This window comes from Micromonospora sp. NPDC005161 (assembly GCF_053599855.1).
In genome coordinates this window covers 1-88896 of the sequence record NZ_JBSFYQ010000033.1, presented here as the reverse complement: position 1 = coordinate 88896, position 88896 = coordinate 1, and the positions used below count along the sequence as shown (strand labels likewise).

79 protein-coding genes and 8 pseudogenes are annotated in these 88896 nt (G+C 68.0%); 42 read left to right on the top strand and 45 right to left on the bottom strand.

Annotation, left to right across the window (positions count from 1 at the left end):
• Positions 1-235 precede the first annotated feature (235 nt).
• Together ACWD5O_RS26970 and ACWD5O_RS26965 are read left to right on the top strand one after the other, a co-directional pair.
• Positions 236-1114: an IS5 family transposase gene (locus tag ACWD5O_RS26970; protein ID WP_450086945.1), complete on the top strand. Its 879-nt coding sequence runs from the start codon at positions 236-238 to the stop codon at positions 1112-1114.
• A gap of 8 nt (positions 1115-1122) precedes the next feature.
• On the top strand, positions 1123-1389 hold the full coding sequence (locus tag ACWD5O_RS26965) for a transposase (protein WP_450086943.1): 267 nt from the start codon (positions 1123-1125) through the stop codon (positions 1387-1389).
• 270 nt (positions 1390-1659) lie between these two features.
• On the opposite strand, the gene ACWD5O_RS26960 is transcribed toward ACWD5O_RS26965, so the two are convergent.
• On the bottom strand, positions 1660-1818 hold the full coding sequence (locus ACWD5O_RS26960) for a hypothetical protein (protein WP_387328065.1): 159 nt from the start codon (positions 1816-1818) through the stop codon (positions 1660-1662).
• Positions 1819-1980: 162 nt separating this feature from the next.
• Here ACWD5O_RS26960 and ACWD5O_RS26955 point away from each other — a divergent pair, with 162 nt between their 5' ends.
• Positions 1981-2490, top strand: coding sequence for a pyridoxamine 5'-phosphate oxidase family protein (locus ACWD5O_RS26955; RefSeq protein ID WP_387328068.1), 510 nt, complete (start codon positions 1981-1983; stop codon positions 2488-2490).
• 24 nt (positions 2491-2514) lie between these two features.
• Here the strand turns inward: ACWD5O_RS26955 and ACWD5O_RS26950 are convergent.
• From ACWD5O_RS26950 to ACWD5O_RS26935, 4 genes and pseudogenes are all read right to left on the bottom strand, one after another.
• A protein-coding gene (locus tag ACWD5O_RS26950; RefSeq protein ID WP_387328395.1) for an IS5 family transposase occupies positions 2515-3380 on the bottom strand; the annotation gives its coding sequence in 2 pieces (ribosomal slippage) (positions 2515-3047 and positions 3047-3380; 867 coding nt in all).
• A gap of 691 nt (positions 3381-4071) precedes the next feature.
• Positions 4072-5877 carry a hypothetical protein gene (locus ACWD5O_RS26945; RefSeq protein ID WP_450086942.1) on the bottom strand — a complete coding sequence of 602 codons (1806 nt, stop codon included), beginning with the start codon at positions 5875-5877 and terminating at the stop codon, positions 4072-4074.
• 91 nt (positions 5878-5968) lie between these two features.
• Positions 5969-9124, bottom strand: coding sequence for a KAP family P-loop NTPase fold protein (locus ACWD5O_RS26940; protein ID WP_450086941.1), 3156 nt, complete (start codon positions 9122-9124; stop codon positions 5969-5971).
• Positions 9125-9514: 390 nt separating this feature from the next.
• Positions 9515-9880 (bottom strand): annotated as a pseudogene (locus tag ACWD5O_RS26935) (ADP-ribosylation/crystallin J1); the annotation flags it as partial.
• A 169-nt stretch (positions 9881-10049) separates the two neighbouring features.
• Between ACWD5O_RS26935 and ACWD5O_RS26930 the strand changes: the two are divergent.
• Positions 10050-11495, top strand: a complete 1446-nt coding sequence (locus ACWD5O_RS26930) for a YobI family P-loop NTPase (RefSeq protein WP_450086940.1) — start codon at positions 10050-10052, stop codon at positions 11493-11495.
• Here ACWD5O_RS26930 and ACWD5O_RS26925 read toward each other — a convergent pair.
• A complete protein-coding gene (locus ACWD5O_RS26925) occupies positions 11450-12769 on the bottom strand; it encodes an IS701 family transposase (protein ID WP_450086939.1) in 1320 nt (439 codons plus the stop codon). The genes ACWD5O_RS26930 and ACWD5O_RS26925 overlap by 46 nt on opposite strands.
• Positions 12770-12813: 44 nt before the next feature.
• On the opposite strand from ACWD5O_RS26925, the gene ACWD5O_RS26920 reads away from it, so the two are divergent.
• Positions 12814-15165, top strand: a complete 2352-nt coding sequence (locus tag ACWD5O_RS26920) for a hypothetical protein (protein WP_450086938.1) — start codon at positions 12814-12816, stop codon at positions 15163-15165.
• Between the two features lie 208 nt (positions 15166-15373).
• On the opposite strand, the gene ACWD5O_RS26915 is transcribed toward ACWD5O_RS26920, so the two are convergent.
• On the bottom strand, positions 15374-15823 hold the full coding sequence (locus ACWD5O_RS26915) for a hypothetical protein (RefSeq protein WP_450086937.1): 450 nt from the start codon (positions 15821-15823) through the stop codon (positions 15374-15376).
• A 390-nt stretch (positions 15824-16213) separates the two neighbouring features.
• Here ACWD5O_RS26915 and ACWD5O_RS26910 point away from each other — a divergent pair, with 390 nt between their 5' ends.
• On the top strand, positions 16214-16468 hold the full coding sequence (locus tag ACWD5O_RS26910; protein ID WP_387328081.1) for a hypothetical protein: 255 nt from the start codon (positions 16214-16216) through the stop codon (positions 16466-16468).
• Between the two features lie 917 nt (positions 16469-17385).
• On the opposite strand, the gene ACWD5O_RS26905 is transcribed toward ACWD5O_RS26910, so the two are convergent.
• From ACWD5O_RS26905 to ACWD5O_RS26850, 12 genes are all read right to left on the bottom strand, one after another.
• Complete coding sequence (locus tag ACWD5O_RS26905; RefSeq protein WP_450086936.1) at positions 17386-17766, bottom strand: DUF202 domain-containing protein; 381 nt, start codon at positions 17764-17766, stop codon at positions 17386-17388.
• Positions 17767-17908: 142 nt separating this feature from the next.
• Positions 17909-18307: a YidH family protein gene (locus ACWD5O_RS26900; RefSeq protein ID WP_387328086.1), complete on the bottom strand. Its 399-nt coding sequence runs from the start codon at positions 18305-18307 to the stop codon at positions 17909-17911.
• Positions 18301-18807, bottom strand: a complete 507-nt coding sequence (locus ACWD5O_RS26895) for a TSUP family transporter (protein ID WP_450086935.1) — start codon at positions 18805-18807, stop codon at positions 18301-18303. Before ACWD5O_RS26895 ends, ACWD5O_RS26900 begins: the two co-directional genes overlap by 7 nt.
• Positions 18804-20015, bottom strand: coding sequence for an ISAs1 family transposase (locus ACWD5O_RS26890; protein ID WP_450086934.1), 1212 nt, complete (start codon positions 20013-20015; stop codon positions 18804-18806). The genes ACWD5O_RS26895 and ACWD5O_RS26890 overlap by 4 nt, the downstream gene beginning before the upstream one ends.
• Positions 20016-20499: 484 nt before the next feature.
• Positions 20500-21384 (bottom strand): 2-hydroxy-3-oxopropionate reductase, encoded by an 885-nt coding sequence (locus ACWD5O_RS26885; protein ID WP_387328089.1) that lies wholly within the window; start codon positions 21382-21384, stop codon positions 20500-20502.
• Between the two features lie 17 nt (positions 21385-21401).
• Positions 21402-22160: an SDR family oxidoreductase gene (locus ACWD5O_RS26880; RefSeq protein WP_387328091.1), complete on the bottom strand. Its 759-nt coding sequence runs from the start codon at positions 22158-22160 to the stop codon at positions 21402-21404.
• Positions 22157-22963, bottom strand: coding sequence for an acyl-CoA dehydrogenase family protein (locus tag ACWD5O_RS26875; RefSeq protein ID WP_387328094.1), 807 nt, complete (start codon positions 22961-22963; stop codon positions 22157-22159). Before ACWD5O_RS26875 ends, ACWD5O_RS26880 begins: the two co-directional genes overlap by 4 nt.
• Complete coding sequence (locus ACWD5O_RS26870; protein ID WP_387328096.1) at positions 22954-24222, bottom strand: CaiB/BaiF CoA transferase family protein; 1269 nt, start codon at positions 24220-24222, stop codon at positions 22954-22956. Before ACWD5O_RS26870 ends, ACWD5O_RS26875 begins: the two co-directional genes overlap by 10 nt.
• Complete coding sequence (locus tag ACWD5O_RS26865) at positions 24222-25334, bottom strand: acyl-CoA dehydrogenase family protein (RefSeq protein WP_450086933.1); 1113 nt, start codon at positions 25332-25334, stop codon at positions 24222-24224. Before ACWD5O_RS26865 ends, ACWD5O_RS26870 begins: the two co-directional genes overlap by 1 nt.
• Positions 25335-25643: 309 nt before the next feature.
• Complete coding sequence (locus ACWD5O_RS26860; protein WP_450086932.1) at positions 25644-28046, bottom strand: transketolase-like TK C-terminal-containing protein; 2403 nt, start codon at positions 28044-28046, stop codon at positions 25644-25646.
• 48 nt (positions 28047-28094) lie between these two features.
• Positions 28095-29261 carry an aminotransferase class V-fold PLP-dependent enzyme gene (locus ACWD5O_RS26855; protein WP_387328105.1) on the bottom strand — a complete coding sequence of 389 codons (1167 nt, stop codon included), beginning with the start codon at positions 29259-29261 and terminating at the stop codon, positions 28095-28097.
• The gene (locus ACWD5O_RS26850; protein WP_387328108.1) at positions 29258-29998 is read right to left on the bottom strand and encodes an IclR family transcriptional regulator; all 741 of its coding nucleotides are present in this window, start codon (positions 29996-29998) and stop codon (positions 29258-29260) included. Before ACWD5O_RS26850 ends, ACWD5O_RS26855 begins: the two co-directional genes overlap by 4 nt.
• A gap of 184 nt (positions 29999-30182) precedes the next feature.
• Here ACWD5O_RS26850 and ACWD5O_RS26845 point away from each other — a divergent pair, with 184 nt between their 5' ends.
• From ACWD5O_RS26845 to ACWD5O_RS26790, 12 genes are all read left to right on the top strand, one after another.
• Positions 30183-32246: a CocE/NonD family hydrolase gene (locus ACWD5O_RS26845; RefSeq protein WP_450086931.1), complete on the top strand. Its 2064-nt coding sequence runs from the start codon at positions 30183-30185 to the stop codon at positions 32244-32246.
• Positions 32247-32402: 156 nt separating this feature from the next.
• Positions 32403-34025, top strand: coding sequence for an ABC transporter substrate-binding protein (locus ACWD5O_RS26840; protein WP_450086930.1), 1623 nt, complete (start codon positions 32403-32405; stop codon positions 34023-34025).
• Positions 34026-34055: 30 nt separating this feature from the next.
• Complete coding sequence (locus tag ACWD5O_RS26835; protein WP_387328117.1) at positions 34056-35015, top strand: ABC transporter permease; 960 nt, start codon at positions 34056-34058, stop codon at positions 35013-35015.
• A 1-nt stretch (position 35016) separates the two neighbouring features.
• The gene (locus ACWD5O_RS26830) at positions 35017-35919 is read left to right on the top strand and encodes an ABC transporter permease (RefSeq protein WP_387328120.1); all 903 of its coding nucleotides are present in this window, start codon (positions 35017-35019) and stop codon (positions 35917-35919) included.
• Positions 35909-36964 (top strand): ABC transporter ATP-binding protein, encoded by a 1056-nt coding sequence (locus ACWD5O_RS26825; protein ID WP_450086929.1) that lies wholly within the window; start codon positions 35909-35911, stop codon positions 36962-36964. The genes ACWD5O_RS26830 and ACWD5O_RS26825 overlap by 11 nt, the downstream gene beginning before the upstream one ends.
• Complete coding sequence (locus ACWD5O_RS26820; protein ID WP_387328126.1) at positions 36961-37983, top strand: ABC transporter ATP-binding protein; 1023 nt, start codon at positions 36961-36963, stop codon at positions 37981-37983. Before ACWD5O_RS26825 ends, ACWD5O_RS26820 begins: the two co-directional genes overlap by 4 nt.
• Positions 37984-38050: 67 nt before the next feature.
• Positions 38051-39148, top strand: a complete 1098-nt coding sequence (locus ACWD5O_RS26815; RefSeq protein WP_387328129.1) for a mandelate racemase/muconate lactonizing enzyme family protein — start codon at positions 38051-38053, stop codon at positions 39146-39148.
• A 72-nt stretch (positions 39149-39220) separates the two neighbouring features.
• Positions 39221-39847, top strand: coding sequence for a thiamine pyrophosphate-binding protein (locus tag ACWD5O_RS26810; protein ID WP_387328131.1), 627 nt, complete (start codon positions 39221-39223; stop codon positions 39845-39847).
• Positions 39848-39868: 21 nt separating this feature from the next.
• On the top strand, positions 39869-40489 hold the full coding sequence (locus tag ACWD5O_RS26805) for a thiamine pyrophosphate-dependent enzyme (RefSeq protein ID WP_450086928.1): 621 nt from the start codon (positions 39869-39871) through the stop codon (positions 40487-40489).
• Positions 40486-41415, top strand: a complete 930-nt coding sequence (locus tag ACWD5O_RS26800) for a dihydrodipicolinate synthase family protein (protein ID WP_450086927.1) — start codon at positions 40486-40488, stop codon at positions 41413-41415. The genes ACWD5O_RS26805 and ACWD5O_RS26800 overlap by 4 nt, the downstream gene beginning before the upstream one ends.
• A gap of 80 nt (positions 41416-41495) precedes the next feature.
• Entirely contained in the window at positions 41496-42317 is an 822-nt protein-coding gene (locus ACWD5O_RS26795) for an NAD-dependent epimerase/dehydratase family protein (RefSeq protein WP_387328140.1), read from the top strand.
• A gap of 467 nt (positions 42318-42784) precedes the next feature.
• Positions 42785-44293 (top strand): CoA-acylating methylmalonate-semialdehyde dehydrogenase, encoded by a 1509-nt coding sequence (locus tag ACWD5O_RS26790; RefSeq protein WP_450086926.1) that lies wholly within the window; start codon positions 42785-42787, stop codon positions 44291-44293.
• A gap of 860 nt (positions 44294-45153) precedes the next feature.
• On the opposite strand, the gene ACWD5O_RS26785 is transcribed toward ACWD5O_RS26790, so the two are convergent.
• The 11 genes from ACWD5O_RS26785 to ACWD5O_RS26735 form a co-directional block, all read right to left on the bottom strand.
• The gene (locus ACWD5O_RS26785; protein WP_450086925.1) at positions 45154-45813 is read right to left on the bottom strand and encodes a hypothetical protein; all 660 of its coding nucleotides are present in this window, start codon (positions 45811-45813) and stop codon (positions 45154-45156) included.
• 197 nt (positions 45814-46010) lie between these two features.
• Positions 46011-46379, bottom strand: a complete 369-nt coding sequence (locus tag ACWD5O_RS26780; protein ID WP_450086924.1) for a hypothetical protein — start codon at positions 46377-46379, stop codon at positions 46011-46013.
• 62 nt (positions 46380-46441) lie between these two features.
• Positions 46442-47449, bottom strand: a complete 1008-nt coding sequence (locus ACWD5O_RS26775; protein WP_450086923.1) for an IS3 family transposase — start codon at positions 47447-47449, stop codon at positions 46442-46444.
• A complete protein-coding gene (locus tag ACWD5O_RS26770) occupies positions 47446-47889 on the bottom strand; it encodes a hypothetical protein (protein ID WP_450086922.1) in 444 nt (147 codons plus the stop codon). The genes ACWD5O_RS26775 and ACWD5O_RS26770 overlap by 4 nt, the downstream gene beginning before the upstream one ends.
• A gap of 332 nt (positions 47890-48221) precedes the next feature.
• Positions 48222-48944 (bottom strand): maleylpyruvate isomerase family mycothiol-dependent enzyme, encoded by a 723-nt coding sequence (locus ACWD5O_RS26765; protein WP_450086921.1) that lies wholly within the window; start codon positions 48942-48944, stop codon positions 48222-48224.
• Entirely contained in the window at positions 48944-49780 is an 837-nt protein-coding gene (locus ACWD5O_RS26760) for a fumarylacetoacetate hydrolase family protein (protein ID WP_450086920.1), read from the bottom strand. The genes ACWD5O_RS26765 and ACWD5O_RS26760 overlap by 1 nt, the downstream gene beginning before the upstream one ends.
• The gene (locus ACWD5O_RS26755; protein WP_450086919.1) at positions 49777-50925 is read right to left on the bottom strand and encodes a cupin domain-containing protein; all 1149 of its coding nucleotides are present in this window, start codon (positions 50923-50925) and stop codon (positions 49777-49779) included. Before ACWD5O_RS26755 ends, ACWD5O_RS26760 begins: the two co-directional genes overlap by 4 nt.
• A 109-nt stretch (positions 50926-51034) precedes the next feature.
• The gene (locus ACWD5O_RS26750) at positions 51035-52297 is read right to left on the bottom strand and encodes a flavin-dependent oxidoreductase (protein WP_450086918.1); all 1263 of its coding nucleotides are present in this window, start codon (positions 52295-52297) and stop codon (positions 51035-51037) included.
• Positions 52294-53100, bottom strand: coding sequence for a fumarylacetoacetate hydrolase family protein (locus ACWD5O_RS26745; RefSeq protein ID WP_450086917.1), 807 nt, complete (start codon positions 53098-53100; stop codon positions 52294-52296). The genes ACWD5O_RS26750 and ACWD5O_RS26745 overlap by 4 nt, the downstream gene beginning before the upstream one ends.
• 57 nt (positions 53101-53157) lie before the next feature.
• The gene (locus ACWD5O_RS26740; RefSeq protein ID WP_450086916.1) at positions 53158-53832 is read right to left on the bottom strand and encodes a cysteine hydrolase family protein; all 675 of its coding nucleotides are present in this window, start codon (positions 53830-53832) and stop codon (positions 53158-53160) included.
• Positions 53829-54812, bottom strand: coding sequence for an ABC transporter substrate-binding protein (locus ACWD5O_RS26735; protein ID WP_450086915.1), 984 nt, complete (start codon positions 54810-54812; stop codon positions 53829-53831). The genes ACWD5O_RS26740 and ACWD5O_RS26735 overlap by 4 nt, the downstream gene beginning before the upstream one ends.
• A 120-nt stretch (positions 54813-54932) precedes the next feature.
• Between ACWD5O_RS26735 and ACWD5O_RS26730 the strand changes: the two genes are divergently transcribed.
• The 4 genes from ACWD5O_RS26730 (at position 54933) to ACWD5O_RS26715 (ending at position 58379) form a co-directional block, all read left to right on the top strand.
• Positions 54933-55703, top strand: a complete 771-nt coding sequence (locus tag ACWD5O_RS26730) for an IclR family transcriptional regulator (RefSeq protein ID WP_450086914.1) — start codon at positions 54933-54935, stop codon at positions 55701-55703.
• 236 nt (positions 55704-55939) lie between these two features.
• Positions 55940-56737 carry an ABC transporter permease gene (locus ACWD5O_RS26725; protein WP_450086913.1) on the top strand — a complete coding sequence of 266 codons (798 nt, stop codon included), beginning with the start codon at positions 55940-55942 and terminating at the stop codon, positions 56735-56737.
• Complete coding sequence (locus tag ACWD5O_RS26720; protein WP_450086912.1) at positions 56734-57516, top strand: ABC transporter permease; 783 nt, start codon at positions 56734-56736, stop codon at positions 57514-57516. The genes ACWD5O_RS26725 and ACWD5O_RS26720 overlap by 4 nt, the downstream gene beginning before the upstream one ends.
• Before the next feature lie 44 nt (positions 57517-57560).
• Positions 57561-58379, top strand: a complete 819-nt coding sequence (locus ACWD5O_RS26715; RefSeq protein ID WP_450086911.1) for an ABC transporter ATP-binding protein — start codon at positions 57561-57563, stop codon at positions 58377-58379.
• Between the two features lie 446 nt (positions 58380-58825).
• Here ACWD5O_RS26715 and ACWD5O_RS26710 read toward each other — a convergent pair.
• Positions 58826-59404, bottom strand: a pseudogene (locus ACWD5O_RS26710) (transposase); the annotation flags it as partial.
• Between the two features lie 178 nt (positions 59405-59582).
• Positions 59583-59819 (bottom strand): GntR family transcriptional regulator, encoded by a 237-nt coding sequence (locus ACWD5O_RS26705; RefSeq protein ID WP_450086910.1) that lies wholly within the window; start codon positions 59817-59819, stop codon positions 59583-59585.
• A gap of 134 nt (positions 59820-59953) precedes the next feature.
• Between ACWD5O_RS26705 and ACWD5O_RS26700 the strand changes: the two genes are divergently transcribed.
• The 4 genes from ACWD5O_RS26700 (at position 59954) to ACWD5O_RS26685 (ending at position 62591) form a co-directional block, all read left to right on the top strand.
• A complete protein-coding gene (locus ACWD5O_RS26700) occupies positions 59954-60184 on the top strand; it encodes a hypothetical protein (protein WP_450086909.1) in 231 nt (76 codons plus the stop codon).
• A gap of 11 nt (positions 60185-60195) precedes the next feature.
• Entirely contained in the window at positions 60196-60375 is a 180-nt protein-coding gene (locus ACWD5O_RS26695) for a hypothetical protein (RefSeq protein WP_450086908.1), read from the top strand.
• Positions 60376-60580: 205 nt separating this feature from the next.
• On the top strand, positions 60581-61336 hold the full coding sequence (locus ACWD5O_RS26690) for a hypothetical protein (protein WP_450086907.1): 756 nt from the start codon (positions 60581-60583) through the stop codon (positions 61334-61336).
• On the top strand, positions 61323-62591 hold the full coding sequence (locus tag ACWD5O_RS26685; protein ID WP_450086906.1) for an XRE family transcriptional regulator: 1269 nt from the start codon (positions 61323-61325) through the stop codon (positions 62589-62591). Before ACWD5O_RS26690 ends, ACWD5O_RS26685 begins: the two co-directional genes overlap by 14 nt.
• Here ACWD5O_RS26685 and ACWD5O_RS26680 read toward each other — a convergent pair.
• Entirely contained in the window at positions 62577-62987 is a 411-nt protein-coding gene (locus ACWD5O_RS26680; protein WP_450086905.1) for an ATP-binding protein, read from the bottom strand. The two genes, ACWD5O_RS26685 and ACWD5O_RS26680, sit on opposite strands and share 15 nt — an antisense overlap.
• Positions 62988-63566: 579 nt before the next feature.
• Positions 63567-63747: pseudogene (locus tag ACWD5O_RS26675) on the bottom strand (IS110 family transposase); the annotation flags it as partial.
• Between the two features lie 131 nt (positions 63748-63878).
• On the opposite strand from ACWD5O_RS26675, the pseudogene ACWD5O_RS26670 reads away from it, so the two are divergent.
• Positions 63879-64343, top strand: a pseudogene (locus ACWD5O_RS26670) (transposase); the annotation flags it as partial.
• A 429-nt stretch (positions 64344-64772) separates the two neighbouring features.
• Here ACWD5O_RS26670 and ACWD5O_RS26665 read toward each other — a convergent pair.
• The 6 genes from ACWD5O_RS26665 to ACWD5O_RS26640 all read right to left on the bottom strand — a co-directional run bounded on the left by ACWD5O_RS26665 (position 64773) and on the right by ACWD5O_RS26640 (position 70004).
• On the bottom strand, positions 64773-65150 hold the full coding sequence (locus ACWD5O_RS26665; protein WP_450086904.1) for a hypothetical protein: 378 nt from the start codon (positions 65148-65150) through the stop codon (positions 64773-64775).
• Positions 65151-65539: 389 nt separating this feature from the next.
• Entirely contained in the window at positions 65540-66277 is a 738-nt protein-coding gene (locus tag ACWD5O_RS26660) for an SDR family NAD(P)-dependent oxidoreductase (RefSeq protein ID WP_450086903.1), read from the bottom strand.
• Positions 66274-67437 (bottom strand): CaiB/BaiF CoA transferase family protein, encoded by a 1164-nt coding sequence (locus ACWD5O_RS26655; RefSeq protein WP_450086902.1) that lies wholly within the window; start codon positions 67435-67437, stop codon positions 66274-66276. Before ACWD5O_RS26655 ends, ACWD5O_RS26660 begins: the two co-directional genes overlap by 4 nt.
• Positions 67430-67897, bottom strand: a complete 468-nt coding sequence (locus tag ACWD5O_RS26650; RefSeq protein ID WP_450086901.1) for a Zn-ribbon domain-containing OB-fold protein — start codon at positions 67895-67897, stop codon at positions 67430-67432. The genes ACWD5O_RS26655 and ACWD5O_RS26650 overlap by 8 nt, the downstream gene beginning before the upstream one ends.
• Before the next feature lie 20 nt (positions 67898-67917).
• The gene (locus ACWD5O_RS26645) at positions 67918-69099 is read right to left on the bottom strand and encodes a thiolase C-terminal domain-containing protein (RefSeq protein ID WP_450086900.1); all 1182 of its coding nucleotides are present in this window, start codon (positions 69097-69099) and stop codon (positions 67918-67920) included.
• A complete protein-coding gene (locus ACWD5O_RS26640) occupies positions 69096-70004 on the bottom strand; it encodes a hypothetical protein (protein WP_450086899.1) in 909 nt (302 codons plus the stop codon). Before ACWD5O_RS26640 ends, ACWD5O_RS26645 begins: the two co-directional genes overlap by 4 nt.
• 219 nt (positions 70005-70223) lie before the next feature.
• Between ACWD5O_RS26640 and ACWD5O_RS26635 the strand changes: the two genes are divergently transcribed.
• The 5 genes from ACWD5O_RS26635 (at position 70224) to ACWD5O_RS26615 (ending at position 75619) form a co-directional block, all read left to right on the top strand.
• Complete coding sequence (locus ACWD5O_RS26635; protein WP_450086898.1) at positions 70224-70823, top strand: TetR family transcriptional regulator; 600 nt, start codon at positions 70224-70226, stop codon at positions 70821-70823.
• Positions 70824-70941: 118 nt separating this feature from the next.
• Complete coding sequence (locus tag ACWD5O_RS26630) at positions 70942-72156, top strand: ABC transporter substrate-binding protein (RefSeq protein WP_450086897.1); 1215 nt, start codon at positions 70942-70944, stop codon at positions 72154-72156.
• 56 nt (positions 72157-72212) lie between these two features.
• A complete protein-coding gene (locus ACWD5O_RS26625; protein ID WP_450086896.1) occupies positions 72213-73076 on the top strand; it encodes a branched-chain amino acid ABC transporter permease in 864 nt (287 codons plus the stop codon).
• Between the two features lies 1 nt (position 73077).
• Entirely contained in the window at positions 73078-74034 is a 957-nt protein-coding gene (locus tag ACWD5O_RS26620; RefSeq protein ID WP_450086895.1) for a branched-chain amino acid ABC transporter permease, read from the top strand.
• Positions 74027-75619 (top strand): ATP-binding cassette domain-containing protein, encoded by a 1593-nt coding sequence (locus ACWD5O_RS26615; protein WP_450086894.1) that lies wholly within the window; start codon positions 74027-74029, stop codon positions 75617-75619. Before ACWD5O_RS26620 ends, ACWD5O_RS26615 begins: the two co-directional genes overlap by 8 nt.
• Here ACWD5O_RS26615 and ACWD5O_RS26610 read toward each other — a convergent pair.
• Positions 75607-76467 carry a MaoC/PaaZ C-terminal domain-containing protein gene (locus tag ACWD5O_RS26610; RefSeq protein ID WP_450086893.1) on the bottom strand — a complete coding sequence of 287 codons (861 nt, stop codon included), beginning with the start codon at positions 76465-76467 and terminating at the stop codon, positions 75607-75609. The two genes, ACWD5O_RS26615 and ACWD5O_RS26610, sit on opposite strands and share 13 nt — an antisense overlap.
• A 172-nt stretch (positions 76468-76639) precedes the next feature.
• On the opposite strand from ACWD5O_RS26610, the gene ACWD5O_RS26605 reads away from it, so the two are divergent.
• From ACWD5O_RS26605 to ACWD5O_RS26585, 5 genes are read left to right on the top strand one after another with little or no spacing between them, the layout of a single operon-like run.
• Positions 76640-76831, top strand: a complete 192-nt coding sequence (locus ACWD5O_RS26605) for a hypothetical protein (RefSeq protein ID WP_450086892.1) — start codon at positions 76640-76642, stop codon at positions 76829-76831.
• 1 nt (position 76832) lies between these two features.
• Complete coding sequence (locus ACWD5O_RS26600; RefSeq protein ID WP_450086891.1) at positions 76833-78191, top strand: phenylacetate--CoA ligase family protein; 1359 nt, start codon at positions 76833-76835, stop codon at positions 78189-78191.
• A gap of 2 nt (positions 78192-78193) precedes the next feature.
• Positions 78194-79078 carry an LLM class flavin-dependent oxidoreductase gene (locus ACWD5O_RS26595; RefSeq protein ID WP_450086890.1) on the top strand — a complete coding sequence of 295 codons (885 nt, stop codon included), beginning with the start codon at positions 78194-78196 and terminating at the stop codon, positions 79076-79078.
• Positions 79075-80169, top strand: a complete 1095-nt coding sequence (locus tag ACWD5O_RS26590) for a phosphotransferase family protein (protein ID WP_450086889.1) — start codon at positions 79075-79077, stop codon at positions 80167-80169. The genes ACWD5O_RS26595 and ACWD5O_RS26590 overlap by 4 nt, the downstream gene beginning before the upstream one ends.
• Positions 80169-81401, top strand: a complete 1233-nt coding sequence (locus ACWD5O_RS26585; RefSeq protein WP_450086888.1) for an acyl-CoA dehydrogenase family protein — start codon at positions 80169-80171, stop codon at positions 81399-81401. The genes ACWD5O_RS26590 and ACWD5O_RS26585 overlap by 1 nt, the downstream gene beginning before the upstream one ends.
• 167 nt (positions 81402-81568) lie before the next feature.
• Here the strand turns inward: ACWD5O_RS26585 and ACWD5O_RS26580 are convergent.
• Together ACWD5O_RS26580 and ACWD5O_RS26575 are read right to left on the bottom strand one after the other, a co-directional pair.
• A pseudogene (locus ACWD5O_RS26580) lies at positions 81569-81739 on the bottom strand (IS5/IS1182 family transposase); the annotation flags it as partial.
• Between the two features lie 106 nt (positions 81740-81845).
• Positions 81846-82955, bottom strand: a complete 1110-nt coding sequence (locus ACWD5O_RS26575; RefSeq protein WP_450086887.1) for an HNH endonuclease — start codon at positions 82953-82955, stop codon at positions 81846-81848.
• Between the two features lie 319 nt (positions 82956-83274).
• On the opposite strand from ACWD5O_RS26575, the pseudogene ACWD5O_RS26570 reads away from it, so the two are divergent.
• From ACWD5O_RS26570 to ACWD5O_RS26550, 5 genes and pseudogenes are all read left to right on the top strand, one after another.
• A pseudogene (locus ACWD5O_RS26570) lies at positions 83275-83716 on the top strand (transposase); the annotation flags it as partial.
• 463 nt (positions 83717-84179) lie between these two features.
• Positions 84180-85619 (top strand): group II intron reverse transcriptase/maturase, encoded by a 1440-nt coding sequence (gene ltrA, locus ACWD5O_RS26565; protein ID WP_450086886.1) that lies wholly within the window; start codon positions 84180-84182, stop codon positions 85617-85619.
• 270 nt (positions 85620-85889) lie between these two features.
• Positions 85890-86114 (top strand): annotated as a pseudogene (locus tag ACWD5O_RS26560) (transposase); the annotation flags it as partial.
• Between the two features lie 38 nt (positions 86115-86152).
• A pseudogene (locus ACWD5O_RS26555) lies at positions 86153-86328 on the top strand (IS256 family transposase); the annotation flags it as partial.
• A gap of 143 nt (positions 86329-86471) precedes the next feature.
• The gene (locus tag ACWD5O_RS26550; RefSeq protein WP_450086885.1) at positions 86472-87503 is read left to right on the top strand and encodes an MBL fold metallo-hydrolase; all 1032 of its coding nucleotides are present in this window, start codon (positions 86472-86474) and stop codon (positions 87501-87503) included.
• 119 nt (positions 87504-87622) lie between these two features.
• On the opposite strand, the gene ACWD5O_RS26545 is transcribed toward ACWD5O_RS26550, so the two are convergent.
• Positions 87623-87853, bottom strand: a complete 231-nt coding sequence (locus tag ACWD5O_RS26545; protein WP_450086944.1) for a MarR family transcriptional regulator — start codon at positions 87851-87853, stop codon at positions 87623-87625.
• A 228-nt stretch (positions 87854-88081) separates the two neighbouring features.
• Positions 88082-88540: a winged helix-turn-helix domain-containing protein gene (locus tag ACWD5O_RS26540; protein ID WP_450086884.1), complete on the bottom strand. Its 459-nt coding sequence runs from the start codon at positions 88538-88540 to the stop codon at positions 88082-88084.
• Positions 88541-88896: the final 356 nt, after the last annotated feature.

Here is an 88896-nt window from a genome sequence, read left to right as displayed (position 1 = left end):
CGTCGACGCCGCCACCAAGCCCGCGCCAAGGCCAGCCACTACACCCGACAAGCCCTCATCGAGCCATGATCACGATCCCCGGCTGGAGTACTAGGCCGTGTTTCATAGGCGGGTTGGTCGGCCGGCCTGGTCGAGGCCGCTGGTGTGTCGGTGATCGATAGACAGTGAGGTCTCCGGTAGATGGTTCATCGACCAAGACGACCATCAGCACGGAGACCTCGTGGCCACCATAGCGGTGACGAGGCGGTTCGACCTGACCGACGCGCAATGGGCGGCGCTGCAGCCGCTGCTGCCGAAGGGTAAGAAGCCAGGACGGCCGCCGAAGTGGAGTAAACGGCAGCTCATCGACGGCATCCGGTGGCGGGCGCGGGTGGGCTCACCCTGGCGGGACGTGCCGGAATGCTACGGACCCTGGCAGACGGTCTACGGGCTTTTCCGGCGTTGGCAACGCGCGGGCGTCTGGCAGCGGATCGTCACCGGGTTGCAGGCCCGCGCCGACGCTGTCGGCCTGATCACCTGGGACATCAGTGTCGATTCCACGATCAGTCGGGCGCATCAGCACGCCGCCGGCGCCCGCACCCAACCTGATCTGCAGAAGGAACCACCGGGCGGAGTTGAAGACGAGCCGGCCGACCACGCCCTGGGCCGCTCGCGGGGTGGCTGGACCACCAAGCTGCACCTGGGCTGCGAGCAGGGCCAGAAACCCCTCGCGATGCTGCTAACCGCGGGTCAGTGCGGCGACAGTCCCCAGTTCACCCGGGTCCTGGCCCGCATCCGGGTCCCGAGGCCCGACGGTGGCCGTCCCCGCACTCGACCCGATCGAGTCCTCGCCGACAAGGCATACAGCTCGCGGGCCAACCGGGAGCACCTGCGTGAGCGCGGCATCCAGGCCACCATCCCGATCAAGGCCGACCAGGCCGCCAGCCGGCGCAAGAAGGGGTCGAAGGGCGGCCGACCGCCGACCTTCGACCCGAAGATCTACCAGCAGCGTCACGCGGTCGAGTGCGGCATCAACCGGCTCAAACGCCACCGAGCCGTGGCCACCCGGTACGACAAACTCGCCGTGCGCTACCAGGCCACACTCCACGTCGTCGCAATCAACGAGTGGCTCTAACCAGAGCTATGAAACACGGCCTAGAGGCCTCCAGCGGCGAGCGCCGCCGCCACCGGCTCAACCCCACCGGCAACCGGCAACTCAACACCGCCCTGCACACCATCGCGCTCGTCCAAGCCCGCGACCCTGGCCCTGGCCGCGTCTACTACCAGCGCAAACTCAGCGAAGGGAAGACACCCGCCGCAGCCCGCCGCGCGCTCAAACGACGCCTCACCAACGTCCTCTACCGGCACCTCATCAACGATCAACTCAAACGCGCCGCCAGCACGGGTTGACACACAAAGGCGCTCTTGAGCCTCTCCCCGCTCTGGCGGCGCCCGGGACTGCGCAGGCCAAATGAGAACCACACGACCAACGTGGGCAGCCGATGTGAGAGCGACGGCCCGGGCGCCTCGACCAAAGCCTGGCCGGACCGCGGTCGTAGGTCAATGAAACAAGTAGCCGATGTGCGGTCACAAGGCGCGGGGTGCGCGAGCGTGCTTCCAATCGGCCGATGCGGCTGCGGGAGTCAGCGCTGGTGCCAGCCAAGGCACTGGGCTGGAAGCTCACGATCCGTCGGCGGTCGGCGGTCGGCGGTCGGCGGTCGGCGGTCGGCGGTCGGCGGCGCGGAGCCGGGCCGGTTCGGGGGAGCAGGTCGGGAGCAGCCGGGTGCCCTGAACGGCCTTGAACTGCATCCAATAGCGCACAACGACGCTCAACTGCACCTGCCCCCACCTGCGGCTTCTCGTTTCTGCAGGTCAGAGTGGGTGCGGCGTCCTGTTTCACACGGAGTGCTCAACGACTTTGACTAGGGCGTGTCCTGCCGATCTTGGTGGCCGCTGGGCACACCGTATGGGTAGGGTGCTCGCCATGATCGAGGACGCCGCATGCCGTTGACGAATCCGTGGCTGACCGAGCCCACGCCGGCGAAGCGGCTCGATCGTGAACGGCTTGAAGAGCGCATTCTCAACCTGCTGTCGTCGCAGAACATGTGCGTGCTCGCGACCACGGGTTCGGACGGGCCGTTGGCCACCCCGGTGCGGTACTACCCGCTCGGCTTCGCGGTGCTCTTCACCGCCGCGCCGCGTTCGCCGAAGATGCGCAACATCGCTACCGATCCGCGCGTGTCCGTCGGGATCTTCGCACCGCTGCTCGGGTTGGCCAGCAGCCGCGGGGCTCAGCTGTTCGGAGCTGCCAGGGCGCTTGATCCGGGGCATCCGGACCGTGCGCACTATTGGGAAGCGTTCCGATGGGAGAACGAGCACGCCGAGCGGGGGCGATCGCTGTCCGAGCCGCCCGAGGACACCCTGGTGGTCGTTGAGGCGGAGCGGATTGTCTATACCGAGCACTGGCTGCGACGTGAAGGGTTCGCGCCCCGCCAGTTCTGGCGTCGCTGAAGGTACCTCTTCCTGCCAATCAGATCATGCAAGCCAAATGACGGCGGCGATGAGGACGAGGCTGGCCTGGTAGAGGGATGCCCGTTTGGCGTAGCGGGTCGCCAGGTCACGCCACTGCTTGAGCCGGTTGAAGCAGCGCTCCACGACGTTGCGCTTGCGGTAGATCGCCTTGTCGAAGGCCGGTGGTCTGCCGCCGGCGCTGCCCTTGGCGGCCCGGCGGGCGACCTGGTCGGACCGTTCTGGGATGACGTGCCTGATCCCGCGTTGGCGCAGAGCGCGGCGGGTCGAGTCGTGCGCATAGCCCTTGTCGGCGATCAGCACCTCAGGACGCTTGCGGGGCCGGCCGGGTCCGGGCTCGTTGACGCGGATCGCGTCGAGCAGCGCGAGGAGTTGGGGGTTGTCGCCGGCCTGGCCCGGGGTGAGCAGGATCGACAGCGGCCGTCCGCGTCCGTCAACGGCGAGGTGGATCTTCGTGCTCAACCCACCTCGAGACCGGCCGATGGACTCGCCATCTTGCGCACCAGGCGTCGCCGGACTTGATGGAGAGCCCCCTTTTTGCGGGCGCCAGCGGAATGCTGGTGCGCCCGCACGATCGACGAGTCGATACTGATCGTCCACTGCACCGGTGTGCCGTCGTCATGGACCTGCGCCGCGGTGAGGATCCGATCCCAGGTGCCGTCGGCCGTCCAACGGCGCAGTCGTTCGTGGCAGGTCTTCCACGGCCCGAAGCGTTCCGGCAGGTCACGCCACGGCGCACCCGTGCGCAGCTTCCACAAGATCCCGTTGATGACCTGCCGGTGATCTCGCCACCGCCCCCGCGCACCGCCCGGCTCTGGCAGCAGCGGCGCGATCACCGCCCACGCCTCATCGGTCAGTTCACCACGACGCACCACCAGCACATCGTCAACGACCAACCACTACAAGATCGGCAGGACACGCCCTAGGCGGCACCTGCTGTCTATCTGGCCTGGTGGGGGAGTGTGAGCAGGCCAGGGCGGCAACGACTGGGTGCGGCGGCTGGGCCTTACATTGGGAGCAGATTGGGTGCAGACCAGCGAAGTGGTCACCCGCTCGAAGAGCTCATCCGGCCGTACCGCAGTCAAACCGCTGACCAGCACGCAACGATGCCCGCCTCGGACCGTTTGACCTCCCAGGGATACCCGAAGTGGTCACCTGTCGCTGCTCCCAACACGGCTAGCGCCGCCCGACATCTCCGGCCGTCAAACTTCGCTGCGGCACCCGAGACGGGCATGGACAAACGCCGTTCCGGCTGAGCTCCACGGATCGCGCCGGCCTGCCATTATCTGGGACGCTGGTCCCATAGGCAAAGCCCTGACCAGGCGCTTTTGTCTGGAGACCTCTTCGGCAGTCCCGAAGGCGTCAGCACGAGTGGCTTACGCCTCAGAAGCAGGCGACGTCCGCATTTGACGAGAAGAGTGCGCGTGATCATGAAGGTCTCATTGGTATGTCCGGATGCCCGAGCGTCGAAAGGCGCCGCCCGCCTCTAGCGAGGGGCGACGCGCAGCTGACACGCCAGCTCAACGTGGTGGAGGCTCATCGTTGCTTCGCGTGAGAAGTTCACTAGGAGGGACGTTGCGCTTCTCTCAGGCTGCAGTCAGTAGTACCAAATTGCTCAAGCGGCGACCGGCCGAGAATCAAGGCATGCAGGTTGACATCGTCCAAGTGACCGGCGGCGACCCGCCGTTCGAGATCCATGACGTGCTCGTCGCCCGGCGAGCACTCCACCGCCCTGCCGATCGCCGCGCGGGCCAGTACGTGCGCGCCGTCGTGCAACAGTTCCTGCGCGACGAGTGCCCAGAGCGCGGAGTCCAACCGCGGCGGCAGCTTGACAGGATTACGCCGCTGCAGGTCTTCGTATCGCTGTTCGGCGAGTTCGCACAGGTCGTCGAGGGACCAGGGCGGCGTGCGGCCGAGCAGAACCCCGACGGTGAACGCGTACATGCCCGGACGTGCAAGTTCCGTGAGCGCCGCAGCGATCACCTTCTCGGGCTCGGGACGGTGCAGGTGAGCTGCCATCACCCGGTGCCAGAGCAGGTAGACGGCCAGCATGGGCTCGCGCGCCGCAGGAGCGCGGTGCGTGACCAGGAGTTGCTCGATGCGCTCGAGCGCCGGACGCATATCGACCCTGAGCTGCTCCTCACGCCCGGCTAGGACCTCCATGATGCAGCCGAAGAACTCGCTGGCCCTGGTGGCCGCAGTCATCTTTGTCATCGCCTCGGGATTGCCGAGGTAGAGCTCCGGAACCAGTCTGACCTGGATGACGTTGGGTAGGTGATCACGCCACTGATATTCGCGGTAAAGGTGGGTCGACCCGCGTTGTACAAAGGTCCGGACTACGTGCCGAGCGAGCCGGTTGAGACCCTCGTGCGTGAGGATCAGCCCGATCCCGGGCAGATCGATGGTGTGCGCCCCACCGACCTGTAGCCAGGCCTCCTTACGGAGTTCCCTGAGTTCGTGAACGCTCTTGGAGCGGGTGTTGTAGGCCTGGGTCGCAAGCAGTGGTAGGGCGGGCCCGGTCACGGGCCAGGTCACTCCGACAGCTTCCTCGCGGAAGTAGGAGGGACGCACGTGACTAAGGATGAAGGTTTTGTACCGGGCAGTGATACCGGCCTTCTCCGCCTCGAGGATCGCTGACCGGACCTGCTCGGCATGTTCCTCGCTCAGCTCCTTGAGAACCGGGTCGAGGATCCGCTTTTTCTCGTGCGGGTAACGGTCCCACCCCGTGTCGGGAGCGGACGTGCCCGCCGAAAGCGATTCCAACGCCGCTACGTAGTCGGTGTAGGCGAGCGTGGGGTCTTCCGCGACCCGCTCGCTGGCCGTGACGATGCGACGCATCGCTCTCATGGCCCGCTCGTACGCGTCGTGGTTGAGCGCGAGGAGGCTCGTCATGAAGGCGAGTAGGTCCTCGACGTCTGCGGGGCGCAACATCAGACGAGGAGTGAACGTGCGGGGCAGGATGTCCGCAGGTACAAGCCGCCGGGTTGATTCTCCCGGTGTCTTGATGAGGCGGTCAGCCTTCTCCCGAATCGGGGTGAACGTGGCGTTCACGGCGAATGAGAGCACGACGGCGAGGTCGTCGGCGATCTCATCCCCACCGGTGGAAATCATGAAGTCATCGGTGCCGTCAGGGAGGACGGCTTCCAGGCGTTCGATGAACCGGAGCAGGACGGTGTTCACTGGTCCCATGCAGGTGGCCAAGGTCAGGCTGCCCACCGGCATGCCGAACGGCCCGACCCTGGAGAAATCCGCGTTGGTGTAGAGGGTTCGTTGATGCTCCGTCTCGTTCAGCGCGACGTCGCCGAAGTACATCCCCGTGACAACTTGAAGCACGCCAAATGATCGCATGACATCGACCGAGAGCGTCACACGCTCAGCGGACGGTGTTGACAACCTCGAACGGTGAAGGGCGACCGCAGCCTGGTTAGCCGTTCGACTCCTTCGGTCAGCCGAGGGACCATTAGGGCGCGGGGTCCCACATGTCCAGGATCGCCTGCTCGTGTTGCCGGTACCCAGCCTCGCTCAGCCAGTCTTGCAACGCCGCCGCCGCAAGATCGCCGGGCCCGGAGCGGTACTGGTAGACCTTGGAGTACTGACTACGGGAGGCAGTGCCTCGCCGCGGGTAGGTGCTGAGGTCGACGACCGCGGGGAGTCCTTCGTCGGTTGTCAGCGACAGGTGCAGGAGCGCGGTTTCGGGTAGGGGCGACTGGTCGTCGAGCTGCGTCCACAGCGCTTTCGCCGTCTGCGCGCACCGGACGAGCGTGTCAGTGAGCTCGAACAGGCCGTGCAGGGTGAACGCTGCAGGCAGGGGCACGCCGCGGGCCCGCGCCTCCGCGGGTCGGTGCTGCTTGTCGAGTTCGGCGAGGTGGAATCCGATGCCGACGGTCAGCAACAGCGACTGCTGGTTCGGGCTCTGCGCGGCGTGGCCCGTGATGAGCTGGGCGCCGGCCCTGACGGGGAATGCCTGACGCATGCCCAGCGTGCCGGGCGTAGCGGCCCGGGCACCGGACTGAGCGGTGGTGTAGTGGCGACCATCAGCCTCGCTGATGGCCCAGGGTTCGGCGGCTATGCCCCAGTCGGAGTGGCGCGCCCGGAGCCAGCCGCTGATGGGTGCGCTTCGCATCGCGGCGATCAGGATCTCTTCACGTGTCCCGGCCGAGGGACCCCATCCGCTGTGAAGGCGTGCAGGAATTCCGTCGCCTGCGGGCAGCAGCACGGCGACTTGCAGCGTGAGGTCGAGCGGTTCGCCTTGATCGTTCATCAACGACGGACGGTGGTTGGTGAAGGGGTGGCGTTGCTCCTCGGGCGGGTTCGGCAGCAGTCTTCCCGGTTCTGTGGTGCCAACGTCGAGTGCCTCGATGAGGGTGCCGGCGGCGAACCGGCGCCGGTTTGCCCATGACACGTCGGCGCGGTCGAGAGCGCCGGGCCGAGTGCCCGCCGCGGCGCTGTCCAGGTGCGCCCGTCCGGCAGAGACACGGTGGCGTCCTATACGTCCCAGGAACGCCGTGGCATCGAACCCACTGATGCGGGTGTGAGTGCCGGTGGACGTGAATGCGACCTCGATGTCGACCAGTCGGGCCGCGAGATCCGCGATCGGCAGACCACCGTTGACGGCGGTGGTGATCCGCCGGTCGACGTCCGCGTCGCCGAAGGCCGACTCCAGCCGGGAGACGTACAGGCTCACCGGCTCGATGGGGGCGGTGTCGCCAAGACGCGTGTGCTCCTGGACCCGTATCCACGCCGCTTCGTACGTGGCCCGAACGACGTCCGCAAGCCAGGACGAGCCGGGAGGTTGTGCGGCGAGACGCGCGATAGTGGCGTCGGCCGGCTCCGGGACCGCCATCCGGATCGCCTTTAACAAGTACGGCAGCAGACCAGGATCGCCCAATGCGGTGGCGGGCAGCGGCCCGCCGTCGGCCCGTTGCAGCAGCGCCGCAAGCCAGACGGTCGCTTCCTCGTCAGGACCGAACCCGCCCGCCGCGGGATTGCGAAGGTGGTCGAACTGTTCGAGCACGTACGGGATCACCGCGGCGGCCTCGTTGCCGGACAGCTCCGCGGACAACGACGCGGCCCGGCGGAGCGTCCGGCCCGCCCGGGCGCGCGCATGAACGTCGGTGAGGTCAGGCCGCAACGCCAGGGTGAGGTCCTCGGCCGCCATGCCATGTCGCCCCTCTGCCAAATCTCCGATGGCCCGGACGAGGCTATCGTCGCTGATCTCGCCAGTGATGGGTGTCAGGGCGAAGTACCGTTCGGTGTAGTCGCGGTCGCTGATCCGCCGCTGCCCGCGCCGCCGGTGCTCGGCCACCATCGATCTCAGCGGGTCTGTTGCCAGACGCGGGAAGAGCCGTCGCAGGGCCTCCGCGACCCGCCCCGTGTGCGGCGCCGGGACGTCGAGTCTGGCCAGCGCCGCCTCGTCGAATTCGGTGCGGAGGTCGGCGAGGTCGGTGGTGTCGACGAGGGCGCCGCGGTGCATGGCGATGGCCTGGTACAGGCGCGGATAGGTGATTCGCAGGAATGTCAGGGTGATGAAATCAACGACGTCGACCTCAGCAGCGCCGACCAGTGGCAGGTAGATGTCGACCTGGGCGAGCAGCCGCGCCACGCTGCGCGGCTCGGTCAGGACCCTCAGCAGCAGCGCCTCACGCTCTTCGACCATGCGGCGCTGGGCGTCCTCGCTCAGCGACGCGGACGCCCGGCCGAGCGCACCAGCGCAGCCGGCGTTGAACAGCGACTCGGCGTGCTCCAGGCGGACCGGCGGCTGCTCGAGGCGTATCGTGACGATCTTCTCCAGGAACGCGACGGCCCGGGCGCCGTGCTTGTCGGCGATCGGGGTCGTAGACAGCACGTCGAGGATGGTTTCTTGGTCGTACGCGAGGACATAGTGCACGTGCGGCAGCCGGCCCAGCACCCGCACCGCCCGGAAAACGGCCAGGAGTTGCTCGGGCTGCAGCCGGTCGACGTCGTCGATGACAACCAGCGTCGGACGGGCCAGCGCGCGTAGCGCGTCGCTGACCTGGTTTGCCTGTTCCGCGAGGGTCGTTCCCTGGTCGTTAAGCCGCTGTACAGCCTCGGCGGCCATCGCGGTCGCGGCGCCGCCGACCACCGGCACCATCGACAGCGCTGGCGTGGCCAGGGCACCGTACCTGGAAAGGTGTCGCCGGACCCGGTCGCCGGCGGTGGTCTTCTCCGGCACGGCGGCGCGGATCGCGCCGAGCAGCTCGGTGACGACCGCGTCGGGACCGGACAACGCCCACGGGTTGATCCACGTGACGCCCCACCGGTCAGGGTTGAGTCCCGCCTCGATCATCAGGATGGTGCTGGTCTTACCGCTGCCCCACGGGCCGACCAGCCCGACCACGGTGCTGCTCGGCCGGGAGCCGATCTGGTCAAGCAGGGCGACCGCGCGTGCCACGAACGGGCCGCGCCCGAACAGGTCCTCGTTCGGCTCGTCGATCGGGTCATCGACCCACCAGTTGCCGTCGGGCAAGCCAGACACCGCCATTCGCCAGCCATCTCCACAGCGCGGCCAGCGTACCGAACCGACGCTCCCACAACTCATTCGGCGCAAGATCAAGATCACATGCCCTGATCTGCCGTGAGGTGCGCGGTCGATCATGCCCGCCGATGTCCGCTAATCCTCGAAGTTGAACTCGAAGGTGCCCGCCTCGATGCGGTCGATGAGCTGGCTGACATCGTCGGCCTGCCGGATCACGCTTTCCCAGCCACTGCTTGTGATGTCGGCCAGTAGCACCGGTGCAGGTCGCTGCGCAGGTCGAGCACAAGCTTTCACGTGAGCCGTCACCGCCGATGATCGCGATGCCAAGATGCTCATCGGTGGCTTCGTCCCATGCGTCATGCAGCTCGAGCATCTCGCGTGGCGAGTTGAGCCAAACGTAGGCTCCCGCCGGAACCACGACTCACCTTGGAGGTAGGTTCGCCAAGCGGCTGGCAGAGACCGACCCAGGGCCTTGTCGGCGTTGGTGAACTCCTGGTCGTTCACTGGGCCGCGGTACTCGGCTTCCTCGATGATCGCGCCGACGATGTGGGCGTTGAGGTCGGCAAGCTCCTCGGCGGGGATCCAGTACTCCAGAACGTCGCGGCCACCGGCCTGGTGAACCTCGTAACGGCCCAGGTACGACCGCTCGACGTCGAACCGGGTTACGTAGCCGACACCCTCGGCGGGGACGTTCCACTCGCGGGCGATCTTCGTGGCGTACCAGTGGTCGAGGACGGGGTAGAAGATCGGCTGGTCCGCCAGGCGTGGTGGCCAAGCCCGCCACCCCAATGCCGCCACGAGGTCAAGTTCGGCCTGCCCGGTGGGCCGCCACAGGGTGATTGTGTCGGAGTTGTCGACGGTTTGCTCCTCGACAATCGTGGTTGCGGGTGGTCGTGGCGAGCCACGCGTCCAACATTCTGGTGATCGGCCCCGAGCGTTGCCGTGGCCCGGCCGGCTCGGCCATCCGAAAAGGCGTGCGCGAGCGGTCCCCGCATGCGCTCATCTGCCGCGAACAAAGTCGGACCACGTTCGTAAGATCTCGCCTATGTCGCGAGTAAGCCCGGCCCGGCGGTCCACATCACAGCTCGACGTGCCGGTCCTTCGGGGTCTCGGACCCACGTACGAAGAGAACCTGCATGGGCGGCACGCAGCGGTCCTCCTCAAAGTCCTGACCGACGGGTCCGTGAGCGCCGCGACGAACATCGCGCTCGCAGGGCACTACGGCAGCGGAAAGAGCAGTGTCATCCGCGGCGTCCAGGCGGGTCTGGACAAGCAGAAGATCAACTGGGTCAATCTGTCGCTGTCAAGCCTGGGCATCGACGACACGAAGCGGGCGCGCATCCAGCAGGACGGGACGCTCCCGCCACTGACGAACCTTATCCAGAAGGAGATCGTCAAGCAGCTGCTCTACCGGAAGGCGCCCGCGGACATGCCGGGCTCGAGGTACTTCCGCATCGACTCATTCAGGCCCGGCCCGGCTGCGATATGGGGCGCCGCAGTCGCGGTTGGGTTCTTCGTGATCGCGGTCCTGCTCGGGCTGGTGAGTCGCGTGGAGAAGATGGGGCCCCAGGACCTGGTCACCAGTCATGACTGGGTGCCGTGGATCATCGTCGCTGGGTTCGGCGTGTTCCTGGGCGTGATCTGGTTCCTGGGTTCGCGTGCTCTGCAGAGCCGGGTGCGGGTGGAGAGCGTCTCCGCGGGCGGAGCGGCCGTCACGCTCAGCGCGAAGGAGAACTCATACTTCGATGAGTACCTCGACGAAATCGTCTACTTCTTCCAGAAGACGAAGACCCAGGTCGCGATCTTTGAGGACCTGGACCGGTTCAGGGACCCTCACATCTTCGAGACGCTACGCGAGCTGAACACCGTCTTGAACAACTCCGAGCAGATCAAGTCGCGGCCGGTTCGGTTCGTGTATGCGGTCCGCGACAGCATCTTCGAGCAACTTAACGTCGATGCCGCCCCGGACGGCGACGCGGACGCCGATACCGATACTGCAGCGCTTCGTGCGTCAGCTCTGGAAACCGCCCCGTCGGCGAACAGGACGAAGTTCTTCGACTTGGTCGTCCCGATGGTTCCGTTCATCACGCACCGTTCGGCGCGGGACCTGTTGGCGGCGGAGTTCGCCGAATCTGATGAGCAACCTTCGACTGCGCTCGTGAACCTCGTCGGCGCGTATCTGACCGACATGCGTCTGATTCGCAACATTCGGAATGAGTTCGAGATCTACCGTGCCTCGGTCCTGGGAGAGAAGGGCCTTAAGGGCCTCACCGCGGACCGACTGTTCGCGATGATGGTTTATAAGAACCTCCATCTGGAGGACTTCGAGGCCATCCGGCTTGGAACAAGCAAGATCGACGAGGCCCACCGGGCCTTCCGCGACATGGTCAAGTATCAGACGGGCCACCAGGCAGCGGTCAGCAAGGGGGCGCTAGTACTCCAACGTCACTTGGCTGACCGGCTGCCTGTGCGTTCGAGTCTTCGCTGGTAGTGGGATCGGCGGGCTCGGGCTTGGGATGTTCGTCGCCAGGTTGACCAGTGCAGGGTGTGAGCTGGGGGTAGGGGTAAGGCCAGGACGAAGGCGTTGAGGAGTCGGCGGATCTCGGCGACGGTCAACGCGATGATGTCCGGGTCGGAGTCGGGCTGCTCGGCGCAGGTGGCGGCGAGGATGGTCAGGACGGCCAGGGCGAGCATGGCCAGGGTGATGAAGCGGTGCCAGCCGGACCAGCCGCGGACCTGGTAGTGGTCCAAGCCGACCTGGCCTTTGCCGGTCTGGAACAGCTCCTCGATGCTCCAGCGGGACCCGGCCACTCGCACGAGGGTGTGCAGCGGCACCGGTTTCGGTGACCAGCAGAGGTAGTAGGCCAGCTCGCTGGTGGTGCAGTTGCGGCGGATGAGCAGCCACCGGTGCTCACCGCGACTGGTGGCGGTGGTGATCCAAGCCCACAGGTAGTCGCGGGGTCCCTTCGCCCCGGGCCCGCAGCTGTGCCGCTGCCACTCGGCGGTGGGTATCCGGTCGGCGAGGTCGTCGACGCGGATGAGGGTGCGGCCGTCGTTGACGGTGACGCGCCGGTCGCAGCCGACCGCGAGGACATAGCCGACACCGCGGTGCTCCAGCTCAGCGCGTAGGCCCGGGTCGGCGCCATAGACCTCGTCACCGGTCGCCCACCCGACGGGGACACCGCCATCCAGCGCGGCGGCGATCATCTGCCGGGCCAGGGTCGGTTTCGTGGCGAAGGCGACCTCGTCCGGGACGCCGGCGCCGGCGCGGCGGTCGGGCCGCTGGCACCAGGTCGTCTCCGGCAGGTAGAGCCGACGGTCGATCAACGCCCGACCGTGCGGTGAGACGTAGGCCAGGAACACTCCGACCTGGCTGTTCTCGACACGGCCGGCGGTGCCGGTGTACTGCCGCTGCACCCCCACCGAACCCAGGCCCTTCTTCAGGAACCCGGTCTCGTCGGTGATCAGCACACCGTCGGGATGGCCCAGCTGCTCGATCAACCATGCGCGAATATCATCGCGGACGGCGTCGGCATCCCACACCGTCGTCCGCAGCAGCCGCTGCATCGCCTGCGGATCGGCATGACCAGCCCGATCGGCAAGCGACCAGCACGTCTTACGCTCCACGCTCGACAGCAGCCCCTCAACAAACGCTGCCATGCTCCGGCGCGGCTCGGCACGGGCGAACCGGCCAGCGACACGCGCCACCGCCTCGTCGAGGATGACCCGCCACCCGGCAGCGTCTACGCTGTGGCCCACGGCCATCGCACGATCTTCGGTTGTCCTCACAAACCATCGATGATCACGCGGTGGCCGTCCTCATGCCCGCGCCACGCCCAACGCCGAAGCCAAGTGACGTTGGAGTACTAGACCGGGTCGCGTCGAGCGCTCTGTGGGACAAGCACGCGAAGGCCGCCGGCGAGCGGCTCCAGAAAGTGCTGCCCATTGTCCACCGGGCGACGCGGCGTGGTGGCCAGCCGGTCCTTCAGTACCAGTCGGAAAACTACGCGCTCTCGGACCTTACGTCCGGCGACTTCTGGAGCTCGTTGCACGAGACTCGCAAAGAGGTGCACCTGATCCAACCTGGATACGGTGGCGTTACTCTGTCGTTCGATGACGTGATTGCGCTGGTCGGGGATGAGGTGGCTGCGTTGGATGACGCCATCGAAGCCGATGTCGCACGTCTCCAGCGCGCCTCCCGGGCCGCGCTAGAGACCAAGGACTTCGTCGCGAAAGCCGCGATGGCGCAGCTCATGGCCAGGACGGACCTGGTCATGCCCACCGACAGCGGCGTCGAACGCAGCCTGGATGCCATCGTTGCCGACCTCGTGTCGCCCTTGGCCCACGACCTCCTCGCCAAGGGTTACATCGACGAAAACTTCACGCTGTACTGCTCGGACTACCATGGCATCGCCATCAGCGTCAGCGCGATGAACTTCATCCTCCACTGCGTCCAGGCCGACCGCGCAGACCACCGGTTCCGGTTCGACGAGGCTGTCTCCATCGACGCAGTTGAGAAGGAGATGGGCGCCCGCTTCCTCGACGGCGAGAGCGTCTTCAACGTCGAGGTCTTCGACCACTACCTGCCCACGCGCCCAGAGCGGCTCGACAAGGCACTCGACAAGCTCGTCATTCGCGGCGCGGCCGACTCATCTTTCATCGATGCGTACCTTCTGGACGGCGCGTCCAGGGAACTCTTCGTAGGCCAACTGGCTCCTCGCTGGAAGGGTGCGTTCGTCCATCTGGCCGAGAGAGCCCCGATCGACCTCGCGGCGGCCGTCGCGCTCGTCGATGCCGCTGTCCGGAGCGCTGGTCGAGACGTCGACTACGAGTCCTCGCACCGGGTCGCAGGGTTCCTCTCGGAGCACTACGCCCAGATGCAAGCGTTTGTCGGGGCCGTGGAGACGTCGAAGGCCGCTGACGTGGCGGTCGTGGTTCGGCGTCTCGGCGCCCAGGTCAGCGACCTCGCGGTGCTGGGGGACGCACAGCGCAAGGCGGTCATCGGGGCTCGCCTGTACCCGGTCACGAGGGCGAACCTTTCCACGGCGCTCGGTGAAAACACCCCGCTGGCCCTTGACGTGGTGAAGGCAACCAACGCGACTGTCTACGAGCACATCCTCGACCACCTGGACAGCTACCTCCATGCCCGGGAGGAGGACGAGGTGACCGTCGATGCCTCGGAGGAGTTCGTCGCGGTGCTGAATGACGTTGCGGGTGCTGCCGAATCCGCGGTGCTGCCGGTTGCGAAAGGCGCTTCGGAGTCGTGCAAAGTGGCCGACCTGGACGAACTCGACGATACGGCATGGACCGCCGTGGTGTCGGCGAAACGGTTCGCGCCGACCGTTCGGAATGTGAGCCAGTTCGTAGCAAAGTTCAGCGTCAACGAGGAACTGGTGAAGACCCTGAACAGCCTCGACCTCACGGAGGTTGAGGAGGTAGAGGAGGAGCCCAGGTACGACCTCGGGTATGCGCTGGCTCATGCCGAGGACCTGGACCCGGCAGCGAGGGTCCGGCTGGTGAAGCAGCTCGAGCTCCCCGACGGGTTGAATCCCGACCGCCTGACCGACGCGGGGCTCAAGCTGCTCCCGGCGCTGCTGGCCGCCGAACTGGTGCCCGATGCTGCCGAGACATATGCGCGCGTAAGCGGTATCCCGTTCGCGGTCCGCGAGGAGTACTTTGCGGTGTCGAGAAACCTGGCGTCTTACGTGTGCGAGCTACCGCTATCGAGCGACGACCTGCCCAAGGTGATGCGGAGTCGACGTGTGGCACCGGCCGTCAAGCGGGCGATCGCCGATGACGCGGAGTACGTACACGGCCGGTTGTCCAGGCAGGGCGCCATCGCGATCTGCGAGTGGGCGGCTAAGGGCAATACCGTCTCGGTGGAGCTGCTGGTCAAGCTCAGCGAAGCCGGAGCGCCCGCCGAGCACATCCTGAGTCTGCTGGAACCCCACCTCCCTGATATTGAGCTACCCGTGTTGGACCGGATTCTTCTGGCGCTGGGCGACGAGTACGAACCGCTCACCAGGGTTGGTCACCACCGTCCGAAGCTGAAGGAACGGGACGGGACCGAAGAGCTGCTCAATGAACTAAAGCGCCGCAATCGGGTCAGTTCGTTTAGCCAAGCGTTGTTCGGCGGCGTCCGGGTCAACATGCGTCACTGACAGCTCGCAATGGTTCCGCAACCCGCCCACCTGGAGTGATTGTTAGGAACCATCAGTCATGCAGGATGGATTTCCACCATCGCGCTGCGCACAACACCATACCCGATCATGACGGGGTATTCCGATCTGGCGCCGACCGGGCCTCGCGATGCGCGATAGGCGCTGGGTTAGGTCGAGCGCGCGGCCGTGGGATCGGGGTGGCGGTGCCTCAGTCCCAGAAGTTGAACAGCAGTTCGCCGAGGGTGGTTGGCTTCCAGTAGAGGATTTGGTGGTGCTCGTCGGGGCCGAGAGCGCTCAGGTCGAGCTGTGCCAGTGGGGCCTGTAGCTGGTCGACGGTGAGGACCTGGACGTCGGTCAGGTTGGTGATGGCGGCGGCGAGGTCAGGGTGGTCGACGAACGTGGTGGTGACGTCGCCGTTGGCGTGGGGTCGGGCGAAGGCGATGAACGGCAGGGTGGTGTGTCGTAGCACCGCGATGTGGTGCTGGGCGTCGGCGATATCGACCGTGTGGAAGTTCGGCGTGACGCCGGCGGGAGTGACGCCGGTGACGGTGGCGTCAATAGCGCGGGCGGCGTGGTGACAGACAGGGGTGAATTCGCCCAGGTCCGCCTGCCGGCCAAGGCTTGGGTTGAAGCCGGTGGCTCCGGGCGGCAGCTTCATGGTCGGGCTCCTTGGTCGTCGCGGTCGGTGCAGGCTATCCGACGCTGTCGTGGTGGTTATGGTTCGCGGACCTTGAACCGGGTGATGGGCTTGGTGGTCGTGCGCGGCACTTCCGCTAGGAGTTGGTTGCCGTCGTGGACGGGGAAGGTGGTGTCGGCGTCTTCGACGGTGAGGGTTCGACCGGTCGTGGCTGATGCGAAGGATTCTGGCCGGCGATGACGAGGGCGCCGCGGCTGCTGACGCGTCGTTCGAAGCGTTGTGGTTCGGGGTGCCGGGGTGGGTGGGGGTCGGGCGGGGTGGCGTCGCGGATGCGGGCCTGCTCTTGGGGGGTGAGCGGGTTGGGCAGGCTGCGCAGCAGGGACCGGTCGGCCTCGAGGAGGGGCAGGACGCGTGGTCGAGGTGGATGGTGACGCGTCGGCTGGCGAGGTGATAGCCGATGGGATGTTGCCGGCCGGCGAGGCTGACCAGTCCGATGGCGTTGACGAGCCAGTCGAACTCGACGGGGCCTCTCGGCTTGAGCTGGCCGGCGATGATCGGGGGCGGTCCGGCGGGACAGCCGCAGTCGGCGAGGAGTTGACGCAGGTGGGTGAGGGCGTCGCAGAGTTGCATCACTTGACCGATCTGGCCCGGCTGTATCAGTTGTAAGCCGACGTCGAGTTCCTCGATATCGGCGAGACCCGCAAGACTCGCCACCCGGCTTCGCCGGCTGAGGATCGTCGGGCCCGAGCGGCGATGATCCGACCCCGGGGGAGCAGCTCGGGAGCGTCCGGGATCAGCCAGCTTGAACTAGGACTGGTCACGGCGATTGCGGTAACCACGGCAGCACATGGCGGACAGCCTGCGGCCCGGGCATCGGTGACGACGCCGAGCGGCAGCCGGTTCCGGGACCCGGATCGGGGAGCAGGATGGGGGCAACAGGGTGTCCTGAACGGAGGTGAACCGCGCCCAACGGCACCGAACGGTGCTCAACTGCATCCGCGCCTACCTGCGGATTCATGTTTCAGCAGGTCAGAGTCGTTGCAGCGTCCTGTTTCACACAGCAGTGCTCAACGGCGTTGAACGGACTTCAACTGCTGTCTATGTCGCCTGGTGGGGGAGTGCAAGGAGGTCAGGGTGGTAACGACCGGGTCTGGTGGCTGGGCCTTGCGTTGGCAGCAGATTGGGTGCAGGCCGGCGAAGTGGTCACCGCAGCGAAGTGCTCACCCGACCGTGTCCCGGCCAGGTCACTGAGCTGCAACGATGCTTCGTTCCGGAGCGCTTGACCTCCCAGTGGAGGTCGAAGTGGTCAGGTGTCGCTGCTCCCAGGATGGCTGGTGTCCGCCGGGGTCACGGGCCGCCTAACGTCGCAGCGAGAGACGCGCCACACATCGATATTGATCGCGCTGTCCCGCCATGCCGAAGTCGTTTCCGGTCCCGCCCTCTGAGACTCGGATCCCACCCCGCAACGTCATGACCAGCTCCTGCGTGGTGACCTTTTCGGCGGATCCGAAGGAGTCAGGCGCGCTGCTGGGCAGGTGACAGGGCCGGGGTATCCGGCTGGTGGGGGTCACTCACGCGTGGGTTTAGGATGCGCGAGCCAGCACGGCCGTCGCTGCGGCGAGACCGATGAGGCACGTGAACGCGGCGATGACGCCCATCCAGCCGGGCCGCGGCGTGACGGCCCTCGGCCTCGAAGCCACCGGGGTGCAAAACAGTGGCGGGATGCTCCCTGAGATGGCGATCACAAACGCGCACAGCGACGGCGCGGTCACGGTTGGATAGGCCCAGCCTCCGAGCAGGGGGGTGAGCAGGCGCGCGCCGACGGCGGCGGCTACCAGGAACGCCGCCGCTGTGCGCCGCCAGGCGAGCATGGTCCGCTCGAGCTGTAGGCCACCGTCGCCGTCCGCGGAACTCGACGTGTCGTGTCGACCTGCTGGCCGCCTGGTCGCCGATGAACCTGTCACGTCCCGTCCACGGATCCTGATGGTGGGTCTTCGGCGAAGCGGTGGGCCTGCGGACCATCCGGCCTGTCCACATCCCGAATGCACAATCGTGAACGGGTACAGCCTGGGCCCGGGGCTGCCCAGCGGCGTGCCGCAGGGCAGATCACCGCACGAGACCGATCAGGATCAGCCCACCCGCCGCGACCAGGCCCAGCCCGAGCGGCACCGCCAGCGCGGGTGGCGGCAGGCTCCGACCGAGCCGCATGGCCGCCTCCGTGCGTAGCCAGCCGATCCACGCCTGGACCGGCGCCGCCGCACCGAGCACGATCAGGACGATGGCGGCTGCCCGGCGTAGCCCGGGGGCGATGGGTAGGGTCAGCGCCTCCAGCGCGATACCGGCCGCGAAGAGCGCCAGCGAGGTACGGATCCAGGCCAGGAAGGTCCGCTCGTTCGCGAGACTGAACCGGGGATCGGGGTCGACGCCCTGGTTGAAGACCCAGCCGGGCCAGCGGCGTGGTCGGTTCGCTGGCTTGGGGCTGCCGTTGTTCGTTTCGATTACCACAGGGCTGTCACTCCTTCTCCGGCGACGATCACGCTGCCGATCATCGCCAGAGTCACGCTGCCGATCATCGCCAGAGTGATGACCCACCGGCGAGCCTGCTCCTCTGGCAGCCAGCGGGACAGGACCTGGCCGCCGGCGATGCCGATCGCCATCGCCGAGACGCAGGACAGCAGCAGTGGTCCGGAAAGCTGTGGCGTGGCTTTGGCAGCCAGCGAGAGCACGTTGGTGGCCAGGCCGACGAGCCGCACAGTCGGCACGAAGGTGCGCTGTTTGCAGTTGGTGTTCAACGCGTAGACCGCGAGTGGTGGGCTGCCCGTGCCCGCTGTTGTGTGGAAAAAGCCGGAGGTGAAGCCAGACAACAGCGGCCCGCCACGGCGGTGCAGGAACGACAGCGGGTTGCCGTGGGCGACCCAGGCGACGGAGGCCGCGGTGATCGAGCCAACGCCGATGAGCAGCAATGGGCCGGGCAGGGACGTCACTACCCAGGCGCCCAGGGTCATTGCGTTCTGGGGTTGCTGCTGGTCACGGCGGTGATGAGGTCGTGTGGGCGGCGGTTGGCGCGTCGGGTGGCGCGGGCGATGTTGGTCTCGCCAGCGGTGTGGTGGTAGCCGATCGCGGTGTTACGCAGGGTGGCCAGGACGGCGGGTCCGGTGCCGGTCCGGGCTTGATGCAGGTCTTCACGGAACGTCACATCTCGGACGTGATGCACACGATTTTCGATGAGCCACTCGCGGCGGATCCAGTCGGTTAGGTCGGTCGGGTGGGCGTCGGCGACGGGTAGCGAGATGGTGAGGTAGGCGGTTTCGCGGCTGGTCTTGCCAGCGATGGTGCGGGTGCGGGTGATCCGGACGGCTTGCCGGGCGTGGGGGAACCGGATGCCGCCGGGGGTGTTCACGGTGAGGGCTTTGACGGTGCGGGTCTCGCGGCGGCCGTGGCCGCGGTCGCGGGTTTGGTGGCCGACCGGGACTTGCGCCCAGGGCAGGGTCGTGAGTTGGGCGTGCAGGGTCGGTTGGTTGCCCTTTACCGGAATGAGCAGGTTACCGCCGCGCTGGGCGATCTCGGTGGCGTGACCGGTCTGGGTGTGCAGTGCGTCCGCGACGAACAGCAGTCCTTCCAGGCTGCCCAGCACCCGTTCGACCGCGTCCAGCAGCGGGCCGAAGGCCGGGATCTCGTTGGACTTCGCCGCGACGGTGACCTGCGCGAGGACGATGCCGGTGTCGGTGTCCAGCGCGGACAGCAGATGCATCTGCCTGCCGTCGGCGCGGCGGGCGCCCCGCAGTGTCTTGCCGTCGATTGCGACCACCCGCCGGTGCCGCGGCCGCCGGGGGGTGTCCGGTCGTGCCCGGGTGAGCAGCCAGCCGGCGAGGGTCGTCGCGAGAAGGTCGGCGTCGAGGCGGATCAGCAGCCGCCACATCGTGGTCGTGGCCGGGACGCCCCGGCCGAACCCGAGTCGGGCACGGGCGGTCTCGTCGAGGTCGTACAGCCAATCCACGATCGCGGTGAACGACGACGCGCCGGCCAACACGCCGCACACCGCGACCGTCAGGAGCCCAGCGAGGGGGTAGCGGATCCCGCGCGGCGAGCGGGGATCCGGGACTGCCGACAAGGCGTGCAGCAGCCCTGCTGTCTCACCATCGGTGACTGCGGGTGGTGGCGCATCAGGACTACCGGTGACCGCGGACAGTACCGGAATCGGGCATGATGACATCGGCGGGTGAGGTTCCTCGGGTGTCGTGAAGCGTGAAGAACTCCATGATCACCGACGTGATCTCACCCGCTCCACAAAGGCTGCTCACCCCTTGAACTCCCAGCTCAGGGCACCCGTCGACCGACTACGCAATAGCCCTGCCCAGGCGCCGAGTGGAATGGCAACGATGCGGCGATCTGATGCCTTTCACCTCCCGGTGAAGGTCGAAGTGGTCAAGTTATCGCTTCTCGCCGAACGGGCCGCGCCCGTTGCCGGTCGAGCACCCGGTCCGGCCGGAATCATCACTGCTGAATCGATGTCTGGCTCTGCGGCCAGCCGCGCAGGTGTCGGTAGGCGTCCCGAGATCTGAGACTCCGATCCCATGGGCACCGTGTTGACCAGGAGTTCCTGCTCAGTAACCACTTCGGCGGGTCCGAAGGGGTGACCCGCAAGGGGACGGGTGGGCCCTTGGAGCGTGATCTGGTCGCCAGCACGACCAAGATCGTCAGACGTGTCGACCGTTCAGCCGCTCCAGCTGCATGAGCAGCGCGGAGTGGTCGTCGTCTGCGTGACCTTGGGCCTTGAGCGACGCCATGAGCTGTGCGACCACGGCCCCGATCGGGATCACCACGCCTGCCTCGCGGGCAGCCGAGGTGACGATGCCCAGATCCTTGTGGTGCAACTGCACTCGGAAACCGGGCTGGAACGATCGCGTCAGCATCGCCTCGCCCTTCTGGTCCAGCACGGCACTGCCGGCCAGGCCCCCACCCAGGACGGTCATCGCCTTCTTGGTGTCAACGCCGTAGGCCTCCAGGAAGATGATGGCCTCGGCCAGCAACTCGAGGTGCCCGGCGACGATGAGTTGGTTGGCCGCCTTCACGGTTTGACCGGAGCCGGGCGGGCCGACGTGGACGATGGTCTTGCCCACCGCCTGGAATACCGGCTGAGCCGCCTCGACATCTGCAGGTTCGCCGCCGACCATGATGGACAGCGTTGCGTTGACCGCTCCGGCCTGGCCTCCGGACACCGGCGCGTCGAGCAGCCTCAGGCCCCTGGGCTTCGCCTGGTGCCACAGTTCCTTGCTGACGTCAGGGCGGATGCTGCTGAAGTCGATGACGAGCGTTCCCGGCCGGGCGGTGTCGAAGACGCCGCCCGTGCCGGCCAGCACCTCCCGTACGTCCGGCGAGTCGGGCACCATGACACACACGACGTCGGCGTCCGCGACGGCTTCCTCGATGCTGTTCGCGGCCCGGCCGCCAGCTTCCACGAGACGACGGGTCTTTGCCGGACTCCGGTTGTGACCGATGACATCGAATCCGACCCGGACGAGATGCCCAGCCATCGGCGCGCCCATGATGCCGAGTCCAATGAACGCTAGTCTTGTTGCCATTCAGGTTCCTCCTCGGGCTACCCGTGCTTTGCGCGGTGCATCGCGACGCCCAGTGACCTGCCGCCGTCGACCGTGAGCACCGCGCCGGTCACGTAAGCGGCCCGCTCGCTGAGTAGGAACGCGGCAGATTCGGCGATGTCGTCGACGTCGGCGAACCTGCCGAGCGGGATGAGGTCCAGCATCGCGGCCTGCGCGAACTCGTCGGACAGGATGTTGGCGGTGGCCTCCGACGTCGGGACGAAGCCGGGCGCCAGTGCGTTCACGCGGATCCCGTGTGGTCCCCACTCACGGGCCACGGATTTGGTGAACGCGAGCATCGCCGCCTTCGCCGCTGCGGAGTGTGCCACGGCAGGGGCACCCGTCCACGCATAGGTGGCGATGATGTTCAAGATCGCGCCGGGCCGCCCTTCGGCAATCAGCCGCCGGGCCAGCGCCTGAGACAGGAAGAACGTCCCGTACAGGGAGATCTCCACGACCGCTCGGAAGCCGTTCGGCGACAGGTCGACGGTGGGGCAGGCGAAGTTGCCGGCCGCGTTGTTGACCACGCCGTCGACTGCGGGCAGCTGGTCGATCAGCGCCGCGACGGCGTCGGCGTCGCGCACGTCGAGAGCCGCGCTTCGGCAGTTCACGCCCTCCTCACGCAGGCGCCGCTCCGCCTCGGCCAGCCGCTCCTCGCCGCGCGCGACCAGGACCAGCTCGTGTCCGTCGCGGCCGAGGCGGCGGGCGATGCCGAAACCGATGCCCGTGCTGCCACCGGTGATGACGAAGGTGCTCACGAGCGTGCCTCGATCCACGCGTCCGCCCACAGGTGGATCGCACGCGCCCGCCGTGAGTACCGCTGGAGCGGGAACTCCAGGGTGTAGCCGATCGCCCCGACCACCTGGTGGCACTCGGCCACCGCAGCGCAGGCGGCCGGTCCCGCGTATGCCAGGGCGTCCAGGTCGGGTGATCCCTCGGCCAGCAGCAGCAGGCCGTCGGCGCAGAGGGCGGCGTCGGCGAGCCGTTGCTGGACGCTGGCCAGCCCGGCCAGCGTCCCGCCGAACGCCTGCCGGGTCGTCGTGTGCTCCAGCGCGAGCCGCAGGGCCTCGGCGGTGAGACCGGCGAGGTACCCGACGGTCGCGGTCACCCAAGCGGCTTCTCGCCTGCCCGCCTCGGCGGCGTCCATCAACTCACCGTCGTTGATTTGGGCGCGGGCTGCGGCGATGCTGTCCCCGTACGGGACACGCTCAACTGCGGCGACCGTCGCCACCCGGAGGCCGTCTCCGCCGGGCACGATCGCGCGGTCGCCGGGCTCGGCGTAGCGGGTCATCCCTGACACGAAAGGGCTTCCGCCGAGCAGGGCGTCGAGTTCGTGCAGCGCCGCCGGGCCGCGGCCTAGCTCCACCGCAGCCGGACCGAGGAATGGCAGGGCCTGCGGATCGTCGGCCAGGTCGAACCAACCGGCGCTGGCTAGATGCTTTCGCAGCGCCGGTAGCTGGTCGTCTTCAGTGCTGCCGGGCCGCCACGGGCCGGGGGAGCAGTGGTCGGCGACGATGGATCGGATGGACGACGTGAATGCGGCGACCTCGGTCATCGGCACGACGCTCGACCTCCTTCGATGGTGTGGATCGCGGGTAACGAATCGAGCACCTCGCGGGTGTGTTCACCCAGCCCCGGCGCATGCCGCTCCGCAGGCGTGGCTACGCCGTCGATCATGAACAGGTTGCCCAGCAGCCGTACCGGTCCCACGCCGGGCTGTTGCACGCACTGCACGAGCCCGTTGGTCTGCACCTGCTGGTCGTCGAACAACTGGCTGAGTTGGCGCACCTCGCCGACGGGGATGTTCCGGGATCCGAGCAGCGTGATCCACGCTGCGGTTGTCCTTGCCTGGAACGTGGCTACGAACCGCTGATGCGTCGCGAGTCGGCGGGAGCGCTCGGCTTGGTTGGCGGGGGCTGCCTGCGGGTTCTCGACCCAGGGATCGTCGAGGCCCAGCACCTCCAGCACGTGGCGTCGCTGGCTCACGTTCAGGCATGCCAGGGCGATGTACCCGTCCGCCGTTTCGTAACAGCGGTAGTAGGGTTCTAGCTCCTCGGCGGCGGCGGTAGCCTTGGCTGTGGCCTCGATGCCGGCGCGGGTCAGCGGTCGTGCCGGCTCCTTGGTCGCCACGGACTGCTCGAGTCGCACGAACCGCTGCACCTGGGTGGTGAGCGCCGCTCCTAGTAGCGAGACCTCGATTCCTGGGGCCTCGTCCGAGGCACGCTGGTGCAGTCCGGCCAGGACGCTGATGGCGGCCAGCAGTCCTGTGGTGAGGTCGGCCATCGGGATTCCGCCGGAGCGGCGTGGTACCTCGTCACCGACGCGGACGTCGGCCATGAGCAGGCCGGAAAGCGCCTGGGCGATCAGGTCGTAGCCGAGGCGGCCAGAGTCGGGGCCTTGGCTGCCGAAGGCGGAGATTGACACGTAGACGGCGCGGGGGTTCAGGCGGCGGACATTGTCCCGGTCGAGCCCGAACGCCGCCGCCCTCGCCGGTGGCAGGTTGTGCACGACTGCGTCGGCGGTGGCGATCAGGCGATCGCTCGCCGCGCGTCCCTCAGCCGTCTTGAGGTCCAGCATGACCGAGCGCTTGTTGCGGTTGAGCGAGTAGAAGTAGTTGCTCTGGCCGGGCGCGTGCGGCTCGTAGTGGCGCCAAGCGTCACCGCCGGGTCCTTCAACCTTGACGACGTCTGCCCCGAGGTCGGCTAGGAGCATCGTCGCCAAGGGGCCAGCCACGTACTGTGCGTAGTCGAGCACGCGGACGCCGGCAAGCGGTAGCCGCAGGGCTGGTGCGGTCGCGTGGTTGGTGGTCGCGGAATCCATCAGGAGCAGCCCAGGCCCTGGCGGGCGATGACCCGTCGCTGGATGTCCGAGGCGCCGCCGGCGATGGTGGTCGCCACTGCGGCCCGGTGAAAGGCGGCGATGCGACCGTCCGCCGGCCCGTCGCCACCGGACTCTATAAGTGCCTGCGGCCCGAGGATCTCGACGGCCGCGCCGGCCAGCCGCTGCATCAGCTTGGCGACCGACAGTTTCGCCATGGACGACGCCTTACTCGCCGGCTGTCGCCGGGCGAGTAGCTCGGTGGCCCGCCGCCCGTGCAGCCGGGCGGCCTGTGTCTCGCCACGGAGCCGGCGCAGGGTCTGCCGGTGCGCCGGGGTCGTGCAGTGCGGCTCCAACTGGTCAAGCAGCCAGTGGACGACGCCGACCTTCTCGCTGGTGACACGCTCGAAGTCCAGGGTGCCCATGAGCACCTTCCACCCGCCGTGTAGTTCACCGACGATCTGGTGGGCCGGGATCTCCACATCCTCGAGGAGAACCTCACCGAGGGTTCCACCGCCGAGTGTCTCGTGGACGCGTACCTCGATTCCCGGGGTGTTGATGTCGGCGACGAGCACGGACAGCCCTCGGTGTCGGGGCCGCTGGGTGTCGGTCCGGACGGCGAGGTAGATCCAGTCCGCGTACTCGGCGCTCGACGTCCAGATCTTGCGGCCGTTGACAATGAACCGGTCGCCGTCGAGTACCGCGCGCGTGCGCAGCGAGGCGAGGTCCGAACCCGCCTCGGGCTCGGAGAAGCCCTGGCAGAACACGAGATCGCCGGCCGCCACTGGCGGAAGCAGCCGTTCGAGCAGCTCCGGCGTGGCGAACTGGAGCATGACGTTGCCGATGGTCTTGACGGACAGTAGGTAGCTGGACAGCGGGAGCCAGTGGTAGCCAAAACGCTCCTCGGCGGACAGTGTGTCGAGGGGGTCCAGGCCTTGGCCGCCGAGGCGCTCCGGCCAGTGCAGGCCGATCATTCCGGCCCTACCTAATTCCTTGTACGCGTAGCGCGAATCGGCGTCGGAGGGCATGCCTTGGAACCTGTTCTCGCCGCGCTCGGCGAGCACTGCGGACAGCGCGGTGGCGAACTGTTCCACCCGGTCTGTCAGGTCACCCATCACCACAACGTCCTCGCCAATCAGTCGCTTTGATCCGGTGCCGGTCGTGCCTGCCGGAAGCCCTCCGGCGACACCGGCTGCAGGCCCCCACCGCCAAAGTCGAAACGGTGAGTCGGCCGCGACGCCGAGCCCCACGGGCGGAATTGCACCGTCGGTCGGGTCGCGGAGGGGCTGGCTGGGATGTTCCATTCAACGGAAACATCTTTCGCACACTGGAAGCATAGGATTGCCGGTGCGGCCGGTCAAGGCCAGCCGGCTCGCGGTGCCCGGCGCCAGGAACGCGGTGCTGTCGACCGTGGTGTCGTTGGTTCAGCGCAACGCGAGCGCGGCAAGCGTCGCGTTGACGATGCTGCCGGGCTGCAGGTCGTGCAGCTCGTACAGGTCGTGCACCGTGCCAGACTGGCCGAAAGCGTCAACGCCCAGCGGAACGCAGGCGACGCCGAGCGCGGACCCGAGCCATGCCATCGCGTGCGAGGCTGCATCGTGGACGGTGACCACCGGCGCGCGATCCGGGAAGGCGGCGGCCAGTACTCCGGGGATAGAGGGCACCCGCGCGGAGCGGATGCCTCGCCGCAGGCAGCTCTGCCACGCGCCGTAGAGCCGATCCAGTGACGTCACGTCCACGACGTGCGCGGCGATGCCCTCGTCGGCGAGTTCAGCGGCGGCAGCGAGCACCTCGGGCAGGACGGCCCCGGAACCGACCAGGTGCACCTGAGGTGCGCCACGTGCGGCGAGGTCGCTGGCGTCGATCAGTCGGTAGGCGCCGGCCAGAACCTGGCGTCGCAGCACCGTGTCACTCATCCGGGCCCGCGCCGTCTCGAACGGTGCCTGGTCCAGCGGCCGGGTGGTGAGCCGGAAGTAGTGGGCACCCGACTCCTCCGGCGTTGCTTCGGCTCCGGTCTTGGCGCCGCCGGCGATGCGTCGCAGCGAGTCGCAGAGCAGCCAGTCGACCGCGGTCGCGTAGGCGGGCTCGAAGAACGTCGTGTTCGGCAGTTCGAGCCCGACGCTGGGTGTGATCGTTGACTGGTGGGCGCCACCCTCGGGAGCCAGGGTGACGCCGGACGGTGTTCCCGCCACGACGAACCGGGCGCCGGAGTAGACCGAGTAGATGAAGGCGTCCAACCCGCGCAGCACGAACGGGTCATAGACGGTGCCAACGGGGAGCAGCGGCTGTTCCGACAGTTCCCGAGCCAGTCCGAGCTGGCCGAGGAGCAGGAAGAGGTTCATCTCGCTGATGCCGAGCTCGATGTGCTGCCCGGTTGGGCCTTCTGTCCAGCGCAGCACCGGGTCGGTGTTCCACGACCGCTGCTCGGTCGGCGAGAAGACGCCTGCGCGGTTGATGAAGCCGGCGAGATTGGTCGAGGTGGCCACGTCGGGGGCCGTGGTCACGAGGTACGGGGCGACATCGCGGTTTCGGGACAGCTCGCTCAGGATCCGGCCGAAGGCTTCCTGCGTCGACGTCTGTCTCCCGGCGCGCAGCCCGCTGCTGGTTGGCACCTGGACGGGTCGCGACGTCTTGGAGGAGGGCCGCGCGAGGTGGGTGCGTCGGGCGGCGATCCACCGACCGGCGGGGGTCGACGGGTCGAACCGGTCCCATTCGGTGTCGCGGTCGAGTCCGAGCGATGCGCGCAGCTCGTCCACCTGGTCGCCGGCCAGCAGGGCGGAGTGATTGCGCGGGTTACCGGCGATCGGCAGGCCCCATTCCTTGACCGTATAGGCGAAGACGACGCTCGGCCGGTCGGTCACGGCATCGCAGGCCGCGAAGGCCTCGAGGAGCGACGGGAGATCGTGACCGCCGAGATCCGTGACCAGCTGGGCCAGTTCCGTGTCGTCCACGTCCGAGATGAAGGGCTCCACGTCGCTGGGGGCACCGTCGAGGAACTGCTTGCGCAACTGCGGGGCGCGCAGCCCGAACAGCGACTGGTACTGCTCGTTCGGCATGGCGTCGATCCAGGCCATCAGCCGATCCCCGCCGGGACGTTGGAACGCCGCGCGTGCTCGGCGGCCGTACTTCACCTCGACGACGTGCCAGCCGGCGGCGGCGAACTGCTGCTTCCATTGCCCGACGCGCACGCCGGGGACCACGCGGTCCAGCGACTGGCGGTTGAAGTCCACCACCCAGGTGACGTTGCCGAGCCCTTGGGTTGAGGGGTCGGCGATTGCCTCCCACACGTTTCCCTCGTCGAGTTCGGCGTCGCCTATGAGGGCGACGAACCGTGACCGCGGCCGGGCGCCGAAATGCGCGTCAACGTAACGACGGGTCACCGCGGCGAACAGCGGTGCGGCGGCGCCCAGGCCGACCGAGCCGGTGGAGAAGTCGACGTCGTCGGGGTCCTTTGTCCGCGACGGGTACGACTGCAGTCCACCGCGGGCCCGCAGCGTGGTGAGGTAGGACCGGTCGAGGTTGCCGAGCAAATACTGGATAGCGTGGAAGACCGGCGACGCGTGCGGTTTCACGCTCACCCGGTCCGCGGCGCTCAGGTGCGCGAACCACAACGCCGTCATCACCGACACGAGCGAGGCGCTCGACGCCTGGTGCCCGCCGACCTTGACGCCGTCACCGGTGTCCCGGTCGTGGTTGGCCGCGTCCACGATGCGGGTTGCCAGCCACAGCACGCGTCGTTGAATTTCGTCGAGGACATCGATGTCGGGGGCGGCATGGTGGGTCGCGGGGAGTGCAGAAGGTTCGCCGGCTACCTGGATGTCGGTCATGGGCCCGGTCCTCTCGCAGTCAGGGACGGGTGGATACGCGCGTCACCGTCAGGCGGCGCGAGGGGTGAAGAGTGCGCCGAGCGCGTCCACCAGACGGTCGAGGTCGTCGCTGGTGTTGTAGGCGTGAACTGAGACGCGGATCAGTGATCCGCCGGCCCATTCACGCACCGGCGCGTCGATCCGATGTTCGGTCAACAGCCGGCGCCGCATGGCCTCGCTGTCGCACGGTGGCAGCGGCACCGAGACCATCTGGACGAACCAGTCATCGGAGTCCGGTGTGAACGGTTCGAGGTGAAACAGTCCGCTGACCGCAGCGCGCGCGGCACGCGCCAGCTCGTGGCTGCGGCGCCGGGCGGCAGCCCACGCCTGGGTCTGCTGGCAGTCGATCGCGGTCGGCAGCGCCAGGAACGCGCTCGGATCGCGCGTGCCCTGCCACCGGTGGCGTTCCAGGAAGGTAGACCCGGGCTGGGAGCCGTGGCTGATCAGTGGCGCGAGGATCCCGGACTGGTACTCCGGGCGGACGTATAGAAACCCAGTGCCCCGTGGCCCACACAGCCACTTGTGACAGCTCGCCGCGTACACGTCGGCGCCGAGCGCGTCGAGCCGCAGGGGTATCTGTCCGGGTGCGTGTGCCCCGTCGATCACGGTCATGATGCCGGCGGCCCGGGCGCGGCGGCAGATCTCGGCCACGGGCAGGACGATGGCGGTCTTGGACGTGATGTGGCTGAGGAAGATGACGCGCGTGGCCGGGCCGACCGCCGACCACAGCGCCTCGACCAGGTCGCCCGGGTCCTCGACGGGCAGCGGCAGACGGTGGCGGACGTATCGGGCCCCGGCCTCGGCGCAGACCTGTTGCCACAGCAGATCCATCGCCTCGTACTCGTGGTCGGTCGCCAGCACCTCGTCGCCGGGTCGCAGCCGCAGCGAGCGAGCGACGGCGTTCAGACCGGCCGTCGTGTTCTGGACGAGGACCACGTCGCGCGCGGAACAGCCGAGAAACTCGGCCAAACGCTCGCGCACGCCCTCCATGAGGGTGCTGTAGCCGTGGGAGAGCAGGGCGGACGGGTGGCGTTCGAGGTCACGCTGCCAGCGCTGAAACGCGTCGAACACGGGCTTCGGGCAGGCGCCGAACCCCCCGTGGTTCAGGTGGACGAGGCTCGGGTCCAGGAGGAACTGGTTGTACGGGTCGTCGCGGGCGACGGAACTGGTGCTCATGGATGTTCCGGCTCGAGCCCTTGGGCGCGCGCGACGGCCTCGGCGGTCGCCTTCAGCCGGGGAACGAACGCTGCCACCAGGTCCTGGGCAGGGACTCGGACCGCGGACGCGGCGATGTTGATCGCCGCGATCGCTCCGTTGTGGGTCGGCACCGGCACGGCGCAGGAGTTCAGCCCGGCCTCGTACTCTTCCAGCGAGAGCGCGTAGCCGTCGCTGCGGATGGTGTCGAGTTGCGGGGCGAGCTGCTTCCATGAGCGGACGCTGTGACCCGTGCGCGCAACGTACGGCGCTTGGCCGAGCTGCCGTCTCGCATCAGCGGGATCGAGTTGGGCGAGCATGCACTTGCCGAGTGCGGTGCAGTGCGCCGGGGTGCGCAGCCCCGGTGTCGTGTCGACCCGTAGCAGGAAGCTGCCCGGCGCGGAGGCGAGATACAGAACCTCAGCGCCGTCGAGAACGGCGAGGTTGACCGTCTCGCCGGTTTCCTGCGCAAGGTCGCGCAGGAACGGCTGGGCGAGGTCGGGCAGCGCCAGGCCGGACATGAGCGGTCCGACTAGCCGCATGACGCTCATGCCGATGCGCAGGCGCTTGGTGCCCGGGTCTCGTGTCAGGAATCCGCGCGCGAGCAACGTCGAGACGACTCGATGGGCGGTCGGCGTCGGCCACTTGAGCCGCTCGGCTATGTCGGTGAGCGACAACTCCGGCACCGCCGCCGTGAACAACTCTAGGACGTCGAGCACTCGGCCGAGTGACTCGACGTGTTGACTTTCGCTGGCCTGAACTGATTTCATCTCGCCGGAATGGTCTACCAGTGCCCGCCCGTTGTCAACAAACGCGGAACGTCAACGTAGCCGACCGCGGTCGCCAGCAGAAGCCGTCTGCCGGGGGCCCGCTTCGACGACCTCCTGGCGCGGTGAGCGACAGATGCGGGCGGGCGAAAGACAGAGGGGCAGCATGGCACGAGCCCGTAGGATCAAGACTCATTTCGATCGCCCGGTCGACGTGATCGATCACGTCTGGATTCCCATGCGTGACGGTGTACGGCTCTCCGCCCGGGTGTGGCTGCCCGTGGATGCGTCCTCCGACCCGGTTCCCGCGATCCTGGAATACATCCCGTATCGCAAGGGCGACGGCACGGTCGTGCGCGACTCGCAGATGCATCCGTACTTCGCCGGCCATGGCTACGCCGCGGTCCGGGTGGACATGCGTGGTAGCGGCGAGTCCGAGGGCGTGCTCCTGGACGAGTATCTCGCTCAGGAGCAGGACGACGCGCTGGAGGTGCTCGCCTGGCTGGCGGAGCAGCCCTGGTGCGCCGGAAAGGTCGGGATCATCGGTAAGTCGTGGGGCGGCTTCAATGGGCTTCAGATCGCCGCTCGCCGCCCCGCGCAGCTCGGCGCGATCATCACTGTCTGTTCCACGGACGACCGGTACGCCGACGACGTCCATTACCTGGGCGGGACTGTTCTCGCCTCGAAGATGCTGCCCTGGGCGTCGACCATGCTCGGCTTCAACGCGCTGCCGCCGGACCCGGCCGTGGTCGGTGAGCGCTGGCGGGAGATGTGGCTGGAGCGCCTGGAGGGCAGCCCGCCGTTCGTCGAGGCCTGGCTCACCCACCAACGACGCGACGACTACTGGAAGCACGGCTCGGTCTGTGAGGACTACTCGGCGATCGAATGCCCCGTGTACGCCGTCGGTGGCTGGGCGGACGGATATTCGAACGCGATCCCGCGTCTGCTCGCCGGCCTCCACGGTCCACGCAAGGCACTGATCGGCCCGTGGGGCCACCAGTATCCGGAGTCCGGGGTCCCCGGCCCCGCGATCGGGTTCCTCCAGGAGTGCCTGCGCTGGTGGGACCACTGGCTCAAGGGAATCGACACCGGGATCATGGACGAGCCCGTGCTCCGCGCCTGGATGCAGGAGCCGGTACCGCCCCGGCCCGCGTACGACGTTCGTCCCGGCCGGTGGGTGGCCGAGTCGTCGTGGCCACGGACGGACGACCAACGCCTGACGTACACGCTGGATGCGGGAGCACTCGTCGACCACCCGGTCGCGGAACGGCGCCTGGAGATCGACGGGACTCAACTCGTTGGTCTGGACGCCGGCGACTGGTGCCCGGGCGGCGGTGCGGCCGACCTCCCGTTGGACCAGCGGGGCGAGGATACCCGGTCGCTGTGCTTCGACACGGAGCCGCTGGCGGACCGGATCGAGATCTTCGGTTTCCCCGAGGTTACGCTCTCGCTGGCCGCGTCGCAGCAGCTCGCCACCGTGGTCGTCCGGCTGTGTGACGTCGCGTCGGACGGCTCGTCGCTACTCGTGACGCGCGGCGTGCTCAACCTCAGCCACGCCGGCGGCCACGAGGATCCTCGGGCCCTCGAGCCTGGGCGGCGCTACGAGGTCACAGTGCCGATGAACGCCATCGCGCAGGCGATCCCGGCGGGGCACCGGCTCCGCCTGGCCGTCTCGTCGTCCTACTGGCCATGGGTATGGCCGCCCCCGAAGCCGTTCGCGCTGTCGTTGTTCACCAGCGGGTCCACCCGCCTGGACCTGCCGGTGCGCACCCCCCGGGCGGAGGACGGGCAGCTGGCGACCTTTGGCGAGCCTGAGGTAGCGGCGCCGGCGCCGGTGGTGTCGCCGCCCGGCGACCCGGCCGGAAAGCGGCTGGTCGTCCGCGACCTGGCGACCGGGAAGGTGGAGATCCTGCGCAGGTCGGAGGACGACACAACGGTGACCACCACCGGGCTCGCGAAACGGCGATCCAGGCTCGAGACGTACGCGATCACTGAGGGCGACCCGCTCTCGGCCAGGGTGAGCAGCGAGACGATCTACCATCTGGCCCGCAACGACTGGTGCATTCGCATCGAGGCCCGTAGCGCCATGACGGCCGACGGCGAGAGCTTCCGCGTGACGAACACAGTCGAGGCCTTCGAGGGCGAGGTCCGTGTCTTCGCGAACACCCGCACGTTCGAGGCCCCCCGTGACCACTGCTAACCGCTGACCGACACCGAGGTGACTGTTGACTTTCGCTGGATAGAACTGCTTTCATCTCAGCGGAACACATGTGAGGCCGATCACCGGCGCGGCGGTACCGCGTGACACGAGACGGCCCCTGGCCCCCGCCATCTGCACAGTTCGAAGGTGGAACTCATGGACGCGAGCGACAACATCGGTAACCGGATCTCCGGCGGTCTGAGCCGCCGCAACCTGCTCAAGTACTCCGCGCTCGGCGTTTCCCTCGCCGGTGTGGGTTCGTTGCTGGCCGCGTGCGGTGGCGAGGAGGGGGCCGGGGCGAACATCTCGAGCAAGCTGCTGCGGATCCACCTCGACGAGGACATCTCGAACCTGGACCCGGCGTTCAACGCCGGCCACACCAACACGACCGTCCGTGCCAACATCTTCGAGCACCTGGTGACCTACCGCCCTGACAAGTTCGAGCTGGTCAACGAGTTGGCGGAGAAGTTCGAACCGTCCAGCGACGGGCTGCGCTACGACTTCACCCTGAAGAAGGGAATCCAGTTCCACGGCGGCTACGGAGAGCTGACGGCCGACGACGTCAAGTTCTCGTACGACCGCATCGCCGGCCTGACCGAGCCGAAGATCAAGTCCGCGTACCGGTCGGACTGGATTGCCTTGAAGGGCGTCGAGGTCCACGACAAGTACAGCGGGGCGATCGTGCTGAAGGAGCCGTTTGCTCCTCTGCTCGCCACGACCCTGCCAGTTGGTTCGGGTGAGATCGTGTCGAAGCGGGCGGTCGAGGAGCGGGGCGAGGCGTTCGGCACCAGCCCGATCGGCACGGGCCCGTACGAGTTCGTCGAGTGGAAGCGCAACCAGCAGGTCGTGCTCAAGAAGTTCGCAAACTATGGCGGCGCGGCCAACTACGCCGACAAGCCGCTGTGGGAGGAACTGCGGTTCGTCGTCATCGCCGAGGACAACCCGACGACTATCGCGCTGGAGACCGACGAACTCGATTTTGCTGTGCTGGGACCGACGACAGTCGCCCGGATCAAGAAGAACAACAGCTTCGAGGTCATTGAGAAGACATCGCTGCGCTACAACTGGATCGGCATCAACGCCGGCCACCCGAACTTCAAGAACAAGGACGTGCGGCTGGCGGTCATCCACGGCATCGACGTTCCCTCCATCATCGCGGGCGCCTTCAACGGCCAGTGGACGCCGGCGACCGGAATCGTCGCGCCCGGGATGCCGATCGGCTACTGGAAGGACGCGCCCGTCTACAAGCGCGATCTGGCCAAGGCCAAGGAGTTCCTGGCCAAGGCCGGCGCGCAGGGCATGAAGATCGAGATGTCGGTGTCGACCGGAACGCCCGGCGCGGCCAAGGTCGCCGAGATCGTGCAGGCCAACCTCAACGAGGTGGGCTTCGACGTGAAGGTGCTCGTCCAGGAGGGCGGTGTCTTCAACCAGGCCACGCCGGAGGCGAACGCCCAGAAGCAGCTCTTCTACATGAGCTACGCCACCAAGCCCGACCCGTCCTGGTCGACCAAGTGGTTCACCAGCGACCAGATCGGCGAGTGGAACTGGATGAACTGGGACAACAAGGAGTTCACCCGCCTGCACAACGAGGCGCTCGTCGAGATCGACCCCGCCAAGCGCAACGAGATGTACATCCGGATGCAGCAGCTCATGAATGAGGACGCGGTGGCGCTGTGGGTGGCGTGGCCGACGGCGTTCCTGGCCAAGCGCAAGGGCCTGAAGACGCCGGTCCGTCCCGACGGAGACTTCATCCCCTGGACCTTCGGCCGAGACGCCTAAGATCGCGCCGACAGTTACCGGAGACAATTAGTGGCCACGTACCTGCTCAAGCGGCTCGGCATGACGGTCGTCGTCGTGCTCGCCGTGATGACCTTTCTCTCCCTCCTCGTGCACCTGGTGCCCGGGGATCCGGTCGAGATCGTCCTCGGGCCACAGGCCACGCCGGCCCAGGTCGAGGTCGTCCGCGCGGAAATGGGGCTCGACGATCCCATCCCCGTCCAGGTGTGGGACTTCGTCGTCGGCGCCCTGCACGGCGACCTCGGCCTGGACTTCCTGTCCCGCACGCCGGTCACCCAGCTCATCGCGCAGGCTATCCCGCACACCGTGGTGCTCGCGATCACGGCGCTGGGCCTCGCGGCGCTCGTCGGTATCCCGCTCGGGGTCTACGCCGCCCGGCGGCAGAACTCGCTGGCCGACCGGGCCATGGCGCTGCTGTCGATCGGGTTCATCACGATGCCGTCCTACGTCGCCGCACTGCTGCTGCTGATCGTCTTCGCCGTCCAACTGGACGTGCTACCGGCGGTCGGCACGGGCAGCTTCGCGAACCCCCTGGACTACGCCACGCACCTGGTCCTGCCGGCGTCCGCGCTGGCGATCGCGTGGATCGGATACGTGGCGCGGCTCGTGCGCACCAGCATGCTGTCGGTGCTGGGCTCGAACTACGTGCGCACCTCCCGGGCGTTCGGCGTGCGCGACCGGATCATCTTCTACAAGTGGGCGTTGAAGAACGCCATCATCCCCACGGTCGCCGTGCTCAGCTCGGGCCTCGCCGATCTGCTCGGCGGCGCTGTCCTCGTCGAGATCATCTTCTCCCGACCGGGACTCGGGCGCCTCACCGTGGAAGCGATCTCCGAGCGGAACTTCCCGATCGTGCAAGGGGCCGTTCTGGTAATCGCGCTGTTCTACGTCCTCACGAACCTCCTCGCGGACCTGTCTTACCGGCTGGTGGACCCACGGATCCGCGTCGAGGAATCTGCGGTAGGAGCCTGACGTGACCATCGCCCCCGCTCCCGACCGGGTACCGCGCACCTCGGCGGGCCTCCGTCCGCTGCTCGGACGCCTGGTCCGGCGCCCCGCCGGCGCCTTCGGCGTGGCGGTTGTCGCCGCGCTCTTGCTCGTCGCCGTGTTCGCCCCGCACGTCGTGCCCTACGACGGAGCGACGCAGGACATCCCCAACCGGCTCCAGGGCCCCTCCGGCAGCCACCTGCTCGGCACTGACGGTCTCGGCCGTGACCTACTGTCGAGGATCCTGCTCGGCGTCCGCATCGAACTCGCCGTCGCGCTCCCCGCCGTATGCACCTCACTCGTGCTCGGACTCCTGCTCGGGCTCGTCGCCGGGTACCGGGGTGGGTGGGTGGACAACGTCGTGGTCGTGTTCATGGACACGATCCAGGCGTTCCCGTCGGTCGTGCTCGCGCTGGTGCTCGTCGCGGTGCTCGGCCCCTCGTTGACCAACCTCGTGATCGTCGTCGCCATCACCTTCGCACCGCAGTCGGCGCGGGTAACCCGGGCGTCCGTGCTCGCCCTGCGGCAGAGCCCCTTCATCGAGGCCGAACGGGCACTTGGCGCCGGCACCCTGCGGATCATCGGCGTACACGTGCTGCCCAACGTCATCGCGCCGATGTTCATCCTGCTGGCGATGAACATCCCGAGCGCCATCACGGTCGAGGCCGGCCTGTCGTTCCTCGGCATGGGCGTGCAGCCTCCGACACCTTCGTGGGGCGTCATCCTGAGCGAAGGCTTCGCGGACGTGTACGAGGCGCCGTGGGCCGTGCTCTGGACGGCACTAGCGCTCGTGCTGACCACCATCGGGTTCACGACACTCGGCGAAACCCTGCGCGACGTCTCCGATCCACGCCTTTCCGGAGCAAAGGGGTTGCGCTATGACCGATGACGGTCGCATCAAGAACGACCCGTACCTGCTTGAGGTCGACGGTCTGGACGTCACGTACCACTCGCAGGGGCGCGCCCTCGCCGCCCTGCAGGACGTGACCATCACAGCCCGGCCGGGCGAAATCATCGGCATCGTCGGGGAGTCCGGCTGCGGCAAGTCGACCCTGTCGGCCGCCCTCCTCGGACTACTGCCCCCGAACGGCGAGGTGACCGGCGGGCGGGCGCTCTACCAGGGGCGCGACCTGTTCACGCTCGGGCCGGAGGAGCGTAGGCAGCTGCGGGGCACCGAAATCTCCATGGTCTTCCAGGATCCGCTGACAAGCCTCAACCCCACGCTCACGATCGGCAGCCAAATGCTCGACGTGCTGCGCGCCCACTCCCCGACGCGGGACCGTGCGGCGGCTCGGCGCCGCATCGTCGAGATGCTGGAGCGGGTCGGCATCCCCGACCCGGCGGCCCGCCTCAGGTCGTACCCGCACGAGTTCTCCGGTGGCCAACGCCAGCGCATCATGATCGCGATGGCGCTCCTGCTGGAACCGGCACTGCTGATCGCCGACGAGGTCACATCGGCCCTGGACGTGACCCTCGAAGCGCAGATCCTCCAGTTGCTGTGCGACCTGCGCGACGAACGCGGGACCACGATCCTGTTCATCACCCACGACCTGGGAGTCGTCGCCCAGATCTGCGACCGGGTCGTGGTGATGTACGCCGGCCGGGCCGTCGAGGCGGCCGAGGTGACGGACCTGTTCGACCGCCCGCTGCACCCCTACACCGAGGCGCTGCTGGCGTCCGTCCCGTCACGACGGTGGCGAGGGTCCGAACTCCCGACAATCCCCGGAAGGGTGCCGTCCCTCGCGGAGCTTCCCGAGGGCTGCGCGTTCGCGAACCGGTGCGCGCACGCCGAACCCTGCTGCGGGGAACAGCGGCCCCGGTACGTCGAGGTGACGGGGCAGCGGGTGGGCTGCCACCTCTACGACCCAGAGTCGGGGCACGCGAATCTGCGCCAGCCGAGCGCGGCGACCACCGGGCGGAAGGAACAGCCGTGACCAACGACCATGACCGCCCGGACGCGATCGTCAGCGTGCGAGGGCTGCGAACGCACTACGTCGACCGGCAGTGGTGGTTCCAGCGCCTCCGCGGCCGCCAGCCCGGTGCCGTGCGCGCCGTCGACGGCGTCGACCTGGACATCCGCCGCGGCGAGGTGGTCTGCCTCGTGGGCGAGTCCGGTTCGGGCAAGACGACGCTGGGCCGCGCCATCCTACGACTGGCCCCCGCGACGCACGGCCAGATCTTCTTCGAGGGACGGGACATCACGGGGCTCCGGGGCGCGGAGTTCCGCCGACTGCGACCGAAGATGCAAATGATCTTCCAGGACCCGCACGGCAGCCTCTCGCCGCGGCTTCGCGTGTCGGACCTTCTCACCGAGCCGTACCGCATTCACGACGTGCCGGCAGATCAGCGCTACTCGGTCGCTGAGCTGTTGGAGATGGTCGAACTGTCGGCGACGCTCGCCGAGAAGTACCCGCACGAGCTGTCCGGCGGGCAGGCCCGCCGAATCGGCATAGCGCGCGCCCTGTCGCTGCACCCCGACTTCCTGGTCGCGGACGAGCCCACGGCCGGCCTCGACGTCTCCGCCGCGGCGAAGATCCTGAGCCTGATGCGCTCGCTGAGGGCCAGCCACGGCCTGACGTACCTGGTCATCACGCACAACCTGAGAATCGTCGACTACCTGGCCGACCGCCTGGCCGTGATGTACCTCGGCCGGGTCGCGGAGATCGGACCTGCGGAGCAGGTGCTGGACGCCCCGGCCCACCCGTACACCCGGGCCCTGCTCGACTCGGTGTCCGAGCCCGACCCGCATCGCCGGCAGGGACGGCGGCGGTTGCTGCTGCCCGGGGAGATCCCGAGCCCGAAGAACCCGCCATCGGGGTGCAGCTTCCACCCCCGCTGCCGCTTTGCCGAAGCCGTCTGCCGCGAGGTGCCGCCACTCGCCGAGGTCGATTCCCGGCACCTCGCGAGCTGTCACCTCTCGTCGAAGATCAGAGCCGCCGGAACGCCGGTGTGACAGGTACGCCGGCAGCAGATCCCGCCACGTACCAGCCGACCAGTCTTCGACGCGGAAGGACGACCTCATGCGTGTGCACCGCCTGACCACCAGCACCTACCGGCTGCCAATGTCGCAACCGTGGGACATCGACGTGACCTGCCAATACCTGATCGTGACAGAGCTGGAGAGCAGCGACGGCCTGGTCGGGCAGGGCTTCAGCTGGACCCCTCAGATCGGTGCCCTCGCCATCGAGACGATGATCGAGGAGGACTGCCGCCCGTTCGTCGAGGGCGGACCAGTGGCGCCCGAAGCCGTGTGGGACCGGTTGTGGTGGCGGCTGCGCGAGGCCGGCGCGGGTGGCATCACCACCCTGGCGATCGCCGCCGTGGACATCGCGCTCTGGGACCTGGCGGCGAAGCGGGCGGGGTCGAGCCTCGTCGACCTCATTGGACGGCAACGCGACCAGGTGCCGGTCTACGCCAGCGGCGTCAACCGGCACCTGTCCCTGGCGGAGCTCGAGGAACAGGCGCGCCGCTGGGTCGCGGCGGGACACACCCGATTCAAGATCAAGGTCGGCCGGCCCGAGCTGGACGAGGACATCGAACGGGTCGCCGCGGTACGCCGCATCATCGGGCCCGACCGAGTGCTCATGATCGACGCGAACCAACTGTGGGACGTCCCCGCCGCCCGCCGCGCGGCGAAGGCCCTGTCCGCCTTCGACATCCACTGGCTGGAGGAGCCACTACCCGCCGATGACACCCAGGGGTACGCACACCTGCGTCAGGCGATCGACATCCCCATCGCCACGGGGGAGAGCCTCTACACCGAACGCCAGTTCCGGGATCTGCTCGCTGCCGGCGGATGCGACTTCGTCCAACCCAACGTCTGCCGCGTCGGCGGGATCACCCCGTTCCTTCGCGTCGCCCGGCTCGCCCGGACCTTCGACATCCCCGTCATGCCGCACCTGCTGCCGGACATCTCGGGACAGCTCGCGCTCTGCCTGCCCCTGCCGGCGCTGGTCGAGGACATCGACTCTGCATCACTTGACGCGCTCGGCGCGCTGTCCCGGCCCAGCGGGGTCACCCTGACCAGCGACGGATTGCGCGCCGCGACGCCACCCGGGCATGGGCTGGCCTTCGCCACCGACCGCCTGACGCGGGTGACGAGAACCTCCCGCTCATGACGCGGACGCTGACCCACGCGGCATGACCGACGGCGCCCGACACCGAACAACGCTCACTGAGAAAGGTGTGCGATGAATCCAGACCAGCAGGACACCCGTCCGCCAACGCATCAGCTTGACCCGGAGGCGGTGGTGCGCGAACTCCTCGACTGCGGCATCACCCACGTGATCACCGTCCCCGACTACGTCATGCTGTCGGTCTACCGCGCCTTGGAGGCGAAGCCGGCAACGCACCCGCAGCTGATCTACACGTGCACGGAGGACGAGGCCGTGACCATGGCGGCCGGCTTGCACATCGGCGGAGCACGTCCAATGGTCATGATGCAGAACCAGGGCCTCTACGCCTCGCTCAACGCGGTTCGCGCCGTGGGTATCGACGCGCGCCTGCCGCTGTTCATGATGATCGGGCAGTTCGGGCGGGAGTACGCCAACCTCGGCAGGTCGCGGCAGGAGTCCACACGGCCGTTGGTCCGCAATTGCGAGCGCATTCTCGACGCTCTCGACATTCCGTACTTCGCATGCGAGCGACCGGAGGACGTCGGCAACGTGGGCAAGGCGTATCGACTGTCACAGGAGCGGCAGTGGCCCTGCGCGACACTCATCGGCACGTACACCGCCTGGCCCGGCGCTCCGACGAGCGATGGCGATGGTGCGGGCGGTGCGCCCGACGCGGCACAAGTCCACGACGCGAAGCGCTGACAGGGGGTCAGGACAATGGCAATGAGCACCGCCCAAGCGGCGTCTGTGATCGCGGCCCACCGGCCGCCGGACGCCGTCGTCATCTCGACAATGTCTTCGCTGCGGCATTTCCCGCGGCTGTCCCCGAGCCCGCTCAACCTGAGTTGCGTGCCGCTGATGGGAGGTGCGTCGGCGCTTGGCCTGGGAATCGCCATTGCGCAACCAAACCGAAGCGTGCTCCTGCTCGACGGGGACGGGAGCCTGCTCATGCAACTCGGGTCGCTGGTGACGGTGGCCGGGGTCCAGCCGAGGAACCTCTACCACTTCGTCTTCGACAACGGTGTCTGGTTTGAGGGCGGCGCCAACTTCGCGTTACCCGCTGCGGACCGGATCAGCTGGACGGGACTAGCGACCGCCGCTGGCTACGCGGCGACGTACAGCTTCTCCGACGCCGCCGCACTCGCCTCCGACCTTGACACTGTTCTAGCCGCCGCCGGACCGTGCCTGATCCGGTTGGACATCGACAAGGACGCCGCGGACCGGACGCAGTGGTCGGGCGTCAACCTTCAAGAGGAGACCCCTGACTCGCAGTTCTCCCGGATGGGCGACGAGGCCCGCACCGTGATGCGCGCCCTTCAGCAGAGCCAGGTGGGGCAGGCATGAGCAGCACAGCGACACAGGCACCGCACGCACAGGGCGTTCTCTCCGCCCTCGTGACGCCGTACCAATCCGACGGAAATCCGGATGAGACCGCGCTGGCCGCTCTGATCGACTTCCAGATCAGCCACGGCGTCGACGGCCTGTTCATCCTCGGTACCTCGGGGGAGGGGCTCCTGCTCTCGCCGGATGAGCGCAAGGCCTTCACCGAGACGGCGCTCAAACTTGTCTCGTCCCGGGTGCCCGTAGTCGTGCACTGCGGTGCCGCGGACACCGCAACGGCGGTGGAGCTTGCCCGCCACGCGGCCGGGTGCGGAGCTACCGCACTCGCGTCGCTACCACCACTGTTCTTCCCGTACACGCCGGAATCCCAGCTGACGCACTTCACCCGCATCGCGGAGGCTGCGCCCGACTGTGCCCACTACGTGTACGACAATCCGGAGCGGACCGGCTACGCCCTGGGCCCGGATCTCGTGATCAAAATGATTCGCGAGATCCCCAACCTGCGCGGGCTCAAGGACACCGGGGACTCGCTCGCCCGGATCACCACCTACCTGTCCCAGCCCGATCCGCCGATCGTGTACACAGGGAACAACGTTCTGCTGCTGGGAGCCCTGACGATGGGCGCCGCGGGCGCGGTGTCGACATTGGCCAACGTGGTTCCCGAACTGTTCGCGGCCATCGTTTCCGCGCACCGCCAGGAACGCCTCGCCGAAGCCCGGGACCTGCAGCTCACCGTCGCGCGGTTGCAGGCCGCGACGGCCGGGCTGCCCTACATCGCGTCCGCGAAACACCTGCTTGACCAGCGCGGGCTACCCGGCGGAGCACCCCGGTCCCCGCTGCCGGCCCTGTCACCCGAGCAACGCGCGACGCTCGAGGCCAGGCTGGCCGCTGACCCTGCGCTGCTGACCTGGCTGCAACCGGTCGACTGACCCCCGATGCCCGAGCCGTATCCGCGCCGACCCGCTCCGGCGACCGCCGTGCCGGCGACGCCCCATCCATGGGAGGCAAGATGACAAGGCTGGACGGCGAGTGGCTGCTCACCGGAGCCGCTGGGCAGATCGGTGGAATTCTGCGTACCGGGCTACGCTCCGTCGTGCAGGGTTTGCGGCTACTTGACATCAAGCCGTTGACCGCCGACTCGCCCAGCGAACGCGTTTACCGCCTGGACCTGCAGGACCTGACCGGCCTCACCGAAGCGATGGCCGGCGTCCAGGGCGTCATCCACCTCGCCGGCATAGCCGACGAGGCCGACTTCCGGGACCTCATCGAGGTCAACATCGTCGGTACCTACCACGTGTTCGAGGCGGCCCGGCGGGCAAACGTCGGGCGCGTCATCTTCGCCAGCAGCAACCATGTCACCGGCTCCTACCCGACGGGAGTACCGGTCGGTCCGGACATGGCGGTACGCCCGGACGGGTTCTATGGCGTCAGCAAGGCTGCGGGCGAAGCAGTGGCCAGGCTCTACGCCGACAAGTTTGGCATTGAGGTGGCGTGCCTGCGCATTGGAAGTTGTTTGCCTCGTCCGACCGAGCCTCGACACCGCCATACCTGGCTCAGCCCCAGAGACGCAACGGCCGCCTTCGTCGCGGCGATGGCAGCCCCCGATCTCCGATACACGACCTTTTATGCCGTCTCCGCAAACGAACTGGGATGGTGGGACCATGAGCCCGGTCGCGCTCTCGGCTACCACCCGAGCGAGAACGCCGAGTGCCACCCGCCTGGGTCGACCTGGGAGCCGGCCACGGACAGCGTCCAAGGCGGCGTCCTCGCGACGCCGGCCTACACCCTCGACAGACAGCGCCCCATCCGCACTAAATTCACGAGATCATGAGATTTTGGACATTAAGGGCGGCCGGATCGTGTCGCTACGCCTATCTGGATTCCGGCGGCTGTGCAACGACCGTTGGGGGTGCGGGTTGGGAGCAAGGGGTGCACTGAACGGCGCCGAACTGCATCGAACAACAGCCGACGGCCCGCAACGGCACCCGCTCCGCACCTCGACCAGGGCATGGATGGAGCCTCCCGCGTCGCTCCGTCCCTGTCGGTGGTGCACCCAAAGCGGGATACCGCGAAGGCGTGCTTGCAGTGTATGTCCGTCCAAGACCTTCAGAGCTACGTCATTGGCGCGCCGCTGGCGAACGTGGTGAAAAGAATCTCGGGTTTGTGAATGCGTCTCAGAGCTGATCATGTCGTGGACGCTGCGCGCCCTTGAGCCGCTACGTAGCTCAATCGCCCTCACCCGGCTCCGAGATCCCCCGACCACTCGGCACACCGCCCGTACGCGGAAGGACTATCAGCATGAGCACCCTGGGTACCGAACCCGCCCGCATCACACATCTCATCGGCGGCCGCTGGGATGGCACCTCCGGACGGACCAGCGAGGTCTTCAACCCGGCGTCCGGGGAGGTGACCGGCCGTGTCGACCTGGCATCCGCGGACCTCGTAGGCGACGTCGTGGCCACGGCCCGGACCGCGTGGGAGGGTTGGGCCGACACGTCGCTGGCCAAGCGAACGCAGGTACTTTTCGCCTTCCGGGAGCTTCTCAACGCCCGAAAGCAGGAGATCGCCGCGCTGATCACCGCCGAGCACGGCAAGGTGCTCGACGACGCGCTCGGCGAGGTGACGCGGGGCCTGGAGGTCGCCGAGTTCGCCTGCGGGATCCCGCAGCTGCTGAAGGGTGGGTTTACCGAGAACGCCTCCACCAAGGTGGACGTGTACTCGCTCCGGCAGCCGCTCGGCGTCGTCGCCGTGATCTCCCCGTTCAACTTCCCCGCCATGGTACCGCTGTGGTTCATCCCCATCGCCATCGCCTGCGGCAACGCGGTGGTCCTGAAACCCAGCGAGAAGGATCCGTCGGCGGCCGTGGCCGTGGCCCGGCTCTGGCGCGAGGCCGGTCTTCCCGACGGCGTGATGAACGTGGTGCACGGCGACAAGGAAGCCGTCGACGCGCTGCTGACCCACCCTGACGTCAAGGCCATCTCGTTCGTCGGCTCCACCCCGATCGCCCGGTACGTCTACGAGACCGCGACGGCGCACGGCAAGCGGGTCCAGGCCCTCGGCGGCGCCAAGAACCACATGCTGGTCCTGCCCGACGCGGACCTCGACCTGGCCGCGGACGCCGCGATCAACGCGGGCTTCGGTTCCGCCGGCGAGCGCTGCATGGCGATCTCGGCGCTCGTCGCGGTCGACACCATCGCCGACGAGCTCATCGAAAAGATCACGGACCGGATGCGCAAGCTGCGCACCGGCGACGGCACCCGCGGATGCGACATGGGGCCACTGGTCACCAGCGTGCACCGCGACAAGGTGGCCGGCTATGTGGAGGCAGGCGTCGATGCGGGCGCGACCCTGGTCGTCGACGGGCGCAAGGACGAGTTCGACGGCGGCGACCAGGGCTTCTGGCTCGGGCCGACCCTCTTCGACCACGTCACCCCGCAGATGTCCATCTACCGCGACGAGATCTTCGGCCCGGTGCTGTCCGTCGTTCGCGTGAAGTCCTACGAGGAGGGGCTGAACCTTATCAACGCCAACCCGTACGGCAACGGCACCGCCATCTTCACCAACGACGGCGGCGCGGCGCGGCGCTTCCAGAATCAAGCGGAGGTCGGCATGGTCGGCATCAACGTGTCGATCCCGGTGCCGGTGTCCTACTACTCGTTCGGTGGGTGGAAGGACAGCCTCTTCGGCGACACCCACGCCCACGGCATGGATGGCGTCCACTTCTACACCCGCGGCAAGGTCGTCACCTCGCGCTGGCTCGACCCGAGCCACGGTGGGCTCAACCTGGGCTTTCCGCGAAACGACTGAGATCCTCCACAGCCCGGCGCCGGTGGCAAAATGACGGGCGACATCGGTCACTGGCCGACCTGCCCCGATCAGATCCAGGATCTTGCGCCGAAACTCCGGGGGATACAGTAGCCGCGCCGCGCCGCGTCACGCTCTCTGACGGCCGGGTGACATCAGAATTCACCAACGCGATTTTGGAGAACCCGCGGCAGACCACCGCCGATCTGCCGTCGCGGCTAGCCCCGAGACCGGGGAGCGAATTGGGAGCAGCGGGGTGCGCTGAACGGCCTTCAACTGCGTCGAACAGCACTGAACTGCGCTGAACAGCACGGGCCCGACCTGCAGTTTTACGTCTTCCCTTGTCAGACGCATCGCAGCGTCCCGCTTCACACGGAGTGCTCAACGACTTTGACCAGACGGCAACTGCTGTCTATCTGGCCTGGTGGGGGAGTGTGAGCAGGCCAGGGCGGTAACGACCGTGCGGGGCGGCCGGGCGTTGCGTTGGGAGCAGATTGGGTGCAGGCCGGCTAAGTGGTCACCGCAGCGAAGAGGTCACCCGGCCGTACCGCAGTCAAGCCGCTGGGCAGCAACGACGCGCGCTTCGAAGCGCTTGACCTCCCAGTGACGTCCGAAGTGGTCACCTGTCGCTGCTCCCAACACGGCTAGCGCCGCCCGACACCTCCGGCCGTCGAACTTCGCCTCGGCGCCCCGGGTAGGAATAGACGAGCGTCGTTCAGGTTGGCTTCATGGAGCGCGCCGGCGTGCCGTTATTTGGGACGATGATCCCACGGGTAACGCCCTGACCAGGCCCTTCTGGCTGGAGACCTCTTCGGCGTCCCTGAAGTGGTCGCGAGGATGCATTGGCCGGGCTCGGCCCTCCATCACCCGAGAAATTGGGCCTCGGGCGCCAATCCTGTTGTGAGGGCGTGACTGGCGATCAGGTCGCACTCGATCTCGAGCAGTTGGGTCGGGGAGCAGCCCGGCAAGCCTGCCCAGGAGCTTTCGAGGGGTTGGCTGAACGCGGCGCGCTGCCGGTGGCCTTCACGTTGGCTCTTGGCGACATGAGCGGCCAGTCGGGCCCGGATCAGCCCTTGGCCGATGTACACGAGGCGCGTCTGGCCGGGGCGGCGGATTCGGTAGACGCCCACCATGGGCTCCGTCACCGTTCCGGAACTCCAGGAGCTCCAGGGAAGCTCGGCCCAGTCACACCCCGTCGGAGCGCGACCAAGGTCAAGAACTGGTCCCTGGTCGGCAGGCCGGGAAGCGCGAGAGTCCTGGTAACCGCGTGCCCGGCGGCCTGCCCTCACGAGCGCCGCGTTGTTACCTGTGGACTTGACCCACCCGTCCGGCATGCGTCCAAAGTTGGCCGTCGGCGAGCGACCGAATCGCGCTCGGTGCTGCGAAAGCACCACACACTCCGCCATCTTGCGTACCCTGACGTCCCCGGCGAACTCCGCAATGGAGAACTCGAAACTGGCGCCGCCGGCGGTGCGCATGACCCACAGGCAGGGAGCGGCCGTATGCGGGTCGTTGTACGGCATCTCCTCTCGATAGAGAACGCATAGCTGATTGAGTCGGCGTCGCAGCTCAGCGGTCTGCCCGACGTAGGCGAGGGCGCCTTCACCGATGCGCCTCACCTGGTACAGCCCCGGGCCTCTTGGCACTTGCAGGCGAGCGGCCCGATCGCCGAGCGGAAGCCAACCGCTCCAGGCGAGGGCCCGCGTGGTCCGGCTCGAACTCAAAGTCGGCCACTTGCACGGAAATGGTCAGAGGCCCCTCGCACCTGCTGGATCCAGAACGCCTCTCGGGCCTGCTTCGAGGCACCCTTCTGGAGTAAACCCATGTCCTGCGCGAGCTGATAGAAGCCTGGGCCGGCGTCGTTCGCATCAAGGTAGATCACCAGCGCCGACATCATCGCCCCTACAACCGGATACGTCTCCTGGACAATCCGGCCCAGCAGAAAGCCCATCGCAGCACGCTCGGCCTGCTCCGAGAAGTCGAACGCCGGGCAGCCCGTACGCCGCGCCAGCGTCACGCTCATCTCGGTGTAGGACGTGTCGCGCTCCATCAACGCCCGCTCGCGCAGGAACTGCTTGCCCGCGCGCACCAGTACCTCCCACTCGTCATCGTGACGACCGTACGCCGACACGCGATCCGGTAGTTGTTAAGTCAAAATGAGACGGTCTGTGTCTGTTGGGCTGGCTGGTTGATCCACGCTTGGTCGGGGAGTTTGGGTGCGCGGGGCCGGTGGTTGAACCTGTCCGGGTGCGCAGCGTGAGCTGCGTCGAGGGTGGCCTGGCGTTGCTCGCGGATGTGGCTGGCAGTGCCGTAGTGCACCGATGCTGGGGTATGCCAGCCGATCCCGGAATGCCGGTGTTCGTGATTGTAGGCGGTGAAGAAGCCGTCGCAGAAAGCTCGTGCGTCCGCGAGGGATCCGAACCTCTCCGGGAAGTCCGGCACGTACTTCATGGTTTTGAACTGGGCCTCGGAGTACGGGTTGTCGTTCGAGGTCCGGGGCCGTGAATGCGAACGGAGCACACCGAGATCAACAAGCATTTCCGATACCGGCTTCGATGTCATGGCGCCGCCGCGGTCGGCATGGATGGTGTGCGGCTCAATCCCGTTTCGCAGGACCGCCTCGGCGAGGAAATCGCGGGCCACGACCGCGTCCTCGCCGGCGGCGACGAGCCAACCGGTGATGTAACGTGAGTAGATATCGATGATGACGTAGCACTTGAACCAGACGCCTTTGACTGGTCCTTTCAACGCGGTGATGTCCCAGGACCACACCTGACCGGGGCCGGTCGCGACCAACTCGGGGCGCACCCGCGGCGGGTGACTGGCCAGCCGGCGTCGTTCCCGGCTCTGCCCCGCGGCACGGGCGATCCGATACATCGTGGACATCGAGCAGTGGTAGCGGCCCGCATCGAGTTCCCTCGCCCAGACCTGCGGGATCGCCAGATCGGCGTAGGCGGGCGAGTTCAGCAGGGCCAGGACCTGGTCACGTTCGGCGGTGCTGAGCGCCTGCGGCGGTGGGGTCCGCGGCAGCCATGGTCCGTGCCGTGGTCCACGAGGCTTGGCCTGGCGGTAGTAGGTCGCCCGTGATGTTCCGGTCAGCGCGCACGCACGTTGCACCGGCATCCCGCCATCACGGAGTTCCGCGAAGACTGCGGTCAAGATTTCTTCGGCGGGCTGTCGATGTCCGCGCTCTCGGAGAGTTCTTCCAAGAGCGCGTGTGCTTTTCCCATAATATCGAGGGCCATGCGGGTCTTTTTCAGATCCGCTTGGAGTTTCTCGTTCTGCCGGCGTAGCTTCTCCAACTCCAACTGCTCGGCCGACTTCTTCACCCGCTGCCCCGCAGGAATCGTTGCGGCATCCTCCTTCCGGCCGCCCGGGTTACCGAGCACTCCGGCGTCACGAGCTCGTGTCCATTCGATGATGTGAGACGAGTACAAACCCTCCCGGCGCAGGATCGCGCCTTTCTCACCGTTCGGGGCGTTCTCGTACTCGGCGACCATCGCGAGCTTGTACTCCGAGCTGAAAACCCGCCGGGACGGCTTCGGCGCCGGATCGACCCCGCCGCCGGACGCCGACTGCTTGCCAGATGAGGTGGACACGTACACAAGGATCTCCGATCCCCGTCCTCTGGTCAGCACCCCCCACTCACACGGGGTGTCTCAGACCATCCTGACCAAGAGGGGTTCGCCTTCCTGCCGTATCGCGATTGGAGGCCTCGACCCGATGAGGCATCCCGAGTCCGATGGCTTCGGGACCCCCAACACGCTGGTATGTGGTATGTGCCGGGGGAAGCAAAGTAGGTGGAATCGGCCGTGCGGTTGAAGGCGGCGTTGGACAGCTCGCCGATGTCGCCGCCCACCACGATGACGTCGACGTCGTTGCTGCCTGTGGTCATTGCCTGGTCTTTCTCTCAAGCAAGAATCGCGCCCGGTCAGAGCCACCGCGGCAGTTCGGGCGCGGGCTCCTCGCCGGTGCTGGTGACGCCGGGCGCCGGGCGGCCGGAGAGGTACGCCGTGAGGCCGGCGAGGGTGCCGGTCACCGGGGTGGAGCCGCCGACGGCGGAGACGGCCCACTTGCCGCGGTGATCGGTGGCTGTGAGGGTGAGCGCGGGACCGTCGCCGGCGGCGGACCGCTTTGCGGCAATGTCGTCGAGCAGGGCGGCGAGGAAGTCCGCTGGCAGGTCGTCGAAGCCCACCCCGGCGCCGAGGTCGACGGCATGGATCATGACCTCGCGGGCCCGCATCCACGGGATCTCCTCGGCGGTGACGGTGCGGCCCTGGGCGGTGCGGACCTGCCGGCGCCACTGCTGCTCGTCCAGCCCAGCCAGCCGCGCGTGGAGGGTCGCGGCGGCCCGCGCCGCCCAAGCCCGCAGCTCGGCCGCCGGCCGCGTGGCGCCGGCCTCGATGTCCGCGTCGCGCTGCTGCGGCGAGGAGTACATCGGCGTCTCCTCGCCGGTGCGCGCCCAGTGTGCCAGGTTGACCAGCGCGTCGGCGTTGGCGGCGATGTGGGCCAGCAGGTGCTTGCCGGTCCAGCCGGCAAGTGCGGTCGGCTGGTCCAGCCGGTCGTCCGGCAGGGCGGCCAGGGCGGCGGAGAATGTCTTGCTGCCCTGAGCCATCCAGCGCAGGCTGTCCGCCCGGGTACGGTCGGCGACCATCAGGCAACCGACTCGGCTACGGCCTTGGCCTCGGACCGGCCCAGTCCGGTGATCTCGGTGGTCAGGACGCTGCCGTCGGCGAGGTACCGGGCGGGCTTGCGGGCGTGGCCTACCCCACCGGGGGTGCCGGAGGCGATGACGTCGCCCGGGTTGAGCGTGACGATCGTGGAGATGTACCGCACCAGGGCGACAGGGTCGAACACGAGATTCGAGGTGTCGGCCTGCTGCACGACCTCACCGTCGACGGTTCCGGTCAGGGTGAGCGAGGGTCGGGTGCCGCCGGGCAGTTCGTCGGGGGTGACCAGGTACGGGCCGAAGGGCGTGGTGGCCTCCCACGTCTTGCCCTGCAGCCACATGTGGGTGCGGTACTGCCAGTCGCGCATGGTGACGTCGTTGAGGACGGCGAACCCGGCAATCGCCTCACTGGCCTCGGCGTCGGTGGCGCGGCGTACGGTCCTGCCGATGACGATCGCGAGTTCGGCCTCCCAGTCGACCTGGTCGGACTCCGATGGAAGCCGGATCTCGTCGTAGGCACCGATGAGCGCCTCGGGGTACTTGGCGAACAGGGTCGGGTACTGGGGAAGGTCCCGCCCCATCTCGAGGATGTGGTTGCGGTAGTTCAGACCGACACAGATGATCTTGCCTGGGCGGGGCACGACCGGCGCGTAACCGACGGCCTGAACCGCGGGCCGCTCCGTCCGGGCCGCGTGCTCGGCCCAGTCCGGCCGGGCCAGCAGCTCGCCGACGTCGGCGAGGCCGAGGTCGACCAGCCTTTCTCCCTGCATGCGGACGGCTCGGGTGGCGCCGTCGGCGGTACGGATGGTGGCGAGCTTCATGCGTTCTGTCCTTCCGGGTGGACGCGGTCCAGGTGCAGCGCCTCGAGGATTGGGCTGTCGCTGAATCGGAAGAGATCAAGAGCAGCCGAGTCGGAGTCGGACGCCGAGGCCTCGGACCTGGCCGAGAACGGCACCCAGGAGGGGACGACGAAAAGGTCGCCGCGGCTGACCGACCAGGACGCGTTGCCGACCGTGACCCGTCCGCTGCCGTCGAAGACCTGGTAGACCGAGGAGCCGACCTCCCGGCGGGGCACCGTCTCGGCGCTGCGGCGGATGCGGTGCATCTCCGCCCGGATGGTCGGCAGCACGTCGCCCCCGCTGGTGGGGTTGACATAGCGGACCGCCGCGTGACCCGGCTCGACTGTCCCGGCGTGACCCTCGGCCTCCAGTTCGAGCTGGTCGGTCAGCGCCCGGTCGGTGTCCACCCACCGGTAGGCCAGCAGCGGGGTGCCGGGCCGCGGGCCCGGGGCCGAGACGGGGCGCAGGCCGGGGTGGCCCCAGAGCCGCTCGGAGCGGGAGCGTTCGGGCGTGGTGCGCTCGGCCGGGCTGATTTCGTCACGGCCGAACTCGAAGAACTGCGACTCGGTGAGGTACTGGAACGGGATGTCCAGGCCGTCGATCCACGCCATCGGCTTATCTGCCGCGTTGTGGTGGGCGTGCCAGTTCCAGCCCGCCTGCGGTAGGAAGTCCCCGCGGCTCATGGCCACCGGATCGCGGCCGACCACGGTCCAGACCCCCTCGCCTTCGACGACGAAGCGGAAGGCGTGCTGGGTGTGCCGGTGCTCCGGGGCGTCCTCGCCCGGCATCAGGTACTGGATCGCCGCCCACAGCGTCGGCGTGGCGAACGGGCGGCCGCCCAGCGCCGGGTTCGCCAGCGCGATCGCCCGCCGCTCCCCGCCGCGGCCGACCGGGACCAGGTGCCCGGCCCGATCCGCCAGGGCCACCAGGCTCTCCCACCGCCACAGATGGGGGACAGCCTTGGACCGCGGACGCGGCGGCATCAGGTCCCCGATCTCCGTCCACAACGGAACCAGGAGCTCCTGCTCGAAGCCGCGGTACAGCTCCTCGAGCGACGCCGACGGCGTCGGCTGATCCGGCGAGTCGACCACGGTGAGGCGCACCGGCGACGTCACGGTGTCGGTCATCTCTGGCTCCTTCTCAATGGCATAGCTGGGCGGTCACCCGCGTCGTCGATTCCCAAGCCTCTATGCGAGCAGCGCGGCAGCTCGGACAGTGGATCGTGCCGGCACCAGATCAGTCGCCGGTGCGCAGGGCCTCCGGTGAGAAGCCGGCGATCTCCTTGTAACGCCGCGAGATCGCCTCCAGCTCGCCCTGGCTGATCACATCCTCGATGCGATCGAACGGTTGGTCCTTGGTGCGTTCCCACACCTCGCGGATGATCACGTCGGGCGGTGTGCTGCGGTTGGTGCGCACCACCTGGGCGGTGGCCGGCAGCCGCTGGTCTGAGTACGCCTGGAGAGCTGCCTGCGGGTCGCCGATGGTCGACAGCGACCGGCGCAGCACTCGCGCGTCGATAATCGCCTGTCCGGCCCCGTTGGACCCGCGCGGCACCATCGGGTGTGCCGCGTCGCCGAGCAGCGTCACCCGGCCGAAGGTCCAGCGGTCCAGCGGATCTTGGTCGACCATCGGGTACTCCAGCACCTGTTCGGTGCCGCGCAGCATCGCGGGCACGTCGAGCCAGTCGAAGTGCCAGTCCGCGAAGGCGCCGACGAAGTCCTCGAGCTGGCCCTGGCGGCCCCAGTCGCGCTCGACCTGGCGCGGCGTCTCGATCTCCGCGACCCAGTTGATGAGCTGGCTTCCCTGCCCGTCGACGTTGTCGCGAATCGGGTAGATGACCATCTTGCCGTGGTCCAGCCATCCAGCGCGGATCATGCTTGCGCCGGTCAGGATCGGCCGTCCGACCGTGGTGCCGCGCCACATGTTGATGCCGGAGTACCGCGGCAGCCCTTCGTCGGGGTGCAGTTGCGCGCGGATCGCCGAATGGATCCCGTCGCAGGCTACTACGGCACTCGCCGCAACAGTGGGCAGCTGCGCGCCGGTGCTGGAGCTGCGGAACTGCACCTGCGCGCTCCGGTCGTCCTGGGTCACACCGGTACAGCGGTGGTCCAGTACAACACCGTCCGGACCCAGCCGCTCGCGTACCGCCTGCAGCAATACCTGCTGCAGGTCGCCCCGGTGGATGGAGAACTGCGGGTAGTCGTATCCCGCGAACCGACCGCTCGGCTCCCGGTAGATGAGCTGACCGAACCGGTTGTAGAAGACGGACTCGCGGGTTGTCACCGCGACCCGTGCGAGCTCGGGCTCCAGGCCCAGCTGGCACATAACCCTGGAGGCGTGCGGCAGGATGTTGATGCCCACGCCGAGTGGGCGGATCTCGGGTACGGCCTCGTAGACGCGGCACGGGATGCCGGCGTCGTGCAGTTCGAGGGCGAGCACCAGGCCACCGATTCCGGCGCCGATGATGAGCACGTCGTCGCCGCTGCGGATTGCGCTCACTCTTTTTCCTCTCGGCAGACGTTGAGGCACTCGCCGAGGCCTTCGACGACGGTCAGTAGGGTCTGCCCGGGTGCCAGGAAGACCTTTGGGTTGCGGGCCGCGCCGACCCCGCCGGGCGTGCCGGTGGCGATCAGATCGCCCGGGCGCAGCGTGGTGAACTGGCTGATGTAGGCGACGGTGGTCGCGGGGTCGAAGAGCAGGTCCGAGGTGCGGCTGCGCTGCATGACGACGCCGTCGACCTCGCAGCGCAGCTCCAGGTCCCGGGCATGGTCGATCTCGTCGGGCGTGACCAGGAACGGCCCAACCGGCGTGCTGCGCTCGAACGCCTTGCCCTGCAGCCACTGGGTGGTCCGCCACTGCCAGTCCCGCATCGAGACGTCGTTGACGACTGTGTAACCGGCGATGGCTTCGCGGGCCTGTTCGGAGGTAGCCCGGCGCAGCGGGGTGCCGATGACGACGCCCAGCTCGGCCTCCCAGTCGACCTCAGCGCTCGTGGCCGGCAGTACGACCTCGTCCCGAGCGCCGATGAGCGTGTCGGCGAACTTCGCGAACAGCGTGGGGTGCTCGGGCAGGTCGCGCCCCATCTCGAGGATGTGCGTGCGATAGTTCAGCCCGACGCAGATAATCTTCGATGGACTGGTGACGACCGGGGCGAAATCGACGTCCTCGACGGGTACCGGCTCGCCGGCCGGCCGGATCCGATCGATGTCCTGCAACTCAGCCGCGGCGAGCAGCGCGCCCACGTCCTGATAGCCGAGCGGGACGACGACATTGTTCTCGACCCGGGCTGCTCGAGTGCCCATAGCCGTTCGGATGGTGGCCAGACGCATTGCTTCAGGTGCCTCCTTGGCAGGAACGGTTCAGATCTGGGCGGCCGGCTCGGCCGATGCAGCGGATTCCGCGGCGGGGGGAGACCATGCGGCCCGGACCTCCGCGACGGTGACGACCGGCCCCAGGTAGGACCGGAACTCGTTGACGGCGCAGTCGTGCCGGGCCCGGCTCGTGGCCGCGGCGGCGTCGGCAACCAGTACCGGCTGGAAACCCCGGGCGAGCGCGTCGAAGCCGGTCGCCCGTACGCACAGGTCGCTGGTCACCCCGGCGAGCAGCACGACGTGGCGACCGCGCGCCCGCAGGGACAACTCCAGGGAGGTGTACGCGAAGCCGGAGTACCGATGCTTGACGACGACGCGCTCGTTGTCCGCCGCGGAGATGCGGTAGGGCTGCGCCCCCCATGAGCCCTGCCAAACGATCGGGTGATGTCTCGGGTCGAGCAGGTTGCCGGCGTCACCCCGGGCCAACCACTCGGGCGTGTCCGTCCAGTCCGAGTGCTCCGTGCGCACGTGCAGGCACGGGACCCCGGCGGCCCGGGCCACGTCGAGCAGCGCGGAGATGGCATCCACGGCGGGGGCGACTTGGCTCATGTCGCCACCCGCCCGGGCGAGCGCCCCGTCCGGGTCGCAGTAGTCGTTCTGCACGTCGACGACCACCAGCGCGCAGCGGGACACCGGCAACACTTTGGCGACCTTCAGGCTCACTCAGCCGCCCCGGGGGCAACCAGTGTGTCCAAGTCGATCTTGCCGTTGGACAGGCCGTACTTGCCCATCTTCTCGGCCATGAAGCGCAGCGAGTCCAGGTCGCACTTGGGCTGCCACACCGGCAGGATCATCTTCTGTGCGGCGTCGGGGGAGACCTTCTGCAGCGTGGGCAGGGCGGTCCGGAACGCGGCAGGGTCGGATGCGATGGCCTCGGCGGTGGCTGCGACGCCCTTCTGGAAGGCTTCCACCACCTTCGGCTGCTCCTTGACGTACTTGGTGGAGGTGACGAACGAGCCGATCTGCAGGCTGGGCTTGGACTCTACGTAAGGCCACAGCACCGGCTGGAATCCCTGCTGGCGACCAAGCGACACGAACGGCTCGATCTCCCAAGCGGCGTCCACCCGTCCGGCGGCCAGCGTAGCCAGCATGTCGGGGAAGCCGACCTCGACGAACTGGATGCCGGAGGTGTCGACGCCGCGACCCTCGAGGGAGGCCTTGATCGTGACGTCGCCGATGTTCTTCAGGGTGTTGACCGCGATCTTCTTGCCGGCGAGGTCCTTCGCCGAGGTGATCGGGCTGCCGTTGGCTACGAGCACAGCGGAGAAGTCCGCGTCGGCCTTGTCGGTGGCGAACGTGCCGGGAGCGACGAGGGAGATCGGCAGGCCCTTGCTGGACGCGAGCAGAACGCTCGTGGTGTTGGAGCCACCGAACTGGTAGTTGCCGCTGACAACACCCGGGATGACGGCGGCACCGCCGGCCGCGGTGTCGATCTCCAGGGCCAGCCCCTGCGCCTTGAACAGGCCCTTCTGCTCGCCGTACTCAAGGAAGGCGGCGGGGACGCCGGCGGTCTCAGCGATCTTGATGGCGGTGGGTTTGCTGCTGTCCGGCACTGTCTTGGACGAGCCGCCGCTCGACGCACCGCAGGCGGCGAGCAGCAGGCAGATTGTGGACGACGCGGCAAGGCGCAACGAAGAGTGCATGGCTTCTCCTGGTCGGGTGCCTGAGTCCCGCCACCGTAGCGACCGTGTTGCGGGTGATGGAACAAGTCCAACGTGTTTTTCTGCTGGCCAGAACAATGGCCGGTCACATATGGTCCCGTCATGCCGAACCGCGGGGACAAGCCTCTCCCTCCGTACGCCATCGAGTCCGTCGACAAGGCGCTGCGGTTGATCCTCCTCATGCGGGACAGAGGGGAGGTCCGCGTGACCGACGTCAGCGACGAGCTGGGTGTCGCCAGGTCCACCGCGCACCGGTTACTCATGACGCTGGTCCACCACGGGTTCGCTCTCCAGGACACGGCGTCCCGGTCGTACCGGGCCGGGCGGGCCCTGGTCGAGATCGGCCTGGCCGCAGTCGGCGAGCTGGACGTGCGCCGCAAGGCCCGGCACCACATGGAGCGACTGGCGGCCGAGTTGCGCGAGACCGCCAATCTCGTGGTGCTCGAGGGCGCCGCCGTCCGCTTCATCGACGGCGTGGAGGCCGACCAGGCGCTGCGCGTCACCTCCCGCACCGGGGCGCTGGTGCCGGCGCACGCCACATCCGGCGGCAAGATGCTGCTCGCCGAGCTGACCGACAGCGAGCTGGAGGAGCTGTATCCCAGGGGGTTCAGCCGAATCACCGACCGCACGTTGACCGACCTGGCGGCGCTGCAGGAAGAACTCGCGGACGCGCGCCGGCTCGGTTATGCGATGAACCGGGGGGAAAGCGAGCAGGGCGTGTACGCCGTGGCGGTCTGCGTGCGGGACCATGGCGGTCGCGCGGTCGCCGCACTCGCCGTCGCCGTGCCCGCCCCACGGGCCGACCACTCCCGCCTGCGCGGCTTCGTCGAGCCTCTGCGCCGCGCCGCCGAGGCGATCAGACAAGACCTCTGACCGGTTCCATCCGTTTGGGCGATCGATCTGTTCTGCCAGACAGAAAAGGCACTTGCCGTCGTTCTGGATCGCGTAACGCGTGGCCTATGGTTCGTCGGAACCACGGCCTAGCAGGTGAACACCGTGCTACGCCGTGGACCCGGCTGTCGCACCAAGCAAGGGGGCTGGAGATGAGCGGGCCGACCAGTGTGTCGACCGGGCGGGCGAGCCCGGTGGCACTTTCGCAGCCGGCTGCGGTGCAGTCAGGCAATGCCGGGCACCCGCGGCGCGGGCCGGTCCCGCTCGGGCTGCTCGGGCTCGTTGGGCTGCTGCTGGTGCTGGAGTTGGTGCCCCGGACGGGCATCGTATCGCCGGCCTACCTCCCGCCGACGAGCGAGATCGTCAGCGCTCTGGCCGGCGAGGTGGGCCGGCCGTCGTTCTGGATCGCGGTCTGGGACACCGTCCGCTCCTGGGCGATCGGCCTGGTCATCGCCGTGGTCGCCGGGACCGCCGTGGGTCTGACGCTCGGCAGCATCGGCTTCCTGCGTCGACTCACCGCCTCGCTGGTCGAGTTCTTGCGTCCCATCCCGTCGGTGTCGCTGATCCCGCTCGCTGTCCTGCTCTACGGCAGCGACATCCGCTCCAAGCTCCTGCTCATCGTGTACGCGGCGTTCTGGCAGGTCCTGATCCAGGTCATGTACGGGGCGCACGACGTGGACCCGGTCGCCGCCGATACGGCGCGCTCGTTCCGGCTGGGCCGGCTGTCGTTGCTGCGGCACGTCACCTGGCCGACGGTTCTGCCGTACTTCATGACCGGAGTGCGATTGGCCGCCAGCGTGGCGCTGATCCTCGCGGTCACCGGCGAACTCGTCATCGGCGCGCCCGGGCTCGGCAAGGAGATAGCGATCGCCCAGTCCAGCGCGGCGATTCCGCTGGTGTACGCGTACGTGGTCACCACCGGGCTGCTGGGCGTACTGGTGAACGTCGGCGCCCGCGCCGTCGAGCGCCGGCTACTGTCCTGGCACCCATCCGTCCGGGGAGAGGTGGCGGCATGACCTGGCTGCTTCGGCGCGCGACGTCGCTCGCGTTCATCGTGGGACTGCCGCTGGTCATCTTCGTCGCGCTGTGGTTCGGCACCGCCGGCAGCACGAACTTCTACCTGCCGTCGGTCCAGGTCATCATGGATGCCCTGGCCTCCGACTGGCTCGGTTCCCGGCTCGGCGACGACGTGCTGCCCAGCCTCGAGCGGCTGGCGATGGGCTACCTGCTGGCCGCCGTCCTCGGGGTCGGGCTCGGTGTACTGGTGGGTCTTTCCCGTCCGGTCCGGCAGGCCCTCGAGCCGGTGCTGGAGTTCTTTCGGGCGATCCCGCCCCCGGTACTGGTGCCCGTGCTGATCCTGTTCGCCGGCATCGGAACGACGATGAAGGTGCTCGTCATCGCCTCCGGCGCGTTGTGGCCGATCTTGCTCAACAGCGTGGAGGGCGTCCGCGCCGTCGACCCGGTACAGCTCGACACTGCTCGCTGCTACCGGTTCTCCCGCCGGACGCTGCTGCGCCGGGTGGTGCTTCCGGCCGCGAGCCCGCAGATCTTCGCTGGTCTCCGCCAGGCGCTGTCCATCGCGATCATCCTGATGGTGATCAGCGAGATGTTCGCGGCGACGAACGGGCTCGGGTTCGCGATCGTGCAGCTCCAGCGCAGTTTTGCCATTCCCGAGATGTGGGCCGGCATCGTCCTGCTCGGCCTGCTCGGGTTTGCGCTGTCGATTCTGTTCCGCTTCGTCGAGGACCGCGTCCTCGCCTGGCATCGCGGTCTGCGGCGCGCCGAGCGGTCGTGACCGCTCTCGTCCGCCGGCTTTCGCAAAACTACAGGAGGTAGGCAATGCTTGAGGTGCGCGGCCTGCGGAAGGTCTACGGCGGCCATGGCCGAACCGTCGAGGCCGTCCGAGACCTGACGTTCGAACTGAAGGCCGGGGAGCTGGTCTGCCTGGTCGGCCCGTCCGGCTGCGGCAAGACGACGTTGCTCAAGTGCATCGCCGGCCTGCTGCCGCCAACGTCCGGCGAGGTGTCGGTGCATGGGCAGCGGGTCGCCGGGCCGCCGGCCGACATGGCGGTGGTGTTCCAGGAGTACGGACGCAGCCTGTACCCGTGGATGACGGTCGGAGCGAACGTCGAGCTTCCGCTGAAGGAGAAGCGGCTCGGCCGTGCCCGGCGAGGTCAGCTCGTCATGGAGTCGCTGGAAGCGGTGGACCTGCACGACGTGGAGAACGCATACCCCTGGCAGTTGTCGGGTGGAATGCAGCAGCGTGTCGCGATCGCCCGGGCGTTGGCCTACGAGCCGCAGGTGCTGCTGATGGACGAGCCGTTCGCCGCGGTCGACGCCCAGACCAGGGCGGATCTCGAGGACCTAGTCCGCTCGGTGTGGCAGCGGTTCGGTATCACGCTTCTGTTCGTCACCCACGATATCGACGAGGCGGTCTACCTCGGAGAGCGGGTCATCGTGTTGTCCGCCTCACCCACGGTCGTACAGCACCAGGTAACGGTTGATCTGCCCACCGACCGTGACCAGTTGGCCACCCGGTCGCTGCCGCGGTTCGCCGAACTGCGCGCCGAGATCTACCAGGAGATCCATCAGGCCAAGACGGGGCGCACGGCGGACCGTCGTGCAGCGGAGGCGCTCGCCAAAGAAAGCGTTGGGTAATCGCGCCGGCGCCGCCGCCCTGCGCGTACCGCTCGAATCGTCCGTCCCGAACGAGCGCAGAGTTCACCCGGCTGCCCATGATCGTCGATACTAGGTCGCCGGGTTGCTCCAAGGCATGATGGTCGGCCAGCCGTGGCCGAACTAGTTGGGCAACCTTGACGAGTACGACTTCAACTACGGCGCCGTGTCGCGCGCTTGATGGCAAACCGATGCTGCGGTCGGCGTCAGCGAGGCCCGGTTTTCGAATGCCTGGGTAGCGGTTTGGGAGCTTCTGGTCTGGATGTGATGACCTGAGGTCCCGCTCGCGGTCGCAGCGGCGGCCCAGCACCTCGAACTCGTCGTCCCCGCGGGCTGTGGCCTGCGCGATCAGAACCACGCCAGCCGGTCAGTCGCTGGTGGCCTCTCCGGTCAGGGCCGGGGAGCGTGTTGGGAGCAGCCGGGTGCACGTCCGCGCAGCGGATCGCGGTCGGGGCGCAACGGGCCACCACCGACGCGATCCACTCGGCGGCGTCCGCGCTGACGTGGGTCAGTTGCGCGGCGCGCTGCTCGCCGAGGGCGTCGAAGAACCCGTCGAGGGGTTTGCTGTCGCGGCCCTCATAGGCCCGTAGCAGCCGGCCGCTGTCGTGATCGACCACGATGGTCAGATACTTGTGTCCCCGCTGAAACGAGATCTCGTCGATCCCGATCCGGCGCATCCTCGCCAGGCGGTCCGCGGCGCCGCCACCATCGGCCCACACCCGCGCCACGATCGACCCGACGGTCCGCCACGGGATGCGCATCAACTCCGGCACCGCGTTCTTCGCGCACGCCGGGGCAAGCCACGCCACCGTGTCATCCAAGACGCGGGTATGTCCGGCGTCGTGACGCGCCCACGGCACCGCCGCGACCACCACCCCATGGACGGGACACGACACCCGTGGCGCGTCAGCCTCGATCACCACCCGGACCGGACCCAGATCCAACGCCCGCCACCGCCGCCGACCCCGCCCGGCGTCGAAACCCGGACACCGCCGGCCACACCGCCCGCTGGCGTCAGCCCCGCCGACTGTCTTGGTCATCGCTTGACGAGACGGCACCGCCACGGCGGCCGGTGCAACCGCGATCGGGCGGGGAGGTCGGCGGAGGCTCCGGAAGCGACCTCAGCCCCGCTAGGCAGGCGTCTACGGCCCTGCCCACTCTCGCCGGTATTCCAGACGGATAGGGCTATGGCTTCCGCTCGGCGACATAAGAACCGCGAGCCGGCAACGTCACGACCAGACCGCGCTCCCGAAGCAGACGGACAGCCGCCCGGACCGTTCCGCGGCTGACGCCGTACTCCTGCTGTAGATGGGTTTCGCTCGGGACCGGCTGGCGCGGTTTGAGTTTCCCAACCTCGATTTGCTTGGCAAGGAGGTCTGCGAGCTGGATGTAGAGCGCCACCGGAGACATCTCGTCAACCATGAGCCGGACCTTATGGACGCGCAGCCTGAGCAGGCCGTAGGGTACGGCCTACACGTATAAGACGGGCTGTACGAGTAGGACGAGATGGTTTACCTTCGGTAGGCGTCCGCAAACCCCCAGCCAGGAGGGATCTCATGAAGCTGTGGCCGTTCAATCGGCGTCCGCTACCGGTCGACCGGACCGGCCCTGCAACCGCCTGCCCGAACCGTTCCGGAGCCCTCGGCCCGCGGGCGGTCTCCGAGGTCCAGGCTCGCTGCAACACCGGCCGTCCGCACTACTGGGCAACCGAGCCGACGGTGGAGTACCAACGCGCCCCACTCCTCACCCTGGGCCAGCAGTACCGCTCTCGGGGGCGGGCCGGGTGATGGGGGAGGAGTTGCTGACGCGAGTCCCGTTCGCCGTCGTCCTCGCCTCGTACTGCATCGAGTTCCACGAGCGGAACCTGTGCGCAAAGTGCAACGATTCCGGATGTCCCCGGCTCGATGACGCCGCGTTCACCCTCGACCGCTACCGGGCCGATCGGCTGGAGCGGTACCGCCTCCGTCGAGCGCAGTGAGGGGCTCTGTCCACACACGTCACCGGCCTGCGCTCAATCCGCCATGCCTCGCGACCTAAGGCCGCCGGTCGTGCCAGGACAACTACCGACTCCAACTGGATGGCGGAATCGCGCACAAAACTAAAGCGTAAGTGCTAGGGTTTGGCGCGCAGGTAAAGCGGAGGGGGCGCCAGTGGCGAAGCGGGTCCGGCCGGCGAGATGGGCCGTGTCGATGTTCGGCCGCGAGGCCGCCGAGATGCTCGTGCAGGCCATCCCTGTGGCTATCCAAGCCGCCGTTGCTCGGCAGATGGACGGTCACCACGCTGTGCGTCTGCAGTCGCGTCACGCGTTCGGGGGTGGCTGGCCTGCTCGTTACGAGGAATTGATGGCCCACCTCGGCGAGATCCCGGGTGCCCAGACGGTGAAGCCCGTTGGCAAGAGTTACCGCATCGTCGTCATCAACAACGTCGCTGTGCTGCCGGTGGAGTACGCCAAGGACCTGGCCACCGCCTTCGACAGCCCTCGCGCACTGAAGCGGATCAACAAGACGACCCTGGAGCTTGCCCGTCTCTTCGGCCCGAAGCCCGACCATCTCCAGCCCGCCTTCGAGGGCATGGAGAGCGCAGTGGACGAGAAGGGCAGCGACCTTCTGCGTGGCCTGCAGCCTGACGGTATCGTGATCATCTACTACGCCGCACACGAACGGCGAGGGTTGCTGAACATGGGATGGGGCCAGATCAGCGTGAGCGAGAAGAGCGCGGCGAAGTGGGTGACAGCGCAGCCTCTCCCGGTCCCGGCCGCGACGCTGATCCCCGGCCTGCGCCTCCTCACTCAGGCCGGACCGCCTGACGCGGCACCGCGTTTCGACCACGCCGATCTGCCCAACCCGGTGCTCCAGGCTCGCACCACATCGCATCCCGATTCCGATACCCAGAATGCCGAGCAACCCCACAATCAGCAGCGAAGCGATGCCCAGCACTGACGAACCCGATGACCTGTTCTCCGTCGGCGGCCTCAAAACAGAGCCGCACACCGGATCGGCTGCTGCTGTCGCCCGTCAGTTCGACTCCGCCCGGCTGACACAGGCCCGCCAACTCGCCGGTCTTACCAAGAAGGAGCTTTCCGAGCGGGTCGGCGTCAGCGCCGCAGCTATCGGTCAGTACGAATCCGGCTCCCGCCCTAGGCCAGAGATATTGATCGCGCTGGCGCAACACCTCGGCTATCCAGTCGACTTCTTTCAGATCGGCCGACCCTATGCGCGCCTGGACACGACAGCAGCTCACTTTCGCCACCTCCGCGAGACACGTTCCTATCAGCGAGCGAAGGCGCTCTCCTTCACCGAGCAAGTCTGGGAGCTGATCTACGCCCTCGAACGTCGCGTCGTTCTGCCCCATGTTGACCTGCCTGGATTTGCGGGCGGGGAGATCACCCCGGGCGCCAGCCTTCCCGCCGATCCCGTCGAGGCCGCCCGTGCCCTACGTCAGCACTGGAAACTCAGCACCCGACCGGTGCCGCATCTCGTCCGTACGCTGGAGATCCGCGGCATCGTGGTCGTCCACGCTCCTGCCGACGGAGACTTCCGCACCGTTGACGCCTTCTCGACCTCACGCCTGCCGAGGCCCTTTGTCGTCATCAGCCGCGACCGGACCCACGACGTGTACCGGCAACGCTTCACCACTGCACACGAACTCGGTCACCTGGTACTGCACGCGGACTCGATGCCTGGAGATCCAGGACAGGAACGAGAGGCAGATGCCTTCGCCGCTGAGTTCCTCACGCCTCGCGACAGCATCGCGCCGCTCTTGCCGACCAGAGTGAACTTCGCCGCCTTCGCTGACCTGCAGCGCGCGTGGGGCATATCGATCCACAGCCTCATCTACCGATGCAGGGAAGTGGGCCTCTACACCGACACCACAGCAGCCCGCGCCTACCAGCGCTTGAACAAGGCAAAGCCCGCCTTGGAGCCGGTCGAGGGCTTCCCCGGTGAACAACCTGTTCTTCTGCGCCAAGCTTTCGAGTTGGCTACCGACCATGGGCTGACGATCTCGGAGCTAGCCGATGAGTTGCGTTGGCCTATCCCGCGGATACGGCAGGTACTAGGAGGCACGGAAGAGCGGCTGACCCTCAACCTGGTCGCCGGTGGCAGGGCACGAGAGGATCAACCGGCTGTTTTAGCTGCGCCGGGTCGGCGGCGTCATCTCCGAGCGATACCACAGCGGGACTCATGGAGTGAGTGAGCACGGTTGGCAACACGGAAGCCTTCGGCCCAAGCGGCCAACGCGGTCCGCGCGACCCGATAGAACCAGGTGATAGCGGCTCGGCTGTCGGTACGGCAGGGTCCCGAGGGTGAGAGGCTGCTGCGCTTCGACGTCAACCTCGGCGCCTTGGCGGATGGCGAGGTGCCCGAGGGCCTGCGCCACGTGGGTTTTCCCGACGCCGACGGGGCCGTGCAGGACGATCGATTCCCCGCTGTGGAGCCATCGGAGAACGGCGAGGTCACGGATCTGCGCGGCGGGCAGCTTGGGCTGGCGGCGAAGTCGAAGCCTTCCAGGGTGGCTTGTTCGTCGAAGTGGGCACGGCGCGGCCGCCGGTGCATGGACATGGTCTCCCGGCGGGTGATCTCGTCCTGGCATAGCACTTGGAGGAAGTCCAAGTGGCCGAGTTCGCCAGCGTGGTCTTCTACGTAGCACCGGGGATGGAGGAGGTCAGGTGCGCTTGTACGGAGGTCCTCCTCGAACGGCTGCCACGGGTAGCTCCATGCGTTGTCCCGCCGGGCCTACATCAATTGCAGTGGAGACACTTAGGCGACGCATCAACCATCAATGGGGCGCGTGCCGCATCAAGCGGATAGGTGCTGGCTAGGCATCGACCTATAGCGTTGGCAACTCCCGCGGAATCTTGGTGCTCCCAAAATCTCAGCACTGTCCAGCCAGCTCCTGTGAGGTGCTGGGTAGTGCTCTCGTCTCGCCCTTTGTTGTCGCGCATCTTTTTGCACCACCAGTCCTTGTTTCCGGTCGGCTCGCTTGGCTGGAGCGGACTCGTCGAGCTTTGGGGCGCGAAGACTGGGAGGTAGTTGCTTCTCCCGACGTCCTGAGTGAGCAAGAGAGAGCGCTAGCCCGTGTGGACGATGACTGCGAGCAAATCCGATGGATTCGGGAGCGTGTGCGAAGCTTTTTGCGAGAGGACCAACAGAACACGTCATCCCGATGCTCTTATGGAGGCCAAGGGGCGAGGGCGGTGTAGACGTCGCGGACGATGTAGCGCTTGAGGCAGCGGAGGATCGCTTGCTTGCTGAGGCCTTCGGTGATGCGTCGCTGCTCGTAGGCGGGTTCGTTGGTCGTAGCGCAGGCGGCAGAGGGCGATGGTGTGTAGGGCGTGGTTGGCGCCGCGGTCGCGACGAGTTTTCGCACGGTACAGGGCCAAGACCGGCGACTGCGGCCTGACCCGGCTACCCGACACGATCGCCCGGCTCGTCGAAGTTCACTCTCACCGTCACCGACGCGCGCGGGCGGGCCCGGACCAGCCGGTTCCGGATCCTGATGACCCTGCTCGACCACGAGGCATACCCGGCCGAGCAGATCGCCGCGATCTATGCCGAAAGATGGCAGGTAGAGATCATCTACTTGCGGTTGAAGGGCACCCTGCGCGGGTCCGGAACCCGGCTGCGCGGGCAGACACCCCGCCTGGCCGTGCAGGAGATCTGGGGGCTGCTCATCGTCTACAACGCTCTCGTGCGCCTCGCCGTCGCCGCAGCCGTCACCCTGCAGGTCGACCCCGACGAGATCAACTTCGCTGCCGTTCTCGCCCTGACCCGCAGCCACGCCACCACGAGCCCCGGATGCGGCCGGTGTGGACACGTATCCGCCCCCGACGTCGATGGCCTGATCACCGCGATCACCGCGCAGCCCCGCAACCGCACCGCCCGACAACGCACCAGCCCACGCACCACAAGCCAAAGACGCACCGAACGAACACGCAACGTCACCTAAAGCATCACCATCGTGGACGCCAAATCTACCCAGAACCGAATAAACCGCGTTGTCCTTTGGGCAGTGGGCCAAATGCACGGTCCCGCCGTACAAAGCGACAACGGTGAGCACGGCCTTCATATGCTCGCCGCTACCCTCCCAACCCACCGTGCCGTCGCGGCGCAGGTGCGCCACCAGCCGCATTCCGGCGGCTGCGTCGACGTCGACGTAGGCGGGCAGCGACTCGTACGCGTGCGTGACGCAAGGGACCTCGGTGTCGTACACCCAGGCGACGACGTTCACCTCGGTCCGCACCGCTCCTGCGGCCGCCGTCCGGATCACCTCGAGGAGCCGGTCACGGGCAGCTGTCGCCTGCGCGTCGATCGTCGTCCACAGCGGCCCGACCCGGTGCGACTCCTGGTGCAGATAATGCGTGATGAACGCGTCAGCCTAGACGTCGGTGATTTCCACCTCCAGCAACAGGTCTTCTGGCGATGGCGGGTGGCGAAGGCTCGATGGCTTGAGGGAGTCGCAGCAACTTAGAGGGAGCTCATCTGTGCAACGACGGACGGCTGCCACGTCGGTCAACCGCACCAAGCAGGTGGCAGGGTCCACAAAGAAGACCCGCATCCAGGGCTCCTTCGAGTCCGGCTCGATCTCCATAACTTGTGTGCGCCACCAGGCTGGCGCGCTGGCTGACCAATGCTTCCAAAGCACCGCCACGACCGCAGGAGCGTCCGGAGTGCAGTCGCCGAACAGATCGACGAGTTCCTCGGCAGCTCTGTCAGGCTCTTCCGCCGGCACCCACAGGCCGAACTCGGCCCACATCGTGTCCGCGCTGTACTCGAGACCCGCGCGGTGGCCACCTGGTGGAGGAACGCGGCGGCGACGCCGCGCATCGACTCGGCGCTGCTGTTCGGGTCGGCGAGGGCGGGAAGCGAAGCCATCAAACTCTCCCACGATTTGCGGCCGCACGCTGGGGTCGGCGACCCAGGTACCCTATCGGTGGCTGCTCGGCCGGTGGCGGGGCTTCCCGGCCGAGCTCGCCACCTTGGACTGGGTCGACTGTTTCAACCACGAACGCCCCCACGAATCCATCGACGACCTGACACCGATCCAGGCCGAGGAGATTCACTACGCTGCACGAAACCGTCTCGTCCCGACCGGGTAGAGACACACCGGAGCCTCCGGAAACTCCGGGGCGGTTCAATGAACGTTCACGCCTTGTAGAGGTTGTCGCTAGCGCGGTGGACGACCAACTGGGGGACGACGGCGCGCCGGGAGAGCGTAATCAGCGATCCGACGATGGACACGATGTCGTCGACCGAGATCATCTCGTCTTGAGGGATCGTGTCACGTATCCATGCCGACATCTCCGTGTCGACGTAGGCGGGCGCGATGGCTGTTGCCGTTACCCCGTGCGTGGCCTCCTCGAGATTGACGGACTGGCACAAGGAGGACAGCGCCGCCTTGGACGCTCCGTACGCCGACAATCCCGCCTCGGGGTAAACGCCGCCGATGGAACTGAGAGCGATCACCTTGGCCCCCCTGGTCGGATTCTGACGAGCCCCCTCGCGCAACAGCGGGAGGCAATGGGACAACAACAGGAATGGTGCGCCGAAGTTCACGTTCAGCTGCTTGTCGAGCCGGCGTGCCGGGTAGTCGACGATGCCGTGAGCGGTGCCGACCCCGGCCGCGAGGACGAGCACGTCCAGCTCCGACCACTGGTCCTGGACCGTCTCGGTGAGTTGAAGCACCTCGTCTCGGTCGCCCATGTCGGCAGGGGCAACCGTGACCTCGGCGCCCAGGCCGCGGAGACTCTTTGCCGCGGCCTCCAACGAATCAGAAGGTCGCGCACTGATGACCAGGTCGAAGCCCTGCTCGGCCAGGTACGACGCGATGCCGAAGCCGATGCCGCGCGAGGCACCCGTGACCAGCGCCCGACGGCGCGTCATCCGCGCACCTCCTGGTCGCGTCCCACTACACCTGCGGAGGAGAGCTCGTCGATCTCGTGCGGCGAGTAGCCGAGCTCGACCAGGAACCGGTCCGTGTCCTGCCCCAGCCGGGGCGCACGGAACGGCACGGTGGACGCCTGACCGTTGATCACGATCGGCTGCCGGACCACGCGGACGCCGGAGCCATCGGCCACCTCGACCACGAGGCCCCGGGCTCGCACTTGCGGGTCGGCGACGACGCCGGCGTCGTCGTGCACCGGTCCGAACCCGACACCACGCGCCTCGAGCCTGCCCGACAGGTGGTCCCACGGGACCGTCGCGCACGCCTCCGCGAGCCGCTTCGAGAGCTCGTCCTCGCGGCTCTCCCGCTCCAGCGTGGTCAGCGCGGCGAGGCCGTCGAGGCCCAGCTCCTGGCACAGCGCCAGCCACTGGTGGTCCTCGCCAGCGATGCTCAGCGAGAACGGGACGCCGTCCTCGGTCCGGAAGACACCGTAGCCCGGGTCGCGCGGCGGGTACGGCGACGGGGTCAGGTCGTTCATCGACGACACCAGTCCGATCGTCCGCCAGGAGATGAGGGAGTCGAGCATGGCCACGTCGACCGTCGCCCCCCTCCCGGACTCCCGGCGGGCGTAAAGCGAGGTCACGATGCCGAGTGCGCTGAACAGGGCCGATGAGAGGTCGGCCAGCGGGAGCGGAGCGGGCTCGTCGGACGAGACGAAGCCCGCCATCCCCTGCAGCGTTAGGTCGTGCCCGCCCCGAGGACTCAGCGGGCCGGTCTGGCCGAGGGCCGAGACCGAGCAGTAGACCAGGGACGGGAACCGGCGGCCGACCTCGTCCGCGCCGAATCCCAGCCTGTCCATCACACCGGGACGGAAGCCCTCGATCAGGACGTCCGCCGTCGCGAGCAGCTTGTCCATCACCGACTTGCCCTGGACCGACTTGAGGTCGATCGCGAGTGATCGCTTGCCGCGGTTGAGGGCCTCGAAGTGCCCGTCGAACCGCCGGGTCGGGTCCCCTCCTCCTGTTCGCTCGACCATGACCACCTCGGCGCCGAGGTCGGCGAGGATCATGGTCGCGTACGGGCCGGGGTACTGCTCGGCGAGGCTGACGACGCGGACGCCGCTCAGGGGCGCCGCCGCACGGCTTCTCTGCTCACCCACGGTGCCCCGGCTCGAACCAGAAGTCCGTCACGCGGCCCTCGGCCGCGTCGCCGAAGACGACGTGGACGGGTGCGCCGACGGCCAGATCGTCCGGCAGCTCGAAGGCATCGGCGTCGAGGGTGACGCCGCGGACGTAGTTCGCGATCGAGGAGGTCGCGCCCTCGAGCCGCACGTAGGCGACCGCGTAGGGCACCGGCGGAGAGCCGGCGAACGGCGCGGTCACCACGGTCACCGCCTCGATGGAGCCGTCGTGCCCCAGCTCGGCGAGCTCCTCGACCGGCTTGAAGCAGTACTCGCAGAACGACTTGGGCGGCACGCTGACGCGCTGGCAGCCCGAGCAACGGCAGCCGAGGATCCGCTGCTCTCGGAGCGCGTCGAAGAACTGCGACGCGAACGAGCCGATGGTGTAGTTGTACGGGATCCGCCACTCGCCGGGGATCCGGATGGGTGTGCTGGTCATGGTGAGCTCCTTCTTGGTCGTCAGGCCTGTTCCGAGGACAGAACGGCGGAGGTGTAGAACTGGTCGATCCCGCCGCACGCCGTCGCCAATGCCGTGCGCGCCCCGTCGACCTGGTGGTCGCCCGCGCGGCCCATGACCTGGATCGCAGCCTCCCCGAACCTGACCAGCCCGGTGGCGCCGATCGGGTTCGAGGTCATGCATCCGCCCGACGGGCATACGGGGATGTCTCCGGTCATGGACGTCGCCTCCTGCTCGACGAGCTCGATGCCACGACCCTTCTTAGCCAGCCCGAGCGACTCGTAGTAGGCAACCTCGAGGCTGGCGAACGGGGCGTACACCTCGACCACGTCGAGCTCCGACCGCGGGTCCTTGATACCGGCCTCCCGGTAGGCCTGCTCGGCCGACCATCGCTGGGCGCGTGGGATGGCCAGGTCGGTGTCGCCGTCCTGTACCCGGTCACCGATCCGGTAGACATCGGCGGCGCAGCCCAGTCCCCGTACCCACGCGGCGCGGCTGTGCCGACGAGCCACGTCGGCCGAGGCCATCACGACCGCCGCGGCGCCGTCGGAGCGGGGGCAGGTGTGCAGCAGCCGCAACGGCCAGGCGAGCGGACGCGAGCTCTTGACGTCCTCGACGGTGATCTCCTTCTGGAGGTGCGCGAAGGGGTTGCGCAGGGCGTTGTCGAAGTTCTTCTTCGACACCCACGCCATGTGGTCCTCGGTCAGTCCGAAGTGTGACATCTGGCGCGACGCCACGAGGGCGACGCCGGTGATCACGTTGAGCTGCACGTCCTGCTCGTAAATCGGATCGAAGATCGTGGTGAAGACGGCCTGCGCGTCGGCGGTCTCGGAGGTGCGCTGCAACCCGACGACCAGGACGGTCTCGTAGATGCCGGCGGCGATCAGACGGCCGGCGGTCATGGCGCCCGATCCGCCGGTCGCGCCGCCCGTGTGGATCCGGATCAGCGGCTTGCCCACCCCGCCGAACGCCGCGACGCACCAGCGGTCGGGCTCGTGCACGCCCTCGAACACCTCGGGCGCCGAGGAGAAGACGATGGCGTCGATGTCCTCGAGCTCCATCCCGCAGTCCTCGAGGGCCCGGCTCACGGCCTCGTAGACGAGCTCGGGGGTTCCGACGTCGCTTCGCGTCGTACGAAACTTGGTCTGGCCGAAGCCGAGGACGGCCGGCTGCTCGCTGCTCATGACATCTCCACAACGGTCGCGTAGGTGTTCTCGAAGACGAGGCCACCGGAGCTGGCCACCAGCACGGTGGCGCCCGGACTGGCCCCTAGCTCCTCGACCAGCACGGTCAGTCCCGTCGCGTAGCCGAGGTCGGCGGTGGGGTTCTTCTGTCGGCGAAGCTTGTCGCCGGGAACGCCCAAGACCGATGCGAGCGCGTCGTCGGCCTCCGACAGGAAGCCGCCGACCACCACGTGGTCCACGTCCTCGATGCCGATCCGGGCGTGAGTGCAGGCGCGGTCGGCCGCCTCGCGCAGTGGCCCGAGGTAGTCACCGCTCGCGCCCAGGTACGCGCCCATGGATCCTCCAACGCCCCGGACCCACGCGTGCGGTGACCTCCAGGACTCCTGAGTGAGGACCACCGCGGAGGCGACGTCCACCGGTGTGGCGCGCGACTGTGCCGTGGTCGTCACCGTGCTCGCGGACCGGGAGCGCGCGAGGCCGAGCATCACGTCAGGGTGGAAGCCCAGTCCACGGTGCATCACCGGCTCCAGGGCCAGCGGCCGGATCACGTCCGGGTCAGCGTCGCTGAACTTGCTCCACGAGCACACCATGATCGCGTCGGCGGCTCCCGAGGCGACCTCAGCCGCCCCCAACATCAGGGCCGAGAGGCTGTCGTTGCACGCGCGGAGCTCGGTCTTGCCGAACGATCCCGTCGAGCCGGTGAGCGTCATTGTCGAGATCGCCCGCCCGTCGTTGAGGTCCGACGCGGCCATGCAAGCGCCGGCGATGTCGTTGATCGTCATCCCGGCGTGCGCCAACGCCTCGGACGTGACCCTGTAAATCATCTCGTCCAGGGCCAGGGGCACCTCGGGAACGGGCTCGATCTCGGCGTATCCCGCCACCGCCACCCGCATCGCTCGCGTCATCCGTGAGCCTCCAATCCACCAATCGTTTGGTTTGGTGGAGGTTGCTCTGCCTGCGCGCAACTGTCAAGCGGTGCCGGCGTCCGATTCCCCGAACCGGCTCGGCGCGACTCGTGGTCGACCGGGTCGCCGCCCGGACTCGGCGCGCGCAGCGCAGCCCGCCTCGCGCCACCCCGCGATAGGGTGCGGCGCACATGCGGGGGCCGCCGGCATCCCGCACCCATGAACGGAACAACGCCTGTGAACTCCAACGGCCACGTCGAACTCAAGGACATCGAGCGTGCGGCCGCTCTCGTCTTCCGACGGGAGGGCTACCGCGGAGCGACCATGCAGCAGATCGCCGACGAGGTGGGGCTGCACAAGACCAGCCTCTATCACCACATCACCTCGAAGGAGAGCCTGCTGGTCTCGATCTCGCAAGTGGCTATCACCACATCCCTTGCTGGGTTGGAGAAAATCAGTCAGGACGCCGATCTCACGCCTGTCGGGAAGCTCCGGCAGGCGGTGCGTCTCCAGGTCCGCGAGCTGACCTCGAACACCGACCAGGTCGCCGTGTTCACGATGTACCTGCGCGAGATCTCCGACGATGCCACCCGCCAGGAGTTCATCGCGCGACGGGAACGCTACGGCGCGCTCTTCCAGAGTCTCGTCGCCAGCTGCTTGGGCGAGCCGGAGGGCAGCGCGCACGCTCGGATGGTCTCGTTCGGCATCCTCGGCATGTGCAACTGGCTGCTGAACTGGTACCACGAGGGCGGCGAGTTCGCAGCCGAGAGCCTCGCCGAGGCCTACTCGGAGATGGCCGTCAACGCCGTCGCCCGCTGAGCGCCCCCGCCGGGCGGCTCGATCAGATATCCACCAGGTCGTCATTGACAGTAGTGCGAGCCACGTGTTGATACTGTGCCCCAACATCCGTTCGGTCGATTGGTGACGAGGAGGTAGGATGATCAGGAAATGGGTTGCCGTCCCCGCGGCCGTCCTCGCCAGCTTCTCGATGGCCGCGTGCGGCGCCTCGAGAAGTGGTGGTGGCGACTCGGTCGCCAAGGGTGCTGATTTGGAGGTCGGCACGCAGGTCGTGCTGACAGGCCCGGCGAGCTTCGTCGGACAGGGCTTCAAGGTGGGCGCCACCTTGGCGCAGGACGAGATTAACGAGAACGGCGGCATCAACGGCCGCAAGCTGAAGCTCACCTTCGTCGACGACAAGGGCACCCCGGACGGCGGCGTGGCCGCCGTGCGGCAGCTGGTCGACCGCGACAAGGTGCTCCTGGTGCTGGGCGGCAGCACGAGCACGGCCACCGTCGCCGCGGTGCCGTACTTCGCCGGCAACAAGAAGCTCTACTACGCCAGCCTGGCCTCGGACCCGGCCCTCCTGAAGGACTTCCACAGGAACATCTTCGCGGGCGCGACGATCTCGCAGACCGACGGCACGAAGGCCTACGTCGACTACATCACCAAGAGCCTGGGCGCCAAGAGCGTGGCGATGATGGAGTGCGACCAGGCCCACTGCACCTCGGGCACCCCCCTCCTCAAGCAGCAGCTCGAGGCAGCGGGCTTAAAGGTCCCGGTCGTGGCCACCTACAACTCGGGTGACACCGACTTCACCGGCCAGATCGCCAAGATCAAGTCCGCCAAGCCCGAGGCGGTGTTCATCTACGGACTCGCGGCCGACGGCGGCCGGATCATCCCGCAGCTGCGTCGGGCCGGGGTTACGGTGCCGCTGCTCGGTGACACCTCGCTCGCCGACCCCACGGTCGCCAAGGTCGCCGGCTCCTCGGCGGAGGGTTTCACCACCTTCTGGCTGGGCGGCAACCAGTTCCTCAGTGACGACACGGGCAACATGGCCGACTGGCTCGACTCGCTGCACGAGCACGAGCCGAAGCTGCCCGACGCGACGCCCAACCTGTACTCGATGATGGCCTACTCCGACGTGTACGTGCTGGCGGAGGCGATCCGGCAGGCGGGTGACGACCCCACGGGGGCGAAGATCATCGACAAGCTCAACACTGGCATAGACGGGTTCGTCGCCGGCAAGGGCGGGCAGTTCTCCTACGCCGTGCCGATCGCACTGCCGCGGACCTTCACGAGCAGCGACCATCAGGGTAACCGCACGGTCACTCCGATCACCGTCGAGAACGGAAACTTCGTCACAGTCAAGTGACCCGATCGGGGTACCGGTGCCCAGCACCGGTACCCCGGTTCACAGCAAGGAGTCCCATGGAACTCGTCTTCGGCGGTCTCGCGCTCGGTGCGATCTACACCCTCGTGGCGCTGGGCATCATCCTGGTGTTCCGGGCCACCTCGGTCGTCAACTTCGCGCAGGGCGAGATCCTGATGCTCGGCGCCTACGCGTACGTCTTCACCGCCGGCGCGACCGGGAACCCGCTGGTGCAGGTCGCGGTGGCGGTGCTCGTCGGAGCGGCCGCCGGACTCGTCTGCTTCGTGGTGACGCACTTCCTGCTGCGCGGGGCCTCACCCATCGTGCTGGTGATCGGCACCCTGTCGCTGCTCGTGTTCGCACACTCGACCGCGCGCCTGCTGTGGACGGACAACCCGAGGCGCGCCGAACCCTGGATCTTCGGGGACAAGGACCTCGACATCGCCGGCGCGGCCATCTCGGTGAACAGCCTGACCTGCCTGGTGGTGACCGCTGCGGCCGCCGGTGGCCTGCTGCTCTGGCTGGAGATGACTTCCTACGGACGGAGCGTCCGGGCCGTCGCGGAGGACCAGTGGAGGGCGGCGCTGTCCGGCATCCACGTGCGCCGGATGCTCGCGATCAGCTGGGGCATCGGCGGAGCGCTCGCGGCCCTCGGTGGCGTGATGCTCAGCCCGGTGACCGGTGTGTTCCCCACGATGGGAGCCCAGATCATCTTCCCGGCGTTCATCGCCGCGATCCTCGGTGGCTTCACGAATCTCGGCGGCGCCGTCGTCGGAGGACTCCTGCTGGGCCTGGTGCAGACCTACGCCGTCGTCTACGTGGGCGGCGCCTTCCGCGACGCCGTCACCTTCGGGCTGTTGCTCCTGCTCCTGATCCTGCGACCCGACGGGCTGTTCCATGGCGCCCGGACAAGGACGGTGTGAGATGACCGCCTGGAGACCGTACGTGGTCCCCCTTGCGCTGCTGCTCGCCTCAGCGGGCGCCCTGCTCGCCAACCAGCTCGACAGCTACAACCTCTACCTGGTCGGCCAGTACGCCATCCTCGTCGCGGTCTCGGCAGCGCTCGTCGTCCTCATGGGGGGCGCCGGCCTGCTGTCGCTGTCGAGCGCGGCCTTCCTTGCCGTCGGGGCGTACGGCGCGGTCATCGCCGTCACCCGGCTGTCGCTGCCGTTCGTGCTCGCGGTGCCGCTCGCCGCAGCGGTCGGCGGGGCCGTCGGTTGGCTGCTCGGGCTGGTGTCGTTGCGGCTCTCGGGGTTCCACCTGGCCATCGTCACCCTCGGCTTCCTGCAGGTGCTGCTCATCGTGCTCAAGCAGGGCGGGGAGCTGACCGGCGGTGGGTACGGGCTGACGTCACCACCCGCGGGACTGCCGGGCATCTCCTACCTGCTGCCCGACTACTACTCGATTATCGCCGTGTTCGTCGCTGTCGTGGTCGTGGTCGGCGGTGCCGTCCTGATGCGTTCGCGACCGGGACGCGCCTGGCTCGCGCTCCGGGACAACGAGGCCGCGGCCCGGATGCAGGGGATCAACGTGTCGGCGATGAAGCTGAAGGCCTTCGCCCTCTCGAGCGCGGTGATCAGCTTCGTCGGCGGTATCTACGCGTTCATCCTCGGGTCGACCAGCCCGGCGTCGTTCACGGTGGACGTCTCGATCTTCCACATCGCGCTCGTGGTCGTCGGCGGTCTCACCGGCCGGATCTCCGGAGCGGTGCTGGCACCGATCCTGCTCTTCCTTGTCCCCGAGTGGTTCAACGGGCTGGGGGAGTACCGCGACCTCTTCTACGCGGCGCTGCTGCTAACCACGCTCGTGTTCCTGCCCCAGGGGCTGAGTGGCCTGGTGAGTCGTCTGCCCGTCATCGAGAGGCGGAAGCAACGTGCCTGACCTCCTCAGCATTAAGGACCTCGTCGTCACCTTCGGAGGCGTGCACGCGCTCGACGGGCTGGACCTGACCGTCGGCACCGGCGAGATCCACGGGATTATCGGCCCCAACGGTGCCGGGAAGACCACGGTGATCAACGCGATGACCGGGTTCGTCGCGCCCGCCTCGGGGGAGATCCGCTTCGATGGCCGCCGACTGCCCCGACAGACCCACCGGATCGCGCGACTCGGCGTCGGACGAACCTTCCAGGCGCCGGCCACGTTCCCCGGGCTCAACGCCGTCGAGAACGTGATGTCCGGAGGGGACAGGCGGCTTCGGTCCGGCATCGTGGGGTCACTCGTGCAGTCACCGCGGACGCGACGTGAGGACAGCACCGCGCGCGCCGAGGCCGGCGAGCTCCTCGAGCGTGTGGGCTTCTCGCTTCCCCCGACGACGCCGGTCACCTCGCTCCCGTACGGCGAGCACCGGAAGATCGAGATCGCCCGCGCGCTGATGTTCAGACCGCGGCTGCTCATGCTCGACGAGCCGACGGCCGGGTTGACCACGTCGGAGGTCAGTGCCATCAGCGACGTGCTACGCGACGCGATGTCCGCCGCCGACGGGGCGATGTCGATCATCCTGGTCGAGCACAACGTGCCGTTCGTGTTCGGGCTCTGCGACACGGTGACCGCCTTCCACAGGGGCAGGGCCATCGCGAGCGGGACGCCCAGCCAGGTCCGGGCCGAGGACTCCGTGATCGAGTCCTACCTCGGGAACCAGGCGGACCAGGACGCGTCGACCACCGTCGTCCGGCGTGACGAGCCGTCCTCGACCGGCACCTCGGACCGACACCGCCCCACGCTCACCGTCCGCGACCTGCACGCCGGCTACGCCAAGGTCCGCGTCCTGCGTGGCGTGGACATGGAGGTGGCGCCGGGCGAGCTGGTGCTGGTCTACGGTCGCAACGGCGCCGGGAAATCCACGCTCCTCAACGCGATCGCCGGCTCACCCCGACCGAGCAGGGGAGAGGTGCTCCTCGGGGACCGCACCCTGCACCGCATGACCGTGAGCCAGATCGTCCGGTCCGGGGTGGCGCTCGTTCCCCAGGAGCGCGGCGTCATCTCGGGCCAGTCGGTCGAGGACAACCTGCTGCTCGGGTGCGTGGGACTGCGACTGGGTCGGTCCGAGAGCGTCGAGCGGCGAGACGAGGTCCTGGAGCGGTTCCCCGCCCTCCGCTCTCGGGTCAAGCAGCTCGCGGGCACCCTCAGCGGCGGTGAACGCCAGATGCTCGCCCTGGCCAAGGTGCTCATACGACGACCAGAGGTGCTGCTGCTCGACGAGCCCTCCATCGGTCTGGCGCCGACGATCGTCGAGGGCCTGCACGACATCGTCGCGTCGATCCGGGCCGAGGGGCTCTCGGTGATCGTCGCGGAGCAGAACGTGTGGTGGGTCGCTCCGCTCGCGTCCCGCGCCTACCTGCTGCAGACGGGCGCCATCGAGGCCAGCGGATCGGTGGACAGCGTCCTCGCGCGGGAGAGCCTGATCAGCAGCTACCTCGGCGACGCGGACGCCTCTCGTTCGACGGAGGTCAGCATTCAGTCCAGCTGACGCAACGTGGCGACCGTGACCGCCCGCTCCCCAGCCGCACAGCTGACCTCGAGGACGGTCTTGGCCTGGGTGCGCGACACGTGTCCCGTGACCGTGAGGTCGTCCCCCGGCCAGGTGAGGTCCACGAAGCGGATCGCCAGCGACCAGGGTGGTCGGAGCTCGACCCAGCCCTCGACGCAGTGACCCACGAACGCGGCTGAGAGCATGCCCATCGCGAAGGGCGTCCGGTAACCGCGGCTGGCCGCCGCCTCCTCGTCGAAGTGGATGGCGGTCAGGTCGCCGCTGGCCGCGGCGTAGCGGACGAAGTCGGTCAACGTCAGCGAGATGAACGTCGCCGCCGGCAGCGGGCCGGGCTCGAGCTCCTCCAGGGGGACGCGGCTCGCCGTCACCGGGTCCTCGCGCAGGAGGAGCCCGTCGTCGAACCTGCGAGGCCCCTCCGGCCCTCCACTCGCTCGGACCTCCGCCGTCTCGAGGATCACGCGCACGGCGCGGGCCACCACGGTGCCGGCCGGGTCCAGGAACTCGCAGACCCGTTGCGCGCGTCGCATGCGACCGCCGCGCCTGCCGAAGACGTCGCCGAGCGGTCGCTGGGTCTCCCGGACCGTCAGGTCGCACCCCACGTCGACCTCGCGGTACATCTCGACGGTCTCGGTGCCGTGGAAGGCACGGGCGACGTCGAACCCCATCGAGGTGAGCGAGTGCGGGCGGCCCGCGAGGGTCGCCGCCGCGCCCAGCATCGTGGGTGGGATGCTCGTGCTCGCCGGCGACGCGGTGTCCCAGGCCGCCTCGCGGAACCTGCGGACCTGCTCGCCGTCGACGTGGAACGCATAGGTGGTCGTCTCGGTCATGCACCCTCCCAACCGGTTGGTGGGGTCACTCAACGCCTCCGCGGCCGGCTCTGTCAACGGGACGCCCCGCGCAATCTCCGCCGGGACGGCGGAAAGGGGATGATGCTTGACAGGGCCAGAGGGGCGACCCTAGTCTCCCCACCAATCGATCGTTTGGGTTAGGAAGTGACGCGTGAGCGTGCCGCAGGAGTGCTCCCCCGACGTGGAGAACGTTCGAGAGCTGGTCCGCCGGGCCCAGGACCTAGCCGCGTCGGAGCACCCGATGGTGGCGCAGGCAGCCGACCGGGTCCGGGTCGTCCTGACCGAGCTGCTGGTCGAGATCGACGGCGACGCGGTCCTCGGTCCCTGGCAGGAGGTCTGCTGACGTGCAACGCGTGCTCAATCCCGCCGTCGAGCGCCTCGACCGCGACGCCCTGCTCCGCCTCCAGATGCGGAGGCTCTCTGCCCAGCTCGCCCGAGCCGGCGCCACGGTGCCGTTCTACCGCCGACGCTGGGGCTTCAATCCCGAGGCCGTCACCAGCCTGGAGCGGCTGCGCGAGCTGGTGCCGACGACCACCAAGGCGGACTTCCTCAACGGCCTTCCCGAGTCCGACGGCCGCGTCGCCGAGGGCACCGTGCTGTTCCAGCACCACATGACCAGCGGGACCACCGGGCTGGGGCAGGAGACCCATCCGCTCTCGGCGGCCGACCACGAGGCCTTGGCCGCAGGCTGGCACTACCAGGCCCACTGGGCGGGCTTGGAGCGGGGCGACAAGATCTGCTTTACGTGGCCGACGGGGCTGCAGACCGGCGGGCTGTCGACGGGCATCAGCAGCCAGCGCCTGGGCCTGGAGGCGATCCAGCTGGGTCCGTACTCCAGCGAGGACAAGCTCCGCTACATGGACAAGTTCCAGCCGCAGGCGCTGGTCGCCTCACCGTCGTACCTGAGCCACCTCCAGTTCCTCCTCGAGGCCCAGGGCACCACCCCCGCGAAGGCGTTCCCCGCTCTCAAGGCGCTGTTCATCGCCGGCGAGAGCTATCCCCTCGGCTGGGCCGAGGACACGCAGGAGGCCTGGGCGGCCACGGTCTCGGAGTGGTACGGCCTCATGCAGGGCGGCTTCAACCAGGCGTTCTCCTGCGAGTCGGGAGTGGTGCTCGACGGCGGTCGCGGCGCGCTGCACCACCTCGACCACCGGCTGCTCGCCGAGATCCTCGACCCCGAGACCGGGCTCCCCGCGCCACCAGGGGGATCCGGCGAGATCTTCCTGACCACGCTGACACGCGACGCCTTCCCGATCATCCGGTTCAGGACCGGCGACAAGGTGACCATCCAGGAGCGACCCTGCCCGTGCGGCCGCCCCTTCCTCTGCCTCGAGGCCGGCACGGTGGCGCGCTACGACGACATGTTGAAGGTGCGCGGTCAGAACCTCTGGCCGGCCGCCGTGGACTCCGTCCTCCTCACCGACGTTCGCGTGGTGGAGTACGCCGGAACGGTGCAGCTCGACGAGCGGGCCCGCGAGCTCGTCAGCGTCCAGGTGGAGCTGGCCCCCGAGCTTCACGGCGTGCCGATCGAGGCGGAGGTCCTCGCCGACCTGCGGCACCGGGTGAAGAGCGTCACGAACGTGAGCATGGACTTCGTGTCGGCTGCCCCGGACTCGCTGCCCCGGTTCGAGTTCAAGGCCCGGCGGTGGACCGACCTGCGCCGTCAGGATCGCCAGACCGTCCGCTACGTCGCCCGGGGCTGAGCGTGCCCTCCTTCGGGATCGACGTCCCGGCCTACACCGAGCAGCCATCGGTCGGGTTCTATCAGGAGCTGGTCGCGCGGGCGGAGCGCGCCGGGTTCTCGAACCTGTGGGTGGGCGACCACCTGTTGTGGCACCGGCCGCGGTTCGAGACCTTCACGCTGCTGGGGATGCTCGCCGGGATGTCGCGGCTGACCGTGGGCACGAGCATCGCCTTGGCCCCGTTGCGGCCACCGTGGTGGCTGGCGAAGCAGGCGGCCACCCTCGAGCGGCTCGCCCCCGGTGGCATGGTGCTCGCGCTGGGGACCGGTGGCGAGTACCCGCCCGAGTTCGAGCGAGCGGGCGTGGACCCCGCAGATCGCGGTCGACTGCTCGACGAGGCGATCACGCACTGCCGGGACGCCTGGTCCGGCCGGCTGGGCGCCGACGTCAGCCCCACGCCACAGCGGTCCGTCCCGATCTGGGTCGGGGGACGGCGCGGCGCCGCGCTGCGCCGTGCGGCCGAACGGGCCGACGGCTGGCTGGCCCTGTTTCTGACACCGGAGCAGTTCGAGCAGTCCCGGCAGCTGGTGGAGCGTGGCCGGACCCGCAGCGACCCGTTCGTCCCGGGCATCGCCCTGTGGTCCGCCGTCGCCGAGGACGGCGAGCAGGCCCGCGCGGCCGCGCGGGAGACGATCTCGCGCGAGTACGAGATGGACGGTGCCCGGTTCGACCGTTACGTCGTGGCCGGTGACCACTTCTCGGTGGCCCAGCGGGTCACCGAGTACGTCGAGGCCGGTGCCGAGCACATCGAGGTGCACGCGGCGCACCCGGACATCCTCGGGCAGATCGACCTGTGGGGCGAACGCGTCCTGCCGCTGGTCGCGGGGCCGGTCCGGGCCGACGCGTGAACCACTCCGACGTCGGCACGGGCGCGCGCCCCCAGGACGCGCGAGCGACCGAGGCGACCCGCCCGCGCCACCTCAACGGGCTGCCTGTGCTCACCTCGCGGCTGGCGGAGACGCTGGGGGACGAACGGTGGCGCGACGCCCGGCCCGTCCTGGTGCCCGGCGGCAAGTCGAACCTGACCTATGTCCTGACCAGCCCGGCCGGCGAGGCGATCCTGCGACGCCCACCGGCGGGCCCCCTGCCGCGGGGGGCACACGACATGCGTCGCGAGGTGCGCGTGCAGCGGGCCCTCCACGACACCGTTGTCCCGGTGCCCAAGATCTTGATGGCGGACCTCCAGGGGGACCTGCTCGGGACACCCTCCTACGTCATGGAGAAGCTCCCGGGCCACGTCGTCCGTGCGGACCTCCCGGCCGGCTACGCCGACTCCCCGGACGACCGCGCCGCGATCGCCCATGCTCTTGTCTCGACACTGGCCGCCCTCCACTCGTTGGACCGCGACGAGATCGGTCTCCAAGACTTCGGCCGGCCCGACGGGTACGTCGTACGGCAGATCGAGACGTGGGCGTCCGAGTGGGAGCGGCTGCACGAAGGGGACGGGGGCGCCACGGACGAGCTCGTACGTCGCCTCGACGCCGCCGTCCCCTCGAACGAGGCAGCGGCCACCGTCCTCCACGGCGACTACAAGCTGGACAACTGCCTCTTGGACGAGCAGGACCCCTCGCTCGTGCGGGGCGTCCTGGACTGGGAGATGTCGACCTCGGGCGAACCGCTGGCCGACCTGGGCATGTTCCTCCTCTACTGGCGCGAACCCGGGGAGCGTCAGTCCACGCTCGCACCCGCCGTCAGTGCCACCGGTGGCTTCCCCCGTCGCGCCGACCTCGTCGAGGCCTACGCGCGCCTGACCGGCCGGGACGTGAGCCGGGTCGGGTTCTTCCTCGCCCTGGCCCACCTGAAGTTCGCCGTCATCGCCCAAGGCGTGGTCGTGCGCGGCCGCGAGGGCCGGATGGACGGACAGACGTTCGACGACGCAGCCGAGGAGGCGGAGCTGTTTGCCCAGGCCGGCCTCGACGTACTGGAAGGAAGACTCTGATGGACTTCTCGCCCTCGCCCCGGGCCGCCGCGCTCATGGAGCGGATGTGGGACTTCATGCGGACCTCCGTCCTCCCGGCCGAACCGGTCTGGGCGGAGCAGCTGGCGCGAGATGGCGAGCACTCCTTCCCCTCGGTCATGGAGGACCTCAAGAGGGAGGCGAGGTCCAGGGACCTGTGGAACCTGTTCCTCCCCGACCTCTCGGGTCTGTCTAACGTGGACTACGCCGGTGTCGCGGAGATCTCCGGGTGGTCGCCGGTGCTGGCTCCCGAGGCGATCAACTGCCAGGCGCCGGACACGGGGAACATGGAGACGCTGCACCTGTTCGGCACGGACGAGCAGAAGCGTCGGTGGCTCGACCCCCTGCTTGACGGGCGGATCCGGTCGGCGTTCGCGATGACCGAGCCGGCGGTGGCCAGTTCCGACGCCACCAACATCGAGACCACGATCACCCGCGACGGCGACGACTACGTCGTCAACGGCAGGAAGTGGTGGATCAGCGGGACCGCCGACGAGCGGTGCCAGGTCTTCATCGTGATGGGCAAGACGGACCCGGACGGGCCCCGTCACCGCCAGCAGTCGATGATCCTGGTCCCGCGGGACGCGCCCGGCTTCAGCGTCGTGCGCCACCTGCCGATCTTCGGCTACCAGGACCAGCACGGACACTCCGAGATCCTCTTCGAGGACGTCCGGGTCCCGGCGACCAACCTGCTGGCCGGCGAGGGTGACGGCTTCGCCATCTCGCAGGCCCGGCTCGGTCCTGGTCGGGTCCACCACGCCATGCGCGCGATCGGCATGGCCGAGCGGGCCCTGGCCCTGATGGTGCAACGAGCGGGGGAGCGCCGTGCCTTCGGCCGGCCCCTCGCCGAGCAAGGCGTCGTCCTGGATCTCATCGCGCGCTCGCGCATCGAGATCGAGGAGTGCCGACTGCTCGTCCTGAAGACGGCGTGGCTGATCGACCGCGGCGGCGCCAAGGCGGCGCGGACCGAGATCGCCGCCATCAAGGTCTCCGCACCGTCGATGGCAGCCCGGGTGATCGACCGGGCCATCGAGGTCTTCGGTGGAGCCGGGGTTAGCGACGACACACCGCTGGCGTACTTCTACGCGTGGGCGCGAATCCTGCGGATCGCCGACGGTCCGGATGCGGTGCACCGCCGATCCGTCGCGCGTGCGGAGCTCGACCGGGTGCCGCCGTACCGCCCGGGTCGGGCAGCAACCACGACCGGTCTGTAGCCCGTCACGCAACCGTCGCCTCGACAGGGAAGCGAGTGCTCGTCCAAGACGACGTCGCCCCGTCACCGGTGCTGGATCCGTGCTCGGGCTGGCCACGTTGCGCCGGCTCTTCTCAGGCAGGAGCCCGGATCGTCGCCCTGGTCCCTTAGGGCGACCGGCAATAGGTGTTACTTGAGCCTGCGGGTGGTGGGCCGGGTTTCCCAGCGGTAGAGGGTACGGGCGCGGCGGATGAGTTGACGGACGGTGACGAATGCTGCGGCCAGGTACAGGTAGAAGTCGATGATGGTGGCGTTGCGGTCGGTGCAGCGGCGGATCTTGCCGAACCCGTTCATCCACGAGGATGGGTCGGCCGCGCGGCGAGGTTCCTATGGGGTAGGTCCTTTTCCGCGCGGCCTCCCGCCGAACCGGACGTGATGGTTTCCCGATCATCCGGCTCTCCGGTGACTACTGCGTGAGCGGTATGGCTGGCTTCCCGGTGTGGATGCGGTCGTGGCAGGCGGCGCAGACCACGAGGGTCTTGCGCCGCCGGTTTGTCATGATCGCGGCCCACTCGGGCTGGTGTATCCCGGGTTTGCTGAGGTCTGCGAGCTTGCGGACGTGGTGGACCTGAACGTCGCCCGTTTGCTGGCAGACTTCGCAGGCGTCCGCGAGGAGCCGGTTGATCAGTTCCTTGTGCGGATAGTCGACCCGGATCGGTTGGCGATCGAGGAGCCTCGCCGACCGTTGCCGCTGCAGTGGGATGCCGCCGAACCGTGCGACCAGTGGTTGTCTGCCGTCGCGTTCGATGCGTGCCTCGAAGCAGGTGCGTAGCCCGTGCGGTGTCTGGATTTTGGTTTTGTGCTTGGCCGCCATCTTCGACATCGACGAGCGGTGCTTGCCGGCCAGGGTCTTGAGCATGGAGGTGCTCATGACCCATTCGAGGCGGTGCAGCCGGTGGACGTCCCCGGCCAGCAGGAAGTACTGGACGATGCCCCGGTAGATGGCCCCGAACGTGGCGACGATGCTGTGGTCGTCGCCGTTTCGCAGGGCCGTCTGCTTGGCGGGTTTCCCGCGTCGCAGGTAGGGGGCGCATTTGGCCTTGATCACGTCCAGCGGAACGCGTAGCGCGATCTGCCCGTTGACCGTGCGACGGCGCCGGGTGGTCTTGCTGTCGTTGTGCTGGATGGTGATCTCGTAGCCGAGGAACCGGGCCGCGCCTGTGCGGGCGTGGGTGATCAGCGTTTTGTCCTGGGACAGTTCCAGCTTGAGTTCTTCACGCAGGAACTGCGTCAACCGCTGTTTGATCTCCTCGGCTTCAGCCTTCGGTCCGGCGAACCCGAGCAGATGGTCGTCTGCGTATCTGCAGTACCTCAGCCGCCGAAACCCCGGATCATCCGGGTCGGTGCTGGGCCGGCTGACCATCTGCCGTCGCAACGTCCGGGCCAACGCCCGATCGCCGCGCCGGCGAGCCTTTGCCAACTGGTACTGCAGTTCCAGGTAGGCAGGGTTGCGTGCCCTGCGTTCCCCTCGGGTGTGCTGCGTCGGCGATCTGGCTGCGCTGAACCGGTTGTTCACCGCGTGGGTGGAGACCGTCTACCACCCGCGCGCCCATTCGCAGACCGGGTGGCGCCGCTTGCCCGTTGGCGTGACGCGCTGGCCCATCCGGTGCCCACCGCGGCCTCGGCGCAGCTACGGGAGGTGTTCCTGTGGTCGGCGCAGCGCACCGTGACCCGCACCGCCACAGTGTCCCGGAAGGACTTGGTCGAGTTCGTCGCGCAGATTGCTCCGGACCGGCGTTCGCGTGAACGTTGGTTGGAGTATTGGCTCGCGCCACCCAACCCGTCGAGGGACTGGAAAAACAACGGTGTAACTCCGATCAAGGGAGCACCACCTGATGACGATCACGACCGATGCGGCGGACACTGCCGCTGTGCCCGGTGATGAGAGGGCCAAGCGGACCTGTACGAAGACATGCAGGCGGGTGTCGACTCCGCGTTGGTGTCGCAGCTGGTGGCTCAGGCCCGCGAGCAGGGGCTGCATCTGTCCGGTGAGGGTGGGCTGCTGCAGCAGCTGACGAAGATTGGGTTGGAGTCGGCGTTGGATATGAGCTCACCGACCACCTCGGCTACGACAAGCACGACGCCGCCGGGGCGAACTCCGGCAACGGCAGCCGGTCCAAGACGGTGTTGACCGATGTCGGGCCGGTGCAGATCGACGTGCCGCGTGACCGGACGGGCTCGTTCGAGCCGGTCATCGTCCTCAAGCGCCAGCGCAGGTTGTCCGGTGTCGAGGACCTCGTGCTGTCGCTGTCGGCGAAGGGCCTGACCACGGGGGAGAGTGCGCCGTGAGGCGCTGTTGGATTGTGTGGAGGTGAGAGACCTTCTCCGTCGGGCCGTCGCAGCGGTCTGGCGAAGCTGGGGGCAGCCTGATCCGGGAGGTGCCGGGGAGGGTGGCAAGCGGCCCTGACAACGCCGGGGCGTGTCAGCACTGCCAGATGGTGCGGGTCCGGCAAGCGAATCGGAAAGGCATACGAGAGGAACCGGCGTTTACGTCTCCTAAGTGGTCACCGGCTCGAACCTGGCGGATCTGGGCCGGTTGCGGTGCGCACCTGCTCTTTGAGATGGGCGGGGAACTCCTGAGCGGGGATTTTCACCTCCGCAGGGAGGCCATGGTGAAGGTCTGCGGCGTAGCCGTGGCGATGCCGCGGGGGCAAAGTCGGGTGCCTCCTTCGATGAGCGATCCAGCAGTGAACACGGGAACCGTCCGGCGACGGCTCCCGACGCGCGGGCAGCCAGTCCGATGGTCGGGATAGGCACATCGTCTGCTGAACGCGTCGGGCGGGGGCGGAGCCGTCGTAGTACTCCGAGGTCGGGAGAGCCGACCACATGGGGAAGGACGGCAGCGGTTTCGAGAAGGAAGGATGCTGTAATGCCGAAAGACGCGCCACTGAACGGCGGCGCCCTACCGGAACACGTCCGTGAGGACGGGTTCGGGTGGGTATCGGGGATGCAGGCCAAGCTTCACCGTTGGGCTGCGGCTGATCCTGGCCGCAGGTTCGACGACCTGTTCAACCTCGTGCACGACCCGGCGACGCTGATCGTGGCGTTCGAGCGGGTCGCGGGCAATACCGGGGCGCGGACTGCCGGTTCGGACGGCCTCACGGTCGCCCGGATCGAGCGGGAGATCGGCGTCCCGGCGTTCCTGGACGGCATCAGGTCAGCGGTCAAGGACGGTTCCTTTCGTCCGCAGCCGGTGCGGGAACGCAAGATCCCCAAGCCGGGTGGGTCGGGCAAGGTCCGCAAGCTGGGCATCCCGACCGTTGCTGACCGAGTCGTGCAGGCCGCCCTGAAACTCGTCCTGGAACCCATCTTCGAGGCCGATTTCGAGCCGGTCTCGTTCGGGTTCCGGCCCAACCGGCGAGCACACGACGCGATCGCCGACATCCACCTCTTCGGCAGCCGAGGCTACCGCTGGGTGCTGGATGCCGACATCGAGGCGTGCTTCGACACGATCGACCACACGGCCCTGATGGACCGGGTGCGGCATCGGGTCAAGGACAAGCGTGTGCTCGCGCTGGTCAAAGCGTTCCTCAAGGCCGGGGTCCTCACGGAGCTCGGCGAGGAACGCGACACCCCGACCGGCACACCACAAGGGGGCATCCTGTCACCGCTGTTGGCCAACATCGCGTTGAGCGTGCTCGATGAGCACCTGCACCGTGAGTGGAAGCCTGGTGGGCGGATGTCGACGGAGAATCGGCGCCACCATCGGCGTGATCGTGGTCAGGCGACGTGGCGACTGGTCCGCTACGCCGACGACTTCGTCGTCATGGTGTTCGGCACCCGAGATCACGTCGAGGCGTTGCGCGGGGACGTCGCGGCCGTGCTCGCTCCGATGGGGCTGCGATTGTCGCCGTCCAAGACGCGGATCGTGAACATGGCCGATGGGTTCGACTTCTTGGGCTTTCGCATCCGGTGGAGACGCAAGATGGGCACCCGCGACCAGTGGCACGTCTACACGTTCATCGGTGACCGGCCAGTCCGGTCGCTGAAGGACAAGATCCGTGCTCTGACACGCAGGTTGTCACAGCAGGACCTGGGAGAAACGCTGATCCGGATCAACCAGATCACGCGTGGCTGGGCCAACTACTTCCGGCACGCCGTCGCCAAACACACCTTCGACCGGCTCGCCTACTTCATCTGGTGGCGAGTTGTTCGCTGGGTCAAGGCCAAACGACGCTAGAGATGGAAGGACGTTCACCGCTGGCTGCGCACCCCGACCGGGTGGCGGACCATCACGGCGGACGGGATCGAACTGCACAACATCGCGTCGACCGCCGTTACTCGGTATCGCCGTCGCAGCAGAATCCCTACCCCTGGGCAACAACGAACCAAGCCTGACGGCAGAAACCGTGGAGAGCCCGTTGCGTTGAGAGGCGCACGGCGGGTTCGGCGAGCGGTCCGCAGAACCGGGCCGGTGGCAACACCGGAACCGCGCTGCGGGCCGACTCGACTCGCGGCGCACTTCGCCGAGATCTACGGCGCCTCGGTCAGCGAGGAGACGATCTCGCGGATCACCGACAAGGTCATCGAGGAGATGAACGACTGGTCGCACCGGCCCTTGGACGAGAGGCGGTTTCTACTGGTCGTTGCGAATCCTGATGGGACGGGGTTCGCATGCCGAGATACGCGCCGAACAAGATGCCGACGGACGTCAAGCGTCGCTACTTCGAACTGATCAGGACAGGAGTACGGGGTGCACGAGCCGCCCAGGAAGTCCGCGCCCGCGGACACTTCCCCAACGAGACCGCGGCGCTCAAGTGCGTCTACCTCGCGGTGATGAGCTCGACCCGACCGGGCAAGGCCGCAAACGCTGGGCCACCCGCTGGAAGAGCGCACTCAACGGCTTCGACATCACCTTCGACGGACGCCTGCCCGCTGGCCGCAAGTAGAAATCAACCAACCCGGTTACACCGAAAAGTTGACAGACCCGGCCTCCGGTGGTGCGTCGTTGGGGAGGCGTCGGGCGTCGGCGTGAGGGAGGCCACTGTCGCCGCAGCCCGAGCCAGTGTGGGCGGGAACTATGGTCGAGGCCATGACATCGGACAACGGCAGCCCCGACGACTGGACCACACCCGGCACGTTCGAGGTCGCTCCCGGGGTCTACCGCGTGCCTCTGCCGTTGCCCAACGACGGCCTGCGGGCGGTGAACGTGTACGTCCTGCGCCACGACGACGGTCTGGTCCTCATCGATTCGGGGTGGGCGATCATCGAGGCGCGGGCCACGCTCGACGCGGCTCTGGAGGAGTTGGACTTCTCAGTCAAGGACGTTCGCCGGTTCCTCGTCACGCACGTGCACCGGGACCACTACACGCAGGCCGTGCACCTGCGCCGGGAGTTCGGTATGCAGGTGAGCCTCGGCGTCGGCGAGCGCCGGAGTCTCGAGATGACCATGGCGCGGGATCGGGATCCGCTGGCCGAGCAGCTCGGCCGACTGCGGCTGCTTGGCGCGGGTGAGCTGGCCGACACGCTGTCGAGGATCACCGTGGAGCGTGCCCCGGCGGCGGACTGGGAGCTACCTGACGACTGGTTCCACGGCGGGGATGATGTCGTGCACGGCGACCGGACCCTGCACGTCGTCGAAACGCCGGGCCACACCCGCGGCCACGTCGTCTTCCACGACACCGGGTCGCGCCTGTTGTTCGCCGGCGATCATGTGCTGCCCACCATCACGCCGTCGATCGGCTTCGAGCCGATGCTTTCCGCGAACCCGCTCGGCGACTTCCTCAGCTCACTCGCGCTGGTGAGACAGCGGCCGGACGCGCGGCTGCTTCCGGCGCACGGGCCGGTGACCCCGAGCGTGCACGCGCGCGTCGACGAGCTGATCGCGCACCACGGCGCGCGGCTCGACGAGACGGAGGCCGCCGTCATGCGTGGTGCGCATTCGGCGTACGAGGTCGCGTCGCAGCTGCGCTGGACCAGGCGGGAGCGCGAGCTCGGCGATCTCGACCTGTTCAACCGGATGCTCGCCGTCACCGAGACCGCGGCACACCTCGACCTGCTGGTCGCGCAGGGGCGCCTGACCCGAACCGACGTCGGCGGGTCGCGCTGCTACGCGAATGCCTGATTCGAGAGAGCTCGGTCACTCCGTCCGCGACCTTGGTGGGGGAGAGTGTCAGCCGGGGAGTGCGGTGCTCTTTGACATCTGCGGGTGTCACTCCACGTCGTCATGATCAAGGGGCTCACTCAAAGTCGCCGGCGTTGTGGCGCTGGCGAGGATGGTGACCAGGGCCGTGACGATGTCCGCCGGTAGGCCGGGTCGGGTGAACCCTGAGCGTTGAGCTCCTCGGTCGCCTTGGCCGTCAGTTCCCGTCCCTTCGGAAGAAGGTCGACGAGCGTGGTGCGGCGGTCGGTCGGGTGGGGCGTGCGTTTGACCAGGCCCGCTGATTCGAGACGGTCGACGGCGTTGGTGACGATGGTCGGATGTACCTGCAGTCGTTGGCCGACCTTCGTACGGCACGATCGCGGCGTCGCCCTGGCCGATGCTTCACGCAGACCAGCCCCGCGATCGAGACAGGGCGAACACCTTACCCGACACCGGGATCACCGGCGGTTCGCCGTGTCGGGCCCACGTGCGGGCCTTCGGTGGGCGCAGCGTCTGACCGGCCTCGTCTTCGAAGCAGATCCACGCGTCGTGCTGCGCCGCTACCGTTTTCCCGCCGGCCATACCTCCCGCCGCCACGCCGCGACCGCCTCCTCGTCACGCTCGACGGGCCGGTGCGCCGGGACCTGCACCGACCAGCCGATGCGGTGCAGCAGATACGAGGTGCCGCGCAGCGTGTACCGCGTGCGGAACATCCGAGCGATCAGATCCGACACTCGCGCCAGGGTCCACCGCTGGTCCTCGCCGAAACCGTGTGCGGCCGGCCCTTCATCCAGGGCATCGGCCAGGAGCCGCAGCCGGCCGGCGTCCAGGCGGCAGCGGGACCCACCCGGCCCCTTCGACGCCAGCCCGGCCTCACCCTCGGCACGCCACCGCTTCCGCCAGCCGTACACCGCTGTCTGCGATAACCGCAGCCGCCGGGCAACCTCGGCAACCGGCATGTCCTGCGCGAACCACCCAGCCGCTTGCCGCCGCACCGCCTCTCGGTGAGTCGTGAGCATGCCCGGGTCGCTCTGGTCAGTGTCGGGCAGCGGTGGTTACCGGGCGTTGCTGGGCGATGATCGGATGCTCGGTGTGTGCTCCACCGGTTGGAGCAACGGCGGCAGACAGCGGTGGGCGCGGGTGGGCGCTCCTGGGCACTCGTGGGTATTCGCTGGCAGGTAGGCTGTGCATCCGCGCCCTCGTAGCTCAGGGGATAGAGCATCGGTTTCCTAAGCCGATGTTCTTCGATCGCCCGTAGGCGCGTGACCTGCTGGACCGCGTCCTTCGGTGTCGATTTAGGGGTCGCATTCGCTCGGAAACTGCTCGGTGGGTCGGGCATCAGTATTCATCGACCTTTTTGGATCATACCCGGGGA

Excerpts from the sequence above, each read along its gene's own strand:
- ltrA (WP_450086886.1), top strand. The coding sequence starts at position 84,180 with ATGGTCGGGATAGGCACATCGTCTGCTGAACGCGTCGGGCGGGGGCGG.
- ACWD5O_RS26540 (WP_450086884.1), bottom strand. The coding sequence starts at position 88,540 with ATGCTCACGACTCACCGAGAGGCGGTGCGGCGGCAAGCGGCTGGGTGG.
- ACWD5O_RS26895 (WP_450086935.1), bottom strand. The coding sequence starts at position 18,807 with ATGACCCTGGGCGCCTGGGTAGTGACGTCCCTGCCCGGCCCATTGCTG.
- ACWD5O_RS26765 (WP_450086921.1), bottom strand. The coding sequence starts at position 48,944 with ATGGTCGCCGACCGTACCCGGGCGGACAGCCTGCGCTGGATGGCTCAG.
- ACWD5O_RS26815 (WP_387328129.1), top strand. The coding sequence starts at position 38,051 with ATGCGTGTGCACCGCCTGACCACCAGCACCTACCGGCTGCCAATGTCG.
- ACWD5O_RS26855 (WP_387328105.1), bottom strand. The coding sequence starts at position 29,261 with ATGAGCACCAGTTCCGTCGCCCGCGACGACCCGTACAACCAGTTCCTC.
- ACWD5O_RS26660 (WP_450086903.1), bottom strand. The coding sequence starts at position 66,277 with ATGACGCGCCGTCGGGCGCTGGTCACGGGTGCCTCGCGCGGCATCGGC.
- ACWD5O_RS26705 (WP_450086910.1), bottom strand. The coding sequence starts at position 59,819 with ATGGTTGACGAGATGTCTCCGGTGGCGCTCTACATCCAGCTCGCAGAC.
- ACWD5O_RS26610 (WP_450086893.1), bottom strand. The coding sequence starts at position 76,467 with ATGACCGAGACGACCACCTATGCGTTCCACGTCGACGGCGAGCAGGTC.
- ACWD5O_RS26810 (WP_387328131.1), top strand. The coding sequence starts at position 39,221 with ATGAATCCAGACCAGCAGGACACCCGTCCGCCAACGCATCAGCTTGAC.
- ACWD5O_RS26640 (WP_450086899.1), bottom strand. The coding sequence starts at position 70,004 with ATGACGCGAGCGATGCGGGTGGCGGTGGCGGGATACGCCGAGATCGAG.
- ACWD5O_RS26630 (WP_450086897.1), top strand. The coding sequence starts at position 70,942 with ATGATCAGGAAATGGGTTGCCGTCCCCGCGGCCGTCCTCGCCAGCTTC.
- ACWD5O_RS26685 (WP_450086906.1), top strand. The coding sequence starts at position 61,323 with ATGCCCAGCACTGACGAACCCGATGACCTGTTCTCCGTCGGCGGCCTC.
- ACWD5O_RS26795 (WP_387328140.1), top strand. The coding sequence starts at position 41,496 with ATGACAAGGCTGGACGGCGAGTGGCTGCTCACCGGAGCCGCTGGGCAG.
- ACWD5O_RS26680 (WP_450086905.1), bottom strand. The coding sequence starts at position 62,987 with ATGCCAGGACGAGATCACCCGCCGGGAGACCATGTCCATGCACCGGCG.
- ACWD5O_RS26800 (WP_450086927.1), top strand. The coding sequence starts at position 40,486 with ATGAGCAGCACAGCGACACAGGCACCGCACGCACAGGGCGTTCTCTCC.
- ACWD5O_RS26860 (WP_450086932.1), bottom strand. The coding sequence starts at position 28,046 with ATGACCGACATCCAGGTAGCCGGCGAACCTTCTGCACTCCCCGCGACC.
- ACWD5O_RS26550 (WP_450086885.1), top strand. The coding sequence starts at position 86,472 with ATGACATCGGACAACGGCAGCCCCGACGACTGGACCACACCCGGCACG.
- ACWD5O_RS26925 (WP_450086939.1), bottom strand. The coding sequence starts at position 12,769 with ATGGCCGTGGGCCACAGCGTAGACGCTGCCGGGTGGCGGGTCATCCTC.
- ACWD5O_RS26645 (WP_450086900.1), bottom strand. The coding sequence starts at position 69,099 with ATGAGCAGCGAGCAGCCGGCCGTCCTCGGCTTCGGCCAGACCAAGTTT.
- ACWD5O_RS26715 (WP_450086911.1), top strand. The coding sequence starts at position 57,561 with ATGCTTGAGGTGCGCGGCCTGCGGAAGGTCTACGGCGGCCATGGCCGA.
- ACWD5O_RS26940 (WP_450086941.1), bottom strand. The coding sequence starts at position 9,124 with ATGATCGACCGCGCACCTCACGGCAGATCAGGGCATGTGATCTTGATC.
- ACWD5O_RS26915 (WP_450086937.1), bottom strand. The coding sequence starts at position 15,823 with ATGAAGCTGCCGCCCGGAGCCACCGGCTTCAACCCAAGCCTTGGCCGG.
- ACWD5O_RS26805 (WP_450086928.1), top strand. The coding sequence starts at position 39,869 with ATGAGCACCGCCCAAGCGGCGTCTGTGATCGCGGCCCACCGGCCGCCG.
- ACWD5O_RS26755 (WP_450086919.1), bottom strand. The coding sequence starts at position 50,925 with ATGACCGACACCGTGACGTCGCCGGTGCGCCTCACCGTGGTCGACTCG.
- ACWD5O_RS26840 (WP_450086930.1), top strand. The coding sequence starts at position 32,403 with ATGGACGCGAGCGACAACATCGGTAACCGGATCTCCGGCGGTCTGAGC.
- ACWD5O_RS26890 (WP_450086934.1), bottom strand. The coding sequence starts at position 20,015 with ATGTCATCATGCCCGATTCCGGTACTGTCCGCGGTCACCGGTAGTCCT.
- ACWD5O_RS26955 (WP_387328068.1), top strand. The coding sequence starts at position 1,981 with ATGCCGTTGACGAATCCGTGGCTGACCGAGCCCACGCCGGCGAAGCGG.
- ACWD5O_RS26665 (WP_450086904.1), bottom strand. The coding sequence starts at position 65,150 with ATGTGGGCCGAGTTCGGCCTGTGGGTGCCGGCGGAAGAGCCTGACAGA.
- ACWD5O_RS26785 (WP_450086925.1), bottom strand. The coding sequence starts at position 45,813 with ATGCCGTACAACGACCCGCATACGGCCGCTCCCTGCCTGTGGGTCATG.
- ACWD5O_RS26700 (WP_450086909.1), top strand. The coding sequence starts at position 59,954 with ATGAAGCTGTGGCCGTTCAATCGGCGTCCGCTACCGGTCGACCGGACC.
- ACWD5O_RS26745 (WP_450086917.1), bottom strand. The coding sequence starts at position 53,100 with ATGGGCACTCGAGCAGCCCGGGTCGAGAACAATGTCGTCGTCCCGCTC.
- ACWD5O_RS26865 (WP_450086933.1), bottom strand. The coding sequence starts at position 25,334 with ATGGGTGACCTGACAGACCGGGTGGAACAGTTCGCCACCGCGCTGTCC.
- ACWD5O_RS26930 (WP_450086940.1), top strand. The coding sequence starts at position 10,050 with ATGTCGCGAGTAAGCCCGGCCCGGCGGTCCACATCACAGCTCGACGTG.
- ACWD5O_RS26825 (WP_450086929.1), top strand. The coding sequence starts at position 35,909 with ATGACCGATGACGGTCGCATCAAGAACGACCCGTACCTGCTTGAGGTC.
- ACWD5O_RS26965 (WP_450086943.1), top strand. The coding sequence starts at position 1,123 with ATGAAACACGGCCTAGAGGCCTCCAGCGGCGAGCGCCGCCGCCACCGG.
- ACWD5O_RS26585 (WP_450086888.1), top strand. The coding sequence starts at position 80,169 with ATGGACTTCTCGCCCTCGCCCCGGGCCGCCGCGCTCATGGAGCGGATG.
- ACWD5O_RS26635 (WP_450086898.1), top strand. The coding sequence starts at position 70,224 with ATGAACGGAACAACGCCTGTGAACTCCAACGGCCACGTCGAACTCAAG.
- ACWD5O_RS26845 (WP_450086931.1), top strand. The coding sequence starts at position 30,183 with ATGCGGGCGGGCGAAAGACAGAGGGGCAGCATGGCACGAGCCCGTAGG.
- ACWD5O_RS26870 (WP_387328096.1), bottom strand. The coding sequence starts at position 24,222 with ATGGATTCCGCGACCACCAACCACGCGACCGCACCAGCCCTGCGGCTA.
- ACWD5O_RS26720 (WP_450086912.1), top strand. The coding sequence starts at position 56,734 with ATGACCTGGCTGCTTCGGCGCGCGACGTCGCTCGCGTTCATCGTGGGA.
- ACWD5O_RS26730 (WP_450086914.1), top strand. The coding sequence starts at position 54,933 with ATGCCGAACCGCGGGGACAAGCCTCTCCCTCCGTACGCCATCGAGTCC.
- ACWD5O_RS26735 (WP_450086915.1), bottom strand. The coding sequence starts at position 54,812 with ATGCACTCTTCGTTGCGCCTTGCCGCGTCGTCCACAATCTGCCTGCTG.
- ACWD5O_RS26790 (WP_450086926.1), top strand. The coding sequence starts at position 42,785 with ATGAGCACCCTGGGTACCGAACCCGCCCGCATCACACATCTCATCGGC.
- ACWD5O_RS26625 (WP_450086896.1), top strand. The coding sequence starts at position 72,213 with ATGGAACTCGTCTTCGGCGGTCTCGCGCTCGGTGCGATCTACACCCTC.
- ACWD5O_RS26760 (WP_450086920.1), bottom strand. The coding sequence starts at position 49,780 with ATGAAGCTCGCCACCATCCGTACCGCCGACGGCGCCACCCGAGCCGTC.
- ACWD5O_RS26650 (WP_450086901.1), bottom strand. The coding sequence starts at position 67,897 with ATGACCAGCACACCCATCCGGATCCCCGGCGAGTGGCGGATCCCGTAC.
- ACWD5O_RS26885 (WP_387328089.1), bottom strand. The coding sequence starts at position 21,384 with ATGGCAACAAGACTAGCGTTCATTGGACTCGGCATCATGGGCGCGCCG.
- ACWD5O_RS26620 (WP_450086895.1), top strand. The coding sequence starts at position 73,078 with ATGACCGCCTGGAGACCGTACGTGGTCCCCCTTGCGCTGCTGCTCGCC.